Source organism: Sphingopyxis panaciterrae (assembly GCF_011762125.1).
GTDB lineage: Bacteria > Pseudomonadota > Alphaproteobacteria > Sphingomonadales > Sphingomonadaceae > Sphingopyxis > Sphingopyxis panaciterrae.
In genome coordinates, this window is sequence record NZ_JAASQN010000002.1 from 570,247 (window position 1) to 685,589 (window position 115,343).

A 115,343-nucleotide genomic window follows, 5' to 3' on the forward strand; every position below is an offset into this window, starting at 1 on the left:
CACGCCCGAATAGGCAGGATGGTTCATTCGGGGACGGCGATTTGCGTCTCTTTTCCCTGACGAGTGCGCCCGCTCGCGCGTCATGCAGGAAAGGTGGTTCGGTATCGCCAGTCAGGGCGATGCGGACGGCGTTGGGGAAATGAAGATGACAAAGGGAACCGCGGCATCCGCATCGACACGGCGGATACTGGTCGCCAGCCTAGTGGGCACGTCGGTCGAATATTTCGATTTCTACATTTATGCGACCGCTGCCGCGCTTGTTTTCGGGCCACTCTTCTTCCCGAGCGGGGACCCGGGGATGGAATTATTGCTTTCCTATGCCAGTCTCGGCACCGCCTTTCTTGCCCGGCCCCTGGGGGCGTGGGCGTTCGGCCACTATGGCGACCGCGTCGGCAGAAAGTCGACGCTGGTGGTTTCGTTGATGCTGATGGGCGGATCAACGCTGGCGATCGCCTTTCTGCCCACTTACGAAATGATCGGCATATGGGCGCCGATCCTGCTCAACCTTCTCCGGTTCGGGCAAGGCTTCGGGCTTGGCGGCGAATGGGGCGGCGCGGCATTGCTCGCCGTTGAAAACGCCCCGCCGGGATGGCGCGGCCGGTTTGGCATGATGCCGCAGTTCGGAGCGCCCGTCGGCTTCGTCGCAGCGAACGGCCTTTTCCTCCTTCTCGGCCTGATGCTCACACCCGAGCAGTTTATCGACTGGGGATGGCGGCTGCCGTTCCTGTTCAGTATCATTTTGGTCGGGCTCGGCCTGTGGGTGCGGCTCAAGATCGCCGAGACGCCAGATTTCGCCAAATCGCTCGAAGAAAGTCCGCCACCGGCGGTGCCGATCGGCGAACTCTTCCGCTTTCACTGGCGCGCGGCAATCGGCGGCACGCTCGCGACCGTCGCCTGCTTCGCTGTCTATTACATCGCGACCGCCTTCACGCTCGGCTATGCCACCACGACCTTGGGGATCGACCGCCAGACCTTCCTCGCCCTCCAACTCGCAGCGATTCTGTTCATGGCACTCGGCATTCTTGTTTCGGGCTATTATACCGACAGAAAAGGGCCTTACCCCGTTCTGATCGCGGGGTGCATCATCGCGATCGGCGCCGCGCTCCAACTCGCGCCGACACTCGGGTCGGGCTCACTCGGCGTAATCTTCGGCGGTCTGGCCTTCCTGCTTTTCGCCATGGGGATCATATTCGGCCCCGTCGGCGCCTGGCTGCCAAGCCTTTTCCCGGCGCGTGTCCGATATACGGGTGTGTCGATCGCATTCAACATGGCGGGGATCATCGGTGGGGGGCTGACCCCCGTGATGGCGCAAGCCTTGTCACAAAAGGGCGGACTTGCAATGGTCGGCCTCTATCTGACGATTGCCTGTTTGATCAGCCTGCTGGCGCTGCTTTCGCTTCGTCCGCGCGCCCGCTGATCGCATCGCGCAGCGCAGCGGCGTGTATCGGCTTCCCTTACCTCAGAACCGTTTGTGAAAGAATCATGTCGCCTGCTGACGATTGCTCATTCTCGCGCGTCGAATGGATGCGACGGGCCTCTTCGCAACTTCAAGGTCACGTCGGGACAAGTCCAAAAAGGGGGGCCAATTAATGCGAAAGATTCTCATGACCAACGTCAGAAAACCGCTGCTGACCGCATCAGTCGCAGCTATCGCGATGACTGCAATGCCTGTTTATGCGCAAACCGCGCCAGCCGAAGACATCAGCAATAGCGGCGACATCATCGTCACCGCGCAGAAGCGCAGCGAGCGGCTGCAAGACACGCCGGTACCGGTCACCGCGCTCGACACGACCAAGCTTGCCGATCGCGGCCTGACGCGCTTGCAGGATTATTTCACCGAAGTGCCCGGCCTCAGCCTTAACTCGCAAGGCAATGGCAAGACCAACATCATTCTGCGCGGCATCACGACGGCGGCCTTCGGCAACCCGACGGTTGCCGTCTCGATCGATGACGTACCATTTGGCGCAACCAACGCCACCGCCGACGGCCAGCTCGTCCAGCCGGATCTCGACCCGTCCGATCTGGAACGCGTCGAGGTGCTGCGCGGCCCGCAGGGTACGCTTTATGGTGCATCCAGCCTCGGCGGTCTGATCAAATATGTCACCAAGGACCCGTCGACCGAAAGCTTCTCGGGCCGCATCCAGGGCGATGTAAACACGGTGCGCAAGGGCGAAATCGGCTATGCCGGACGGGGCGCCATCAACGTGCCGCTCGGCGATACAGCGGCGGTTCGCGCCAGTGGATACACCCGCCGCTCACCTGGCTACGTCGATAACATCGTGTCGGGCGAAAAGGACGTCAACAGGATCGACGTCGTCGGCGGACGCGTTGCATTCCTTTACAAGCCCAGCGATGTCGTGAAAGTTCGACTTGCCGCCCAGCACCAATATACCAAGGGCGATGGGACCGCGCGCACGACGACCAACTTCTCGCTGGTTCCCACCGTCGGCGATCTCGAGCAGCGCTATCTGCCCGACAGCGGCATGTTCCGGACGCGCAGTACGCTGCTGACCGCCAACATCGATCTCGATTTCGACGCGGTCAATATCCACTCGGTGACCGGATATGGCCGCAATCGCAACAAGGAGCGTTCGGACTTCTCGCGCAGCGTCGGGGAGCCCGCGGCCGAGCTCGCCAACGACATGCGGACCGAGAAATTCTCCCAGGAACTCCGCTTCTCGGGACGGCCGGGTGAGACCATCGAATGGATGATCGGCGGCTTCTACACCAAGGAGAACAGCAAGAGTCTGCAGAAGATCGAGCGCGTCACGCCGATTACCGGCGCGCCGGTTTCGCCCGCCCTCACCAACATCTTCACCGCGGACTTCCCGACCTCCTACGAGGAACTCGCGGCATTCGGCGCCTTGACCGTCAATTTCTCGCCCAAGTTCAACATCCAGGGCGGCTTGCGCTACAGCGGCAACCGGCAGACGATTTTCGAACTCGATAGCGGCGAATTCGCCGGCACGCTTCCGGGTGATCCGGCTGTTGTCACCGCCGATACCGCAGCGAGCGACAATTCGCTCACCTTCCTGGTGGTGCCGCAATATAAGTTCAGCGATGATCTCATGGTCTATGCGCGCGTCGCGTCGGGCTATCGCCCGGGCGGACCCAATGGGGCGATCTTCAGCGATCCCACGTTGCCGAAGAGCTATGATGCCGATACCACGATGAACTATGAGGCGGGGATCAAGGGCAGCCTGTTCGACCGACATTTCACCTTCGATATCTCGACCTATTACATCGACTGGGACAAGGTCCATTTGCAGTTGGTCATCGACGGCCTGTCGATCTTCACCAATGGCGGCAAGGCCAGCAGCCAAGGCGTCGAAGGCGCCTTCCAGTTCCGGACCGACAGCGGACTGACTTTGTCCGCCAACGGAAGCTATGGCGTTGCGAAGCTGGAGGAAGATCCGCCGGCGGCCATTCCGGCCGACAAGGGGACTCGCCTGCCGTTCAGCCCGAAGTTCAGCGGCAGCATCTCCGCCGATCAGGAATTCGCGCTCAATGATCAATGGACGGCCAACATCGGCGGTACCGTCTCGCACGTCGGACAGCGGTTCGGCCCCTTCCGGCCGAGCACGCCGGTCAATTCGAGGCTCAACCTGCCGTCTTACACGCTCTTCGACCTCCGCTTGGGGATCAAGAATGACGACTGGTCGATTGATCTCTACGCTCGCAACGTCACCGACAAGCGCGGCGTCCTCTCCGCGGCGGCCGAGGGATCGCAAGCGGTGACCGGCGTATTCGGCGTCAACTATGTCCAGCCTCGCACCTTCGGGATTTCGGTGGCGCGCAACTTCTAAGAAGAATTGAGTGAACAGCCCGCCAGCGGAGATACCGGAATTCTGCGAACAACCATCGCAACCCGGCATCTCCCTGGCGATTTCCTGTTGAGACCGCACGCAAAAGGGAGTGCGACAGCCATGAAGACGAAGACCCTCCTGTATCTCTGCGGAGCGCTGTCCATCGGCACGCCGGCTGCAGTGCATGCTGAGGAAGTTTCCTCCCCCTCCGCCGCCGTCACCCAATGCGACGGCGACGCGGAGAACAAGGTCGCGATCACCCAGCAGAGCTTTTCGGCGGGCGGCAAGAGTTTCAGCTATACCGCCAAGGCGGGCACGATGATGATCCGCGACAAGGCCGGTCAACCGTCGGCCGAAATCGGCTACACCGCTTACTCGCGACCGGCCGTCAAGGGCGCCGATGCGCGCCCGGTCATCTTCGCCTTCAACGGGGGGCCGGGGTCCTCGTCGGTCTGGCTGCACGTCGGCATGCTGGGCCCAAAGCGTGTCCAGGCCAATGACGCGGGGCCGACGCCGCTGTCGCAGCTGAAGGTCGTCGATAACCCGTTCGGTATGCTCGACAAGGCCGACATCGTCCTGATCGATCCCGTCGGGACGGGGTTCGGCCGCGCCATTTGCGGCAAGAAGGACAGCGATTTCTGGTCGGTCGACAAGGATGCGGAATCGGTTGGCCGCTTCATTGTCCAATATCTCGGTCAGAACGACTTGTGGGCGGCCCCCAAATTCATTCTCGGTGAGAGCTATGGCACGATCCGCGCGGCCGTCGTCCTGAACTGGCTCCGGTCACAACGGATCAGTTTCAACGGCGCGATCCTTCTTGGCATCGCCACAGACATCGAGATTATCCATACCCAGCTTCCCGGAAATGACCGGCCCTATCCGGTCTTCGTGCCGGGCTTTGCGGCGACCGCCTGGTATCACAAGCTCGTTCCCGAATCGTCAGGTCCGCTCGAGCCGTTCCTCGAGGAAGCCCGCGTCTTTGCCTTGGGCCCTTATACCAATGCGCTGATGAGGGGGAATGCGCTGACCGACGCCGAGCGAGACGAAATTGCGCAGCAAATGCACCGCTTCACCGGCCTGTCGGTGGACTATATCAAGGCGTCGAACCTGCGTGTCTCCGAATTTGCCTATGGCCAGGAATTGATGCGCGCGCAGGGGAAGACCGTGAGCCGGCTCGATTCCCGTTTCGTCGGCGATACGCAGGATCCGACGCAGAAGCTTGTTGATTATGACCCGATCCTTTCTTTTCTCGGCACCGCCTATGCGACCGCGTTCAACGATTATTACCGGCGTGACCTGAAGGTGAAGATCGACCGGCCGTACAATATCCTGAACAGTGATGCCGGTTGGACATTCGACATGACGCATCAGCCAATTGGCGCTCCGCCGGATTATGCCCAAACGCTCGTCAATGCGAATGTCGATCTTGCGACAGTAATGACCCAGGACCCCAACTTGCATGTGCTGGTCCTCGCGGGCTATTTCGACCTGGGGTCTACTTTCTCCGCCGCAGAATATATGGTGAACCATCTGAACATACCGAAGGCGGCCCAAGCCCGCATTTCTATGAAATATTATATGTCCGGCCACATGATCTATGCCCATACGCCGTCCCTCCGCCAGATGAAGGCTGACGTCGACGCGTTCATAGCCGACAGCCGCTAGACACGGCGACGCGGCATCGGGTCGCGAAAAATGTCAGTGCGCGCGGCGTTTCCAGCCCACGTCAATCAGCTGATCGGCCTGGTTGAAGAAGTCCGCGCTCTGGACTGCCCGCAACGTTTCGAGACGGCGGAGCAGACCTGCGGTTGGCCGCATGAGGAGGCTGTCGAACCGGACCTGGATGGTCATTCGTCTACTTGCCCGTTCGAGCTCAACATCGATCGGAAAGACCTCCTCTGCGCCAAGGATCAACAGGATCTCAGGGAGCACCTCGTCGCTATGAAATGTCTCGACACGCAGCGACAACAGTCGATCACGCGGACATTTCATCATCGGCGAACCTGCCGGTGTCCGGGAGTCATTGCCGGGCTGTCGTCAAACTCGCCCGCGAAGCCGAGGCGCCAATCGCAGCAACCTGGCGCTAGCAACACCGGCAAGCACGGAGGCACGGCCGGAAAAATCGTCGCAAATGAATTACTGGAAAGGCTCGATGACAATTGCGTTTCCTATCAACGGGCAGCTGTTTTCCCTCAAACAAGACCGAAGGGATTTTTCCTTAGATTTCGCGCGAAGAGACCGGAAATCGGAACTGTGGGGCGATCATAATCTTTCGTTAAGTGCCATCGGCCGCGTCGACACCGACGACAAGCAAGCGGGCCTCCTGATCGGCGCGGCATCCGATCGCTATCCGCCGCTGATACCGCCTCCCCGCAAGGGGATTCTATACGACAGGCGCTTGCGCAACGCCGCACGGTCCGTCGCCTTCACAAATTCGACCCGAAATACCGACTGCGCGATCGGACCTGATCGTCGCAATCTTCCATCGCGCGTTTCTTTCCAGCACTGTCCCTGGAGCATAAGCGGGTGTCGGAGACGCGCTCACGACATCATTTGAGCTCCATGCCCGCTTCGATTTCCGCCAGAGCGGGACGGAACTGGTCGCGCAGCCATTCCGAGGCGGGATCCTGATCGGCATGCGCAGCCCAGACCATCGAGATCGGCATCACGTCGAGATCAAGCGGTATCGGGCTCGTAGCGAGGCCGAACAGCGGCGCGTAGCGGCGGATAATCCGCGCCGGAAGAGTAACCAGAACCGGGGCCTCCATCGCCGCGCCAAGCAGGGTCAGAAATTCCGGCGCCGCCATGACGACATCGAGTTCGACATTCGCGGCGCGCAGCGCGGTGTCGAGGCAGCCTCTTATGCTCGCGTTCTGGGACACCAGCGCGTGGCGCTGCGCAAGATAGCTCGATCGGTCGATCGGCGCGGGGAGATCGAGGAGGCGCGAATTGAAACAGCACATCAGCGATTGCTCGAACAACATGCTGTGCCGATAGCGCAGGCCGCCCTTCTGAAAACAGCCGATGGCGATGTCGATGTCCGCGTCGTCCAGCGCGCGATGAACCTGTTCGGGCTGGACGGGGCGCGCGAGCAATTTGACGTGGGGCGCGCGGTCCTGAATCCGCGCGGTGAGGCTTGGCATCAGCAACACTTCGAGCTCGCTGGAAAATCCGATCGAGAATGTCCGCTGCTCGATCTCGGGGCAAAAGACCTCGCGGGTCATCAGCGCGCGCTGCGCCTGCTCCAATATCTGGCGGACCGGCGCGGCCAGCGCCAAGGCGCGCGGCGTCGGGCTCATCACCGCTCCCACCCGAACGAAAAGCTCGTCGTTCGTCAACAGGCGCAACGTGCCGAGATTATGGCTCATCGCCGGTTGCTGGATTTTCAGCCGGGCCGCCGCCTTGGTCACGCTGCGCTCGCGCATCAGCGCATCGAAGGCGACGAGCAGGTTGAGATCGAAGGACCATAAATTGAAATGATCAATTGAGGCTATCTCATTCATCGATTTGTTCACTCCTTCGGCGTCCCCTACATGGATTGTCCAGCTCAAATCCAGAGGCGTTATCATGCATCCCAACAAAATTTACCGCGTCGGCGAGGTGACGGTCACGAAAATCGAAGAAATGCGGCTGAATGTCGCGCCGCCGTCCTTTCTCTATCCCAATTATGACCCCGCGGCGCTCGAGCCCAATCTGCACTGGCTTACCCCCAGCAACATGGACGCTGCGACGGGCCATCTGATCCAGAGCATTCATGCGTGGCTCGTGCGAACGCCGGATCATGTGATCCTGATCGATACCGGGTCGGGGAACGGCAAGGAGCGGCCGCGCAATCCGATCTTTCATCATCTCGACACGCCTTTTCTCGAGCGGCTTGCCGCGGCGGGCATTCGTCCCGCGGACGTCGATTATGTGCTCCACACCCACCTGCACGTCGATCATGTCGGCTGGAACACCATCCTCGTCGACGGCGAATGGGTCCCGACCTTCCCCAATGCACGCCATGTCTTCGCGCGCGCAGAGGAGAATTATTACGCCAGTCCCGAAAGCCATAACGACGTCAACATACCAAGCTTCGGCGTCTACGAGGACAGCGTTGCGCCCATCGTCGCCGCAGGCATGGCGGACCGCATCGCGAATGGCGGCGGCGCCTACCTCGACAATTTCATCTTTCATCCGACCCGCGGGCACAGCATCGGCCACATGTCGATCGAGCTCCATTCGCGCGGCGAACGGGCCTTGTTCAGCGGCGACGTCATGCACCACCCGTTTCAGGTGATCCGGCCTGACTGGAACTCGGTGTTCTGCGAATGGCTCGACGATGCGAAAATATCGCGCCGCTGGGTTCTCGATTTTTCGGCCGAGAACGACTCGCTGCTCTTTACGCCGCATTTCGCCGAGACGTCGGCCGGTTACGTCACCCGCCAAGGCGACAATTTCAGCTGGCGCTACGAATGAGCGATGGCTTCGGCACCCGCCCTTCAACCAAATGAGAGATCAAGATGAGTAACCCCTATAATGTCAACGGGACCGATATCCTGTTTGACGAACTGCGTGTTCCGAGCGGGACCGCTGGTATCGACCTTTATGTCCGGAACAAGCGGCCCGCGGCGCTGACCGCCTTCACCGCCGAGCGAACGATCATCCTCGTCCATGGCGCGACCTTCTCGTCGGGCAGCCTCTATGACGTACCATTCAACGGCATGTCGTTTCTCGACTTTCTGGCCAGCGAAGGTTTCGACGTTTTCGCGCTCGACGTGCGGGGATATGGCCTGTCCAGCCGTCCACCCGAAATGGACCAGCCGGGCGATCAGAATCCGCCCCTCGTCAATACCGATACCGGCGTGTCCGATCTCGGCACCGTCGTCGACCATGTGCTCGCGCTGCGCGGCCTTGATCGCGTCAATATCTTCGGAATGTCGTGGGGGGGCACCGTCGCGGGCGCCTATGTCAGCCGCAATGCCGGCAAGGTCAACAAGCTTGCACTCCTCGCGCCTCAGTGGCTCAGCGACCAGCCGATACCGATCGACACCGGCGGCGCGCTCGATTCCTATCGCCTTGTTCCGGTACGGGAAAGCAAGACCCGCTGGCTCAATACCGCACCCGAGCACGGCCGCGCTACGCTCATTCCCGAAGGCTGGTTCGAACAATGGGCGGATTTCACGCTGGCCGAGGATCCGTGGAGCGACGGCCGAGCACCCGATCGGTTGAGGGCCACGAACGGGCCGATTGAGGATATCCGCAATTATTGGAGCGCCGGACGGAAATATTATGATCCTGGTGAAATCCGCGTCCCGGCGTTGCTCGTGCACGGCGAATGGGATTTTGATGTCCCGCTCGACCTCGCCCGCGCCATCTTTCTCGAACTGCGCAATGCGACCTATCGCAAATGGGTCGAGATTGGCGAAGCAACGCATCTGGTACTTCTCGAGAAGAACCGCCTTCTTGCTTATAAAGCCGTGCGCGACTTTTACCGCGAAGATTTCGCGCCCGAGGTGGCGCGATAAGCGGCGCAGCCATTACTCGGCATGAGCGATGGCCGCGGCGCTTCAGATATCCGGCCGGCGTCCCTTCTCCTCCCGAGGGTGCTGGCCGGGTAGATGCTGGCCAGCTGCCAGACCATTTAGAGGCCGGACCACGCTTCGATCGAAGACGCTGATCATTCCACCCGTTACGCACTTACGCTTGGCCGTTATTTCATGGAGCGGCGATGACAGTAATGGGGCAGCAAGGCACGCGAGGATGTCCCGGACCCAAGCTTTCAATATGCTCATCAAGCAGACCGGTCCGATCACACAATCCTTGCGGGTTACCGCAACGGTATCGAACGCTGCCCGCGCTCCGCGGCACCCTCAAACAGGTCGACGCGGACCGCTGCGCCGGCTTCTAGAAGCACAGGATTGGACTCGCAGATCTTCCGGATGATCTGCCGTCGGCCATTTTCAGTGACGATCGCTCCCTGCTGATCGACGAGCGCTGTCATTGCGAAGCGGTTCTTCGCCGAAACGATCATTGAAGCCGGGAAAATCGCCCTAGCGAACCGTCGGCCCAGCAGAGAAGATCGCTGCTCGGGCGGGTAAGGAGTTCCACCACCTTGCCGATGACGAGATCATGCGTCCCGTAGGACACGACCTTTTCTATCTTGCAGAATATATTCGCCGGTGCGTTCGGGATGTACCAGAGTTTCCCGTGCTTTTGCCAATCGCATCCAAATCGCTGCTCGCGCAGCCGCGATCCGACAAAAGGCTCGAGGAACTGATATGTATCGGTATCGAGAAGGTTGAGGCAAAATTCGCCCGCCGAGATCATCGACGGATAGCTGGATCCCGACCGATTTATCGAGATCGCCATAGAGCACGGCTCGAGCGACATCGGCATGACCGCCGACATGGCGAGTCCCACGGGTTCATCGCCGTCGAGCGAGTAGCTGGTCACGATGCCTACCGATGCCGGAAGATATCGCAGCACCTGCTTTAATCGGGAGGATACATCGGCTTCCAATCCACATACTCCCTATCCACACGGTCGACGATCATCTGCCCAGGTCGCATTTTCGCCGCGGCCAAAACGCCATAAGTTTGCGCGCGCGCTCACCGCGAGCCACGGCATCAATCGCCCGCCAAGGCGCAACTGGCGACGCCGAACTGGGGTCCACTCCCTCCAAGCCGGTTCGACTTCGTAAAACTGGCACCCGGGCGAGAGCGGAACAATAGATGCTTTCTCCCATCGTCTGCGAGTATCCCCTAGCTTACAGGGGCGGCTATGCCGGTGCATGATATTCGGCAGCCGGCGGCGGCTGCGAGGGCGAACTCGTTGCCGTCGGGCGAATGTCTTTCATAAGGAAGGACCTCTCATGTCCTAGTCCGCAGGATTCAGCATCCTTCGGCCAGTTTCATTTCTCATATTCCATCGAGTGCCGGGACGTAGGACGACTTACGGTCGGCCCATTGCAAAGCAGGGATAACGAACATGACGCACCGGGGACCTCGAAGCTTTCATGAATATGATGAAGAACTTGGGCCCGTCCTGACAAAGGTCGAAGCGGAAGCCGAGAGCAGCGAGGCGCTGTGTCACCTTACCGATCACATAGTCGACATCCTGCGGGAAGCAGGTCTGTACCGAATGCTGCTGCCGCGCGAACTTGGCGGCGCGGAACTCTCGCATGTCGATGCGTTGCGGATTATCGAGCGTCTCGCTTGGGCGCACGGTTCGACCGGCTGGTGCGCCATGGTCAACAATTCGCTCGCGACAGCGATGGCGCTTTACACCCCGGGCGATAAGGTCAGCGAGATCTTCAGCGACAACCCCGACGTCATGGTGGCCGGGAACGGCATCCCACGCGGCGTCGCCCGCCCCGTGGAGGACGGATACATGATCCGGGGCAATTGGGCTTATGGCAGCGGCATCCAGCACGCCGAGTGGGTGCATTCCGGCTGCATCGTGATGCGCGACAACAAGGTGTCGAAACTCGCCAATGGCCAGACCGAAATCATCATTGCCCATCACCCGCGCGCGAGCGTCGAGATCAAGGGCAATTGGGACGTGCTGGGTCTGCGCGCCACGGGCAGTTTCGACTATGGCCTGAAAGAGACAGAGGAATTATTCGTGCCGCATGGCATGACCTATCGTTCGGATAGCGTCGTCCCGTGCCGCGGCGGTATTCAGGGAACGTTGGGGCTCGTTGGTATCGCGACTTGGGCCCACAGCGCCTGGGCGCTTGGCGTCGGCCGGCGAATGCTTGACGAGCTTGTCGTCTACGCGCGCGAGAAGGCCGATGTTTTCGGAAAAGTTTGCGACGCGCCGACGTTCCGGTTCGAGCTTGCGCAAGCCGAGGCGAAATTTCGGTCGGCGCGGGCATTCCTGCTGGAAAGCTGGCAGGGCATCGCTGACAGCCTGGCAGCCAATCAGCCTGCTTCGCGTCGGCAGATCACGCTTGCGAAAATGGGCATGCGCCATATTCACGACGTGATTTCGGAAACCGGCACATTCGCCTATCGCACCGCACGCGGCACCTCGCTCCACGACGGGCTGATGCAACGCGTCTATCGCGACATTCATTCGGGCACCCAGCATATCCACCTTGCCGATCAGGTCGTCCAGGAATGCGGGCGCGACCTGCTGGGGCTCACGGAGCCCGATGCAAAATGGGTCGCCTTCAGCATTGTCGACCAATGACGGCTGTTGCCTGGCCGGGATGGTGATATTGGATATGGAATATCGTGCAATTGGCGGGTCGACCGTCGTGACAGCAAGCCTTTGTTTCGGCGGCAATGTCTTCGGATGGACCACCGATGAGAGGCAGTCCTTTTTGCTCCTCGACGCGCTGAGGGATACAGGGCTGAATTTCCTCGATACCGCGGACCTTTATTCGCGATGGGCAAGCGGCAACTCGGGCGGCGAGTCGGAGATCATCATCGGGCGCTGGTTGCGATCGCGCGGCGGCCGGGACCGCATCGTCATCGCCACGAAAGTCGGCGCGGATATGGGGGAAGGCCGGGCCGGGCTGTCCGCCCGCTACATCAAGCAGGCCGTCGAGGCATCATTGATGCGCCTTGGAACCGACTATATCGATCTCTACCAGTCGCACTTCGACGATCTCGGCGTCCCTCTCGAAGAGACCCTCGGCGCCTTTGACGATCTCGTCCAGGCCGGAAAGGTGCGCGCCATCGGCGCATCCAACTACACCGCCCAGCGTTTTGCCGAAGCGCTCGACTGCAGCGAAAGACACGGGCTTGTTCGTTATTCCGCCTTCCAGCCGCACTATAACCTGGTCGAACGGTCGCACTACGAAGGCGACGCCGCGGACCTTTGTGCAAGACGCGGCATTGGCGCCCTTCCCTTTGCATCGCTGGCAAACGGCTTTCTGACCGGCAAATATCGACAGCTGTCAGACTTGGCTGACCGGCCGCGCGGCAGCAGCATCGCGCCCTATCTCAATGAACGCGGGATGGCTATCCTGGCCGCCCTCGACGAGATCGGCGCGCAGTATCGCGCGGGGCCCGCCGCGATCGCAATCGCGTGGTTGATGACCAAGCCGGCGATCCATTCGCCGATCGTAAGCGCAACCAGCGTAAGCCAGATCGCCGATCTCGTGAAAGCCACCGAACTCGCGCTTGACGCCGAAGCGGTGCACCTCCTCGATCGCGCCAGCGGCTGAGCGCGTTCAGGCGTATCCGCCCCCTCCCTCTCGCTGGCTCGGGGCCGGCGCTCGCAGGCCCGCCTGTTCGAGGATTGGCAGCACCGTGTCCCGGAAATAGGGGAAGTCTTCGGCATAATCGAAGAAGCTCAGCGTTGCCCCACCGAAGCCGGCGCCGTGAACCGCGATCAATCCCTCGGCGACCTGTTGGGGTGTGCCCATGACGGGCAGCGCGCCGTGCCCCATGGCCATCCGGTCGCGAATAGCTGCCAGGGCATCATGCGGAATCGATTTGGCATGTGCGACCTGAAGGCGGATCAGCTGATCCACAGCGTCATGATCGATCATGTCTCCCATGAAGCTGGCCGCATATTCGCGGGCTTCCTTCTCGCTCGGGCGACAAATGATGTGGCATCCGGTCAGGACATCGATGTCGCGGCCGGCTCGGGCTGCCTCCTCCCTGAAAGCGCGCACCTCCTCTTTCGACCGGGCCAGATCGATCGCAGGGGTGAATAGCATGTCGGCGTTCCGGATGGCGAAATCGCGCCCCGGACCCGATCCTGCGGCATTGATGATGAAGGGGCGGCCAGCGACCGGTTTCGGATCGCAGAAAACGTCCTGGAGATCGAAGAATTTGCCGCGATAGTCAAATGGCGCCGCGCTCGTCCATAGTTGTGCGACAATGTCGAACCACTCCTGGGCATAGGCATAGCGGGTCTCATGATCCGGCGGCAGATCCAGCCCAAGGGCACGATATTCGGGCTCGTTCCAGCCGGCCACGATGTTGAGCCCGGCCCGCCCGCCGCCGATCGCGTCGATCGTCGCAATCTGCCGCGCCGCCACCAGCGGGTGATGCGCTACCGTGTGAAGCGTCGTCACGATCCTGATGCGCTTTGTGACGGCCAGCAGGCCCGCCGCCCATGTCATGGTCTCGAGGACCCGGCCATGGAAATTCGTCTCGCCGCCATAGCCGAGCCATCGTGCGATCGGGAGCATGAAATCGATGCCGGCGTCGTCCAGCATTTGCGCCAGGCGCAGATTGTCGTCCCAGCTCCCTGACCAGCGGTTTGGCGATTGCGTGATCGACATGCCGCTCGCGCAATTCGACCCGAAGGTGCCAAGCTTGAAGATATTGCTGTTCATCGCCGCCGCTTCCTCGACCGGCCGCCTGACTATTGTGTCATGACCGGCACTCGCGCCGGAGCGCATCCCGAATTTCGGCTGCCGTCGCCGGCGCTTTTCCAATCAGGGCGACGGCCTCCTCGACGATCTCTAGGTTGCCGCGGCCGCAGCCAAGAGGAGCGTCTTCAAGACCGACCCGCAGATGGCAGCCGGCAGCTACCGCAATAGGGGTCAGTCCGGACAGATCGACATCGAGACCTGCTATCATCATCGGCGCATCGGGCGCCTCGGCCGCCAGGAGCGATCGATATGCATCGAGCGCATAGCGCTCCGGCGGAAAACCAAAGGCCATCCCGTTCGAGAACATCAGGCGGTAGATCGGCTGGGGGACCTCCGGAAATGCGGCGTGCAGCGCGGCCCCGAGCCGGACGAAGCCCGGTTCGTAAATTGCGTAGGACGGGTGAAACCCATGGTCCCGGGCAAGCTCGAGCCCGCGGCGCATTCCAGCCTCTTCATTGTTGTAGACCGTCCCCGGCTTTCCGATCGCGATATCGGCAAAGCGGCTCAGGTTCACTGAGCCGGTATCGAGCGCGGCCCATTCGAGCAAACCCTTGTGCGCGAGCGTCTCCACGAAAGAGAAGCGGTCCGCGCCCTCGAAAGCGATCGTCGGATAGACGATCGCGTCGACATCGGCGCGAATGCCTTTGATCACCGCAGCGTAGATTCCCGCGTCATCGCTCGGTCGCCCCTCGGTATCATAGGCATGAAAATGCACGATCGCCGCGCCGGCGCGCGCGCAAGCGATCCCTTCGCCGATGAGCTCGTCGATGCTGACGGGGATGCGCGGCTGAATGTCTCGCCCCCACCCCCCGTTCAGCGCCACTTCGAGCCAGATTTTGTGCGCGCGTCCGCTCAATGCCCTGTTCCTCCCGCCTTGTTCATTGGCCCTGCCAGAAAGCGTCTTGTGCCATCGAACGCCGCTTCGATGGCGCGGTGGCGCACCTCGAGCCACTCGCGCACATCGAGATGCGTGAAGATATAGGCCTCATTGTCGATAATTCCCTGGATCACCCGTTCGCCGACGACGTCCGCGGCAACCCCCGTTTGACGGAGCATATGATCGACCAGCGGATTGAGGCTCCCTTCGGCGGGGCCACCAAAGCGACCGGGCCGATTTCTGTCGGAGGTACCGATATTGGTCGATACCGCGGACGGCGCGAGCACAGAAACGCCGATCCCGAATTCTTCGAGATCCATGCGAAGCCCTTCGGAAAGCGCCGTCACGGCATATTTGGTGGCCGCATAGAGGGCCTGATACCAATGCTCGCTCTTGCGCACCTGAAATCCGCCGATCGAGCCGGTGTTGACGACGTGCCCGCCCCTCCCCGTTTCGATAATCAGCGGCACGAAGGCCTTGATGCCGTTGAGCACGCCATGGACGTTGACGTCGATGCTCCAGTCGATGGCCTCGTCGGGGGTTTCGTGCAGCGGCGTCGAGTTGTGCACCACCCCGGCATTGTTCACCAGGATATCGAGCCCGCCGAACCTGTCGCGGACCGTTGCCGCCGCCTCGTACATGCTCGCGCGGCTCGATACGTCGACCACCACCGGCAGAACAGGCGCACCAGTGCCCGCGAGCATGGCGGCGGCCTCGTGCAGAGCGTCATGCTCGATATCCATGACCGCCACCGACGCGCCGCGCCGGGCAAGCGACGCCGCGATCGCGAGCCCGATCCCCGAAGCCGCGCCGGTGATAACCGCAATTCTTTGCTGGAGATCCTGCATGCCGTCTCCCCTCAACCTGGGCAGCGCGTTTCGGGCCGCGAGCCGTCAATCCGCCCGATCAGCAACGCGCTTCGCTGCGGGTGTGAAGGAAAAAGGCGGGCAGCGCCGCTGCCCGCCTTCCCCCCTCCCGAAGCAGAAGCGCGATCAAAACCGGTAGGAGACGGCCAGACCATAGGTCGCCCCCATCCCTGGCGCACGGTGGATGGCGTCGGTTTCGACGCCGACATTCACCCAGTACCATTTGTTGGTGATATTGCGCCCATAGGCCTGGATCCGCCAGTCGCCGTCGGCGCTTTCGAAGCCGGCCCGAACGTCGAACAGGCTGTAGCCGGGAATCCTGAAATCCGGGAGCCCGCCGAAAAAGGAACTTGTTCCGCTCCTGAAAGTCGCCGAGCCGCCGACGAAGGCGTTCATCGCGCCCGATATCGGAAAGCTATATTCCGCGTCGACCAGACCATTCCAGTCGGGTGTGTTCGGGAAGGATTCGCCGACGTACGAAGCGGCCTGGCCGAACGAGTCCAGCGGTAGATCTGGATCGCGCCTCACTTTCGAATCGATGTAGGTGAGGCCGGCGTTGAGGCGCAGTCCCTCGACGGGACGCGCCGTCAGCTCAAGCTCGGCGCCGATGACGCGCGACTTTGGAATGTTGACGAGCTGGGGCAGCGGCCCAAAGGCGGTGTTGGCCCAGCCGATGAGCTGCTTGTCGCTATAGTCGTAGTAGAATGTGGCGCCGCTGATCTGCAGACCACGTCCGGCAAGGGAAACCCGGAAGCCCGCTTCATAAGACTGGAGACTCTCCTGCGTCACGGGCGCGATCTGGGACGCGAAGATCGCCGGCACGATGCTGTATCCCCCCGACTTGTAGCCCTTCGCGGCGGCAAGATAGATGAGACTGTCGCTGCTGGGCTTGTAGTCGAGGCTGGCGCGCCACGAGAAATTATCCTCGTTCAGCCGGCTGCTCACCAGGCCAGGAAGAAAGCTGCTGTCATTGAGGGTGAGGCAGGAACCGGAGGCGATCGGCACGCCGCCGGCCAGCAGGGACCACGCATCGCGAATGGCGTCGAACTCGGCCGTCGTCGTTTGACCCCCGTCCGCAAGGCATCCGCTGAACTTGCGCTTCTCATCGGTATAGCGCGCGGAGGCGCGAACCGTGAGGCTGTCGGTGACCTCATAGTCGAAGCTTCCGAAGACCGCCTTCGAAATCGGCCGCTGCTTGTTCAGATAAGTCGACTGATTCCAGTAATAGATACGGCCTATCTCGGGTCCGAGGATCGGCGCGAGGTTCGTGAAGTCGAACGAGCCCTGCGATCCCGGGTTCGATAGGAGCTGAAACTCGTTCGCCGTCTGCTTCTGATAGTTCGCGCCGAGGACCCATTTTATGGCTCCCATGTCGCCCGCAAGGCGCAGCTCCTGGGAAAATGACTTCAGCAGGCCATCCTGGCGATCGTAACGAAAGTTGAAGCCATTGCCTTCGACGGCCACGCCGTCGAGATCGATCGGCCGATGCGTTGTCATGTGCGAATAGGCGGTGATCGACGTCAGCGTCAGTTGCTCGGCCATCTGCCAGTCGCCCCGCAGCGCGACCAGATAGAAATCGTCGTCGCGGGAAAAATCGAATCCGGCATCCCAGTCAGCTTCGCGCGGCCCCCGCGCGGGTATGGCGCTCGCTTGATAGGCCGCGATAAGCGGAGCGGTCCTGGCATTGGGGAACCCGCGCGAGAAGGCGCGAACCAGCTGCGCGGCCGGACTCTCCGACCCGTCATGAGAAGCGCTCGCGTGAAGTTCGAATTTGAGAGTCTCGGACGGATCCCAGTCGAGAAGAAAACGCCCGGTGAAGAAACGCTTGCGGCCAAGCGTATCGCCCGGGCGCGTCAGGCTTTGCTGCCACCCCTTCATCGATTCCGAGCGCAGGGCAAGCCGCGCGCGCATATTCTCGCCGATGGGCCCGCTGACAAAACCACCAGCGATTATCTCGTTGAACCGCCCGAAACTGAGGTCAATGCCGGCCTTCGGTTCGCTTGTCGGCTTGGCGGCGATATAGTTTATCGCACCACCCGTCGAGTTTTGCCCAAACAAGGTTCCCTGCGGCCCCTTCAACGCTTCGACGCGCTCGAGGTCCAGTGTCGCGCCGCGCGTCATGGCGACGAACGGGAGCGGAATCTGGTCAACATAGACCGACACGGTCGAACCGGCGGTCACCGAATTGTCGACGAAACCCACCCCGCGGATCGCGAACACCGGGTTGCCGTAGTTGCTTTGCTGGTAAGTGAAGCCTGGAACGATCTTCGCGAGCTGCGAGGTGTCAACGATCCCCTGCCTCGAAAGCTGCTCGCCGGTCGCGGCGGTGACCGACATGGGAACGTCGACGAGACGCTCGGAGCGCTTCTGGGCCGTGACGATGATCTCATCGCCGGGATCGGTCGGACCGATGTCCTGCGTCCGATCCTGTGCGTGCGCAGTCGCGGCAGTCGTGGAAAGCAACAGAGCGACCAAGCATCCGGCCCAAGCCTGACGAACATTCATCACGATTCCCCCTCTTCGATAACATCACGAAGCAATGAACCGCTGCATTCACCAATCAGAGCATATCCAGAAATATACTGTAATCAATTTCGCAGTTTACTTTATCATTTGCTCCATATTCTTATTCAGAACAAATCATCGATTGCCCTTCACGAACGGCTTATCGCGCCTTCGTCAAACCGATCTGATTGCGGCCGCGATCGAATAGGTCGTTCCAAGTGACAATCCGGCGCGCCCGCCATCCGCCCAGGCAAGAAACTTAGGAAGGAGCGAAAACAGGCTCAATTGGTGGAAACACCAAGCCCGACCGCGATCGCAACGGGGTCACGTGTGGCTTCGTGCCGCGGGCAATTCGGAGCATCGGCGCAAATGTAGATATTTACCCCAATGGAGGCGCCGCGCCTTGGACGATACGCCTGCGGCTGGCGAGGCTCGTCGGAGCATCTGCCCTGTGCGGGTGATCGAGTTACCTCGCAAATATTTGCGCGCGGTACCGCGCCTTACAGAGTCTATCGATTGGCGGAACCAGCACACCGGGCCGAGGAGACGAGAATTGGTCGAAATATTGTCGTTTCTTGCCGGCATCATGACATCGAGCGCGCCTCTGGCTCAGGCTTTCAGAACCTTTCGCACGAGAGATATCGCAGGGCTTTCCGTCAGCTCCTACCTCCTGTTGCTTTGCATGGGAAGCTTCACCGTCCTCATCGGGATCCAGTACATGATTTTCGCGATGATCATTCTCAACGCGATCGGTCTGGTTGCCAATCTCGCGATCATGTTTCTTCTGTCGCGACTGGCCTTTTCCGCTTTCCTTCTCACAGTGACAGGCCTCGCTGCCGCGAGCTTGCTGGTGGCGCCATGGTTCATCCCTCAACTGCTCACCCCGCTTTGGGCCGAGCAGGTGGCCTTTATTTATGGCCTTCTGGCGGCAGCAACCTTCCTGCCGCAAATCCTGCTGACGCGCAGGACGCGCATCGTTTCTTCCCTTTCGCTTCCATATCTCTTGCTGCTGTCCGGGGGGATGATCCTCTGGACCATAAACTCGATCATTCTTGGCAATTATTCCCTCACATTCTGGAACGGCATATTGCTGCTCATGTCACTTGAACTTCTGAGGCTCAAGATCACCTGCGAGACCGAGCAGCGCAGGACAGCCCCATCGGCATGACGGTCAGGCCGGACGCAACCGACGGATCGCCGATTTTACGGTTGCTGTCGCTCGTTGCGCTGCCGCGCGAGGTCGAGGCGCTGTTTGAATGCGCGTTCGACTTCCAATCCGAGCCGGGCGGCGCCCCGAAAAAACGGCCTGGCTGGGCGGCGGACGCAATCATCTGCTCCCCCGGCCCGTTCCGGTTCGACAATGCCGCGCTTTCGCGCCTCGATCCGAGCGTTCGAGCGCTGGCGACCTATTCGGTCGGTCACGAGCATATCGATCTGCCGGCTTGCAAGGCGGCGGGCGTCGCCGTTTTCAACACGCCGGACGTGCTGGCGGACAGCGTGGCCGATGCCGCGCTGCTGCTGATCCTCGGCGCGGCGCGCCGTGTCACCGAAAGCGTTACGCTGATCCGCGGCGGTGCGTGGCCAGGGTGGACACCGACGCAGCTGAACGGGACCGAGCTTCGCGGTAAAACGCTCGGCATATTGGGAATGGGCGCGATCGGGCAGCGCGTTGCCGATCGCGCAAGATCGTTCGGAATGTCGGTCATCTATATGAACCGCGGCCGTCTGCCCGCAAGCTTGGAGCGCGGCGCACGCTTTGTGGCGGACGTGCACGGGCTCGCCATGCATAGCGACTTTCTCCTGCTCGCCTGCCCTTCGACCGCCGAAACGCGTCACATCATCAACGAAGCTTTCCTCGACCTGGCCCGCCCCACAATGATCCTCGTCAACGTCGGCCGCGGAGACCTCGTCGACGACGATGCGCTCCTCTCTGCCTTGACCGGGTGCAAGATTGCCGGGGCGGCGCTCGACGTCTTCGACGGCGAACCGCATTTCGACAGGCGCTATCTCGAAATGCCCGGCGTCTTCATGCTTCCCCACATCGGAAGCTCGACAATCGAGGCGCGTATCGCGATGGGGCGATCGCTTGTCGAAGCGTTGCGCTGCTGGGCGGCGGGCGGAAGCCCTCCCAACAGGCTCGTCTGATCGCCCCGATGCCCATCTTTCGCTCTACCAAGGCCAGAGCTCATGCGAGCGAGTGACCGCGCCCTCTCCCGCTCGCTGAACATCGCCGATCTGCGCGCCCGTGCGCGGGCGCGGCTGCCGGCGCCGGTATTCGACTTTCTCGAAGGCGGTGCCGAGGATGAGATCACACTTGTCCGCAACCGCGCGGCTTTCTCCGAATGGGCCCTTGTTCCGCGCGCGTTCCGCGATGTCTCGCAGGTCTCGGGGGCAGTCGAAATCCTCGGCCAGAGCCTGGAGTGGCCGTTGATCGTCAGTCCCACCGGTATGCCCGGGCTTTTTCATCCGGACGCCGAAATCGGTCTGGCGGAGGCGGCGGCGGCCTCCGGTACGCTCTATTGCCTTTCCGCGATGGCCAGCCGTTCGATCGAGGAGGTGGCGGCAAGTACAACCGCGCCGAAAGCGTTCCAGCTCTACATTTTTCAAGACCGCGGCCTGACCCGGGAGCTCATCCTGCGAGCAAAGGCCGCCGGATATGCAGCGTTGATCCTCGCGATCGACGTGCCGGTGCCGGCCAATCGCGAACGAGACAGGCGCACGGGAATGACGATCCCGCCCCGCCTCGGGCTAGCAAGTCTGCTCGCGTTCGCGCGCCACCCCGCGTGGTGCTGGCACAATCTCGTTCGTCGCCCGGTAAGCTTGGCGAATTTCAGCGATATGCGCGCCGAGCCCGGATCCACGCTGCTGAGCTTCATCCAGAGCCAGTTCGAACCGCAATTGAGCTGGACCGATCTTGAATGGGTGGCCGGATTGTGGGGCGGCTCGATCGCCGTCAAGGGCCTGCTCCATGGCGACGACGTCGAGCGCGCGGTTGCCGCGGGCGCGTCGACGGTCTTTTTGTCCAACCATGGTGGACGCCAGCTGGATGCCGCGGTGAGCGGTCTGGATATGGTCGAGGAGACGGCCGAGCGTCTGGCGGGTCGAGCCACGCTGATCGTCGACGGAGGAATCCGGCGGGGCACCGACATCATCAAGGCAGTCGCGCTCGGCGCAAGCGCTTGCTCCACGGGGCGGGCGGCGCTTTATGGGCTGACGGTAGGCGGACGGGCCGGCGCGGCGCGGGCGCTGCAGTTGCTACGGAGCGAATATGAACGCGACATGGCGCTGCTCGGCGCGCGGCGCCAGGACGAGATCGAGCGCAGCTGCATTCGCAGGCTTCGTTGAAATCGTGCCGTTTCCGCTCAGCGATAGCGGGGGCTGCGATAAACGAGCCGCCCGTCGACATAAGTCGCAAGAGCCTCCATGTCCTTGATATGCTCCACGTCGACCGCCAGAAAATCATCGGACAGCACAGCGAAATCGGCCAGTTTGCCTGGCTCGATCGATCCTCTGCTCCGCTCCTCGCCGATCATCCGTGCGAAATTGATCGTGACCAGGCGGAGCAACTGGGCGCGCGATAAAATTCGCTGCGACAAGCCGTAGGACTTGCCCGAGAGCGTGGCGCGGGAAGCAAAGAAATAGAGCTCCCAGAATGGATTGGCGGGGATGACCGGCGCATCGGTTCCTCCGGCGACGAGGAGGCCCGCGTCGAGATATGCGGCAACGGGCGTGTTCCGGTCGGCCCGCGCCGCGCCCCAATAGCGCTCGACGATCGGCCCGGCGAGATACATATGATCCTGCACGGAGACCTGCACCCCGAGGCGCCGCATCTCTTGCGTCAGTGCGGCATTGGTCAGCGAAGCATGCTCTATCGTCCAGCGCTTTTTCCGGATTGGCGACCCCGCATCGGCTGCGGCAAAGCCCTTCAGCACTTCGGCAAGGGCGGCGTCGCCCGCCGCGTGAACGGTCGGACGCCAGCCGATCTCGTTCAATGTCGTAACGATATCGGCGAACCGGTCGGGCGCGATCGTCTCGATGCCGCGATAGCTTCCGCCCTGCCCATAAGGCTCGACATAAGGTTGGAAAAGATGTCCCCCTTCAAAACCGCCGTCGACCATGATCTTGATGCCGTCGATCCGCGCCCAGGCATTTCCCTCCTCCGGCTTGACACCCCAGCTTTCGATCAGCTGCCGCGCCTCGGTTCCCGACTGGAGGCTCATGCCGGGAAGATAGACGGTGTAGCGCAGAGTCAGTCTGCCCTCGTCGGCCATTCGCCGCATTAGTCGCCAGGCGGCCTTGAGGTCGCCTTTATAGATACCGGGAATGCGCACCGCGGTCACGCCGTAGCTGTTCATTTTTTCCTGGGTGCGGAGCAGGTCGGCTTCGCCGAGCGGCGGGGCCGGCGGCAGCTTCACCAGATCGCGCGCGGTGTCGATGATTTCGCCCGTCAGCCGATGGGCTGCATCGCGGCTGATCTGCCCCCCGGGCGGAATGGGCGTATCCGGTGTGATATTAAACGCTCGGAGCGCCGCGCTGTTCGCATAGATCGAATGGCCGCCCCGAACGAGCACGACCGGAGTATCAGGAGCAATGGCGTCGAGTTCGGCCAGCGTGGGCACGCGCTGCTCGCGAAGCTGCGCTTCGTGCCAATCGGAATTGGAAACGACGATGGCGCCCGCCGGCGCTTTCGAAACGGCGTTGGCGACCGCCGTCAGCAGCTCTTCCAGCGTCCTTGCAGCGGACAGATCGACACCTGGCCCGCCTCCCTCATTATGCAGATGGGCATCGGCGAGACCTGGCGAGACGAAGCGCCCGCCGAGATCGACGGTCTTCGTGCGCGGACCGATATGTCGCTTCACCTCGCTATCGGATCCTACCGCGAGGAAGCGGTTTCCTGCCACAGCCATCGACGAGACGATGCGGTCCTTCGAATCTGCGGTGTAAATCCTGCCGTTGACGAAGACGATGTCGGCCTCCTGGGCATCCTTCGCAAGCGCGAAAGGCGGGGCGACCAAAGTGGCCAGCAGGGCCAGACTGCAAAGATATTTCAGCATCCGCTTCTCCTGGCCATGATGCACGATCCGGGGCGCCGGCCATGGGTTTCCACCGTCCTCGTCTGCCTCAGGCCCCGATCATGTCCCGGCAATTTTGGCTGACAATCTGACGGGATGCGTAGCGCCCGCATGCCTTCGATATGTGAGGGGCGGTCGACGCGCAGTCTGTCAGACGAGGCGGGACGTCCAAATAGATGTTCACCCTTATCCCGGTCGATATATTCTCCCAGATGACAACATGGTCCAACGGTGACATCTCCGGTGATCGACCATTTTCCTAAGGTCGCCCGGAGCAAGAGCTGCGTCGATCTTTGTGCTCGACATCGAGGAGCCGGCAATGAGGACTTACAAGGCCGCGGTAGTCCAGGCGTCATCGGTACCCTTTGACCCGGGCGCCTCGGCGGACAAGGCGACGAAACTCGTGCTTGAGGCCGCCGCTGCGGGGGCGAGACTGGCGGTATTCCCTGAAGTGTTCCTGGGCGGCTATCCCAAGGGAAGCTCGTTCGGCGCGCCGGTGGGCCTCCGCAAACCCGAGGGACGTGACGCGTTCCGACGCTATTATGGCGGCGCCATCGATCTCGACGGACCCGAACTGGCCATTTTGGTCGATGCGGTGCGCGCTACCGGGCTGTTCGTGGTAATCGGCTGTCTCGAACGCGATGGCGGCACGCTCTACTGCACCGCACTCTTCCTTGACGGCGAGAAGGGACTGGTGGGCAAACACCGCAAGCTCATGCCCACCGGGTCGGAGCGTCTGATCTGGGGCTTCGGAGACGGCTCAACGATGCCGGTATTCGAGACATCACTCGGCCGGATCGGCGCGGTCATCTGCTGGGAAAACTACATGCCTGCCCTGAGACTGGCCATGTACGACAAACAGATCAGCATCTATTGTGCCCCGACGGCGGACGACCGCGACACCTGGGCTTCCTCGATGCAGCATATCGCGCTCGAGGGACGTTGCTATGTCCTGTCGGCGTGCCAGCACATAACGCGCGGGGCTTTCGCGGCCGATTACGACTGTGCGCTCGGCGATGCGCCCGACACGGTCCTGATGCGCGGCGGCAGCCTGATCGTCAGTCCGCACGGGCAGTTGATCGCAGGCCCGGATTTCTCCGGCGAAACGATCCTTTATGCCGACATCGATCTCGACGAGGTCGTTCGCGGCAAATATGATTTCGATGTCGTCGGCCACTATGCGCGGCCCGACATCTTTCGCCTCACCGTTGACGAAAGCAGGCGCAGCGCGGTCGTCCGGGAAAGCTGACGCAATGGAGTTCGACATCGGCAACCTGCCGAAATCGGCTCGTTACAAGATATTGAGCTCGTGCGTGGCGCCGCGCCCGATCGCGTGGGTCACGTCCCAGTCAAGCGACGGCCTGCTCAACGCGGCGCCGTACAGCTTTTTCAACATGATGGGCGATGATCCGCTGACCATCGTTCTTGGTCTGATGGCGCATGGCGAGGGCCGCTTCAAGGACACCGCGAGCAATCTGATCGCGACGCGCGAATTTGTCGTGAACCTGGTCGACGAAGCGCATGCCGATGCAATGAACATCACCTGCATGGCGGCCCCGCCGGACATCGACGAGACGGGCTGCGCACAGCTGACAATGGCGGCGAGCAGGTTGGTGAGGCCGCCACGGATATCGACGGTGCCGGCGAGCTTCGAATGCCGGATCCTCCGAACCGTCGAGACCGGTCCTTATCAAATGGTGATCATAGCCGAGGTCGTCTACGCCCATATCGAGGATCGTTTCATATTGGATGCCGAGGCGTTTTACTTCGATACGCCGGCGATGCGTCTGATCGCGCGCATGCACGGCTCGGGTTGGTACAGCCGGCAAACCGACCTTTTCCAGATGAGCCGGCCAAGCTGGCACGACTGGATCGCGGGTCAGAGATGCTGATGCGGTCCCGGGATATGAAAGCGAGGCTCGCCTGAAGGCCGTATTAGCCAGCACCGCTTCCGTACGGCGAAAATTCCCTTTGCGGGGAGCGGTGAAGAACGGGCCCCGTGCGCAGTCAAGACAAGTCATATGAGCGACGGAGGAATAGTCGGATCGCTTAGCCGAATGCTTGGAGAAACGGTTCATGGTGTCATCGGGAAAAGTGCCTAGCGCCTATATTCGCCAACTGCTGCCCGAGTTGCACCGATTACTGATCGACATCATGATCATGGCGAATCGGCCGGAGCGAGACATCGAATTGCTCGCAAGGGCAGGCCTTGCGCCCGAGCGCGCACTCTTCCCGCTGCTCGCAATTATCGAACGGGCCGGACCGATTGGCGTGGTCGACCTCGCCGGACGAGCCGGCCGCGATTACACCACGATCAGTCGGCAGTTGGCGCGACTGGAAGAGTTGGGCCTCGCAAGCCGGCGTCCGGGCGTGGCTGACAAGCGGGTGCATGAGACCATCATCACGCCACAAGGGAGAGCGGCGATAGAGGCGCTGCTCGCGGCGCGTGAGGAGATGACGTTGGAGATGCTTGCCGACTGGACGCGCGAGGACATTGATGACTTGATCCGGCTCATCAACACAATGACCGGATAGCGCGGAAGGCAAAGCATGCCGCACACCGCCATGCTACGCCGGTTTGCCTTGCCGACGGCGACAGAGCCTGTCCGATCAGCTGCGCCGCGGTCCATATTCCCTGCGTCGGCAGCGCGCTTTCTCCGGCAATGACATGCTCGTTGTCGGCCCCGTTCTGCGCTCCCGTTCTGCGCTGGTCCAGATGCATATCTTCGATCAGCTTCCCTGGCTCGGCGAAGGCAACGGACCACGACGCTGCTGCAAAAGTGGGAACGCTTGCTGCAGGACGCGATCGCGGCACGAAGGACACTTGCTGAGCGCCGATCAGCCCGGCGCGATCCGATTGAAGCGAAAAGCAAATCAATTGCGCCTCGGAAATAAATTAGCCCGAAAGCGGCGTTCGGGCCAAAGATCGGCAGAAGCGGATCACCCCCCAAAGTCTCCGACAGACCCTAAGAGAGGATCGAACATCATGCGCGACAACCACAAATGGATCGCTGTCATAGCTACTTCGGATCGGAAGCCAAGGCGATGAGCGGTCCGAGCATCGCGGTCGCCAGTGCGCCGCAGCCGCGCAGATCATTTTTGCGCACGATCGTCCCGTCCTTTTTCATTCTTATGGTCGATGGCTATGACTCGCTTGTCGTAGCCTTTATCGCCCCCTTGCTCGTGGAATCGTTCGGCATGACGCCCACCGAGATGGGGCGCCTTTTCGTGTCCGCCGTGATCGGTTCGATCATCGGGGCCGTCCTCTTGGGCCGCCTTTGCGATCGCTACGGCCGCAAGCCTGTATTGATGGCCAGCTTGCTGCTGATGATGGTAACAACTTATGCCTGCGCCTTCGCCCAAAGCTATGAGCAACTGCTCGTCTTGCGCTTCATCGCCGGCATCGGTCTCGGCGGAGCGGGCATTCCGGCGATTGCCCTCACTGCGGACAACAGCAAGCCGGAACATCGAGCCAGCATGGTCACCATATTATTCATCGGTTTTCCGTTGGGGGCGGGTCTGGGAGCCGCCTCGACCGCCGCCGTCATCAGTTCGGGGTGGGAGATGATCTTCATCTATACGGCCGTTGCATGTTTGCTTGCGGTCTTTGCTGCCTGCTTGCTTCCCGAAAACCGGGTTGACCTTCCGGGTCCGGACACGGAGCCTGCGGCAGGAGGCGGCTTGCGCGGGGCGTCGCGCGCATTCCACCCCGATTTCTTGAAATATCTGCTGGCCGACGGACGCTTTTGGCCGGCCATCTGGGCCTGGTTGGCCTTCTTCTCGCTCATGACGCTCACATCTGCCATGACGAACTGGATGCCCTCTCTCGTCGTCTCGAGAGGCGGGACGCCCGAGAATGCTGCCTTCGCCGGGGCACTACTGATGTTGGGAGGGATCGCTGGCACCTTGTGCAGCATCCCGCTGATCCAGCGCTGGGGCCCCTACTTCGTCATCGCTCTCATGACGCTGGTGGGTACCGGCCTGGTGGTATTGATCGGAATTTCCTTTGGTTCGTATCTCGTCCTCGCCACGATCATCGGTCTCATGGGTTTTTGCCTGATGGGCGCGCAGCTCAATTTTCCCGGGACGATGGTCGAACTCTTCCCGCCTCTTGTACGCGGCTCAGGTTCGGGGATCAGCATGGCGATCGGCCGTTGCGGGTCCATTCTCGGCCCTCTGATGGGCGGCGCATTGATCGCCGCCAATATTCCTCAAAGCAGCCTGTTTCAAATGGGATCGCTTTTATCGCTCGTAAGCGCGGTTGCCATGTTCGCGACGGGATGGATCCGCCGGCGCGCAAAACTCGAGGAATCTCCGAGCGCTCACGTGCAGTAGTAAGAAAATCCGGAACGGGTGATTTTGATGCGAGATCACCCGATCCACCGGCACTTCCGCCGATTCTTCGTTTTTTGGGCTCTCGCGGCGCACGGACCTCTACTCGGCCTCATCTATTCCCCGAGCAGGCCGCCGGATCGGCGTCGCCGGGTCCAGGTAACGGCGGTAACCCTTTGCGGTGCATGAACGAGGCTTTTACGATGCGCAGCAATCAACCTCACGACCTTGAAGACGGCGAAGGAAGTGAGGCGGAACGACCCAGGCACGCGCCGCTCAGCTTCATCGAATTCGTTATCCTCATCGCCATAGCGATGGCGCTCATAACATTGTCGATCGATCTGATGTTGCCCGCCCTGCCCGCCATAGCAGAATCGCTCCGGGTTGAGAGCGCCAACCAGCGCCAGTGGGTCCTCAGTACATTTCTGCTCGGCATGGGCTTGGGATCTCTGGTTTTGGGTCCTTTGTCCGACCGCTACGGACGCAAGCCGACATTGACGATTGCGATCGCCCTTTATCTTGCCGCCAGTATCGCATGTGCCGTTGCGGCAAATCTAGTCCAGCTACTCCTGGCCCGCTTCGTCGCGGGATTATTCGCTGCTTCCTGCCGCATCGTCACCGTCAGCATCATCCGCGACTGCTTCAAGGGTGACAATATGGCGCGCGTGCTGTCGCTTTGCTTCATCATCCTGATGACGGTGCCGATGATCGCTCCCGCCATAGGTCAGGCTTTGCTGTCGGTGATGCCGTGGCGCTGGATATTCGGCGTTCTGGCCTTGCTGGGCGGCGCTGTCCTGATCTGGATCGTGGCGCGATTGCCCGAAACGTTGCCGCCCGCTGACCGCATTTCCATCAGCCCTGCCGGCATGCGTTCGGCGCTCAAGGACATCGTCTCGCATCGCGCCGCAATGGGCTATATCGCTGCGGCAACGATCGTAACCGGAGCGCAGTTCGGCTTTCTTCTCTCGATCCAGCAGATCGTATTTGACGTGTTTCATGCGCCATCGAAGCTGGCCATCGTATTTCTCTCCATTACATCTTGCATGGTGCTTGGCAGCTTGCTCAACAGCGCACTGGTTCGCCGCTTTGGCGCACGCAGATTGGGTCAGGGTGCGCTCATTGTCCTCGCCATTATCTCGCTGATCCATGTCCTGTTTGTCCTGAACGGGCGAGAAACGCTAGGGAGCTTCTCGGCGTTTCAGGGCTTGCTGCTCCTCTGCGCCGCCTTCTCGAACGGAAATTTCAACTCGATTGCAATGGAGCGGTTCTCCCGCGGGGCAGGATTGGCTGCCTCGATACAGGGGTCGATCACGGTTGTCGGCTCCGCCGGGATCTCCGGCTTGATCGGCTATGCCTTTGACGGCACCACGCTGCCTTTGGCTCTGGCCTATTTCGTGGCAGCGGTCCTCGCCTTCGGCGTCGTGACATGGGCCGAACGCGGACAGCTGTTCACTCAGCCTGATCGGATCCTCTTGTCACGGTGAAACAAGCCGCCGCGCGGATTTCGCCTAGGGCGAGGCCGGGGGCATTCGGTCGGAAATCGACCTCCCCCTCTATGATCGGATCGGGGGTGTCGAACATGGAGAATATATATGACCAAGGTGGACGCAGCTTACGGCCGATCACCGGCCAGTGGCATCGCGCAGCGGATCAAGGGGCTGTTCTCGCGCTCCGGGCGGATGACCGTACAGCCTAGCCGGGTCGCCTCGGTTGATCATATCTCACCCGATTTTACCCTGATCCGGCTGGAGGGAGAATTATTCAGGGCGGGTCAATGGACTGCCGGCGACAAGATCCAGCTCGCCGTTGCCCCGGGCCCGATCGGCCGCACCTATACGCCGCTGTCATGGAATAGGCAGCGCGGTGTGGCGGAGGTGCTCGTCTACCTCCACGGTGACGCGCCGGGATGCGACTGGGCGCGCCGTTTGACCGCAGGACAAGATCTTCAAGTCGTCGGTCCGCGGCCCTCGATCGCTCTGAACGCCCTTGAGCAGCCGACCATCCTGTTCGGCGACGAGACCTGTTTTGGCCTGGCCCTTGCTTTGCATAATCTGCCGGGGGCAGCCAATATCCGTTACATATTCGAAGTCGGCGATGCCGCCCAGACGGAGTCGGTGCTCACATCGTTGGGCTTGCACAACGCCCTGCTATACGAGCGGCGCCCCGACGACAGTCATCTCGAGGCCATTGGAAACGAATGGGACCGCCTCGCGAGTGGCGCCGGATCGCTCGTGCTGGCTGGAAAAGCGTCGTCGATACAATTTGTTCAACGCGCGAACAGGGCATCGAGCGCGCGGATACATCAGGTGAAGACAAAGGCCTATTGGGCTCCGGGAAAACGTGGGCTGGGGTGAATTGGGAAATGACAGGGGCATTCGAGGAAGCATTCGATCCGCCAAATTATCCCGGCTGTGCGATCGATGCTGACCTGTCTTCGGTCATCCGGCCCCGATCGGGCCCTTTTCCCGTGCCAGGCCATGCGATTGACGCAAGTGTACCATGAGGACCCGGTCCGGGCTGCAACGCCATCGAGCGCGCCCCATCTGCGCCAGCAGAGGCATGCCGTCGCAACGTCGCATCCCGGCCGCATGAAGAAGATGCACCGCAGGTAATCAGCGATTGCCGGGCGCCGAGCCGAGAAAGACCCGACGCCCGGCCGGCTCAAACTGATTTTTTCGGATAATCGACGTCCGTGAAGCCAGGGATTTCGACCAGATCGGGACGATTGCCATTGGCGCAAAGCTGATCGATAACAAATTGCATGCCGGCCGATGCTATCTGAGCGCCCGGGTCTTCCATGACATAGCGCATCCGCGACACGATCGCGCGCTTGTCGTTTACAGAGCGGACGACGGGCATCTCGTACATGAATTTCGTATCGGAATCGATGGCGGGCGGTGCTTCGACCGCTTTCCTGAATGCCGGATAGTCCGGCCACAGCACGCGGCCCATTTCAACCGACGAAATCGAGATGTACCAGAAAAACCGATATTGTTTTTCGAAATTGCGATACCGCTCGGCATCCTGAAGGTCGTCAAGTTCGATGACCGGCGCCGTGGGTGCGATGATCACCAAATCCGGGTTCAGCCGCCGACCCGACGCCTGATAGAGCAAGTGACACATGACGTTCGTCTGCCAGGTCAAGCCGGCGCTGGGCCGCCCCGCCCTGCCGCAGGTGAGCACCATCAGCCGTTCCCATTGGATTTCCTGCTCATGCAGCCAGCGGATCAGGCGAAAGACGGTCTCGAGCGCGGTGAGGCCGAATGTGCCTGCCATCATGTCGTTGAACGAGATCGGAACCGCGTGGGGCCCATCGCCTTCGATCAGATTGGTCCGGATATAGTCGAATGTCATCATTTCCGGATTTGCGAGTGCATTTGAAAGATATTCTGCCGTCGTGGCGCATGTATAATCCGTCAGATCCACGATTTTTTCTTCAAGGCCAGCCCAGGGCTCGACCGCAACCGTATCGCGCCAGTAGGACAGGGTATTGCAACTCTGGACGGTGTGACATTGTGCAACGAAGCCCTGCGCAGCCTCTTCCCATTTGCCGTGGCCCAGTTCCCGAAGCCGGGCCAGATAGGGAACGACGAGACCCAGATGCGACACTGCGGTCATCTCGTAAAATCCGCGCTGGGTGAGCCGGAAATCGATCGACACCGGCGGCCGGCCCGATCCGGGAAACAGGACCAGATTACTGCCTGTCACGATCAGCATCGGATCCTCGCTGCGCTCCGCTCCCAATTGCCGCGACAACTCGCGACCGATACTGTTCGGATCGGATGTAAAAAGCTCGAACAGCTTCATGAATTCCGGATTGACTTCATACGACATATAATTGGCTCCGCTTTCTTTGTCGCCGAATGTAAAATTGTAAAAATTGGCACTTAACCAAAATAATTATGATGTTGCTGGCCCAATGATATGGGAATTTCTATCCGACCCTATCGAGTGCAAGCTTGTAGATGACCGTGTCCTGCCGAAAGCGAATTCCGGGAGTAAGACTGTTGGACACCACCAGATAGTCGGATCCATCGGCACGGAAATAGCTTGCATCGGTTGCGCCGAAGGTTGGGAACTCTTCGGCAAGAATGAACTTCCCGTCGCTCCAGCGAAAGATCTGGGAGACGAGTTCCGATTTGGGGTCGGCCGGGGTTCCTTCGATGAAACGGATGCGAACCAGAAATAAGCCGTTTTCGTGCCAAATGAGTTCGAATTCGCGCGCGCCCCCCTCACCAAGAGGCTGATGCGCAACAAAAAGCTCCCCATTCCACCGATAGAGCGTGGAAGCGCTGCCGATGTCCGTGAAGGCAAGCCATTCGGTATCTTCATGGCTGAAATGCAGGAATGCGCGGCCGCCGCTTTCGCTGAAGCTTTGATAGGGCACGAATTGCGTCCCGTCCCAGCGATAGATCAGGCTCGGCGACGCCTGATCGGCATAGGCCAGGAAATGCTGGTCGCCGATCCGGAAGGACTCCCAATTATAACCGGCCTTTCCGCCGAGAACCTGGAACTCCTGCCATTCGCCGCCTTTGCGCTCCAGCAGAACGGAGCGACCATGACCGGATGGCTTGGTCCCGGGGATCAACATCCCCTGGGCGAGAGCGAGGAACTCGCGGTCGCCAATGGAGAAGAAATGCAGTTGCTTGGCCCCGAACGCCGGAATTTCTTCGTCCAGAACCCACTCACCACCCGCTTCGCGGTAAATTCGCGAATTCGCGTTGAATTCGATTGGCTCGCTTCCCGTGCAGAGATTGGCAAACCCCAGATAATTGACACCGCCGCTCTGGAAATAGAGCGCATCCTCTCCGCTCGGGCTCACAAGTCTGGACCGTTCGACGAAATTCCCATCCTTCCAGTCATAGAGGACGGCATCCACGTCGGGATTGCCCATATTCATGTGCGCCGGCCGGCCCGGCACATCCTTCGCCAGTTGCGCCACCGCCAGGTGAAGCCTGTCGTCGAGTTCGAAAATATGCGCGCAGCGGGCACCCGTTGTTTCGAGACGCTGGTGGACCGAGAGTATTTTCGCGCCTTCCGAAAGAAATTCTGAATCCTGCTGCATGGCTTTATCCTTTCTGAATCATTTTCCGAAGTTGAGCTTGACCGTCACGCCGCCTGTTCGCGGATCCGCGACGAGCCCCACGCGCGTGGAATCCTTGTAATAATCCGGAACGGAGCCGCCGCCGGGATAATAGATTTTGTTGGTGAGGTTCCGGATCCATCCCGTGACTTCCCAGCGGCGATCGGAGTTTGTCCAACCGAGCCGAACGTCCATCACGACGAAACTCTTGCTCCTGACCGACAGCTCCGCCTTGGCGTCGCCCCTGAAGCGGATGTCGGAACCGATCAGAATCTGTGAACCGTTGCCGAGGTCATGTTCATATTGCGCCCCGACGTTGCCGGCATATTTCGCGACATTGTACATTCGCTCGCCGCGCATATCGACCAGTTGAAACGGCGGCCCGCCCTGAATGGATGGATCGAATATGGCAATCCTATAGTCTTTATAGGTCGGATCCAGCAAAGACAGGCTGCCATTGAGCGTAAAGCCACTGAAGGGCTGTGCCCATATATTCAGTTCGATTCCCTTGATTACCGCATTTGCGGCATTGTCGGTCAGCGGCGACCCATTTTCGTCCACTCCCGACACCTGAAGATTGTCGAACTTGATGTAGAAGGCTGACGCGTTGACAGTCAGTCGGCGATCGAGGAGATCGGACTTTATGCCCAGTTCGAAGCTGTCGGCCGTCTCCGGATCGAACGGCGTGGCAGCCTCGACAGCGGTCCCGGCCTGGCCGTTAAAGCCTCCGCTTTTGAACCCCCGGGCATAGCTTGCGTACATGTGAACACTGCGGCTTGGCTCGAATTGAAGGACAAATTTGGGGGTGAACTTTCGCCAGGTCTTGCTTGAGCTTTGCCGGAAGTCGCCATCCGGCAAGAAGACCGAATAAGGATCGCCCCCGGGGACATTGGCGACGCTGCTGGCATCGAGGCCGAACTTCTTGTTTTCGACCGTGTAGCGCAGTCCCAACGTCGCACTCAAATGGCTGGTGACATCGTATTTGGCCTCGCCATATGCCGCGACGCTGTCGGTATTGATGCGCTGCAAGAAGCGCGCCGTGCTGTTCTGGTAATCGGGCGTTCCTGCCCCCAACAAACCGTCGTCCGGGTTGTCGGCGGCGAATGGATCGCAAGGCGAAACGATCGATGGGTCGAAGTTACCATTTTCGTCGAAGGATCCGCGATTGGCAATTGTGCAGCCGACGAAACGTACGTCCTGATTGCGCCACCCTTGTTCGTGGAACCAGTAGAGACCTGCGGACCAATGCAGCTTGCCTCCCGCCGAGAGAGTTCCCGCGTCATCCGAGACGAAGCGGAGTTCCTGGCTGATCGCCCAGGTCTTCTGGGTTGCAGCAAACACGACCTGATCCGCGGCGGTGCGATCCGCATCCTCGACATTGTAGCCGCTCTCGCGTCGGTAGGCAGAGATCAGGGACAGCGTGCCCGCCGCCGTGCTGCGGTTGATTTCACTCACTCCGCCCCATTGCCTGATGCCTTGGGCACCCTCGACATTGCTCCTGCCGCTTCGAATATCCTCCTCCTGAGTTGCATATGGCCCCGCCAGCGAGTCATTCCCGATAAGCGGCGTTCCGGGCACGTCGGCGATGACGCTTTTTAGAACCCCATCCTGTTCAACCTTCGAATAGTCGGCAGCCAGGTTGATTTCCCACACATCATTCGGGGTAAAGCGCAGTGAACCGCGTATCGCTTGCGCATCCACATCATTCGCTCGATGGCCGGTTGTAAGATTGTGATACGCGCCGTTGGTATGGAGTGAAAAACCGGCGAGTCGGGCCGACAATTTGTCATCGACCAATGGGCCGCTGACTGCGCCCTCGAATTGCCGGCGGCCCAGGCCGCCGAGTTCGTTCAGCAAATAGCCGTCCAACCGGTCTGTGGGTTTGCGAGTGATGATGTTCACGACGCCGCCCACGGCGTTCTTGCCGTAGAGCGTGCCCTGCGGACCGCGAAGCACCTCGACGCGTTCGATGTCGAAAATGGCTGCGTTGGCTTCGCCGGACTGCGCGATATAAGCGCCGTTGATATTCACCGCGACGCCTGAATCCGTTGCAAGGTCCTCGTTCGCTTTACCGATGCCGCGGATGATATATTCCTCGTTATTCACCTGCTCTGAATAGATTTGGAGACTGGGCTCGATGCGGGTCAGCCCCTCGACGGTGGTGATCCCCGAGGATTCAAGTTTTTCGGAACCGAAAGCGCTGATGGCAATGGGCGTTTCGTGAATGGAAGTGTCACGATGCTGGGCGGTAACAATGATCTCCTGCGGGCTTTCGGCCTGCCCCATGGTGTCGGCCGGGGCCGGGCTGTCTGATTTGGCCTCGGCAGCCGACGAAATAAGCGCTCCGACGATGAGAACCGAGCAGGGGCCCGCCTTCATTACAGATTTCCTGCAACCCACCCCAAGTTTTTTTATGATCATCAGCCTCTCCCAAAAAATAACTGTTATATTTTGTTGGAATATTTTTGGCATATCTTCTGCTATATCTTGGACAAATAAATTGCCAAAATATGCAGTTATTTTATATTTTCTTATGTATTTCTTGATTTTTAAAATATTTATTTCAAATAAAATCCCGTTGACGCTGCAACTTCGGAACAAATTTATGGCCTGCCGCCCCGGGTGGCAAATTTAATTGAGAGCGGCGAATGATTGCAGCGCGAAATCAAACGCGCCAAGGCGCCAGCGACAAACGGCTCGTTCGCGGTGAAATTGCGTGACCATGCGACCGCATCAATCGGCTGATATCGATTCTGATCAGCCGGCGCGGCGTGACGCTCGGCAGAATTTCCGCCATTCCGCCTCAGGCGATGAAAAGAGCGGTGGTCCCCGAACTCGGCGTCCGATTGCAAAGCATTTTTCGTCGCGACAGGAATGTCATTAGCCTCGCTTTGCTGAAGCGATGGTAGACTGGGTGATGTGGCGAAAATTCGCTACCAGCGCGTTTTCTTCGCCCATTCGATTACCGAGAAGCAGATGAGTAATGGCGTCGGCGCCTTCCAATGGTCTGAAAATGATGTTGGGCACCTTGATATATTGAAGGTCCGGCGGAACGATCGTGACACCCAATCCGGCAGCTGACAGGCTGATCGCCGTCGGCGCGTCGTACGCTTCTTGCACAATATTCGGGATCAGTCCGTGCCGCGAGAACATGTGCATCACCTGGTCGCGAATTCCCACGCCTGCTTCGGGCGGAGAAAAGATCAGGGGCTCGTCCTTCAATGCATGAATGTCGACAGTTTTCGCCGCACCGAGGGGGTGGCCCGCGTGCATGGCGACCACCAGCGCATCCTTGACCAGATAGGTAAATCTTATATCCGAATGCCTCAGCGGATGCGCAGTCCGAAAGAAGCCAACATCGATTTTCCTGTTTGCCAGCGCGGCCATCTGTTCCTTTGATGAGAGTTGATGCAGGTCGATCTTGACGCCGGAATAGCGCGTGCGGAAGGTACGAATGGCCTTCGAAAAGAAGAAGGAGAGCGAAGAGGCCGGTGTATATCCGATCAAAAGCCGGCCCGCCTCACCCGCGGCCATCTGGTGAATGTCCTCCACAGCTCTATCAAGTTGCTCGATAATCGAGGCGGCATGGCCCTGAAACGCCGCGCCGACTTTCGTCAGGGAAACGCGCCGATTGGTGCGGTGGAAAAGCTGAGCCCCCAACTCCCGTTCAATAGCCTGTATGGATAAGGATAAAGGTGCCTGGGTGATATTCAATTTTTCGGCAGCCCGGCGGAAATGAAGCTCTTCGCTAAGAATAAGAAAATATCTTAACTTACGAATATCCATTGCCGTGGTGGTCCCGTCTTCTGCACTGCAGCGCAATAATTCAGATTGATAGCGGCCTGTTCCCCATCACTCTCTCTCGGATCCAATCAGCCTATCAAGCTCGGGCGGTTTAATCGGCCTCCCGGTTGAAACACAAAGGTAGAGTGATCACTCTATCATGATGCCCTCTCGGGTCAAGGTGGTTGACGCGATCGGATCGCCAAAGCCCTCATCCGTTTGCCGAAGGCACCGATCCGGCGGCCGGCGCCGCGCATCGACGTGGTCCGCAGGCGAGGAGGCCGACCTCGCGGCCCACGATGCCGTCACGGCCTTTTCGCTCTCGATGATCAACTGCGGGCCAAAATTATCGCTCGACGTCTTGCCTCTAGAGGTCCCACACCATCCAACGAGGAAGCGACATTCGACCGCCGGCCACATTATCCGGCCGACGCCGCCGGGGATTGGGCCGAGCCCTGGTTCAGCGCCATGACAAGCCTGCAGACATTGGCGCCGCGCGATGGAGAAGATTCCGGCCCGCTCGGCGAAGATGCGAGGCGCCCGGTGAACAGCGAATTATGGCAAGCTGCGGGGGCGATCCGACATTGCCCACGACCTGCCCGTCCGCCCAGCGGGCATGCCCGCTCGGGCAAAGCTTCCTATCATGCCGCGCAGCGGCCGCCCCGCGGCATCGATCCGTCCCCAGGAAAGTCCGCCAAGAAGCGGCATCCCGCGCCAGGCTTCCTCCTCTCCAAGGATGAGCGGAAGATCGATGCAATGGCCAGCGCCAAACTCGCATGTCGGCGCGAAATCGAGCCGATAGAGCCAAGCCCGTGCACCAGCTGCCTTCGCGTTCGCGGCTGCGGACCGGGAACCGCGTTCAAAAATCAGCTTGGTCATGCTGCGCCCTTCCGCGTGCGCGGCCGCTTGGCTTTCCATCGTCATCAGGGCGAACGGACCGGCATCGTCTCTTGTCCACCCGGAGATGATATCGACAGCGTCCGGCACGATTTCGCCAGACGGCGGCGCAACGGGCGCCCACCGCAAGTCCGTTATAGGTCGAGGCGGGAGGGCGGAATGTGCCGACACCAACTCGCCGGCCGTCGCCGAAAGAGCATCGACGCCCAGCGATCGCAGATACTCGTCCGCAACCGCCCGTGTTGCCTCCTCGGAGGGCAGCGGCACGGCCGGAGGGCTCATGAGGACGGCCCGGTCAAAGAGCGGCCTGGCCTCCCCCCATGCCATCATCGCCGCGATCGAATGCGCTCCGGCGGATTGACCCACGACCGTGACATTTGCGGGATCGCCGCCAAAGGCCCCGATATACCTTCGCACCCAGCGCAGCGCGGTCATTTGATCCAAAAGCCCGTTGCTCGGTCCGGACGCGCCGGGCAGCCGCAGATAACCGAAAGGACCCAGCCGATAGCTGATGGATACGACTACCAGCGCCTGCTCGGCCGCGAGACGCGCCCCGTCGTACCACGGGAGGTCGCCGCCACCCGCCACATAGGCTCCGCCGTGAATCCAGACGATCACCGGATGGGGACCCGGCCCGGCCGGAATTGCGATCGACAGCCGGAGGCAATCTTCGCTCATGTCGAGCGATGCCTGGGGTCCGGTCAGGAAAGCGAGCTTCGAGGGCGCCTGGAAACAAACGGGCCCCCGTGAGGCCGTCGTCGACCCTGGCGCGAACGGCGCGATCACCGGCGGACCGAAGCGTTCTGCGCTCGCATAGCATATGCCGCGGACCGTCGTCGTTTCCAGTTTTGCCATCGGCAGAATATCCATAATGTCCGGGGCGCTGCGATGCCTTCTTCAGCCGGCGACGACCGGATGCCGGAGTTTCCCGATGCCGACGACTTCGGCTTCGATCACGTCGCCCGGCCAAACCCATTCCTGCGGACTGCGCCCGGCGCCTACGCCTTCCGGCGTGCCCGTGGCGATGATATCGCCGGGCTCGAGCGTAATGCCCTGGCTGATGTCCGAGATCAGATAATCGACCTTGAAGAGCATGTTTCTCGTGTTCGAGCGCTGCTTCTCGACGCCGTTTACCGTCAGCCAGAGGTCCAGAACTTGCGGATCCGGAATTTCGTCGGCGGTCACGATGCAAGGCCCCATCGGAGCATAGCTGTCCTGACCCTTGGAGTAGATCCATTGGCCGGCCCGGCGACAATCGCGCGCGCTCATGTCGATGCAGACGCTGTAGCCGAACACATGCTTCAGCGCGTCTTCGGGCGCCACACGGCGCGCCACCGACCCGATGACAACGGCCAGTTCGACCTCCCAGTCGAGCTGCCGGGTGATATCGCCGCGATGGACGACGGGCTGCCCAGGTCCGATGACGGTGGTCGGCGGCTTCGAGAACAGGACGGGCTGTTTCGGGAGTTCCTTCGCCGTATCGAGCGATGTCGCGCTTTCGGCGACATGCTCGACATAGTTGAGACCGATACCGAAGATATTTTTGCGCGGACGGGGTATGGGCGCCAGAAGCGTGACATCGCTCAACGGCCGTGCCGCGCCGACCCGCCAGTGGGGCTTGAGGTTCCCCAATATGTCGCGGACCGCGTCCGTGGCAGGACGGCCGAGATCGATGAGGTCGAGCATTCGGCTGGGCAACGAGACCCCAGCGCGTTCGCCAAGGATGGCGACGTCAATCACGCCGTCGTCGACGACTACGCCGAGGCGCGCTTCCGACTCCAGATCGGCGCGGTAGGTTACAAAACGCATGAAGATCTTTCTCCCCGGGTGCTTTCCATCAGCTGAGCACCGGCTGCCGACCGCCGTTTTCGGCGAGCCCTTCCGCGCGATAAAGTCCCAGAGCCTTCATCACGGGCAGGTCGTGAAAACAGAAGAGGCAGGCATCCTCGGTCACGGAAGCGTTGGCGTGTTCGTGCCACATCCAGGCGGGAACGCAGAAGATGTCGCGTTCCTTCCAATCGAGGCGTTTGCCGTTGACGATCGAGAAGCCCGAGCCTTTGGCACATTGATAGACAAAGCTTCCGACCTCGCGATGCGCATGCGTGTGCTCTCCCGGCCGCAACATCTGCATCGAGGCTCCGAGCGTCAGCATCACCGCCCCGCCCGTCTCGGGATTGATATAGTCCATATGGATGCCGTCGAAGGGTGAGCCATCGCTGACCCGCGCAAAGGCCTGCAGAGCATCATAGGTTCGCTCCCACTCATATTTGAGAAGCGGCGAGTAGCGCTTTGGCCCGTGCTCGCCGGCCGGCTTCAGGGCGGCCGAACCCCAGCTTGCCGTCGAATCGTCTATGGGAAATATGATCGGCTGCTTGAGATCGGGATGCACTTCATAGAAATTGGCTTCGAGGGCATTCATCAGCGGGATGTCGAGACCGTCCTGCCAGATACATATCGCCCCGTCCGCCTCGACGCCGTGCTCGTGCCATGTGCCGTTCGGGGTCAGGACGAAATCATTGGCCGACAGCGTCATCTTGTGACCATCGACATTCGTGAACGCCCCCGTCCCTTCCATGATAAAGCGCAACGCCGACGCGGAATGACGATGGCTCGATGCACATTCGCCCGGCGCCATGACCTGGAGGCCGGAATAGAGCCAGCCAACGGCCGCAGTGACGTCCCTCCTCCCGGAATTGGCGAGATAGACGACCCGCCGCCCCGCCTCCTCGGGTGTCACGAGCTCGAGCGAACGCAGGACATGGGGACGCAGCGCATCATATTGCCACAGCATCGGGGCCGACGACGAGGCAGGCTCCCATGGTTCGATCTTGTTCGCGACCGTCCATAACGCGCCAGCATGATGCCGCTCGATCTCGTCATAATATGCGAGCAGTTCGGAGGTGTCGGCAACATTGGCGCGGCCGGCCACCGCCTCCCGGTAGTTTTCCCTGAAACTCACCGACGCTTCCTTCCGTCCCGACGATAGATCCGCTTCACCAAGCCGTCATTCCCCCGTCGATCGCGATCGTGGTGCCCGTTATGAAGCTCGAGGCGCGGGAGCCGAGCAGAAGTGCGAGCCCCTTGATTTCGTCGGGATCTCCGAGCCTCGCGAGCGGAACATTCGCGATATAGGGCTTGGCTATATCCGGGTCCTTGAGCTTCCCGCCCGCGATGTTCGTCAGGATCGGACCGGGCGCGATCCCGTTCACGCACACGCCAAATTCTGCCAGCTCGATGGCTGCATGGCGCACGAGATTGACGACTGCGGCCTTCGTCGCGACATAGGCATAGCCGACGTGGCGCTCGGCCCGCAGGCCCGCAACAGACGACGTGACGACGATCCGCCCGCCGCGCTGGCGCTTCATATGGATCGATGCGGCCTGGATCGTCGCGAAAACCGCCGTGAGGTTGATCTGGAGCACGCGATTCCAGTCCTCCTCCCTGACATTGGCAATCTGACCAAATTCGGTGAACGGGCCGCTCCCGGCCGATATGCCCGCGTTGGCGAACACGGCGTCGATCCGCCCATACCGCTCTGCGGCGGCATGGATCGCGCCTTGCAATGCCGGGATATCCGCAACGTCCAGAATCGCGACGTCGAGCGCGAGCCGGGCGGCCCGGAACCTTGCCTGGCATTCGTCGAGCCGAGCCTGATCAATATCGAGAAGCAGCACCCGCGCATCGTTCGCAGCCATGACTTCTGCGATGCTCAATCCCAGCCCGCTGGCGCCGCCGGTCACAATCACGACCGACCCGCTCACATCGAAGATGTCGCCCGAACTGAAATTTGCCGACTTCATCGTCTCCCCCGTTCGCGCCACGGCGGGCGCCATGAGCGGCTCGTCGAGACGCCGGTCCGGCGGAGCCACGAAGCGTCGGTCGATCCCGGACGGCTGCCCGAACGCAAACCGCCTCGCCAGCCCACGGGTGAACGAACGACGCGTCCATCAAAGAACCGGCGAGGGGTCGGCGTCGATGCAGGCGACCATAGCCGTTCCACTCGGCCTAGGCCTATGCCCGCCAGGCAAGACTCTCAATTGGTGTCGACCCCAAGCCCCCTTTTAACCCGCCTGACGGGCGAAGGCTCGCCGCGGGCTGGGCAAAAATGCCGGCCATCGCCCACCCTCATGCGGCTCATCGACGCCGCCGAACGCGGGCCTGTCATTGGCCTTTGCATATGTGCCGGCGTGCCGCGATATATATTGAACCAATATATTCGGGTCGTCACCGATTGATATGTTTCCCGAATAATTCAGACTATGAAAATATATCAAACGTGAGAGGAATTTAGCTTATCCTCTCATCATGGAACCGACGATCTCGGAGCAGCCCAACTACAGGCACTTTGTGGGGACGATCTTGGGAGGACTTAATTGGGTCGTGGCATATGAGCATGGCGTTCTGCACCATGAGCATGTCGTTTCTTACGGGTTGTATGGCGGCGGCTCGGCTTCTCCAGATCGGTTTGGGCTCCTGCCCCATGCCGATCTCGCCGGCTCGCGATGACCGGCGCGACTGATGCCCCTCCGGGGGCAGCCGGCTGATCCGGGGCATTAGGTGTGCGGAGGCAATCGGAAACCTGCGTAGACAGCGCAATTTAACAGGGCGGCGCGGCACGTCAGCTGTGGTTAGCAGGCGTCCAGCTGCCCATCGCGGACAATTTGAAGCGATCGAGGACGAGCATCTGGCATGACCCTGCGCAAACGAGTCCCTTTCTGGCTGCTGTTCTCGCTGCCGGCGATTCTGCTGGCATTCGGGTTTCTGCGAGGCGCTACGCCGCCCCAGGAAATGCTCCACCCGAGTGGCGCGATGGCGATCCGCATGATGGTGGCGGCGATGTTGCCCGGGCCTCTCATCGAATATTTGGGGCCCAACAGGTTCCTGAGCGGGTGGATCACGTTGCGCCGGAACTTCGGGGTAATCGCTTTCATCTACGCGCTGTTGCACCTTATCTTTTATGTCGCGGACACGGGAACGCTAGACGCGCAGCTGGGCGAACTGCCGAGGCCCGCGATTTGGACTGGCTGGCTCAGTCTTGTCCTGATGGTCATTCCGGCGGCGATCAGTTTCGACGCCGCCGTCCGTGCGCTTGGCCGGCGTTGGAAGCGGCTGCAGCAGGTCTCCTACGGCGCACTCTTGTTCTCGATCGTGCATTGGGTGCTGCTGGAGTGGCACTGGATGTCGGCCATGGTCCATTTGATGCCGCTGCTCGTCGCCTGGACAATGCGGGCGGTGGCGCGCAGCCGGTGGCGACGGCTTCGATCCGCGTCCGCGTGAGGGTCGAGGGGCGCCCAGACCGCTCCGCTGACGGACAATCTCACCGGCATGAGATCGAAGACGACATGTCATCCGGTTTGTGGATGCTGCATGTCACGCGCAAAGTGAAACGGCTGCTGCGCAGACCGTGCTGCTCCTGCGTGTTTACTCCTATATACGCCGAAACGGTCCAGGTAAAAAGATCGCTCGGAAGCTCGAAATGACAAGCCGGCTCGCGACGCTTGGGCGCAAGTCGCGCCGAACGAACGGGTTTCGCCTATTGCGGAGCTGCCGGTCCTATCGGCCTGCTGCTTTCCCCCTGGATCCGGTGCAACTCTTGAGGCGAGGTTGCGCCTGCTATGTCGAACAGGTTCCGCGTCGGCTTGCCCGATCAGCAGGACTCGCCTGAACGAGGAACGCGGAGTGGTTACATGAGCGACAATCTGGTGCCGGGGGCGGAGTTTACCCACATTCACAACGGCGACATATCGCTGCGCCTGGCACATGTAGGCCAAGGACCTCTTGTCCTCATGCATGGCTTCCCCGAGGCATGGTTTTCCTGGCGGCACCAGATGAAAGCGCTCGCCGATGCCGGCTATACCGCTGCGGCGTTTGACACGCGCGGATATGGAGGATCTTCGAAACCGGCGCCGGTGGAAGCTTATACAATGGCCGAAATGACCCGCGATATCTGCGCCGTCATCGACGCAATGTCTGCCGGCCCCGCCGTACTTGTCGGGCACGACGGGGGGGCACCGCAGGTCTATAACGCGGCACTGCTTCATCCGGACAAGGTTCGCGCCGTCGTCGGGCTTTCGGTTCCTGCGGCGGCTTATTCGGACAAGGTGCCGGACGAATTCTGGCCCGACGAACCGGGCAAGCCGGTCTTTTACCGGCATCTTCTGACCAAGCCCGGGGCCGAGCATGAACTGGAGGCAAATCCCAAGGAGTTCCTGCGCCGGTTTTACTACGCGCTGTCCGGTCTCCGTCCCGATGCGGTCGATGGCCTTGTGAGACCGGCCGGCACGCGCAATCTGGTTGCCGGTATTCCTGACGTCACACCGGTAGGGCCGTGGCTCTCCGAGGCGGAGCTGGCCGCCTATGCGCAGAGCTTCGCCGACGGTTTCCGAGGGGCGCTCAACCGATACCGCGCCGCGCCACTCGACCGCGCCACGCTGAGCCAGTACCGTGAAAAGATGATCACGCAGCCGGCGCTGTTCATCGGCGGGGGTCGCGATCCCATCCGCACGATCCTGGGAACAGGCGATCGCTACGCCGATCCCCTCGCGCGCTGCACTGATCCGCGCGGCGCGCACATAATCGAAGGCGCTGGCCACTGGCTGCAGCAAGAAGCTCCGGAAGAGGTCAACGACCTTTTGCTGGCGTTCCTGTCCGAGCTCGACAATCCGCTTTAACACGGACCGGCAGCGAACATCGGCGCCGGGCGCCGTGGGCTATGAGCGCAAGGCATTTCGGCCTACCCGGGTCGGGAGCCGACAGGATTGTGCCATGACAATGGACATCGTCGCCAAGAAAGCTTGTTTTTCCTCGGATCGGCTCAGCGCCGATCGGCCAGCCATTCCGCATCGCCAGCGACAGGGCTCATTGACCAGAGCCAGAAGATGGCTGTTGCAGCGAGTGCTACGACAGAGCTTCAATAACAGCTGCTATGCCGAGCGCGGCAGATCGGGCGCCGGCAATCGATCTCAGCCCAGATGTCGCCGACCGAGTGCGAACCCGCGATTTCGACAGCCATCTTTATGCTATGCTACCTTGTTCTTGATGAGTTCATTCGAGGGTAGCGTTTCATCGATCAGTTTGCGGCCGCCTCTTGCGTCGACGACCGGCAGGTTTGTCTGATCGATCAGACCCAGCTGGGCGAGAACGCTGGCCTGGTCCCAGTAGATATGCTCATGCCAGAGCTTGTCACCGCGAAACTTGACCACGGAGACCAAGGCGACCTCGATGCGCCGGCCCGTCGGAGCGATGCCCGGCAACATCCAGGCAATTTCGACGCTGTGGGTGAAGGACAAAAGCGCCTCATCGACGACCTGCGTCGCCCCGACCGTTCGCGAGATCGGTATGCTGGTTATGTCGGGTGGATTGCTGTGCACGAAGTAGTTGGTATAGAAATGATGCAAATGCTGGCGGCCGATGCCCCCGGTCATGGTCGGGATGTGATTGACATATGGCTCGTCCACCATGGTCGCGATCGTGGCGTCGACGTCGCGGGTCTGGAATTCATGATAGATATGCATGTCCCACAAGGCCGCGAGATCATAATGCGGCCCGATTGCCGACTTCAGGACGGCCATCGTTCGTTCATGCGCTATGTTCGCCGCGGGCCGATTGAAATGATCGCCCCCCTCGCGCGCGAATGCATGGTCGCACCCGGGATAAAGAAACAGGCTCGCGTCCGGTTTCGCGGCGAGCGCCTTGAAAATCTCTTCGCGCGCTTCGGCGGGGCAAAAGGAATCGAGCTCGGCGAAGTGGAGCGCCAGCGGGCAACGCAACGCGTCGGCATCTGCCAGCTTCTGTTCGATTCCTACGCCATAATAGCCGACCGCGACGTCGCAATCGGTTCTGCTTGCGGCAAGAAACGCCAGATTGCCCCCGAGACAATAGCCGATGACGCCGACCCCGCCGGTTACCTCGCCCCGCCCGCGGAGCGCATCGATCGCGGCCTGGACATCGTCTACGCCGCGATCCTCATCAAAACCCTGAGCCAGCTCGAAGGCCCGCGCCCAGTCTTGCGGAGAATATCCGAGTTCGACCCCGGGTTCTTGCCGCCAGAACAGGTCGGGCACCAGCACGACATATCCTTCCTCGGCGAAGCTCTCCGCGACCTTGCGCATCGTCTCGTTCGCGCCAAAGATTTCCTGGCAGACGACGAGCCCCGGTCCGCTCCCGGACGGCGGCGTCGCGAGATAGGCGCCGAACTCACCGCTGTTGTCGGATGCGGTGATGCGGATCCGGGTCAAAGCCATTTTCATTCTCCCGAAGCCAGCCCAGCGATGGGCCGGAAGTTGATCGACTATTAGCCAGTTCTTGTGGCGACGCAGACAACCATATGATCCCGGCGTCAGAAACGGACGCGATCCGCACCCTTGAGACCGAGCATCGCACGCGCTTCTTCGGGCGTCGCGACGTCGAGCGAAAGCGCCTCCAATATGCCCCGAATGATCGTGACCTGCTCGGCGTTCGACCGGGCTAGCCTGCCCTTTCCGGCGTAGAGCGAATCTTCGAGGCCAACGCGCACATTGCCGCCGCTGATCGCCGCCATCGTCACGAACGGAAGCTGGTGCCGGCCCGACGCCATGACCGACCACTGATATTGATCTCCGAAGAGCCTGTCGGCGATGCGCTTGGCGTGAATCAGATTCTCGGCATCCGGGCCCTGACCGCCCAGAATGCCGAAGATCGACTGGACGAAAAGCGGCGGGGTGACGAGTTTGCGATCGAGGAAATGAGCCAGCGTATAAAGATGCCCGACATCATAGCATTCGAATTCGAAGCGCGTACCATGTCCCTGCCCAAGGTCCTGCAGGATATATTCGATATCCTTGAAGGTGTTTCGGAAGATCCAGTCGCGCGAGGCCTCGAGATAGGCCGGCTCCCAGGCGTTTTGGAACGTCTCGTATTTCTCGAGGATCGGATAGAGTCCGAAGTTCATCGATCCCATGTTCAGCGAGCAGAGCTCGGGCGAAGCACGTACCGCAGCCGATAGCCGGTCTTCCAGCGCCATCCCCTGCCCGCCACCCGTGGTGATGTTCACGACGGCGTCGGTCGATTGCTTGATCCGCGGAAGAAATTGCATGAACACGTCCGGATCCGGGGTTGGCTGTCCAGTCCCGGGATCGCGCGCGTGCAGGTGGAGTATGGCGGCGCCCGCCTCCGCGGCTTCGATCGCCGAAGCGGCAATCTCGTCGGGCGTGACCGGCAGGTAGGCGCTCATGGTTGGTGTGTGGACCGACCCCGTAACCGCGCAGCTGATGATGACCTTGCTCATGGGAATTCCTAACAGTCCTGGAAAGACGGCGGTCGCGAAGGCGCTGCCGCAAGGCCGACCTCAGAGGAGGTTGGGATCAGGCTCGGCGCCGATCAGATGGCGGCCCGCGATCTGAAGCGCGATATCATAGTCGCAGACCGCATGCGCCGCGGCCCCGTGCACGTCGCGAAAACAGCGTTGAAGCGGGCTTGAGTCGAGAATGGCACCGCCACCGCTGGCCGCCATCAGCTCGTCGACCGCGCTGACGCAAAGCTTTGTGACGTAGGGGAGCATGGTTCGCCACCGTATGACCGTATCCATCTCTGCCTGCTCGCGGCTTTTGGCCTGCTCCTCGAACGCCCGCCACTCGTCTTCGAGTATCGCGCGTGCCGCCGTGATTTCGTGATGGGCATGCGCCAGGTGCATGAAGGCGGGCGGCGACAGGGCGACCTGCGCACCGGTATAGGCCCGCACCCGGCCCGCGAGGCGGTTTTTGTAATGGTCGAGCGCAGCCCGGGCGATGCCGAACGCAACGGCCGAAAATCCCGAGGCGAATATCGACTGGAACGGGAGGGTGAATATATCGCCGCGATGCGTTCCGTAACCGCGCGCTGTCCCCGTGCCGAGCGCCAGCATCGTCTCCACACGATAATGGGGAACAAAGATGTCATCGACGACGATATCCTTGCTCCCTGTGCCCTTGAGCGCCGCTGCGAACCAAGTATCGATGATCTCGAAATCGCTTCGCGGCACAGCGAACAATGCGTGCAGGCGCTGGCCGGGCTCGGGCCCGGCGAGATACCCTCCCAACAAAAGCCAGCTGGCATGGTCGCAGCCGCTCGACCAGTTGTAACGCCCGGAGAGGCGATATCCGCCCTCGACAGGCTCGACCTTGCCGATCGGCGCCACCGATGAGCCGACGAGGGCGTCCTGGTCGGAGCCCCAGATCTCTTCCTGCAGACGGGGATCATAATAGGCGATGGCATGCGCATGGACGGCCATGAGCTGCGCCACCCACGCCGTCGAGGCGCAAACGGTCGCGATGTCGGACGCCGCTTGGAACATGACGCCGGGCGCGGCCTCGATACCGCCATATTGGACGGGTTTGAAGCCGCCCAGAAAACCTGCGTCCCGAAGCGCGCGCATATTCTCCACCGGCACGACGCGCGCCTCTTCACAGGCCACGGCTCTCGAGGCGATGTCGGGAAGAATGGCATGCACATTCCCGAGCATCGCAAGCGCCACATCTCTATCCGCAATCAGTTCCACGTCAGCCATAGCAATCCAAATCCCTAATGATGAAAGCCGTTACGCAGCCGGCATTCTGGTCGCTCCCGATCAGAGAAAGCCGGGCAAGTTTGCTTTTTTCCTCTTCAGGCGAAGGAGCGATCACAGCGCCTCGGCAACCTGCTCGACCGATCCGCTCCGGGCGGCTCGATCCACGGAGCGCGCGTCGGCGGGCGTCTCCCGCTCCATCAGCCGCGGCATATGTCCGAACACGGGCAGCACATGGCGCTCCCGATAACGCCATCGGCCGTCAGCCTGCCTGAGAAGCGTATCCGAATAGTCGAGAATACAGACGGGGCAGGCGCTGGCCAGGGGATCGTCATCGGTCGCGAACAGCGTGAGGATGGACCGGCCGAGGGCGAGGCCATCGCTCTCGAAGACAACCCATGAATTGGTGAACACATGGCGCGACGTGCGCGTGCCGCGCTGCCGCCGCCGCGCGTAGAAATCCTCGATCTGCGTGCGGCCTTCACACCAATGCCCCTCATAGCCGTACCGGCCGTCAGCAGTAAAAAGCTCGGGTACGCCGTGCCCGTTTTCATGATCGATCAACCAGGCGAAACGGGCGTTGAGCTCGGCGATTGCGGCCCTGTCGGCAGTCTGCGGGTCGGACTGGATCATGAACGATGCTCCTGTTACCGCATCGGTAGATAGCCACCCGGACGCGCTCAATTGGTGTCCACACCAAGCGCAATGGTGGGTGGAGCGAGGCATGATGGCGTGAACGCCCGGCAGGAGAGGAAAAGCGACGAAGGCAGGAGGTTACGCGCTCACACACCGCCGGAAATCGGGCTATCGGCGTGTCCCCGTCCATGGTCGCTGACACGGGTATCCGGCCGCGCTTCGGATAGCGCGCGCGTCGTCATCGCCTCACCGTCGGTGCCCGGTGGCGCCGCCTGTCATTGCATTCGCCGAAGTCTTGAGGAGGTTTGGAATTTATGGAAAACCGGCAATGGCTCTTGCGCAGGCGACCTGTCCGAATGTTGCGGGACGGCGATCTCGAGCTCGCCCCTGGAGACCAGCACGAGCGGGCGCTGCAGGCGGGGGAGATCCGCGTGCGCAATTTGCTGTTTCTGTACGCGCCCACGATGCGCAACTGGATGTCGGCGCGCGATGCCAGCCTGCATATGATCATTCCCTTGGGCGCCCCCATCCAGGCAATGTCGGCAAGCCGGATCGTCGAATCGCGCCATCCTGCCTTCCCGGTCGGCTCGCGCATCGTCTCGACGAGCAAATGGAGCGAGTTCGACATCATCGACGCCGCGTCGGCTCCGCGGCTCATCGACGAGGGAGTCACGGCGATCGAGGCTTTGGGCGCGTTCGGATTGAATGCCATGACGGGCTATTTCGGATTGATGCGCGTTGGCCGCCCGAGCCCGGGTGAAACGCTCGTCGTTTCGGGCGCGGCGGGCTCGACCGGATCGGTTGCAGCCCAGATCGGGAGGATCGCGGGATGCCGGGTCATCGGCATCGCCGGCGGCGCGGAAAAATGTTCGTGGCTTCGAAACGAGTGCCGGATTGAGGAGGTCATTGACTATCGGTCTGACGACGTATCGTCCGCACTGAAATCACTATGCCCGACGGGAATCGACATTTTTTTCGACAATGTCGGTGGTACCATGCTTCAGGCGGCAGTCGATAACATGGCAAAATTCGGAAGGATCATTCTCTGCGGGCAGATAGCCGGATACAATAGCGAAGACGATGATTTGCCGGCCTTCAGAAATATCATGCGGGTGATCTACGGCAGCATCAGAATTCAGGGCTTTCTGTTCGGCGACTACCGCGACGAAGTCCCCGAGGCCATTGCCGATCTGATCGCATGGAGGCAGTCGGGTGAGATCGTCACCCGCGAGGATATCCGGACCGGTTTCGAAACGTTGCCGCTGCATTTCAACGCCCTTTTCGAGGGCACCAATCGCGGAACCTTGCTCGGTCTCGTCGATGAAGACGCCTATAGTTCGAGCTGACGGTCACGCCCCACGACGTGCTTGCCATCGCGCGCGTATGCTGCGGCCGCTGACGGGAAGCTGCGGCTGAGGTTTCCTCAGGCTCATTCGCCCTTAAGTCAAAAGATGGGCATTTTGCTCGACCCATGCCCGTAGCGTCTTGGGTTTGCGTCCCAAAAGCCGTTCCAGAATGTCGGATCGGTGAAAGGCGAACTGATAGGTCTGTTCAAATTCATAATAGGCCTTGAAATATTCACCAGCCCCCACCCCAAACAGCTTCACATATCTTTGCCCCATGTGCTGCTCCCAGAACGCGACCGCGTCATTGTGGACGATCCGCTCCTGCAGGACATCGCTGATCATTTCGGCAATTTCCGAGAAGAACAGGTGATCACTGCCGTTGTTCAGGTGATAGAGCTGATGAAGATGGCGATCGCCTTCCTCCATGATGATGCCGGCGGCGGCCTCGCCGAGATCGCCCGGATCGATCCAGGTCGTTCGCCTCTCGAAGGGCATCGCCAGCGCCCGGTCCGATTTGATCGTACTGTTCCAGCGGATGAAATCATCCATCAGATAGGAGGCGATGTTGAGATAGGTGATCGGCAGATCGCTCTGCTCCAGAACTTCCCTCGCCTGAAGATGCTGAATGGCGGTGCCGCGGCCGAAATCGCGAACGATCTTCGGGACCTTCTTCAGCGACATATGGGGCGGGTCGCCGATGATCCGCAGGATCTGGCGAAGCTCGGGGGTGCGTCTTGCGGCCTGGACGAGATTATCCATCGCGGCCAGTTCGTCGATAAAATCGGGCGTGATGACAAATATATATTCGGCGTCGCGACAGGCGGCGGCGAGGCTGGCCGGTGCGAGATAGTCCGCTACTATCGCTTCGCTGCCAGGGAACGCCGCCTTCAGCTGGTCAAGCCGGGCGGGGCTGCTGGTGGCCAGCCGGAGGCGATCGCCCCAACCCTTGTACCGCAGGTAGCGCGCGAGCGGCCCTCCGATATGGCCGGCGGCGCCAAAAACGAGAACCTTGCCGGCAGAAGCGGTCATATCCCGCTCGCCCTGCTTGCACCGTCCTCCCCCGGGGCCGCGTCCCATTTCGCGCGCCAGCGCTCGATCACATCGCGGTTCCGCGTCCGCTCGGGCGGCGCGCCGCCGAGGGCGGCGGCAACATTGGCGGCGGCGATGCGCGGAATGGCGTCGTACATCTCGCGCGTATGGCCGACGATATGGTCGGTCAGGATCGTGTTGGGCAGCTGTCTTAGGGGGCTGTCAGCGCCCAGCGGTTCTTCATCGAAGACGTCGAGCGCCGCCTTGGCGATCCTGCCCGCCGCAACCTGACGATACAGTTCTTCCTCGTCGACCAGCCCGCCGCGCGCCGTGTTGATGAAGACGCAGCCGGGCTTCAGCCTGCGCAGGCGTTCGGCACCGAGGAAGCCCCGGGTCTCGGGGGCGAGGCTCGTCATCACGATGACCACGTCGCTAGTCTCCAGCAGTTGATCGAGTTCGACGAAGCGAAGCCCATCGACAGTCTCTGGCGGAGTTCGCGTGGTCACGACAATCTGTGCATCCCAGCCCGCGAGGCGGCGAATGATCGCGCGGGAAATATTGCCATAGCCTATGATGCCGATCGTCTTGCCGCGCACCATCCGGGCGGACATCGGCCCCTTGGGCCGTGGCTGCAGGTCACGCAGCTGCCTTTCGGCGCCGTGCAGATCGTAAAGCGATGTCAGCATCAGCATGATTGTGGCCTCGGCCATGCTCTCAAAATTTTCCGATGCCTCTCCGTTCGCCACAAGAACATCCTTCGCTCGCGCAACCTCGAGATCGATCCAGTCATAACCGGTGATCGGCGAAATCACCGCGCGCACGTTGGGCAGCGCATCAAGCTCGGCGCGGCCGACGGGCGACACGACGCAGATGAGCGCCTGCACGCCGGCGAGGAGTTGCGGCGACAGGGAGACGATCGGCTGATGCGTAACGGTGGTACCGAAGCCCGCTTCGGTCACCGACTGGGCGATATCGTTGAGCAGCCGGACGATGGACTCCGGACCGGCGATGAGGACCGACGCTGACATAGATTTCTCCTGAGACAAATTCGGCGGGGCCCGCGATGGCCCCGAGATCTAGAGATTATGGGAGGCGCGGCGGGCGACGAGAAATGCTGCGATCGAAATCAGCCCCGCCAGAACCGCCGTCCAGACGAGCGCATCGCTGTAGGTCCCGACAAATTGCTCCTTGAGAACGGCCACCAGCGGCGGCCCCACGCTCAAGCCTATTCCCGAGCCGATGAAGGTTGTGCTCGCCACCAGCGTCGCACGGAAACTCTGCGGAGCGATATATTGCATGCTGACGATGACGGTGCTGTAGGCGCCGAACATCAGGATCGCGCCGAAAAGATATCCGACCAGCAAAACGGCCGGTTCAGGCTGGAGCGGAGCTGCTATGAAGATCGTCATGCCGAGGACGACGGCAACCGTGCACACGCGCAGCAACGCCTCGACGAAGGGTCGATTTTTCTGCCGGCGAACCAGCTCGGGAAGAAGCAGCGACCCGACGATCGGACCAGCTGCGGCAACGATGCCGAACCAGGCCCCCGCCGCTCGCAGCGAGAGGCCATATTCGGTTCTCAGGGTCTCGGGCGCCCAAGCTGCGTAGCCCGCCGCGATGATCATCGGCGCCCCGGCGCCGACAACGAGCGGCAGAAAGAAGGGCACCATGGTCAAAATACCTGTTGTCGGTCGATCACTGATCAACGGAGCCTCGCGCCGACGCGCTGGCTCGGTGAAGGTGGCAGCAAAAAGGAGCGTCAGCGCGAAGGTCGGCAGGCTCGCGAGGATCAAGGCGAGGCGCCACGCCTCCAGACCGCCACCACCGCCCGCCGCGACATGGCTTTCGATCGCCTCGACGAGGACACCGCCGCCCATGTAGGTGATAGCGACGCCCAGAAAGGGAGCCGCGGCCACGATACTGGCGGCGAGCGATCGGCGTTCACGGGGCAGCAGATCGGCGACGAGCGAATGGGACGCGGGAAAAATCGCCGCTTCGCCGAGCGCCAGCCCCGCACGCAGAAGCAGGAGCTGGTTGAAGCTCTGCGCGAAGCCCGATGCGAGGGTACACCCCGCCCAGAGGAGCGCGCCGTACAGGATCAGCCGCTTGCGATTGCCGGTGTCGGCGATGCGTGCCGCCGGAAACCCGATTACACCATAAAGAATAGCGAAAGAGGTGCCGAACAGCAGCCCGAACTGGACGTCGCTGATCTCGAAACTGTCCCGAAGCGGCCGCACCAGGAGCGAAAGAATGACCCGGTCGACGAGGGACATGACGAGCAGGCCAACCAGCATCGTCACCGCCCACCACGGCCTGTTGGGCGCGATATCAGCGCTCACCTGCATGTCGAAATCTCCGGATACGACGCCGGCGCCCTAGCCGGCCGGCGGATGAAACAGCTTCCGCCGCGGAACCTAGGCAGGCTCATGCCGCATATTCGGGCGACATTCTGTCCATGACCCGGGTCAAGGCTTGCCAGTCGAGCATTCCGTCTGAACTGTCGAATGCCGTCTGCATTTCCTTGATGGATTCGGGCGGAAGATAGGTGAGCGGACGCGCGCCGGCGAGAGCCTGGATCTGCACTTCGCACGCCTGCTGAAGGACATGCATCCACTGAAAGGCGCGAGCGATATTCGGCCCGGCAGTGAGCAATCCGTGGTTGCGCAGAATAAGAAAATTGAACTGGCCGAGATTGGCGAGCAATCGCTCGCGCTCATCCATCCGCAGCACGATCCCCTCATAGTCGTGATAGCCGATCCGATCGATGAAAAGAGCGGCCGGCTGGCTGATCGGAAGCAGGCCTTCGGCCTGCGCCGCAACCGCAAGCCCCGCTCGCGTATGGGTATGAACGACACAGGCCACGTCCGGACGCGCTTCATGGATGGCGCCGTGGATGATGAAGCCGGCCTTGTTGATCCCGAGGCCAGTGGGATCGTCGACGATATTTCCTTCAAGGTCGACCTTGACGAGGTTGGACGCCGTGATTTCCTCGTAAAGCAGGCCAAAGGGATTGAGCAGCACATGCTCCTCTTTTCCGGGGACGCGGCAGGAGATATGATTGTAAATCCCGTCGGTCAGACCAAAATGGGCAATCAGGCGATAGCATTTGGCGAGCTCGACGCGCGTTTGCCATTCCTCGGGCGAGACGCGCGCCCTGACCTGCGGGCTGGCTTTCCCGGAGGTGCCCATCGAGAATACAGAGACGGCTTCCATCATCATGCTCCTTAACTGTTGTCGACGTCTGCTCAGTGCTTCACGGTCAATTGGAGCGCGAAGGTCGTCGGTGTCTGGATGTTGCCGTAGAAGGGCCCATTGGCGAGCAGGGGCGTGGTCGCGGTCAGCAGGACCTTCTGGTTGGTCAGATTCTTGCCGATCAGTGCCACCTCCCACCGGTCGTCGGGTGCGCCAAGCGCCACGACAAGATCGACGAGGCCATAGGGTTGCCGTTTCGGCGCTCCGACCGAGGGCAGCTGACTGAACTGGCTGGAGCTGAATTCGATCTTCGGATTGATCGTCAGATCGACGTTCTCCGACAGCGCCGTCTCATAATTGATCGAGGCATTGCCTGTCCATTTGGGCGCCCGCTGGACGGGCGTTCCCTTCGGGGCCCCGGGAAACGCCTCGAGGATTTTCGCGTCGGCATAAACCACGCCGCCTTCGATGCGGAAGCCGTCGAAGGGCCGCCAATTCAGGCTCGTATCAAAGCCTCGCGTCCGAACCTTGGCGTTGGCGATCACATTGCCGTTTGCGGTGTTGATGTTGTATTGAAAGTCTTTCACCGTGGTGTTGTAGAGGGCTAGGTCGAACGAGAGCGTGCCGGTCGGCCGCGTCTTGATCCCGATTTCGGTCGTGAGCGCCTCCTCCCCTTCAAACTCCGCCAGATCGGGATTGGACGGAAGGGTCTGGAACCCCCCGCTCTTGCTGCCCCGGGCCACGCCGGCGTAGATCACATTGCGCTTGTCGAGATAATATTGGGCGCTCAGGGACCAGTCGAAATTATTCTCCTTGCGCGAAGGCGTGCGTTCCGCAAACGGCGCGAAGATGGCGGTCGCGGAGCCCGGACGCAGGGTCGTTCGCGAAAAGCGCGCATCCTTGTCCTCCTCGGTATAGCGCCCGCCTGCGGAAAGCTTGATCTGCTCGGTCAGGCTGGCATTGAGTTGGAGGAAGCCGGAGTAGGAATTGACCGTCTGTTCGTAGAGATGGTTGAGCGCGCCGGTGCGAGGCCAGGGCGCCTCGGCGTCGATGACCTGATCGACCCCCCATCTGTTCCACAGATAATAGGCGCCGACGATATAGCTGACCGGCTTTTCGCTCGGCGAGGCCAGCCGGATCTCCTGGGAGAAGAGTTCATTCTCCTCGTCGACCTCGAAGGTAATCAGGCTGGCGGCGGTAAAATCGAGGTCGTTGCGGCGGCGGTCTTTCCATTTCACATAGGCGGTCTGCGATGTCAGCGTATAATCGCCGAGACCATATTCTGCGATCAGCGTGGCGCGGTCTCCGCTTTGACGATCATAAACCGAGCGGTCGGGATAGGCATTATAGGAAAAGCCCTTTCCGATCTCGAAGTCGGTCTGGCCGACCGCGGCGGCGAGCGCCCGGATGCTGACGCTCGGGCCGACACCCGTGCCATCGGTGATGAGATGAACGGTCTGGCCGCGTTCGTCATAGCTGTCATGCTGATAAACAAGGGTCGCCTTCAGCCTGTCCGTCGGCTCCCAGAGCGCGACAACGCGCCCGCCATAGACCTCGCGCGTGGGCTCGTCGGTATTGCGGACGCGATTGCGGATGTACCGGCCATCGTTGCTGTAGATGCCTGCGAGGCGGACATGCAGCGTTTCGCTGAGCGGAATGTCGACGCCGCCCTCGACGCGATTTCCGTCGAATTTGAACTCGTGGCCAACCGTGAGGTTGAAGCCGAAATCACTGCCGGGGCGACGGCTGACGAAGCTGACAGCGCCAAGCGTGGTGTTTTTACCAAGCGTTGTCGACTGCGTGCCCTTGATGACCTCGACGCGCTCGAGGTCGAACACGGGTGACACGAGATCGCGCGGATGGGCGGCATAGACGCCATCGAAGAAGCTTGCCACGGACGCTTCGATCGAGAACACCGCCGTGTTCGAGCCAAGCCCGCGAATGGTCGGAGACGCCGCGCCGCCGACCGCGTTATACAATTGGAAGCCCGGGACCAGCCCGTTCAGATCCAGCCCGGATCCCAGTCGGCGGGCGGCGAAATCTTCCCCCGAAAGGACATTGATCGTCGCGGGAACGTCGGTGACGGTCTCAAGCTGCTTGCGCGCCGTCACAACGATATCATGCGTATCGGGCGCTTCACGCTGCTCACCTCGATTTTCATCGGGGGTCGGCGCCGCGACCTGAGCCCTCGCCTGCGAGCCAGAGGCCAGTGCGGCAGCCGCGCAGCCCAACAAGGCCATATTGTACAGAATTGGTCTTCCCATGGTTTCCCCCCTCTGTCAGCCGCCGCAATGCGTCGTGCCCGAGATGCTTTAGTTATCGCCGGAGGCGCGAATGCGCTCCCCAGCGCGAGCGCCATTCAGCAATTGTCGGGAAAGGATCGCAATAGGGGGGCACTCCAATCGCGTAGATGCGTTTCCTGAGGCCGCGGTCTCATAAATGGCAGAATGGTCTCGCCGCCCCCGCGCGGCGGCACGCCGGTCCACCGGGCTGCCTGCTGCCCGGACTGAAAAGCGCGATTATGAAGATTGAACTGCACCGACCCGGATGATTGGCGTCGCGCCAGCATTGTGGCTCGCGGCGGCCGGTGTCTGGCGGGTCGACCGCCTGCAGCCGATCCGGCAGGCGGCCCCTTGGTCCGTCCACCGGCATCGGCCAGCCACGTTCGGACAGCCGATGATATGGGGCGGACCGCTGCCGACGGATATCATCGGGCGCTCGCTTCGGATGCGACGTTTACCTGATGCGGGTAGACACCTATTGCTGTTTGCGAGCTTCGCGGGAAACCTCGATCCATGAACGGCGGCAATGACATGATGGCACCGATCGTATATGCGGTAGATGACGACCAAGGGATATTGACCTCCCTCGAGTGGCTGCTGCGGAGCGTCCAACTCGAGTGCCTGTGTTTCTCCAAGGGCGCGGAATTTCTCGAGGCCTACGACGCGGGCCGGCCATCGTGTATCGTTCTCGATGTACGAATGCCTTCGATGAGCGGCTTCGACGTGCTCGACGAGATCAACAAGCGCAAGCTCACGTCGCCGGTGATCTTCGTGACGGCCAATGGGAATATTCCCATGGCGGTCAAGGCGATCCAGCAGGGATCGTTCAATTTCATCGAGAAACCCTATGATCCGCAGGAAATGCTCGACCTGATATTCAAGGCACTGCGGACCTCGACGGCAGAGCTTGAACAGGAAAAAGATTTCCGCACCTTCGAAATGCGCTTCAATCTTCTTTCGGCGAGGGAGAAGCAGATTCTCCACGAAGTCGTGAAAGGTAAACGCAGCAAGGTCATCGCGCATGAGCTCGGTATCAGCTGCAAGACGGTCGACGCTCACCGATCGAGTATCAGGGACAAGTTCCAGTCGACTTCGCTGACGTCGCTCGTCAAGGAGGTGCTCAGCTATAAATCGGAGTGGCGTCTCTGATTAGCGCGAGAAGGTGAACACCTGATTTTTCTGGCTCCGTCGCGGCAAGGTAAGGAAGAAGGATGTTCCTTCTCCGAGCGTTGATTCCGCCCATAGCTTTCCGCCATGGTTGCTCACGATCGACCGGGACAGAACCAGGCCCAGCCCGAAACCGTGCGCCTTGGTCGTCATTCTCGTCTGAAACAGCGCTTCGAGCTGCTCGTTGCCCATCCCTTCGCCGCAGTCGGCCACGGTGATCCGGACGAAATCATCATCAAAGTCGTTGGCGGAGATTCGCAGTTCACGGCGGCCGCCCTTCTCGCTCATCGCCTCGATTCCGTTGAGCGCAAGATTGAGCATCACCTGTCCGATCAAGGTCTTGTCACACCAAGCCTTGCGGCTTGCCTTCACATCGACAACCAGCGAAGCCTTGCCTTCCTGCACCTTGAGCTGAAGGAAGGCCGATATGTCGTCGAGAATGTCGCGTATTGACCAAAGTCTCCGCTCGATGCGCTTATGCGTGGTAAAATCGTGCACCGACCGCATGATGCGCGTCGCGCGTTCGGCCTCGGACGCAATCTGTTCGAGTGCCCAGCGCGTCTGTTCGAGCTCAGTCGAAGCCGGAAGCGAACGCAGACACCCGTCCGCATAGTTGCGAATGGCGGCGACAGGCTGATTGAGCTCGTGTGCGATCGCCGAGCCGAGTTCGGCCATCGTCCAGTATCTCGCCAGCATATGGACTTCTTCGGTACGCTTTCGCGCGTCCATTTCGGCTTCGACCCGCTCGGTGACATCGCGAAAGCTTGCCAATATGCCGCCCACATCCGGGTGCCTGGTAAAATTGCGAACCGTCGACTCGATATGCCGGTAGGATCCGTCGGCGTGACGAATGCGGGTCTCCATCCGCACCGGCGTGCCGTCACTCGGGATTTTGCGCACCAGCGCGCTTACCTGCCTGCGCTCGTCGGGATGATGAAGCCGCCTGATATTCATCCCGAGAAAGTCCTTCTCGGAATAGCCGAGAATATGCTGGATCGACGGAGCGACGTACCGGATCTTCCCGTCGGCTGCGATGATCGTCGTCGCGGTGAATGAATCGGCAAGGAGCCGCCTCAGCCGCTCCTCCTGCTTCACCGCCCCGAATTGCCCGCTGGCATCGCGAAGATGCAGTAGCGAGACCTCACGCTGGTCGGAAAAACTCAGTTCCTGCTCGAAAACCTCGACGGGGAGCATCGATCCGTTGCTCATCCGGAACTGGACGATGACGCCCGGCCGGCCAATTCCCTTCGCCTGCTCAGCGGAAAGCTTCTCGCCCAGCCCGACCAGCAGCTCGCTGGCCTGGAGCGACAGCAGCTCGTCGCCATGGCCGCCGTGCGCTTTTTTTGCGGCTTCGTTGGCCCAAAGGATCCCGCCACTGACCCGGTCGACGATAAGCGCGCCGTGCGGGGAACCGTCGAGGACGATCAAGAACCTGTCCCGGGCAAAAGGAGCGAACCGTTCGTCAAGCGATGCCCAGAGCCGTGTGTCGCCCATATCCTGCATTGCGCCAAAATATAGGGATGGGGCTCAGCGCCAAAGGACTTTCTAGAGCTCCACAAAGACGTCGGTTCCTTCGGTTCGCAGCTTGAACGATCTCACGGGCTCCAGTGCGGGACCGGTCTCCGGCTCGCCGGTGCGCAGGTTGAACCGCGCCTGATGGAGTGGGCACTCAACGCAATTGCCCTCGACCCAGCCCTCGGACAGACTGGCGTTGCCATGCGAACAATGATCGTCAAGAGCGTAAAGCTCGCCGTCGACGCGAAAGACCGCGATGTCGAATCCGCCGAGGGACCGGCGGATCGGCTCGTCCTCGGCAAACTCGTCGGCACTTCCGATGCGCACCCAACGGGAGTTTGCATCGGGCGCGATCATACGGGGATGACCAGGAGCGTATCCACCCGCGCGTTTTCATATATCGCGCGCTTCGATCTGTATCGCCAGCCTGCGTCCGTCCGCACGACGATATCGTCATACCGTCCCACCTGGAACACGTCCGCGTTCAGCTCGTTGACCGTCCGCATAACGAGATAGTTCGAGCGCGTGACGACCTCGTCGGCCGACTGGGACAGAATTTCGAGGCCCGACACGAAATGGCGGTAGGTATGGGCGTGGAACACATTGGCCTCGCGCATCGAGACCACCCGGTCGCGCATCATGGTCTGCCCGAAGCAATGCATCAGGCCGGCCGGAAGTCCCTGCGCGAAATTCTCGCGCGGAATGATTTCATAGTTTCCGTCGGGCGTGAAGAAATTGGGCCAATCCTCGAACCGTTCGTCATCGATCGCGGCGACATATCCGGTCTGAAGCTCGGTAAGCTCGAAATGCAGTTTCATCTTGTCCATCGGCTCAAAACCCCATCAGCCGCTGATAACCGCGCCAGAAGCGCCGAATGTGATTTTCCGCCATCGGCACCCGTTCCTGATCCTCTTCGGCGGCATCCAGCCCCATCAGTGCGATCGAGTGCCCCGCAGGACCCGACTTTATGCCGTCCTGAACGAGTTCGATCGCGGTGCCGTCTTCCATCGAAATCAGTCCGGCGGCGCCGACAAGGTTCATCTGCGTCACGCGATGGCGCCGCATTTCGGGGGAATCGTCGGCGTAGCCGAAAAAGTGGAAGATCAGCTCGAACTCGTCGGGCGCCTTGGGCAACACCTGCCGAACCGCCAGCACATTTTGAATCTGCATGATCACCAGCTGGGGAAAGATGCACTGGAGATGGTTTGCCACAAGTTCCTCGAACTCCTGACGATTTTCAACGATTTCCGGATATTCCAGGCTCAGCTTGTCCTTGAACGTCGCAATGTCCTTGTAGTCCGACGCTCCGCTCGGATCGGGCGTGATGAACAGGTCGCCGCAGGTGTGTAGATCGCTGGTGTCGCCGATGACCCGCGCCTTCTGGTTCGACCGGACCAGATTAAAGGTGGCGTGGAATGTATGGAGAAGCGAGGCGTGATAGCCATCACGGACATTCTCCATGTAAAGCTTCCAGTTGCCATGGATATATTGTCTGGTTGCCCCGAGAAATTCGATCGGCTTGTGGAATATCCGGTCAATGCCGGGCAACATGCGCTCGCCAAGATAATCGGCGAGCGGCGCAGTGTCATCGGAAAAGCTCGCGAATAGCAGGCCCTTGTAGGAGGCCACCCGCAGCTTGCGGAGACCGTTCTGCTTCAGATCGAATGATCCCGGCATGCCCGCGACGCCCTGGACGCCCCGGCGGAAGGGAACCCCCTCAAGGTCACCACGGGCGTTGTAGCTCCACTGATGATAGATGCAGGCATGACTTTTCGCATTACCGCGCTTTTCGCGACAGACGATCGCACCGCGGTGCGCGCAGCGGTTGACCCAAGCGGCGAAATCGCCTTCGGGCGTCCGCGTTACGACCACGGGGGTGTCGCCGACATAGGTGCTCTTGAAATCGCCGGGCTCGGGCAGTTCCGCCTCGAGTGCCAGATAATTCCAGGTCGGTCCGCGGAAAATCCGCTCCTGCTCAAGATCGTAGATCTCCTTGGAGCTATAGACCTCAAAGGGCACCGAAGAACCGTCGCTCCCCGGAAAGCGGACCTTGCCGCCCGGGGGATCACCGGACCCCTTATCCACATCTGCTCCATCGCCAACTTGCATCTTGCTTGTCCTATAATCGGTTCGTGCGGCACACGGCGGGACAGGCAGCTGCCCCTCCCTGTGGTCGCGGGTTCACAATTCATTCTCTGCGGATCTGCAGATATTTTTCGGAATGGGTCCGCGCGTTCGGCATTCCCGCACTTCGCCCCTCAATCTCCTGTCCAGCCTCACGCCGGCTTCATCGCATGCGACGCGGCCGGACGAGAGCGGTAGCAACGGACCAGCCCCCGAGCTATTGGAGCAAACCCGCACTACGTCATTGTCCACCCCGCGTTTTTGCGGTTGTGCAGCGCACCGGATGCCAGCGCTTCTCGATCCGGATTCGTCATTTCAGGACGCGCAGCCCATACCGTGGACAGCGGCTCTCTGTGCCGTGCGCGCCATCCCTGAGCGCTGCCCGTTCTAGATGATCGAGCGGTGGCTTATTGGTGCAAACACCCATCGAATTCGACGATCCTCCCGATGATCCACCGTGTGGAACTGGCTATGCCGGCCCGGCGCACCGAAGTTCGATACACGTGATTTTACAGAAATATCAGGACGAGCCGTCAACGCGGATCGAAGTGCAGATCGATTATTTCCTATGGCAAGCGTCCGGGGAGACTGACGTGGATATATCCGAGATCATTTCCATCGATACCGACCGAAGTCAGTTCAAAGTCCATCGTAGCGGCTACGTAAATCAAGAGCTGTTCGCGGCGGAACGCGATGCGATCTTCAACAAGTCGTGGCTCTATGTGGGCCATGAATCGGAGATCTCCAGCCCCGGGGATTTTGTCACCCGCCGCGTTGCCGGCCGTGATCTTGTCCTCGCCCGCGATTCCCAAGGCGATGTCCGTTGCTTTCACAATGTCTGTCCGCATCGCGGCGCGAAGATTGTCCGCGAAAAATCCGGCAATGCCCGCAGCTTCACGTGCATTTATCATGCCTGGAAATTCAACAACGCAGGCAAGCTGATCGGTCTCAACGGGCCGGAGACCTATCCGCCAGGCTTCCGGCAGGATCCGGAGCATCAGCTTCAGCCGGTGCCGCTGCTCGATGCCTACCGCGGCCTGATCTTCGTCAATTACGATTCCGGCGCCATCAGCCTGACCGAATATCTGGCAGGTGCCACCGAATATCTCGATCTGATCATGGACCAGGCGCAGGAGCGGATGGTGCTGATCGGCGGGGTCCAGGAATATGCGATGCGCGCGAACTGGAAATTGCTGGCAGAAAATGCCGTCGACGTTTTTCACCTGCAGCCGCTCCATCCGACATATTTTGACATGATCGGGGCGCTCTCCGGCAGCCAACCGAGCTTCCGGGGGCTGACCGGCGAGGCGCATTATCTCGGCAACGGTCACACCGTGGTGGAGATGGATACCCCCGCCGGCCGGCCGATTGCAAAATGGATGCCGGGCTGGGGTGAGGAAAGCAAAGCGAGCATCGAGCGCGTCTATGCGGATCTCGTTCGCCGGTTCGGCGAGGAACGTGCATTCCGTATCGCCAACCGGAACCGCAATCTTGTCCTCTTCCCCAACCTGGTCATCAACGATCATATTTCGCTCACGATCCGTTGCACCGAGCCGGTCGCGCCGGACGCAATGGACGTTACCGTGTGGGGGCTCGCGCCGGAGGAAGAGGCGGGGAACGACGTCGCGGTCAAACGCCGCCTGACGAGTTTCATCGAATTTCTCGGCCCCGGCGGCTTCGCCACGCCGGACGATATCGAGGCGCTCGAACTGTGCCAGAAAGGCTTTGCCAGCCGGGATGGCGCGCCGTGGAACGATTTCTCGAAGGGAATGGGGTTGAGCACCTCAAGCTGGATGGACGAGGGACAGATGCGCTATTTCTGGGTCGAATGGCGCGACCGCCTGCTGCGCAATTACGAGGCGGCGGCGTGAGCGCGTGCGAGACGCCAACGCGGGCGGAAATCGAGGACTTTCTCTTTGGGGAGGCCGAGCTGCTCGACGCCTGGGATCTGACCGAGTGGCGCGCGCTGTTCACGGATGACTGCCGCTATCTCGTGCCTACTCCGAACGCCGATCCCTATGCGTCGCCCGATTCCACGCTGCACATCATTGCCGATGACGCCTTTCTGCTCACCGAACGTGTGAAGCGCCTGAGCAAGCGCACGGCCCATGCCGAGTTTCCGCATTCGAAGACGCAGCGCCTCGTCAGCAATGTCCGGATCGTCGCGAACAGCTCGGATGAAATTCACGTGCGCAGCGTCTTCGCGACGTTCCGTTCGCGCCACGGCAGGGTCGATACCTATTACGGCCGGCACGAGCATATTCTCGTCGTGGAAGCAGGAGCGCTGAAGATCAAACAGAAGCGCTCGATCCTCGGCATGGAGGCGCTTCGTCCCCAGGGCAGTCTTTCTATCATTGTGTGAGATAATGAAATGCGTGGATTGAATGGAAAAGTAGCGATCGTCACCGGCGGTGCCCGCAGCATTGGTGCCGCGGTGGTCAGAGAGTTCATGCTCGAGGGAGCCAGCGTCACGATCGCCGATATCTTGGTCGAGGAAGGCGCTGCGCTGGCAGCGAAACTGGGGGACAAGGTCCACTTCGCGCCGACCGATCTGCGCTCGGACGAGCAGCTGCAAATCTGCGTGGACCAGACGGTGGAAAAATTCGGGCGGATCGACTTCCTGATCAACGCGGCGGCAACCTATCACGACAAGGGCTTCGACAGCTCGCGTGCCGACTGGACGTTCACGTTCGACGTGAACCTCTTTGGCGGCGTCGTCCTGTTCCAAAAGGCTTACCCGTATCTCGCGCAATCGGGTGCGGCAGCGGTGGTGAACTTCAGCAGCGAAAGCGCGCATGCCGCGCAGGCGAAGCGGTGGGTCTATCCGTGTACCAAGTCCGCGATCGAGGAGTTGACGCGGTCGCAGGCGCTCGACGTCGCCAAGGACAATATCCGGGTCAACGCGGTCATTCCCGGCTGGACATGGTCGACGCCGATCCAGAAAGCGCATGACCAGGATCCGGATTTCGTGAATGGCCTCGCCGCACAATTCCACATGAACGGCCGGATCGGGACCGCAGAAGAGGTTGCCCGCGCCGTTCTGTTTCTCTGTTCGACCGATGCCAGCCTCATCACCGGCTCGATGCTTCCGGTCGACGGCGGCCATGCCGCGCTCGGTCCCCAGGGAACGCTCGAGCTTTCCCCGCCGCAATAACGACGCGCTCGCGGATGTCATTCCAGGCTACCCCGGGCACGGCAGCCGCCGCGTAGATGCGGCTGGCCGAGGGTGTTGAGCCACGGCGTGCCGCCCGGAGAAGGTGACACCCAGACGACTGCCGGACCATCACGCCGCATTGGGGCGAACACTAATGGGAAGCGAATAGAAGACGATTTACACGCGGGAGAGGCTCCAGCTCGGGAGAATCAAATGGCTTTCTTCATGGTCGCGGCATCGCACTCGCCGCTTCTCGATTTTCCGGCGCGGGAGAGTTCCTCGGTGCGGAATATCCTTGCAGCGCTGGACGCGAGCCGAGCGCGGATCGAGGCCTTCAATCCCGACCTCGCGATCGTTTTCGGCGTCGATCATTATGGCGGTCAGCACATGGACTGCATGCCATCCTTCTGCGTGGGCGTCGAAGCCACGGCCATGTCGGACGTCGGCGGGACGCCCGGGCGCCTCGACGTCCCGCGCGACACGGCCGTGGCGGCGGTCAAGGCGATCCGCGCCGCGGGCGTCGACACCGCCGTCTCCTATGCGATGGACGTCGACCACGGTTTCTCGCAGGCTCTGAAGCGTCTCTTGGGCGGCGTGGACAGATATCCGGTGCTGCCGATCTTCGTCAGCTGCCTTCAGCCACCCTTCAGCCCGTTCGCGCGTGCCCGCGCCCTGGGCGAGGCGGTCGGATCTTTTGCCCGCACGCTGGACTATGAGCGCATACTTTTCATCGGCACCGGCGGTCTCGCGCACAATCCCTATCATCTCTTTCCGCCGATCGACGAGGTGCAACCCGAATGGCGCCCCTATATCCTGCACGGCAAGGCGCAGTCGGAGGTGCCGCAGCAGGACTGGATCGACTATGAGATCCGGGAGCATCATGTCGGCGCACAGTTTCTGGCGAGCGACGAGGCGACCCCGCAGATGGTGGGTCTGAACGACCCCTGGGACAAGGCCTTCCTTGCAGCCTATTGCTCCGACGATCTCTCAGGGTTCGACCGCTGGGATCCCGAGCAGGTCATGGCCGACGCCGGGATCGGGGCGGTCGAGACACAATCCTGGATTGCCGCCGGCCAGGCGATGCTGACCGCGACGAACACCCGCCCGCGTGCCATGTTCCACGAAGTATCGATGGAAGTGGGCATCGGCTTCGGGGTCGCGGAAGCGGGTCCGGTCTGAGCGGGGTCGCCTCCGATCATTCATCCATGTTCTGAAAGATGTCCAGCGCCATGGCCTATGATACGACCGATCCACGATCGCTCCTCGCAGGAGCCCCGAAAGCCGCCGTGCCGGTGGTCGCCTATGCCGATGCCGAGACCATCGAATTTCACAAGCTTCCGCCGTCCGAGACGGGTGCCGGTTACAAGAGCTGGTACGGACGCTGCCAGAACCTGGTGATATCCTACACCGAAGTAGAGCCTGGCGCCGTCCTTATCCGCGAGAAGCATGCGGATGAGTATATGGTGTTTTTTCCGGACCCGGACATCAAGGCCGATATCGATACCGCCAGCGGCAGTGCAACCGACGTGAGCCACCAACTGGCAATCATCCCGCCGGGCGACAGCAGGATCACAATAACTGCCGGAAAAGGCACGGTGATGCGCGTTTTCAGCACGCTTTTGACGGATCTTTCGGAGAAGAGCTACAACGCCGCCTCCTATCGCGAGCCTCACCCGAACATCCCGGCCTTCCAGCCGTGGCCCGATCCGCCGGCGGGTTTCAAGCTGCGGCTATACCCGATCGATGTTGCGGCGACGGAAGGCCGCTTCGGCGTGCTTTACCGTTCGACCAACATGATGATCAATCTGTTCCCGGTCGCGACGGAACCGCGTGATCCCAACAAGATGTCGCCGCACCATCACGACGATTTCGAGCAATGTTCCCTCACGCTGCAAGGCGATTATATGCATTATATCCGCTGGCCCTGGACCGTGAACAAGGCGATCTGGCGCGACGATGCCAAGATCAGATGCTCGGCGCCTTCGATAACCGTCATTCCTCCGCCGGCAATTCACACCTCGCAAGCGCTCCCGCCGGCGCCCTGCCATCTCATCGATATTTTCGGGCCTCCGCGCCTCGATTTTTCGCTGAAGCCCGGCTGGGTGCTGAATGCGGCCGACTATCCGATGCCTGCGGGGGCCGGCAGCTGACATTCAGGCCTGGTGAGAGGTACGCCGTGGTGACGAACGCGCGGGCCGGCATTCGTGCATGGACCTCGCTGCCGGACGACGGGCAGGATGACAGGAGCTTTAGACATGGCCGCTTCCCGACCGGATCCCCGTGCCTTTCGCGCGCGCCTCAAGGCTGGCGAGCCGTTGCTTGGCACCTTCATGAAGGTGCCCGCAAGCCAGAACACCGAGATCATCGGCTCGATCGGCTTCGACTTTGTCGTGCTCGACGAGGAGCATGCGCCCTGGACGCGGGCGACGCTCGACCAGGCTCTGCTCGCAGCGCGCGCCGTTGGAACTGCTGGCCTCGTCCGTATCGCGCGCGCCGATGCCGCCAGCGTTCTGTCGGCGCTCGATGATGGCGCGATCGGGATAATGTGTCCGCACGTCGACACTGCGGCAAAGGCCCACGACCTTGTCTCCTGGGCCAAATATCATGGCGGCAGCCGCGGCGCCGGGGTCAGCCGGGGGTGCGACTATGGGCTGCTGCCCGATATGACGCGCGCCGCCGATGAGTTCACGACGGTCATCTGCATGGTCGAGGATCGCGAGGCGGTCGATGCCATCGACGCGATATCGTCGGTCGACGGCGTCGATGCGATTTTCCTCGGGCGCGGGGACCTCGGGCTCTCGCTCAGCAACGCCGCGGATCCTGTTCCGACCCTGGCCGAGGCCGTCGAACGCATCGTCAAAATTGCAAAGGGCAACGGCAAAGCGGTTTCGGCGGTCGTTCAGTCCTTGAAGAGCGACGAAGCCAAATGGCTCGTTGATCTTGGGGTAACGGCCATGATGGTCGCCCAGGATCTCGCCTTCATGCGCCGCGCGGCCGAGGCGGCCCTCCAGGAATTCAACGAGGTCATGAAGGGCTGATCTCATCTGCCGCGCCGCTTCACCGGCGCGTTTTTTCATGCCGTCCAGTCGATTGGTGGTTGAGGATTATGATCGGAAAAAATGGTCGCCTGATCGATGTGGTCATCGTGGGAGCGGGACATGGCGGCGCGCAATGCGCGATCGCAATACGGCAAAACGGGTTCGCCGGCAGCGTTGCGATGGTCGGGCGCGAACCAGAGCCGCCTTATGAGCGGCCACCCTTGTCGAAGGAATATCTCGCACGCGAGAAGAGCTTCGAACGGCTCTACATCCGTCCGCCCGGTTTCTGGGCGGAAAAGGCCATCGAGCTGCTTCTGGGCACCGACGTCACGGCCGTCGACCCCGCAGCCATGCAGATCACGCTCTCCGACGGCTCGAGGCTGACCTATGGCGTTCTGATCTGGGCGACCGGCGGCGACCCGCGGCGGCTGACTTGCCCCGGCGCCGAGCTCGGCGGCGTCCACTATGTTCGCACACGCGCTGACTGCGACCAGCTGATGGGCGAGATCGACAACGGCGCACGCAATATCGTCGTGATTGGCGGCGGCTATATCGGGCTCGAGGCGGCGGCGGTCCTGACGAAGCTTGGCTGCAAGGTGACGCTGCTCGAAGCCCTGCCCCGCGTGCTGGCGCGCGTCGCCGGCGAAGAGCTTTCGACTTTCTACGAGGCGGAGCATCGAGGCCGGGGCGTCGACCTGCGCACCGGCGTCGCGGTCGCGGGCCTGGAAGGCCGGCACCGGGTGACCGGGGTGAAGCTCGCCGACGGGACAGTCGTTCCGGCCGATGCGGTTATCGCCGGCATTGGCATCGTTCCCGCGGTCGGCCCGCTGATCGCGGCCGGCGCGGCGGGCGGCGACGGCGTCCTCGTCGACGATTATTGCCGGACCTCGCTAGCCGATATCTACGCGATCGGGGATTGTGCCGCCTTCGCCTGCTCCTACGCGGGCGGCAGCGCGATGCGCGTCGAGTCGGTGCAGAACGCCAGCGACATGGCGACGTGCGTCGCCAAGGCAATCTGCGGCGACGGGCAGCCCTATCGCGCCCTCCCCTGGTTCTGGTCGGACCAGTACGACCTGCGACTGCAGACCGCGGGCATCACGCGCGGACATACCGAGGCGATCATGCGCGGCGACCCGGCGACGCGCTCATTCTCGATAGTCTATCTCAAGGACGGCACGGTCATCGCGCTCGACTGCGTCAACATGGTCAAGGACTATGTTCAGGGCCGCAAGCTGGTCGAAGCAGGGCTGAGCCCGGCAAGGGCGCAGCTTGCCGACGCGACTCTTCCGCTCAAATCGCTGCAGTGAATCTCCCCCCTGCTCGGCCGATGTCCGCCGCTGCCATCGTCGCTTGAAAGGTCCCGGGTCAAAAGCTTGCCTGCAGGCTTGCCACCCTGCTCCAAATTGTTAGATTGAACCTTCTATTTTAAAAGAAGGCCGATATGCGCAAACTCGATCCGGTCAAGCATGAGGAAAAGCGACGGGAAATACTCGGCGCCGCGGAACGCTGCTTCGTGCGCGACGGATTGCAGGGCGCCAGCATATCGAGCATCTGCGCAGAGGCCCGCATCAGTCCCGGTCATCTTTATCATTATTTCAGCAGCAAAGAGGCGATCATCAGCGCGATGATCGAGATCCGCCTCGCGGAGGCGGCCGCGCGTTTTGCCGAACTCGCCGAAGGCACCGAGGTGCTCGACACGCTGTTCGGCGAGATGACGGTCAGCCGGTCGGGACACCCGCCATTGTTGCTCGAAGCGTTGGCCGAAGCGAACCGCAGTCCCACGATGGCAAAGGCCCTGCAGGATCACACCAAGGGCGTCCACTCGCTCCTCGCCGGCCTGCTCGAGAAAGGGCAAGCAGCGGGCGCCATCGATCCCGCCCTCGACCGGAACATGACCGCGTCCCTCCTCATCAGCATCATCGACGGCTCCAAGACCTTGTTTCTGCGCGATCCGAAGCTGGACGAGGACCAAGCCACCAAGGCGCTGCAGACGATGATCATTCGCTATCTAGCTCCGCCTCCGGATCCGTCCGCGCGGTAACCCACCCGCAGGCGCTTGCCGCCGCAAACGTCGCTAACGGTCGCGCCTTTGCTAAAACACGACCTCGCCGCTCAGGTGCGCGCGAAAATGGCCTGCGGCGCGCGCCTGGCTCGCGGCACGCATAATTTAGAGCATATACTCTAATTAAGCTTGCCGCGTCCGCTGCTTCGTTATAATTAGATCGAATGATCGATCTAGTTATTGGTGAGCGAGCGGGTTTTCCGGTCAGCCGCGGCAACCGACCCCCTGGAAGCGAGGCTCGGCGGCGGCGCTTGGTCGCCGCGTCCGCGCTGGCGCCGATGCTGTTGGCGGGTTGCGCGACCCAGCCCGCGTATGAGCGACCCGCGCTGGCCACGGCCTCGGCGTGGGATAATGACGTACGATCAGTGCCAGCCGCAGACACAGCCGACCTCGCGGAAGAGGCCTGGTGGAAAAGCCTCGGCGACCCGGCGATCGACACGCTGGTCGAAGCGGCCCTTGTCGACAATCCGACGCTCGGGCAGGCCATCGCCCGCATGGATCAGGCGCGCGCGGCGGCGGGCGTGTCCGATGCGCAGCGCCTGCCGCAGATCTCGCTCAATGGCAGCGTCACGCGAGCACGAACGGGCGGCACCCAAGCCGGCAGCGGCACCCTCACGACGACCCAGAGCAGTGCAACGCTCGGCCCCGGCCTGAGCTGGGAACTCGATCTGTGGGGGCGTCTCAAGGAAACGGCGCGCGCCGCCGAGGGTCGCCTCGACGCGCGCACCGCCGACGCCGCGCAAGCAAGGCTTTCGCTGACGGGCCAGATAGCGGATGCCGTTCTGCGCCTGCGTGCCTGTCATTTTTCGCTCACGGTCCGGGAGCGCGACATTGCCGCCCGCGAGCTCGAACTCGCGGTCATGCGCGAGCGTCTGTCCCATGGGAATGTCGCGCCGGTCGAGCCGGCCAACGCGGCCAGCAATCTTGCGGCCGCGCGCACCGATCGGATCAGCCGGCAGGAGGCGTGCGCGCGTATCGTCAATGAGCTGGTCGCACTCGGCGGCCGCGACGCGTCGGTCGTTCGGACGCTCGTAACGCCCTCGCCGGGCGGAACCGCGCTTCCACCGGCTTCCCTCGATCGAAGAAGCCCGTTGGCGCCCATCGCGCATGTCGATGCCGACATGATAATCCCCGACCCCCCGCCCATCGCACTAGCCTTGCCTGCCGCGACCCTCCTCGATCACCCGGCTGTGGTAGCGGCAGAGCGCGAAGCGGCCGCTCGCTGGGCGGAAATCGGTGTGGCGCGTGCCGACCGGCTGCCGCGCGTCGATCTTGTCGGGCTCCTTACCGGCAACTGGATCCGGATGCTGGGATCGACCTCGAGCTTCGATACCTGGTCGGCGGGCGCAGAGCTCTCCGCTCCGCTCTTCGACGGGGGGGCGGGCGCGGCAAATATTCGCGGCGCGCAGGCCCGGTACCGAGAGGCGGTCGAAGCCCTTCGCGACGCCGTGCGCACGGCGGCGCGCGATGTCGAAGACGCGTTGGCCGGCCAGCAGTCGGCGCAGCAGCGGATCGCAACCTCCCGGGAGGCCGTCGAAGCGGCCCGCGTGGTCCTGCGCGCCAATGAAGCGCGCTGGCGCGCGGGAGCGATCAGCATGTTCGAACTCGAGGACTCGCGGCGTCAGTTCAACGCCGCCCAGGAGAGCGCAATAGCGGCCGCTCGCGACCGTGCCCAGGCCTGGGTCGCGCTGGTCCGCGCGGCGGGCGGCCGGGTCAGCATGCCAGCCGAGGCGCCAACAGGTTCCGACATCATGAATTCCCATCCCGATCAAGGCAATGCGCAGCAACAATGACCAACCTCCTACCCAAGACTGCCGGTTCACCGGTCCGACGGCATCTCGTCCATGGCGCCGTGGGCGCCGCGCTGCTGATCGCCGCCGGTTTCGCAATCGTCGCTGTTACGCGCGAGTCCTCCAGTCAGGCCGCGTCCGCGGGCCCCGCGGCCGCCCTTACCGTGACCGAGGCGACCGCGCGCCGTGCGTCGTGGCCGGTCGCCATCGAGGCATCCGGCGCGATCGCAGCCTGGCAGGAAGCAAGCATCGGCACCCAGATCGGCGGCTATCAGCTGATCGATGTGCGGGCGAATGTCGGAGACCGCGTGCGCAGGGGCCAGGTTCTCGCCCGTCTCGATCCCGCGCTCCTCAAGGCGGAAGAAGCGCAATTGCGTGCGAGCTATGATGAAGCCGAAGCCAATCGACAGCGCGCACTCGGCCTCGAGGCCAGCGGCGGCGTCAGCGATCAGGATATCCTGCAATATGTAACCCAGGCGAGGACCGCCGCGGCGGGATTGGCCGCAAAGCGTCTCCAGCTGCGCTATACGAGCGTGGTCGCTCCCGATGACGGCGTTATCAGTGCCCGCACCGCGACCCTTGGAGCGGTCGTGCCAGCCGGACAGGAATTCTTCCGGCTGATCCGTCAGGGGCGCCTGGAATGGCGCGGCGAACTGACCGCCCCGCAACTGGCGCGTGTGCGCGCGGGACAGCAGATCATGATCGATTTGCCCGACGGGTCCCGTACGACGGCACGGGTCAGGCAGACGGCTCCGGCGGTGGACGAACGCTCCCGCCTGGGCGTCGTCTATGCCGATATCGCCGCAGGCAGCGCCGCACGTGCGGGAATGTACGTCGGCGGGCGGATCGAAATGGCCGAAAAGGCGGCGATCATTGTTCCGGCGCAGAGCGTCGTGATCCGCGACGGCCGCAATTATGTCCTGAAGCTCGCCCGTCCGGAAGCGGCACCGCGCGTGTCGCTTCAGCGCGTCACTGTCGGCCGGCGTCGGGGCGATGAGGTCGAGATCGTGAGCGGTCTTGTGGAGGGCGCTCGCGTGGTTGTCCAGGGCGCCGGTTTTCTCAACGATGGCGACATCGTTCGCCTCATACCCGCCGCTCCCGTCAAGCCCACCGGCGCTGCGGCCGAAGGCGGACGTCGATGAACTTCGCGACCTGGTCGATCCGCAACCCGATCCCGTCGATCCTGCTGTTCATCCTCTTGTCGCTCGGCGGCATCTGGGGATTCAACCAGCTTCGCGTTCAGAATCTGCCGGACGTCGACTTGCCGACGGTCGACGTCAAGCTGACGCTCCCGGGCGCCGCCCCGGCGCAGCTTGAAACCGAGGTCGCGCGGCGCGTCGAGGATTCGCTGTCGAGCGTCACCGGGATCAAGCACCTGCGAACCTCGATCACCGATGGCAGCGTGGCGATCTCGGTAGAGTTTCTCTTCGAGAAAAATCTGTCCGACGCGCTCATCGAGACCAAGGATGCCGTCGATGCCGTTCGCTCCGACCTGCCGGCCGATCTGCGCGAGCCTGTGGTCACAGCGGTACGAAGCGGCGCCCGCGTCATGCTCGTCTATGCGGTGGCCGCGCCGCGGATGGATGAGGAGGCGCTCTCCTGGTTCGTCGACGACAGGATCAGCAAGGCAGTCCTCGGCGTGCCGGGTGTCGGCCGCTTCGCCCGTGTCGGCGGCGTCCAGCGCGAGGTCCGCATCGAGGTCGATCCCGTGCGCCTCGCCAGTCTCGGGGTGACCGCGGCCGAGGTCTCGCGCGCCCTGCGCGAGGTCGAGCAGCAATCATCGGGCGGTCGCACCCAGCTTGGCGGAGAAGAGCAGTCGGTCCGCACCATTGCCACCATCAGGCACGCCTCCGAACTCGATGCGCTCCCGATCGCGCTGGCTGGCGGGCGGCAGGTTCGCCTCGACCAGGTAGCGACGGTGCGTGACGGCATAGCTGAACGTACGCAGATCGCCAGGCTCGACGGTCGTCCAGTGGTGGGCTTTCAGGTTTACCGCGCCAAGGGTTTCGACGAGACCAGGATTGCCGATCAGATCGAGGAAACGCTCGACGGCCTCGCCGCCGCGCATCCTTCACTCTCGTTCGAACTCGTCACCGACAATGTCGAATATACGCGCGAACAATATAAGGGCTCGATGGACATGCTCTACGAAGGCGCGTTTCTCGCGATCCTCGTGGTCTGGTTCTTCCTGCGCGATTGGCGCTCGACGCTCGTCGCCGCCACGGCGCTTCCGCTATCGATCCTGCCGACCTTCGCCGCAATGGCCTGGCTCGGCTTTTCGCTCGACATCCTGACGCTGCTCGCACTTGCAATTGTCGTCGGCATTCTCGTCGATGACGCCATCGTCGAGATCGAAAACATCGAGCGGCATCGTCACATGGGCAAATCGCGGATCAAGGCGGCCGAGGATGCGGTCACCGAGATCGCCCTCGCCGTCATCGCCACGACGATGAGCATCGTTGCCGTCTTCGCGCCCACCGCCATGATGCAGGGTATCCCCGGTATGCTGTTCAAGCAGTTCGGCTGGACGGCGGTGATCGCGGTGCTCTCCTCGCTGCTCGTCGCGCGTTTGCTGACGCCCATGATGGCGGCCTATCTGCTCAAACCCCAGCCATCGCACGAAATTCCGGACAGCTGGATCATGACCCGCTATCTGGCGGCGATCCACTGGTGCCTGGGACATCGCCGCGCGACGATTGCGGCCGCCACCGCCTTCCTCGTCGCATCGGGCGCCCTCATACCGTTCATTCCCACCGGGTTCATCCCTGCGTCCGACGCCGGCTACACGACGGTCACCTTCGAGCTGCCGCCCGGCAGTTCGCTGCAGCGCACGCTCGCCGTCGGCGAGGCGGCGCGCAAAGCGGTCGCCGGCATCGACGGCATCAAAAAGGCCTTCACCACCGTCGGCGACGCCCAGGACGCGGGTCGCGGCGCCCAACTGGCCGGCGAGGTCCGGCGCGGCGCCCTGACGCTGAAGCTCGGGCCGCGCGGCGAACGCGTCAGCCAGGGCGAGATCGAGGCGGAGGTACGTGCGCGGCTGATGCGGGTGCCTGGCGCTCGCTTTTCGGTTGGGGGCTCCGGCCTTGGCGCGAAGCTTTCGCTCATCCTCGCCGGCGACAATACGCAAGCACTGATGGCAAGCGCGCAGAGCTTCGAGCGCCAGTTGCGATCTATTCCGCAACTATCAAACATCACTTCGACAGCAAGCCTCGAACGTCCCGAGCTGGTGATCCGGCCCGACGCGCGCCGGGCTGCCGAACAGGGCGTGACCGCGGCCGCGATCGGAGACACCGTCCGTATCGCCACAACGGGGGACTTCGATCCGCTCGTTGCACGGCTCAACACCGACACGCGCCAGATCTATATCCGCGCACGAATTTCCGACGTCGCGCGGCAAGATCTTTCGGCGATCGCCAACATGCGCGTGAACGGGCGCGAGGGCCCGGTGCCGCTCGACAGCGTCGCCTCCTTGTCGCTCGAGAGCGGCCCTGCCCAGATCGATCGCTACGATCGCCAGCGCTATGTGACCATCGGGGCAGATCTTGGCGGCATGGCGCTTGGCGCAGCCACGACCGCCGCACATGACTTGCCCGCCGCCAAAAACCTGCCGTCGAGCGTCAAGCTGATCCAGACCGGCGATGCAGAACTTCAGACGGAGCTCAGCAGCGGCTTCATCATGGCCATTCTGATCGGAATCCTGTGCGTCTATTGCGTGCTGGTCCTCCTGTTCAAGGATTTCGTGCAGCCGATCACCATCCTTTCGGCGATCCCGCTCTCGATCGGCGGCGCATTCTTCGGATTGCTCGTTTTCGACAGCGAGCTCGGCCTGCCCGCAATGATCGGCCTCGTCATGCTGATGGGGATTGTCACCAAGAACTCGATCCTCCTCGTCGAATATGCGATCGTGGGGATACGCGAGCGCGGCCTGACAATCCCTGACGCGCTGATCGACGCCTGCCACAAACGCGCGCGGCCGATTGTGATGACCACCGTCGCGATGATCGCCGGGATGATACCGATCGTTCTCGGTCTCGGGGCGGATTCGAGCTTCCGCCGCCCGATGGCGGTCGCCGTGATCGGCGGGCTTGTGACATCGACCGCGCTCAGCTTGCTCGTGGTCCCGGTCGTCTTCAGCTATGTTGACGGGTTCGAGCATCGCGTTCGGCGCTGGCTGGACCGCAAATCCGGCAATCCCTCCACTCCGTTGGGAAGCGCCCTGGACACCATGCCACCGGCCGCGCCGGCGAACCCCTGATCTCCGACCCACCTCCCTCGAAGCGTTACCCTAAGTCGTGCAGCTTTCGTCAGTCGTGTCGCATCAAGGCGTTCCTCTTGTGCGCCGCCTCGGACTGACTTTCCAGGTTCGGCCCCCAGGCCGGCCCATGTCGTACGTCGGACGCGGCCTCCCCTCCGCCCCGAAAAGCGCCCGGCGTCCAGCGCCCTCGCGGCCGGCCCAATAGGTCCGATCGCGGCGCGCGACAGCGCGCGATGGTGGCAGGGCATTTCGGCACTCATCGCCGCGGCGATCCTTCGGCGATCGCGAACGCGCGGCGAGCGCGCTCGGCCGATGCGACGCCGTGCCCGGCATCGGTCCCCGGGCGCGAGCGACCGCGCGGCTCGCTGGCGCCGTGACGCCGGGCGCGCTCGCCGACCCGCATTTGGAAGCCCTCCGGCTTCTTAGGAAAGCAGCCCAATGACGCGATTGCTATCACGGTGCAGGAACTGCCGCTGCATGAACCCAGGCATTTTCGCAGGATCAGATCTATCGGGTGCAAGGCGCGGGCTCAACCCGCCGGCCGCCAGCCTCTATATCTTGGCGCGTGCGGGCAGCGGCACCTTCCGGCTTGCGTTAAACTGCGCGCCTGAACTCGTCCGCTCTTTGGTAGCGCCGCTTCTCGCCGATGGCGGACGCATCGTGAACACGTCCCCGGGCCTGACCCGGTTTTTTCGCACCGGGTCTACGGGCTTTTCGGCGGTCGATGGCATGGCCGATGCGCGCCGCATCAATCTTGTGCAGGGACCCGGCGCATTCGGGATTGCGGTCAGCACAGTGGCGCCGGGCGCAATCGATCCCATTTCGCGTGACTGCGCGGTGTGCGACGCCCCCGATCGCAACCGGCGGCGGCGCCGGCATGTCCGCGCTCGCCGGGCGGACCAGCCCCCACGATATCGGCCCGGTGATGGCCAATCTGCCCCGGAGGGTAACCAATGATAGGGGCACAGCGCATCGAATACCGGGCGTCGAAGGCAATCATGGCAGCCCGAACGGGTAGGATATCCGTGACGCCACCCGCTGCCCGCCGCGGCCGATAAGACGGCAGGATCCGGCTCGACCCGGCTGGCCTCGGCCAGTCCTTGGTTTCAAGCATTCTCAGATGATCGTCGCCGGATCCGGGTGGCGCGCGCGCCAGAGGGGGAATCCACCTGTCCCTCCGCGATGCCCGGTGGCGAGAGAGCGGGATGCCGGACATTTGCTCTGTCCGGCATCCAGCCTAAATATGCCGTCGCATCAGAAGCTGTAGGTAATACCGAAGACCCCGTATGGACGCGTCTTGTGATAGACGATCGGGCTGTCCTTCGCGTCGCCGAGCAGCGACGACACGCCCCCCATTGCCATCACGCCGATGCGATCGGTCAGGCGGTAGACGATCGCAAGTTCGGCTTTGGCATCGATGAGCCCGCTTCCCGCCCGATATTGCGGAAGCCCCGAGGCGGCGGATTGCCCTGCGGTCACTCCGAAATAGCGGTTATTGTGCTTGCGGTCTCCCCAAGTGGTGCCGATCGACGGGACCAGCGTGAGCTTGTCGCTTGCCGCGATCGGGTAAGCGAGGCTGGCATCGGCGATGACGCCTTCGGTGTTGCCGGTGATGATCTTGGTCGCGCTGAGCGTCGCCTCGAAGCCGCTTTGGCGAAGCTTCACGAAACCGCGCCCGCCGAGGCCGAGCGACAGCTTGCCGATACCGTCGGGCGCATCCTTCGCGCGGTAGCCGCCGACCGGCGTCAGTCCGACGCCGACGGTGACATGTTCGGATTCAAGGAGATTGGCGCCCACACCATCCTGAAGATTGACGAAGAAACGCCCCCATTTCACATCGACCATGGGAAGCGGCTGAAATCTGTAGTCGTCGGCGCCTTGATAGGCCGGCGCGTAGAGCCCGCCGATGCCGACGATGATATGATCGTCGTCAGGATCGACCGACCCGTCCAACGGCCCCTGGATCGGCGGCTGCGTCTGCGCCTGGGCGGCAGCGGGCACCATCGCGAAGGGCAGCATCGCAAGCATGAGGGTGGAACAGGTTCGAAGAGGAGAGAGATTGTGCATATTTTCTTTCGCTAGGCTGTTGGGGATGAGGAACGGGATTGGTCCGGACGCCGGGACGGGGGATGGGGGGAGGCGGCCCGGCGTCCGGTTTTCCGCGCGGCGCCGGAAGAAGCTCCGATCGCGGACGCGAAAATCATGTTGCAGTCGATATGGCGCGATCAGCCGGTCGATCGCTTCCTTTTGCGGGGCATCATAGCCGGCCTGGACAAGGCGATCGCATTCGTCCTGCGGGAGATCTTGCTTCGACGTCCGGCTCAGGACCGCATAGCGCCGCAGCGCCTCGAGCCGCGCATTGGCGAGCGGAAGCGACCTCGACCGATGCCCGAAAAACCACAGGAAGATATTGCTGCGCGGCATCAGGCTGGAACGCTGATCGCTGAGCGATACGGCGATCACCTGCTCCTCCAGCGGTGTCAGTTCGTTGGCCATCGGTGGCGTCTCCTTCTCCCCTGAGACGCCGACGGGCGAACCGCTCCTCATCAAAAAATTTCCGGCGACTATGTCCGGACGAAAAAGAGATGGGAAAGCGCGCCGTTTCCGGCTGTTGCGTTACGGGCAGCGTCAGAAGCGAGCGTCGATTCCGAGACGGATCGTGCGCGGCCGGACGGGGGTGACTTGGTTCCGCTCTGCCAGCCCGAAAGGGTTACCGAATGCAAAGGTGTTCGCGCGCGTGTCGCCAAGATTCAGGATATCGAGCGACAGGCCGAAACGCGGAAATCCGAGCCGCGTACCGATATTGAGGACACCGTAATTGCCCTGCGAGACGTCGAGCAAGGGCCCCACGCCGAGATTGGACTTGCCGTAACCGCGAAACGATGCGTCGATGGCGAGGCTGGTGTTCGGCGCGAGCTGGGTACGCCACTCTACCCCGAGCCGCATTCCGTCGTCGGGAATATTGGGGAGCGTGTTCTTGTTCGGCTCGCCAAATTGCGGCGGAACATCATAAAGATAGCTTTGATTGACGAATGCCGCGGCGGTCAGCGTGAGCGACGGCCATACGCGCCATCGCATCTCGCCATCGAGCCCGTAGATCCGGCCGTTGCCGATATTCGCCGTATAAGGAAGACCGGACCCGTCGATGAGGTCAGCCTGAATATTATTCCAGTCGACCGCAAAGACGGCAGCGCGAAGCGAGAAGCGGTCACGGTTCCTGTCCCGCCACCGGACGCCGATTTCGACCTGCCTCAGTTCGTCGCTCAGAAATTCTTGCCCCTCCTCGCTCGATCCGGCGGGTGCGACCGCGAAGCCGGCGGTCCTGAACCCTTCCTGGAAATGGCCGTAAACTGAAAGCGACGGACTAAGCTGCCAGTCGAGCGCCGCGGTCGTCGCGAACCGCACGCGTACCCGCGACGCTTCCTCGGGTTCGTCCAGACCCTCGCCGACCAGTCGCCCGGCCCCGCCCCCGACCGACAGGCGCCCACCCATCGTCAGATGGAGCGAGCGCGTCACCGGGAGTGTCGCCTGCCCAAAGAGCGAAAGTTCCCGCTGCCGGTTACGGACCCCGGCGATCTGCTCGGGCGCATCGACCGGTCCCAGCCACCGCGACACGCGGCTGACATTATGGATCGCCGCGAAGCCCGCGACCCACGGCGTTTTCGCGCCGCCACCCGAAAGCCGCGTTTCGTGCGACCAGAAGGTGATATCGTTCTGCTCCTCAAAGCGCCGCGGCGCGGCGGCCGCGCCGGACCCGGTCGCGTCGAAAACCGTCGAGAGATGCTGCCGCGCAACCGAGTTCGTCGAGACGAGTTCGCCCTCGCCCATCGGCCGCCGTGCGGTAACATAGGCCAGTCGATATTCGTTCCGGAACGGCTGCGACATGGCGTTGCGACGCTCGAGCGGCGGCTCGCCCCGCAGCAGATACTGTCCGTCATCGGTCCTGATCCGCTGATAGACCCCGCCGACGTCGATGGTCCATCCCACAACATCGTCGATACGCCAGATCAGCCGCTGACCAAAATTCGAGCCGCCATTGATATCGCGCTTTTCTCGGCCCGGATCGTCGATGTAGCCCGCCTCGCGCGCACCGTAGATGACGGCGCGCAGTCCCATCCGTCCCTGCGCCAGCGGCAGGTTGACCATCGCGGCGAAATCGCTGCCAACGCCGCCGAAGCGCGTCGCGCTGACGCCAGCCGACGCACTCGCATAAGCTGCGCTGCTGTCGGGTCCGTTGGGCACGAGCCGTATGATCCCGCCGATCGAGCCGGCGCCGTATAATGTCCCTTGCGGCCCTGCGAGGACCTCGACGCGATCGAGATCGTAAAGGTTGAGGTCGGGATCGGGCGCGTTGTACGAAAGGCGGACATCACCGAGATATTGCCCCACTGTCGCCTGGGTCGGACCGTTGAAACTGCTGTCCGCGATACCGCGCACATAGATTTTGTTGCGTCCCCGGCCAAGGTTGGTGGCGTTGAGCGTCGGCAGCACGGCGGCGATGGCGGCGGTTCCGCCGGGCGCGCTGCGCGTCAGCCAGTCGGGATCGAGATCGACAATTTTCGCCGAACCCGGAAAATTGTCGAGCGGCATATTCTGTTTGCTGGCGGTGACGATGATATCGACCGGGTCGTCCTGTACCGCAGGAACCCTCGGCGGTGCCGGTTTCGGTGGGGGCCGCCGCTTCGGCACCGCGCGGCTGCGGACGAGGCGGACGGTCGCCCGATCGTAAAAGATCGCTTCCGCGCCGGTGCCGCGCAAAGCCCGGTCGAGCGCCACGCGAACCGAAAAATCGCCCTTCACCCCCGGCGACCGGCGCGCTGCAATGTCGGGATCGGTCACCGCGACGGTAATCCCGGCCTGCACGCCCAGCCGGGCCGCGACCTCGCCGAGCGAGCCTGGCGGGATGTCGAACGACCGCGCATGGGCCGGATCGGTCGCCGCAAGGCCGAACAGCGCAACCGCCGCCGCCATCCACCTATGGTGCGGCACTGCCGGCCGGCCTCATGATCCACCCGTCGGCCCGCTCTTCAACGGAAACATTCAGCGCGGAACCCAGCCGCCTGAGCTGCCCGGCACCGCTGCCGTCAAGGATGATCGTCCCGAAAAAAGGCTGGTCCGCAATCGATGGCGCGGCGGTGATGCGCACCCCGAGCGCGCGGCTGAGCTCCTCGGCGACGCGCGACAGCGGCGCTCCGGCATAGACGAGCGATCCCGACTTCCACGATCCGACTGCCGTGATCGGGACATCGCTCACCTTGACGCGCGTCGCACCGCCGCGATCGACGAGGCTCTGCCCGGCGTCGAGCGATACCGCGCGCGCGCCGGGATTATAGACGATCTTGCCTTCCGCGACAGCGACGCGCACCTCGCCCCGCTCGTGCACGACATTGAAGACCGTTCCCGCATCCTCGACGACATTGCCCCCCACTTGGAGCCGGAACGGATTCTGCACATCGTGCCCGACCCGGAAGAGAGCTTCGCCCGAGGCGAGCGAAGCGAAACGCGGATCCTTGCGGTCGAACGTCATTCGCGTTGCGCCGTTGAGCGTGACTTCGGTCGCCGCGTCGAGCGCGACCACCCGCCGTTCGCCGGGCGCCGTCACGACATGGTAGCGGCTGGGCGCGGGGCTAGAAAACAGCAGGACGGCCGCGGCGACCGACGCCGCGATCGCGCCGCCGAAAAGGCCGCCGCGCCATCGGCCCCGCGCAGGCGTGTCCTGATCGTTCGCAGCTTCGCGGATGACGACGAGCGGCAGCAAGGGATCGATCGCCAGATCGTCCGCTTCGATGGCCTCATAGGCTTCTGCGTGGCGCTCGTTGGCAGCGAGCCACTCCGCAAAGGCCTCCCATGTTGCGTCGTCGCCATCGCGCAGCCGGATATGCCACTCGATCGCGCGGGCGCAGATATTGTCGTCGACATCATATGGCATGACGGTTTCTTTCACCTGTCAGATGCCGCCGGTCGGGGCGATCCTCATCCCATCGACGCCGCGCCAAGGTAATGGCTTCATAGGCCCGCGCCAGATGCTTCTCAACGGCGCTCACGCTGATCCCCAATTCCTCCGCTATTCGCCGCTGAGGCTCGCCATCGATCCGGAAGCGGCGGAAGATGATCCGGCTCCGTTCGGGCAGTTCGTCGAGCACTCGTTGCAGGATGGCAAGTTGTTCGCGCGCGATGAGTTCGGTTTCGACCGATGGCCGTTCGTCGACCTCGCCATCGCGCCCGCCATTGATCTCGCTCCAATCCTCCTCGCGGCGCGTGCGGCGGTCGGCGGTTCGGCGATGCATGAGAAAATGATTGTTGGTCATGCTGTAAAGATAGGCGCGCGCCTGGGACACCGGGCCGATATGGTCGGCCAGCATCTTCATATGGATGTCCTGGAGTATATCCTCCGCCTCGTCGGCCGACGCGCCGCGCGCCATCAGATAGCGCAGCAGTGCCGGACGCAGTTCGCCGAACAGGGAGACAAGCCCGCCGTCGCTCATAGCAGATTTGCAGCAGCGATATTCGAGGTCGGGCAAGCGGCGGAACTGTCTCTTTCTGTCCGCTCGGCAGCGCGCTGCAGCGAGAACCGCCAGTACCGCGATGGGGGACGGACCGCCGCGACGCCAAGCGAGTGAAGAAACGGTCTCAATCGAGCGAGAAATGCCGTCAAAAGCGGCTCCAACCTGTTACAAATGGCAGATAATATTGGCGACCAAGCCGCGGCCGAAGGCCTATCCTACTCGTTCTGCGGACGCAACCCGTTAGGCCGAACGCCGCTCTCCAGGCGGGGGGCGTTCAAGACTCTGGGCGGGACGGCAGCGCGCGGCAAGGTGGAGCATACCCTCATTGCGACCTCGACGGCGATGATGGAATTGTACAGCAGATATCTTTCGCAGGCTTCCCATGAGGAGAATGAAATGCAGCTTCGTCATGCCCTGTTCGGAATTGTGCTTCTCGGCACTCATGCCTCTGCGACCAGCCCCTCCGCGCAACCACCCAAAGACGTCATGGAAATAATGTACGAGGGGGATATAGACTGGTCGGCGAGCCGGTTCGGCGCGCAGCTGCCGATCGCGTTTCTGGCCGGAGACCCGACGAAGCCGGGTCCTTATGTCGTGCGGGTAAAATTCGCGCCGGGCCATATGAGCAAACCCCATTTCCATCAGGAAACGCGGTACATATTGGTTCTCAAAGGCACATGGTGGGCGGGCTGGGGTCCATCGGGGAATCATGATGCGACCGTGGCAGTGCCGGCGGGCAGCTTTGTCGTCCATCACCCCAACAAAATCCATTATGATGGAGCGAAGGACGAAGAAGTCGAACTGTTGATCATGGGCACGGGCCCGAGCTCGATAACCGATGTGAATTCATCCGGGGAGCCGATCAAGGAGTAAGGATCAGCCCCGTCGACGCGGCCCGCCGATGGTGCTGACCGGCGGCGTCGGGGCCGATGCAACCGGCCAGTTCATCCCGTTGGAATCTCCAGGACCGCGCCTTCGAAATATGCTTTCTCGGGCTGCGCGGGGCTGCCGCTCTTCCGACAGCCCGACGCTTCGCCACTCCTGGTACCGACCCACCACGGCAAGCATTGTAGTGCCGCCCCGGTCATCCCGCTTGAAGCCCGCCACCGCCTTCATCAGCGCCGTACGGAAAGCTGGAGCGCATAGGTCCTTGGCGTCTGGATACTGGCGAAGAATGGTCCGTTCGCGAGCGTCGGGATCGTCGCCGAGAGGACCGATTTCCGGTTTGTGAGATTCTTTCCGACCAGCGCGATCTCCCAATTCTTGTCCGCCGGGCCTACCGCGACCCGAAGGTTCACCAAACCGTAAGCCTGGCGCTTGGGCGCATTGAATGAGGGCAGCTGGTGATACTGACTTGAGCTGAAGTCGACGAAGGGATTGATGCTGAGATCGAGGTTCGGCGTCAGGGCGGTTTCATAATAGGCGGCCACGCTGCCGGTCCATTTGGGTGCGCGCACGGCGCGCGTGCCCGCTGGCGCACCCGGGAACGCCTCGACGTTGATCGCGTCGGCATAGACCACTCCCCCCTGCAGCCGCATGCCTGGGAATGGCCGCCAGTGGAAACTTGTGTCCACGCCGCGTGTCCGGACCTTGGCATTGGTGATAACATTGCCAAGTGAGGTGTTGATATTATACTGAAAATCCTTGACCGTCGTGTTATACAGCGCGAGCTCAAGCGACGCTGTCGCGGCCGGCTGCAGCTTCACGCCGACCTCATAGGTAAGCGCCTGCTCCCCTTCGAACTCCGTAAGAGCGGGGTTGGACGGAAGCGTCTGGAAGCCGCCGCTCTTGCTGCCGCGCGATGCCGATGCGTAAATGACGTTCCGGCTGTCGAGATAATATTGCGCCGATAGCGACCAGTCGAGATTATTCTCCTTGCGCGACAGTCTGAACTCGGGGAACGGCGCGAAGATCGCGGTGGCCGAACCCGGACGCAGTTCGGTGCGGAAGAAGCGACCGCCCTTTGTCTCGCGGGTGTAGCGGGCGCCGGCGCTAAGCTTGATCGCTTCGAGCGGACTGGCATTGGCTTGCACGAAACCCGAGTAGGAGTTCACGTCCTGCTCGTAGAAGTGGTTGAGAGCACCGCTCCGCGGCCACGGCGCCTGAAAATCGAGGACCTGATCAACGCCCCATTTATTCCACAGATAATAGACACCGCCCATATAGCTGAATGACTTGTCGACCGGCGAAGAAAGCCGAAGTTCTTGCGAAAAGAGTTCGTTCGGCTCGGTGACCTGAAAGGTGTACATGCTGGCGGCGGTGAAATCGAGGTCGTTACGACGTCGATCCTTCCAGTTCACATAAGCCGTCTGCGAACTAAGGGTGAATTCGCCGAGCTCGTAGGCGACGATGAGCGTCGCGCGATGGCTTTTCTGATCGTCATAGGGCGGACGGTCTGGATAACCGTTGTACGAGATCAGCGGGCCGATCGCGAAATCCGTCTGGCCGATCGATGCGGCGAGTTGGCGAATGCTCACGCTTCCCGGAACGCCCAGTCCATCGCGAATAAGGTGGATATTCTGGCCGGCTTCCTTGTAGCGATCGAGTTGATAGATGAGCGTCGCCGACAGGCTGTCGGTCGGTTCCCACACGGCAACCATTCGCCCGCCGACGATCTTGCGCGAGGGCTCGTCGACGCCGCGCAGGCGGTTACGAACATAGCCGCCTTCATTGTTGTAGTAGCCCGCCAAGCGCACGTGCAAGCTGTCGCTGAGCGGAATGTCGATGCCCCCCTCGAGGCGGGTGCTGTTGAAGTTGAACTCGTGACTGGCGGTGATATCGAAACCGAGATCATCGCCTGGACGACGGCTGACGAAGCTGACGGCGCCCAGGGTGATATTCTTGCCGAGCGTGGTCGACTGGGTACCCTTGATGACCTCGATCCGGTCGACGTCAAAAATTGGCGAGACATAGTCGCGGGGATGAGCGGCATAGACGCCGTCAAAAAAACTGGCCACGGACGCCTCGATCGAGAATACGGCCGTGTTCGAGCCCAGGCCGCGGATCGTCGGTGCTGCCGACCCGCCCAACGCATTATATAGCTGGAAGCCCGGCGTTATGCCGCTCAGGTCCAGTCCTGACCCAACCAGCCGAGCGCTCAGCGCTTCGTCGCTCACGACGTTGACGGTAGCGGGCACATCGGTGATGGTTTCGGACTGTCTGCGCGCGGTGACGATCAGCTCGTTGGACCAGTCGGGCTCCGCGTCCGCCGCCGCTTCGACGCTGGCCCGGCCTTCTGCTGCCTTATCTTCTGCACGCCCTTGAGCGGCAGCCGGAGTGGACAGAACCAATCCTAACGCCGCGCAAGATAACGCCTTCAGATTGTCGAGACTCTTCGCTTCCATGCCCACCCCCCCATTTATTTATGATCCGCCAAATTTTCTCAATAAATTCTCCGATAAATACTTATTGTTATTAATATACTATAATAATACTACGATACTGACCGGAAAGATATTTCCCGCTCGCATCAATCATGGCAGATCAGTCAATTATATTTTAATAGATTTATTATTTATACCGTTACAATAGGTGTTAACTCGCATCTTTGCTTGACAACATTCTTCCTGGCACCACAATCGACCTGCTTTGCCTGGCGACTGCGCATCGTGGCTTGACCCTGTCGCGACCGATGTTGACCGACGGGGTCCTGACGACTGCGCGTCACGCGTCGATATCGCCGGGGCCGACTTGCTTCAGGTCGTGCTTGCGGCGTGCCGCCCGCATGCAATCCAGGTCGACCTTTGGCCTCGTCAGGCATCGCGCGATGACAGCTGAAATCGCGACGGCGGGACGGCATCGACGGCCGGGCGAGTGCTGGCCGATGCGCGTCAGCGGGAGGGCCGCACAACATGCCCTCCGATCGTAATCCATCCGCAGCGTTTTGAGCTGCATAGCTTGGATGATCGCCCCCTCTGTATTTCCAAAGCTGCGAGAACAGCGTCACTTGATCGACGCGACGACGGAAGATTTACCGGGTGCGCCCGGCGAAGCGATGGAGAAACGTCGACGCGAACCGCCCAATGAAACATGCGAATGGCGAGATGTGATGAATCTTTCCGCAGCAAAGGCTGGGATCGAAAGCGGCGGACGCTCTCGCAGCGGGGAGGCCGCATCCGAGCCTGGACCACGCGTCGCGGACACCATCGGATAGAGCCACGACGAACCGCAATTCGCGTCTCTCGCGGCGAAAGCATCTCCAGGATTCTTTCTCACGGCCCGCTCCATCGTCTGGCGAACCCATATGAACGGCTCGCGATGGTCACGCGATGAATGCGCCCGTTCGCCCATCCAATGGTCATTGCGGAAGCACGGCATTCGCGTTGCACTTTATCCAAGAGCGAAGGGAGGTTGGCTCGCGGGCGAGCAGGGTTTCGAGGACATTGCTGTTGCGGACAGAAAACTCATGCGTCTGCTCGAAATGGTAGAAGGCCAAAAAATATTCCTCGGCATGATCGCCGTAGAGCGCCTTGTAGCGAGGCCCGTTCAGCGATCGCCACGTCTCCGGACTCTCATCATAATCGATTCGCCGGCGAAAGACGTCGCTCAATATCTTCGCGACATCGCCGAACCGAAAAACGTCATGTCCACATTCAGCATCATAATATTGACCGATATGCCGATCGTCGCGGCTCATGATGATATTCGCAGCAGCCTCGCCGATGTCAGCGGGGTCAACCCAGCTATGTCGGCGATCATACGGCATCACGAACAGGTTCTGTTCGCGGATCGGCCCACTCCATCTGACCAGATCATCCATGAGGTACGCGGGCATGTTCAGATAGGTCACGGGCAACCCGCTGCCGTCCAGAACCGCTCTTGCGACATGGTGCTGCGTCAGCGTGCCGCCGATGCTCCGCCATCTTTCAGGGATATCGCTGAGCTTGGTGTAAGGAAGATTGCCGAGAATTCGCACGATCTGCCGTAAGCCCTTCTTGGATGTGGCCTCGGCACATAGAATCTCCATCGCCCTCTGCTCATCGAGAAAATCCGGCGTCACGATGAAGGCGGCGGAAATTCCCTCCAAGGCCGCAGCCATGCTGGCGGGGTCGAGATAGTCTGCCGCAACCACCTCGGCATCGGGAAAGTCTGCCTGGAGCCGCTGGCGCTGATCGGCGTTGCGTGACACGAGCCGCAACTTCGTTTCAGGGCTTTTGTAGCGCACCCATCGAGCAAGCGGCAGGCCCAGATGGCCGGCTGCTCCAAAAATCAAGGCCCGGTCATCCACCACTTTTCCCCCTTATCTCGCAGGCGGGCCCGTTTATTCGAGCGTGGGGTCGTGTTTTAGGGGGGATCGATGCCGCGTATATAGGAGTGAACATGTAGGAGCGGTGCCAGCGGCGCAGCAAATCAACAGCCGCATGCGCGCGCCATCGTGCACCAGCATAGCCCAAGCCGCATCGCTAAAATCATGCGGCATCGAAACCCCTGATGTTATTATTATTTTTTCTCTTCCGGAGCGAACTTCCGGTTGCCGTGCGATCGTTAGGGTCAGGGCTCACTGATCAGAGCCAGAAGATGAAGGTTGCGGCGAGAGCGATAGCGGAGAAGAAGGCTCCTGGGCAGCGATCGTAGCGTGTTGCGACGCGCCTCCAGTCCCTATGCGGGCTTCCTATACCTCGTCGCCACTCTCAAATGTTGCCTCTGAATGTAAACGATACCTAGTGGCTCTCTGACCCATCGCGCTCCGCGCGTGCGGCTCCCGTACTCGATCAGCTATCCGTCGTGGATTTCTGCGGAGTTCTTCATCACCACGTATCGCCTGATAGCCACGAAGCATCGCTCACGATGTTCTGCCATATCTTAGATCGTCCGACGGCGGGCTAGCGTCGCCGCATGAAACCAAGCGACTCCCTAGCTTCCGGCAAGAGCAAGCAACCTCGTGTCATTATCGTTGGCGGAGGGCCGACAGGGCTCGCCACCGCGCTTGAACTCGGCACACGTTCCATCGAGTGCCTTCTCGTCGAGCGGGAGATGCGTGGCGGCCATGCTCCGCGCGCCAAGACCACCAATGTTCGGACACGCGAGCTGCTCCGCCGTTGGGGAATTGCCGAAGCTTTGGCCGAAGCATCTCCGTTCGGCATCGATTATCCGACAGATGTGCACTTCGTAACGCGCCTGTCTGGACATTCTCTGACCCGCTTTGCCAACGCGCTTCAGGGTGCACCGACACGCGACGATCGCTACTCCGAACATGGGCAGTGGATTCCACAATATAAGCTTGAGAGCGTCCTCCGGGATCGGCTCACCGGTCTCGAGAACGTCGAGATCGAATATGGCTGCGAATTTGTCTCGTTCGATCAGGACGAGGCCGGCGTTCGCGTCACCCTGCTTTCCGTCAGCACCGGCGAGGAGCGTGTGATCGAGGCCGACTATCTGGTGGGCGCCGACGGCGGGCGCAGTGCCGTGCGCGAGGCGATGGGCGCCGAGATGGAAGGCCGATCCAATCTCTCCCGAAACTACAACATCATCTTCCACGCGCCCGGTCTCGGCGATGCGCACGCACATGGGCCGGGCGTCATGTACTGGCAGGTCAATCCCGAAAGCCCGAGTGTAATCGGCCCGATGGATGAAGGCGATCTTTGGTTCTTCATGCCGCTGACCCTGCCGCCCGAGAAGACAATCACCGACGAAGAAGCAGTCGAACTGATCAAGCGATCGACCGGCATCGAGCTGCCCTATCGGATCCTCAGCTCCGACATGTGGTTCGCGAGCCGGCTGCTGGCCAATAAATATCGCGAAGGGCGCGTGTTCCTGGCGGGCGACGCGTGCCATCTTCATCCGCCGTTCGGTGGCTTCGGTATGAACATGGGAGTTGCGGACGCGGTCGATCTCGGCTGGAAGCTTGGCGCGGTGCTGCAGGGCTGGGGTGGCCCTGCCTTACTCGACAGCTATGAAGCGGAGCGGAGACCGGTGCACAATCTGGTAATGGACGAGGCCGAGAGCAATCACGGAACCCAGCCGGCTACCCTCTTCCGGGACGGCATCGAGGACGAAGGACCCGCAGGCGACGCGATCCGGCGGGAAGTGGCCGACATCATCGCGACGACGAAAGGGCGGGAATTCTACACCCTGGGTGTCGTGCTGGGCTTGCGGTACCTGGGTTCGCCCGTGATCGCCGAAGACGGCACCGAAGCCGAATGGCGCATGTCGCTCGACTATGTTCCGAGCGCAGCGCCCGGCAGCCTGGCCCCCCATGGGTGGCTCGCCGACGGATCCTCGCTCTACGATCAATTCGGTCCCGGGTTCACGCTCCTCGTCTTCGGCAACGTAGAAACACTCGGGGCGGAGCGGGAAGCCGCCACCACGGGCATCCCGCTGACAATCGTGAGGCTCGATGACTCTCGCCTCGCTGAGCGCTATGAAAAGCCGCTGGCGCTGATCCGGCCCGACCAGCATGTCGCCTGGCGTGGCGATGTCTGGGCGCCGGGTATGCTCGCCTTTGCCGCGGGCAAAGTGGCGGCACCCCCGGTCGCGACCGCCGCCGAGGCGAACGTCGGATGACCGAGACTTTGCCGCGTTTCTGGCAAGCGTTTCTGGAAGCCCCGATGCACCGCGTGCAAAAGCTTTCCATTCTCGCTCTTCTTGCGATGTGTGCGCTCGATGGAATCGATCTCTTCGCGATCACCTTCGCGGCGCCGGTCATCGCGCAGGAGATGGAGATCGGCGCGGCTGCGATCGGCGCGGTCTTGTCGGCAGCGCTGGCCGGCATGGCGCTCGGATCGCTGTTCCTGTCTCCCCTGGCGGACATTTACGGCAGGCGTAACTTGCTTGTGCTCAGCCTCCTGCTGATGATTTGTGGCACGATGTGGACCGCGTTGAGCGGCAGCCTATATGGCCTCATCGGATCGCGTCTTCTCACGGGGCTGGGCGTCGGCACCATGGCTGCGGTCATCAATCCGCTCGCGGCCGAATTTTCGAATGCGAAGCGGCGCGACCTCTCGGTCGCCCTCGTCAATCTCGGACTGCCTGCGGGCGCGATCCTGAGCGGCCTCCTCGCGGCCTGGATGATCCCGGCGCTGGGGTGGCGCTCGCTATTCCTTGTCGCCAGTGGACTTGGCATCGTCATGCTGCTGATCGTGCTGTTCTGGCTTCCGGAATCGATCGTGGGAATTCTCACCCGTGGCGGTCCCGCGGCCCAGGCCCGCCTCAATGCGCTGCTCAGGCGGTGCGGCCAGCCGGAGACCGCTCCGGCCGAGCCCATAGCTCCGCTTGCCCAGCGCCGCTCGATCCGGCTGCTTCTGGCGCGCGCGGAACTTCCACACACACTCGTGGTCACGGCGATCTTCTTCCTGTTCAGCCTGTCACTCTATTATATCCAGAGCTGGATCCCGTCGCTTATCACCGGCGCGGGCTATAGCGTATCTCAAGCCGCGTTAACGGCCACCATGATGAGTGTAAGCGGCGTCGCCGGCGGCGCCGTCTTCGCGGCATTGGTTCCCCGGCTGGGGTTGAAGCAGGTCGTGATCGGCGCCATCACGCTGACCGGCCTCGCCATCGCATCATTCGGGGTCGTACCGACAGAATTGCCGCTGCTGGTTGCGCTGTCGATCGTCGTGGGTGCGAGCACGATCGGCGGCATGGTCAATCTCTACGCCATTCTTTCCAGGAGCTTCCCCGCGACCGCGAGGGCGTCGGGCATCGGCTTCGCCATCGGCGTCGGGCGGTTCGGGAGCGCTCTCGGTCCGCTTTTGGGAGGTTTTCTGTTCTCCGCCGGATATGAGCGCGGCGCGGTTTCCATCATCATGGCGATGCCTGCCCTCGCTGCCGCCGCCCTTCTGATGATCCGCAAACAGCGCGACTTCGCCTGAGAGACTATTTGAAGATCGGGGAGCGCAGGAATATTATGCTCCGCATCTATCGCAAATGAGCACTTCGATCAGCTCAGGCATTGGAGAAGACCTTCGTGAAGCTCAGTCATATCCGCGATGTGGTCGCCGTCGCCGAGGCCGGGAGCCTCCGCGCAGCCAGCCGGCAACTCGGCATCACCCAGCCGACGATCACGCGCAGCATTCGCGATACGGAGAATGAACTGGGCGTCTCGCTTTTCACGCGCCGGGCAAATGGCGTCACGCCTACGGAGCTCGGCAATATCTTCGTCCGACGCGCCATGGCGATTCAGTCGGAACTCCGCCGGGCCTATGAGGAACTCGAGCAGGCGAAAGGAAATTTCGTCGGTGAAGTCTCGGTCGCCCTGTCGTCCGCATCAGGCCTCGCGCTCATGCCGTCGATTCTCGGCGCATTTCGCCGCACCTATCCGAACGCTCTGCTCAAGCTTACCGAGAGCCTGTTCCAGCCGATCGAGCATAATATTCTCACAGGCGAGATCGATTTCTACGTGGGTCCGCTCGACGAACATTTGTCCGCTGCGACGCTGTCGGTGGAGAAGCTTTTCGACAACCGGCGCATGGTGGTCGCGCGAAAAGGACATCCGCTGGCGGGCACAAAAACGCTTGCCGGACTGCGCGATGCGCAATGGGTCCGACCCTCCTTCTCCACGCAATATGGCGAGGTGGAGTTCGAGACGATGTTCCATAACGCGGGGCTGGAGGAACCGGAGGTCGTAGTGCATTGCCAGTCCGCGCTGATGACGCTGCTGGCCGTCGCGAATTCGGACCTACTCACCGTCTTGCCGATGCAATGGATGGATTTCGCCCCGAGCAAGGAGGGCTTGCAGACGATCGATCTCGCCGACGCGCTCCATGCCGCGCCGATCTGCATCGTCCGGCGGGCGGACGTGCCCTTGACGCCGCTGGCCGAACGGCTTTGCGATCTCACGCGAAAGGCCGGACATAATTATCATCTGCGCGCCTCGGGGCTGGAATGAACTCGTCAAGCCAGACAGCGGTCAAAGCCCAGGAAATGCGCGATTCTTGATCCCGAATAATTCCTGCGCGTTGCGGTAGGCGATCCGTTCCGCGTCGGCTTGGGACAAATTGGCGGTCCGGATGAAACGCATCGCTTCATCGCTGCGCTCATAGGGATAGTCGATGGCGAACAGGATGCGCCCGGCGCCCAATATATCGACGCAATAGCGCAGAACGTCATGTGAAAAGGTGCCGCTGGTGGTAATGAATATATTGGTCCTGAAATATTCGCTGGGTCCCTGTCGTAGCGGTTTGAGGCCCAGCTTCTCGCCGCCGCGGGCCATCAGGTTGCGATAGCGATTGTCGACCCGGGTGAAATAATAGGGAATGCCCTCCCCCATATGGCCGAGCACGACTTTCAGGCGGGGAAACTCGTCGAACACGCCAGCAAAGATCATGCGCAGCAGATGCAGGCTCGTATCCGCGCCATATCCCCACAAGGCACCGCTCAGCCCGAAATTCACGTAAGGTCCGACCATCGCCTGCGAAGGCGAACGCGGATGAAGATAGAGCGGCATGTCCTGGGCTTCGAGGGCCGCGAGAATGGGACGGAATTTGGGCTCGTCGAGATACTCGCCGAAGCTGTGCGAATTGACGATCACGCCGTTCAGGCCAAGCTGTTTCGCGCGCTCCACTTCGCGCACCGCGGCTGCCGGGTTCTGCGGTGCAATGGCGGCAAGTCCGGCGAAGCGCGTCGGATGGGCCTGGATGATGGCCGTCAGCCCGTCATTCAATTGCCGGGCAATTCGCGCACCCTCCTCCGGAAGAAAGGCTTGTGGACCGGGAATCGTGACGCTTAGCAGATGCATATCGACGCCGTTCGCGTCCATATCCTCCAGACGCGCGTCGATGCTGCACAGCTTCCGTGTCAGTTCTGAAGCTGCGGCACCGGTGCCGCCGCGGAGCAAGCTCGTATAGGCCTTTTCGGCATCGGTCATGCCCGGCGGGCCCGCGTCGAGCGCCGCCATCAGTTCGGGCGTCGCAAAAGCCTCTTCGGTGGCGATCACCGGTATACGGACCTCCCCGCTCGCGCGAGCGACACTGCTCACGACGGGCGCCGCCAAGGCGCCCGCGATCACCGCGCGTCGATTCCACTGTGCCATCCTCTCTCTCCTTTGCCCCTTAACTCGCACAGGCGCGCTTCGAGGAAAGATGACGCTCCGCCGCGTACGATAGCTGGCAGCTATCGCAATTCGCAAATCGCGATCTGTGGCCAGCGACTGGAGACGTGCACTTTGCAGAGGCTCGGGCGAACCGACGCGAGCGAAAGAAAGAGCGGTGGAAGCGGACCACAGCCTGCTCCGGAGCACAGCGGGCGGGCGAAATATCCGAGTTCCGGCAGCCGATCAAAACCATGGTCAGGCATGAAATAGCCGGCAGCAAGGGAGGGGAAGATGAAGAGCTTCCTGTATTTAACGAGTATCGTCCTGACTTGCGCCACGTCCAACGCCGCGTTGGCGCAGGAGGCACAGCCGCAAACATCCGAGATCGAGGGCGCCCCGCCCGCTCCGGACGCAGGCGAGATCATCGTCACCGCGCAGCGCCGCTCCGAACGGCTCCAGGACGTGCCGATCGCAATCACCAGTCTCGGCAGCGCCCGCCTCGAGGCAGCCAATGTCCAGACGCTGCAGGATCTGCCGCGCATCGCGCCGACGCTAAGAGGCGGCAACGGGCCGGGAACCTCTGGCGTGCGCCTGTCGATCCACGGGATCGGATCGCTCGGCAACAGTGCGATCGAACCAAGCGTCGCGACCTTCCTCGACGGCGTCTATATCGCCCGTCCGGGCGCGATGTACGGTGCCCTCCTCGATCTCGACGCGATCGAGGTCTTGTCCGGCCCCCAAGGCACGTTGTTCGGCCGGAACGCCTCCGTGGGTGCGCTCAACATCCGCACCAAGGCGCCGACCGACCGTTTCGAAGGCAATCTGGCCGCGGAAATCGGGACGGGAGACCGCTACCGCCTCGATGGCGCGGTCAACCTGCCGCTCGGCGAGGATGTCGCGCTGCGGGTGGCGGGACTGGTCCAGCTGTTCGACGGCTACTGGAAAACGACGGGGACGGGCGGCAGGAGCGGCGTCGACAATTATGCCGTGCGCGGCACGTTACGCGCGCGCCTGTCGGACAGCCTGACCTGAACGGGCCGGGCGGACTATACGCTTACCCGCGGCGGTGGTTGGCAATATACCACGTTTCTCCCGAACACGCTTACGCCGGCGAGGCTCACGGCGAGGCTGGGCGCGCCTGTCGACCTCGATCGGAGCGACCGCAAAACCAATCAATATACCGCCGGCAATCATATCGACTCCAAGCACTGGGGCGTTTCCAGCCAGTTCGAACTGGAGCTCGGCGACTTTGCGCTTAAGCTGACCGACGCCTACCGCGACTGGGACAATCTCGAGCAGGACGGCGACGGTTCCTTCCTTCCGATCCTCGTCCTCGCCCGCGACAATTTCTGGCGCAGCAAGAATCAGGGTCACGAACTCCAGCTCGGTTCGCCGGAGGACTTGCTCGGCGGCCGCCTGGGCTTCGTCAGCGGCCTCTATTATTATCGCGAAGACCTGCGGATAAATTATAATTTCAACATCTCGGAAAATTTTTGCAACCTGATCGCGCCTGCCGCAACAAGACCAGCCTGCCTGGCCAACCGCGAGATCCGGCGGCGCTGTTCGTCTTCAACCAGCGGACATCGAGCATCGCCGGCTATCTGCAAGGCACAGTGAAGATCGTGCCGACGCTCGATCTGACGCTCGGCGCACGATATACGCACGACGATAAGGACGGGAGCTTCGTCGGCCGGAACTTCAATCCCGCCGCGGCCTCGATCCAGACCAATGAGACGACGCAGCTGTCCTCCAGCGAGGGTCGCTGGACCTATCGGGTAACCTCGCCTGGCGTCCGAGCCGCGACCTGATGCTGTTCGCAACCTATTCGACCGGCTTCAAATCCGGCGGGTTCAACTCCGGCAACGCGAATACCGCCCTTGGCCAGCTCCGCGTTTTCAACCCCGAGACAGTGGAGGATTATGAACTCGGCTTCAAATTCCAGACGAGCGATCGCGTCCTGACGCTGAATGCCACCGCCTATCGCATGGATGTGAGTGATTTCCAGGAGCGCGCGCTCTTCGGAATCACGCCGGTGGTTCAGAATGTCGGGTCGCTCCGCCAGCAGGGCATCGAGGCCGAAATGACCTTGAAGCCCATCGAGCGGCTGCAGCTGAATGCGGCGATCGCCTATCTCGACTCCAAGTTCAAATCCTATCCCAACGCGCCGAACATTCCGGGCTTGACGCCGGCGACGCATGATCTGAGCGGCTATCCGCTGACCTTCTCGCCCAAGGTTTCCGGCACCGCCGGTATCGAATATTCGGCGCCCGTGAATGACGGTCTCCGGGTCAGCCTGCGGAGCGACTTGTCCTACACAGGCCGGCATTATGCCGGGACGACGATCGACGGGAACCCCTTCACCATCCAACCGGGCTATGCGCTGCTGAGCGCGCGCGCCACGCTCTTCGGCCGGGACGATCGCTGGTCCATCGCACTGTTCGGCGACAATCTCACCGACAAGCGCTACTGCACCAATATCGCGGTGCAGGTCTTCGACGCGCCGCTTGGCCTCCGCAACCCGACGACCGGGACTGGTCTGCGCTGTTTCGTAGGAAACCCGCGCACCTTGGGCGTGCGGCTGACCACCAGCTTCTGATTGCGATTTCATGGATGCGAACCAGGGATCCGGCTCGCATCTGTTTCAGAGCTGTCCACGTCGCGCCGCGATGCGATGGTCAGGGCGTGCGACATGATTGCGGCCGCAAAGAGAAGGAAGCGGTCTTGCTTTCAGTGGCACAAGAGCATCGGCGTCTCGACAGCCTCGCGAAGCGCGGACATGAATTCGGCAGCGGTAGCGCCTTTGATCGCGCGGTGATCGAACGACCCGGTCGCGGCCATCACGGTGGCGAGGCCCAGCTGGCCGTCGACCTTCCACGGCTGTTCGATCCCGGCGCCGATACCAAGGATGAGAGCCTGCGGCGGGTTGATCACCGGGACCATCTCATCGATGCCGAACATGCCGAGGTTGGAGATCGACGCGGTGCCGCCATCATAGTCTTGTGGCGTCAGCTTGCCGTCGCGCGCCTTCTGCACGAGCGTCCTGCTCGCGCCCGCGATAGCGGAAAGCGACATATTGCCGGCATCGCGGATCACCGGCGTGACCAGCCCGCCATCGATCGCCACCGCCATTGCGATGTCGGCCCGGGCGAAGCGGTGCAGTACGTCTCCGCCGAACTGCACATTGGCATCGGGCACATGATGAAGCGCGAGTGCGAGCGCCTTGATCAGCATGTCATTGACGCTGAGCTTGACCCCGCGCGGGGCGAGCGCGGCGTTGAGCTCAGCGCGCAGCGCGAGCAGCGGGTCGAGATTGCAGCGCGCGGTGAGGTAGAAATGCGGGACGCTCGTCTTGCTCTCGGTCAGGCGGCGAGCGATCGTCCGGCCCATGCTCGAAAGCTTGATCGTCTCGACCGGCACGCCGGCGGGCGGCGGAGCGCAGGCAGGCGCTGCCGGCGCGGCACCAACCGCTGCGGGCGGTACCATGGCTGCCGGTGCGAGGCCCAGATCGGCGCGGACGATCCGGCCATTGACGCCCGAGCCGGTGATCAGGGCCAGGTCGATGCCCTTCTTGTCTGCGATGCGCTGCGCGAGCGGGCTGATCTTGATACGGTCGGCAGGCGGGGTGCGACGCGGCTGGAGGAGCGCGTCGGCGACCGGCGCCGGCGCGGTCGGAGCAAAAGCATGCTTCAGTTCGGCAGGCGCCAAGATAGGCGGAGCCTCTGCCGAAGCTGGCGCGACCGCCTCGGGCAGTCGCGCGGACGAGGCGTCGCCGGGCTCAGCGAGCAGCGCGATAACGGTACCGACTGCGACCTCGTCGGTCCCCTCGGCGATCAGCAGGCGGGCGACAATGCCCTCGTCCATTGCCTCATATTCCATCGTCGCCTTGTCGGTCTCGATTTCGGCGATGCAATCGCCGGCCTTGACCGCGTCGCCCTCGACTACCAGCCATTTCGCCAGGGTGCCCTTCTCCATCGTCGGCGAGAGCGCCGGCATCGTCAGTTCGATCGCCATGGGTCAATTGTCCAGAAACAGCTCGGCCGCCGCGTCGGCGATCGCCTCTGCATCGAGCCGGTAAGTGCAGTAGAGATCGGGCAGGTCGCCGGTCTGGCCGAAGCGGTCGGTGCCGAGCGGGCTGACCCGCATACCCTTGACCCCGCCAAGCCACGACAATGCGCCGGGGGAGCCGTCAAGCACCGTCACAAGACCCGCGCCCGGCGCCAGCGCGGACAGCAAAGTCTCGGCGTGGCAGGGCGTCGCCGCCGATCCGTTCCAGCGCGCCGCGCGACGGGCCGACCAGCCGCGGTGCAGCAAGTCGGGCGAGGTGACATTGAGCAGGCCGAGCCCGGGCAAGTCGTCGGCGAGTTCTTCCCACGCCGCCAGTGCCTCGGGCGCAACCGCACCGCAGAAGGCGATCGCCGCGTCGGCACCCGCGGCGGGCCGGCGGAGCCAGTACCCGCCCTTTAGCGCATCTTCCTCCCATTCATTCCCCGCGCGCGCGACCTGCGCGATCTGGCGCGTTGTGAGGCGCAGATACACCGAGCTGCCGCCGGGCTGCTGCATATGATCGAACGCCCAGCGCATCATCAGCGCCACCTCGTCGGCGAAGGCAGGCTCGAACGTCGTGAGATTGGGCTGGCCCATACCGATCAGCGGAGTGTTGATCGACTGGTGTGCGCCGCCCTCGGCCGCCAGCGTAACGCCCGAAGGCGTCCCGACCAGCAGGAAGCGACTGTCCTGGTAACAGCCATAGTTTAGCGCATCGAGCCCGCGCGCGATGAACGGATCGTAGACTGTCCCCACCGGCAGCAGACGCGTGCCGAAATGCGGCGCTGCCAGCCCGAGCGAGGTCAGCATCAGGAAAAAATTATGCTCGGCGATGCCGAGCTCGATATGCTGCCCGGCAGCATGCTGCGCCCATTTCTGCGCGGAAGGGATGCGGGCCTTCTGGAATACGTCGGCAAGTTCCTGTCGGCGGAACAACCCGCGCTGGTTGACGAACGCGCCCAGATTGGTGGTTTGGGTGACATCGGGGGCTGTGGTGACGATGCGATCGGCCAGCGGCTCGCCCGACTTGGCAAGATCGAGCAAGACGCGTCCGAACGCGGCCTGGGTCGATTGCTCCATGCCCTCGGGAACCGGAAAGCGTGCCGGGACGGGTACCGTCCCGGCCTGCCCTTCGCCCGGCTTGCGGGCGATCGGGCTGTTGTCGACGAGCGCCTGAAGCCGCGCGGCGAGATTATCGCCGAGCCCGCCCCATTTCTCCCATTCCTGACCCTCGGCGATGCCAAGGCCCTTGCGGAAGCCCTCCATCTGCGCCGGGTTCATCATGCCCGAGTGATTGTCCTTGTGCCCTGCCAGCGGCAAGCCATGCCCCTTGACCGTGTAGGCGATAAACAGCGTCGGCGTGTCGTCCTGCGCACCGTCGAACGCCTCGATGAGGCTCTCGATGCAATGCCCGCCGAGATTGGTCATCAGCTTCGCCAGTGCATCGTCGTCGTAACTCTCGAGCAGTTTCTGGACATGGGACTTGCCGCCGATGTCCGTCATCAATCGCGTCCGCCAGGCCGCGCCACCCTGATAGGTCAACGCCGCAAACTCGGCATTGGGGCAGCCGTCGATCCATTGTTCGAGCGCCTTGCCGCCCGGCTTCTTGAACGCCGCCTGCTGCCTCTTGCCATATTTGAGCGTGACGACCCGCCAGCCGCACGTCTCAAAAATATCGTCGAAGCGGCGGAACATGCGGTCCGCTGTCGTCGCGTCGAGGCTCTGGCGGTTATAATCGACGATCCACCAGCAGTTGCGCAGGTCGTGCTTATAGCCCTCGATCAGGCACTCGTAGATATTGCCCTCGTCGAGCTCCGCATCGCCCATCAGCGCGATCATCCGCCCGGCATCGTCGGCCTTCATCCGGCCATGCGCGATCAGATAGTCCTGAACAAGCGAACTGAATGCGGTCACCGCCACGCCCAGCCCGACCGAGCCGGTCGAGAAATCGACCGGGATCGCATCCTTGGTCCGGCTCGGATAGCTTTGCACGCCGCCGAGCCCGCGAAAGCGCTGCATCCGGTCGAGCGACTGGTTGCCGAGCAGATAGTGGATCGCATGGAGGACCGGACCGGCATGCGGCTTGACCGCGACCTTGTCATTGGGTCCGAGCGCATGGAAATATAAGGCCGCCATGATCGCGGTCATCGACGCACAGCTCGCCTGATGCCCGCCAACCTTCAGCCCGTCGCGCTTTTCGCGGACATGGTTGGCGTTGTGGATCATCCATGAGGAAAGCCACAACAACTGCGTATCGAGCTGCTCGAGCGTCTCGACGATCTCGCGCCGCGACGGATCGATCACGGTTTTCATAGCTACATCCTGTGCTTCAAGGCGGCGAACGCCGCGCCGGGACCGCCCGATACAATGCATCTCACCGTTCGGCGATGGCGGAATTCAAATCAGCGTCCGATCAGCACCTTTGAGGCCGAGCATTTCGCGCGCTTCCGCCGGGGTGGCGGGCTCGTGCCCGAGCTCGGCCAGGATGCGCTTGATCTTTTCGACCTGCTGCGCGTTCGACGTCGCGAGTTCGCCGCGGCCGATATAGAGGCTGTCCTCCAGTCCGACGCGGACGTGCCCCCCGAGCAGCGCGGCCTGTGTAATGAACGGCATCTGGTGACGTCCTGCCGCGAGGACCGACCATTTGTAATTTTCGGCCCCGAACAGGCGGTCGGCGGCCTCTTTCATGAAGACGAGATTTTCAAGATGGGCGCCGACACCGCCCAGGATACCGAACACCATCTGGACGAAGAAGGGCGGCTTGATCAGCCCGCGATCGACGAAGTGCGCCAATGTGTAGAGATGCGACAGATCGTAACATTCATGTTCGTATTTCGTCCCCATTCCGCCCAGGGTCTCGAACATATAGGCGATGTCGCGGAAGCTGTTCCGGAAGACATAATCGTCCGAGTTGGCGATATACTCCTTTTCCCAAGGATATTTCCACTCGGTGATCTTTCCGGCCACGGGGAACAGCGCGAAATTCATGCTGCCCATGTTGAGCGAGCACACCTCCGGTTGAAAGCGCCGCGCCGCAGCGATGCGCTCCTCGACCGGCATGGTCAGACTGCCGCCCGTGGTCAGGTTGATGACCGCGTCGGTCCGCTGCTTGATCACGGGCAGGAAGCGCGCGAACACCTCGGGATCGCCGGTAGGATGCCCGTCCTCGGGGCGGCGCGCATGCAAATGAATGATCGCGGCCCCGGCCTCGGCGGCCGCGATCGATTCTTCGGCGATCTGCTCGGGCGTGATCGGCAGCGCGTCCGACATCGTCGGCGTGTGGATGCCGCCGGTGATCGCGCAGGAAATGATGACCTTGGCCATGATAGTCTCCAGTCTGGATTTGGCCCCGACGCCGGGCGCCCGGCAGAAAGCCTGCCGACACCTGACCCGAAAGGGCGAGACGTCCAGCTAGGGCGAAGCGGTGCATCCGTGCAGATAGAGTATGCCGTTGCGCGATAGCTGGCAGGCATCGTGACGAGCAGGGTGGCGTGCCGCGGCGTCAGATCAGGCGGTGCGTGTCCGATAGCTGCGAGGCATCGGATGCAAGCTTCTGCCATATCGGCTTATGGCTTGCGACAGCGTAGCTTGCGCCATGTTCGCGGCTAGACCGATTTTCCAAGGACGCAACAACTACAGGATCTGACGCGCCGCATTGTCCGCGCGACGACGACATGGAGGAACATTATGGCTTCGCTCGCTGACCCCGAAACCGCAATTGCCGCCAAGATCATTCCGCCGGCCAAGCTGGCACATTTCGTGCTCCGCACCTTCCGCTTCGAGGAGATGGTTAGCTGGTACAAACTCGTGATGCACGCGAAGCCCGCTTACGAAAATCCCGGCCTGTCGTTCCTCTCCTATGACGAGGAACATCATCGCATTGCGATCGTGGCGATCCCTGGCTTGCAGGAGCAGGACGGCACCGACGTTGGATTGCATCATATCGCATTCAGCTACAACTCGCTGCACGACCTGCTCGACAATTATGCGCAACTGAAGGCGTTGGGGATCGTGCCCGCCTGGTCGATCAATCATGGACCCACAACCTCGCTCTACTATCGCGATCCCGACGGCAATCATCTCGAATTCCAGGTCGAGAATTTCGATACGGTCGAGGAATCGACCGAATTCTTCTTCACCGAAGCCTTCGAAATAAATCCGATCGGCGTCGAGTTCGATCCCGACGTCCTGCGTGAGCGGTTGCTCGCGGGCGACGACGAAGCTGAACTCAAGAAGCGTCCACCCAGCGGACCGGTCGGGCTTGAATCGGTCAAGATTTGACCAGGGTCGCACGAACGCGACGAAGCGACTTCGATTTGGCATTTTCGGCGATCGCAAGGTGACACGCTCTGCGGTCTCGAATCACCGAGAAAGAATTCCGCGAGCAGCCCTCAAGACGCCACCTGCGAGGCTGAGACAAGGGCCCGCTCCACGCCATCGATCGGCGATCGACGATCTGCGATCGAATGTCGAGGGGTCAGGCCGAGCGATGCCCATGATCTATCGGATGCAGCAAACCGCCATCGTTTCATCTATGTCTGAATGCCCGATAGCCGATGGCAGAGCCGAACCGTCGGCTGACAAAAACATAATTAGGGAAGGGATGAAATGCGCACTTGGCTCATGACGACTGCGGCTGCGGCTTGCTTGGTCCCGGGGATTGCATTTGCGCAGGACGACCAACCGGTGACCGGGGGCCAGCCCGCGCCGGAGGCATCCGCGGATGAAGGCGGGCTTCAGGATATCGTGGTCACCGCGCAGCGACGCGCCGAAAACTCTCAGCGCGCAGCGGTCGCGATCAATGTCGTCGACGAGGCCGCCCTTCTGAAGGCCGGTGTAACGCAGGCCGACCGGCTCAACGAGCTGGTTCCCGCCCTGACCATCCAGCCCACCAGCACAGGCAATCTCATCTTTATCCGCGGCGTCGGGAACTTCACGCTCACCCAGAACAGCGATCCCGCCTCCGCTTTCAACTATGACGGCGTCTATGTCGGCCGCCCCACCGGTACCGTCGGTGTCTTCTACGATCTCCAACGCGTCGAGGTCCTGAAGGGACCGCAAGGCACCCTCTATGGCCGCAACGCCACCGGCGGCGCGATCAACGTCATTCCCGCTCAACCGCAGCCCGGCGAATTTTCGGGTCACGGCTCGCTGAGCTATGGAAATTATGATGCCCTTGTTGCCGAAGCGGCGGTCAACCTTCCGATGGGCGACGACGGAGCGTTTCGTATCTCCGGCATGCGTTCGAAGCGCGACGGTTATAATCGTGACGGGACATCGGACGAGGATATCGCGGCACTCCGCCTGCAGCTGAAAGCAAACCTCACGCCCGATCTCACGGTGCGTCTGTCGGGAGATTACGCCCATCTTGGAGGGATCGGAACAAGCGTGGGCTATGATGGCAGCTACGCCTACAACCCCTTTGCACGCCGTTATGTTTTCACGCCGGCGAGCGTGCCCAATTCGGATGGTGTGCTTACACCGGCGGCCCAGGCGTACCGCGTCACCATCAACGCCGGTCCCACCGGACGCCGCCTCGATCAACTCGCGATAGCGCCCTATCAGGACAACAGCTTCTTCGGCGCGCACGGGCAGATCGACTGGACGACAGCGCTTGGCACACTCTCTATCATCCCAGCCTGGCGCTACAACAAGCTCGACTATCTCGCCACCAGCGGCGCCTTCGGCGCGTTCCAGCGCGAGACCGATGAGCAATACAGCCTCGAAGCACGCTTCGCGGGAAACCGTGTCGGCAGCGTCGATTATACGATCGGGGCGCTATATTATCATGAGGCGATCGGGGCGAAGATCTCGCTCAGCACCTCGGCCGCGGCGGCTTTCTCGAACGCGCGCTATACCACGGAATCCACCGCCCCCTTCGGCCGGTTGACGCTGCATTTGAACGATCGGCTGAGGCTCATCGGCGGCATCCGCTACACCGAGGATCGCAAGCGGTTCACCGGCACGACGGCCTCCGGGACGATCGTCTGCCAGGTTCGCGTCGCGGGGGTGCCGACCTGCCCGAATGCCCCGCTGTTTCCGGTCGCGGAGACACCTGCGCAATTCCCCTTCCCCTTCCCTGCGGCCGGTTCGCCGCCGGTCCCGCTGTTTGCCGGCGGTGTGCCGACCGGCGCGCTGCTCATCCGTGCCGACCGCAGCGACAATCAGCGCCTCACCAACGACCGGATTACGTATCGCGGCGCGATCGAGTTCGACCTCGCCGCGCAGTCGCTGCTCTATGCCAGCGTCGAGACCGGCTACCGCTCCGGCGGCTTCTCGGCCGCGACCGGCTTCGAGACATATGAACCCGAATATATCACCGCTTACACGATTGGCTCGAAGAACCGCTTTTTCGGCAATCGGCTGCAGTTCAATCTCGAAGGGTTCTGGTGGGAATATCGCAACCAGCAGGTGTCCTCGGTCCGTCCAGATCTGTCTGGACGCATCACCAACATCACGCAGAATGTCGGACAATCACGCATTCGCGGCGTCGAGGTCGAGGCGCGGGTGCTGGTCACGCCCACGACCCTCATCAGTGCGGACGTCCAATATCTCGACAGTCGCAACACGTCCTTCACCTATATTACCCAGAATACCGGCGTTCCGCCGTTGACGGGATGCGCGACGACGCTCGACACGGCTGCCAACCGGTACAACGTCGATTGCGCGGGCAAGCCCGGTTTCAACTCGCCCGAATGGACGCTCAACCTCGCGGCACAGCAGACCTTCCACTTCGGTGAGTTCGAACTGGTGGCTGGGGCCGATACCCAATATCGCGGCGGCCGCTTCATCGGGTTCCAATATTTGCCGGAGCAATACGAGCCGGGCGTTTGGCGCAGCAACGCGCAGTTGAGCTTCGGTCCGGCGAACGGACGCTGGTCGATCGCGGCGTTCGTCCGCAATATCGAGAATAATCGTACCCCAATATTCTCCTCGACGCAGCCAATCGCCAATATCCTGGTCTCGACGCGGACTGCACCGCGCACTTATGGCGCCCGGATCGGCTTCAAATTCTAGCTCTGAGGAAATTCCATGCATAACCGCGTCAAGATCGTCACGGCGGCGATGCTATCGATTACCGCCTTTACCCAGCAGAGCGCCGCGGCGAGGGCAGAGACCGTGCGCGAAGGGCTTGTAATCGACGATGTGACCGTGGTCGATACGCGCACCGGCACCCTGCATCCGCGCAGCGCAATATGGATCCGGGGCGAACGGATCGTGAAGATTGCACCGGCGCGGAGCCTCAAGGTCATCCGCACGGCCAAGCGCGTGTCGCTGCCCGGCAAGTTCGTGGTGCCCGGCTATAACGACATGCACGCCCATAATCTCAACACCGCAAGCCCGCAGACCAGCCTGCCGATCATGCTGACTGGAGGCATCACCGGGTTCCGGCAGATGGCCGGCGGTCCCGAACTGCTCGCGGCGCGAGCGGCCGGCAAGCCGGTGCTTCCGGCAGAAGCGCCGGCGCTCCTCGCCATGCCCGGCGCGATCATAGCGCCCGGTGCGAGCGAAACGCCGGATTGGGTGCGCGTGGAAATCCGCCGGCAAAAAGGCCAGGGCGCCGATTTCATCAAGCTGGCGGATGCCAGCAAGGATGTATTTCTCGCCGCGATCGACGAGGCACGGGCAGAAGGGCTACCGATCGCCGGTCATCTGGTGCCGCGCGTCGATGTGCGTGAGGCGGCACGTCACGGCATGACCTCGATCGAACATCTCGGTCCGGGAATCAGCGTCTTGCTCAGCTGCTCGCGTGACGAAGCAGTCATCCGAAAGATGCTCGACGCGATACCCGAAAACGGCGGGTCGCCGCTGGCGCTGCCGCCTGAACAGCTGAAGCGGACCTTGGCCAATCCGATGCTCGCCGTGCCGCCCCCGGCCATGAAGATCATCGCCCGTGTCCTTGCCACCTATGATGACGCGAAATGCCGCACGCTCGCGCGTGATCTCGCCGCAACCGGCATGTGGCTGGTTCCGACGCTGTCGCGGCTAGAGGCCATGGAAATCGGCGACGGGCCCATGTTCCGCGACAATCCGGACAACAAGGACGTTCCTGCGCAGTCCCGAAAATTGTGGGCGGAGGTCGGCGACGATTTCACGGCCCGCGTGGCCCCAGCCGATCGCGAGACGTTGCGCGAGCTGTTCGAAGCCCAGTTGAAACTCACGAAGATCTTCGACGAAGCGGGCGTGAAGATGCTCGCCGGCACCGATTTCGGCGGCCAATGGCTGACGCCCACCTCGCTGCATCATGAGTTCGATCTGCTCGCGCGGGCCGGCATTTCGCCGCTACGCATCCTCCAAATGACCACGCTCGATGCGGCTCGCTTTCTCGGGCGGGAGCAGACGATGGGTACGGTCGAACCGGAAAAGGCCGCGGATATGGTCCTTCTCCAGGCAAATCCCTTGACGGATTCGCGTAACCTTCATGCCATCGTCGGCGTCATCCGAAGCGGCCACTTCTATTCGCGCGCCGACCTCGATGCGCTGAAACGGCGTGCCACCCCCGAATAGGCACTCGTCGATCATCGTCATTCGAAGCCAAGTCAAAGGAACATGCAAATGCCCCTGGTCAATTTTTCGGACGGGCGCGCGAGACTGGGAAAAGTCTTCGGTCAGCACCTTGTCGATCTCAGCGTTGCAGCGCCCCAGCTGCCGACGACCGTGATCGAGTTTCTGGAAGCGGGCGCCGCGGCGATCGAGACGTTCCATGCCGTCGAGGATCGTGCCGATGCCCGTATCCCACTAAGCTCCGTCAGGCTTCTGCCACCGGTTCCGAAGCCGCAAAAATTCCTCGCAATCGGCATGAACTATCGCGCCCACGCCGACGAGGCTACGAGGCTCGGTATCGAAACGCCGGAATATCAGATCTGGTTCAACAAACAGGTCTCGTGCATCAACGGCCCGTTCGACGACGTGGTGAAGCCCAATGCCACCGAAAAGATGGACTATGAAGCCGAACTGGGCGTCGTGATCGGAACGCGTTGCCGCCACGTCTCCGCGGACGACGCCCGCTCGGTGATCGGCGGCTATCTGGTCGTCAACGACGTTTCGGCACGTGACTGGCAATTTCGGACCGGCACGATGACGCTGGGCAAATCATTCGATACGCATGGCCCCATCGGACCGTGGCTGATGCTCGACGACGAGATCGAGGATCCGCATGCGCTCGAGATGCGCATGTTCGTGAACGGCGATCAGCGTCAGTCGACCAGCACGAACGATATGATCCACAATATTTACGAGCAAATCGCCTATCTCTCGACGGTGATGACGCTGGAGCCGGGCGACATTCTCGCAACCGGCACGCCGAGCGGGGTCGGCGTCGCACTCGACCCACCGCAGTTTCTGGAAGACGGCGACGTCCTGCGCGTGGAAATCGATGGCATTGGGCACATCGAAAACAGGGTCGTCGCAGAAGACGTTTGAAATCCGGCGCGCGGCGCGATCACTGCTTCGGTCTTTGCACGAGACACGCTGCCCCGATTGCGCCGCTCATCCCGACCACCACGGAGAGTCACAGATGAACCAGTCGATTCAAAAAGCCATCGAGGAACTCGAGAAGCGCCGTGTCGCGGCGCTCATAGCCGCAGACACGGATACCCTCGGCGAGCTGCTTACCGAGGATTTGGTGCATGTGCACGGCACCGGCCAGATCGACGGCAAGGCTGCTTATCTCGATGGCGTAAAAAGCAAGTACCGCTTCCTCGAGATCGAGCGCGGCGACCTGCATATTCGGGACTATGGTCATGTCGTGGTCGTGGTCGGTTCGCTTGCCCAGACCGTGAACCCCGTGGGCACCGACAGCCAGATTAGCGTCAGCGCGATCGTCACCCAGACCTGGGTTCGCGTCGACGATGGCTGGAAACAGAGCACCTGTCACACCGGGTTTCTAGCAAAGATATGAAACCTCTTTGATTGGCGAAGGCCCGGCATTCTTGTCATTCGGCTACTGGCCGAAGCACGAACCGCTCCGCGGATTGGTGCTAGCGGCGATGTAGAGCTGCCCAGCGAGCGCCGCACCTGATTGAACGCGGGCTGTCGCAGGCAGACCCTTTCGACTCCTTCAGCTGAGGAGTCGAACGATGAACGAGCTTATCCAGATTGGCCCGATCAGCCCGCTGCGCCAGCGCCTGATCGACGACATGACCATGCGCAGCTTCTCCAAGGAGACGCAGCGTATTATCTTCGCGACATCGGACGGTTCGCGACCTGGCTCGGGCGCTCGCCGCACACCGCGAGCGCCGAGGATGTCCGGCAGTTCCAGATCGAGCAACAGCGGGCGGGCGTTCCGGCGCCGACCATGAACAGCATCGTGGGTGCGCTGAGATTCTTCTTCACCCACACACTCGACCGCCCCGATCTCGCGCGTAAGCTGGTCCGCTCCAGGCAGGTTCGCAAAGGTCCCCGTCGTCCTGACCATGGCCGAGGTGAAGCGGCTGCTTGATGCGACCCGCTGCCTCAAGCACCAGGCGGCGCTGTCGGTCGCCTATGGCGCCGGCTTGCGGGTTGCAGAGGTGTCAGCGCTCAAGGTCACCGATATCGACAGCAAGCGCATGCTGCTGCGGATCGAGCGCGGTAAAGGTGACCGCTACCGCAACGCCATGCTACCCGAAGGCCTGCTACTGCGCGACTGGTGGCGCGCGGGACGGCCAGACGATCGCCGCCTTCGCCGACGCAGCTTATCGAGGAGATTTTCGGCCTCGATCCGCGCGACGCATCGCTCTGGCTCGCCGATATTTCACGGGCCGGCGGGATCTTGTCTCCACCGACAGCCTTTCCACCGCCCGGCGGCCCGCGACCTAGCCCGCGCCGCCGGTCTCGACGCTAGCCCCTGGCCGAACTCCGACCCCGCAAGCTCGGGAAACACCTGCTGACCTTGCCGAGCAGATAGTCGCCATAGGTCCCGATGGTGGCGTGGAGATCGACATAGTCCCAGCGCGCTGCCTCCCGCGGCTTCGCGACCCTCGATCGGTAGCGGGTCAACCGGCGCGCAAAATCGGGATCGAAGAAAAGGGGAAAGGAATAGCGCGAGACGCCGGAGCGATTGACGACGCGGTGCGGCGCCGAGCGAAACCGCCCGCGCGTCAGCCGCTCGAACATGTCGCCGACATTGATGACGAGCGCGTTCCCGAGCGGCGGCACGTCGATCCAGCCCTCGCGCGTTCGCACTTCGAGCCCGCCCTTGTCGTCCTGCGCCAGCAGCGTGAGCAGGCCATAGTCGCTATGCTCACCGACGCCGAACCCTTCGACATCGGGATTGCTTCCCGGGTAATGGAATATACGAAACAGCAAGGTCGGATGGCGCGTCAGGCCATCGGCAAAATGGTCGGCCGCAAGCCCAAGCGAGAGTGCCATGCCGCGCATCAGCGCCTCGCCTGCGCGCGTCGCGCCCGCGACATAGGCCTCGACCGCGGGGCGCAGCGCTGGCACGGCGGCGGGCCAGAGATTGGCACCGTGGAGCGGCAGCCCTGCCCTCACGCGCGGATCGTTTGGCCCAAGCTCTTCGCCGAGATAGAGACCTTCCTTGAGGTCGGGGAAGCCCGAGGTGAGTTCGCCCGCGACGGGGAACCAGCCGCGCCAGGCGATACCGCCCTTGGCCATCGCAATCCGGGCTTTCTCGGCCTCGGGCTGCGCGAAGAAGGTACGGCTCGCCCCGAGCAAATCGGCGAAGACGCCGGAGCCAATCCCATGGTCGACGGCATAGAAGAAGCCGAATTCCTCAGCCGCATCGCCTATCCGCCGAGCCGTATCAGCCGCCGCCCCGGCGTCCGTCATGTGCAGCAAAGGCTCGATGTCGATGACCGGCAGGCTCGGGTTGCTCATGCGGACCAGCCTATCGCAAACTGGCACCAGTCGCCATCACAGCGATTACCCAAAGACCGGCTTAGCTTAGCTTCGCCTTCGGCTTGCTCGCTCGAACTGAGGCCCGCACGCTTCGCGACGATCGCCGGCACCAGCGCCTGCCCCGCCACATTGACCGCGGTTCGCCCCATGTCGAGGATCGGGTCGATAGCGAGCAGCAATCCGACGCCCTCCAGTGGAAGTCCCAGCGTCGAGAGCGTCAGCGTCAGCATCACCGTGGCGCCCGTGAGCCCGGCGGTCGCGGCCGAGCCGAGCACCGAGACGAGGACAATCAGGAAATAATCGTCGATACCGAGATGAATGCCATAAAATTGCGCCACGAAAATCGCCGCGATCGCGGGATAAATGGCGGCGCAGCCATCCATTTTGGTGGTCGCGCCGAGGGGCACCGCAAAGGCGGCATAGGCGGGCGGCACGCCGAGACGGCGCTCGACCACATCCTGCGTCATCGGAAGTGTCCCGATCGACGAACGCGACACGAAGCCGAGCTCGATCGCCGGCCATGCGGCGCGGAAGAAGCGCAGCGGCGACAGGCCATTGAGGCGCAGCAGCAGCGGATAGACGAGCGCGATCACCAGCAGCAGCCCGGCGTAGATCGCGATGGCAAACTGCCCGAGCGATCCCAGAGCCTCCCAACCGTAACGCGCGATGGCATCGCCGATCAGCGCCGTCGTGCCGATCGGGGTCAGGCGGATGACCCACAGCAGCAGGCGCTTGAAGATGGCGAGAAGCGACGCGTTGAAGGCAAGAAAGCTCTCCCCCGCCGGCCCGATCCGTACCGCAGCCGCGCCAACCGCAATCGCCAGCACGATGATCTGCAGAACATTGAACGACAGCGCGGTCGCCGGCGCGCCATCGGCGATCTTCGTCGACGCCGAGAGGCCGAGGAAATTGGCGGGCACAAGACCTTTCAGGAAATCGAGCCAGCTTCCTGTTGCCGAAGGAGGCGCGGCGGCGGCCGCGCTAACGCCGGTCCGCGGGCCCGGTTCGAGCAGGACACCGAGCGCGATGCCGATCAGCACGGCGATCAGCGCGGTAACCGCGAACCAGAGCAAGGTCTGCGCGACCAGCCGCGCGCGTTCTGCAAATCCTTGAGCGCCGCGATCGACGCGACGATCGCCGTGAAAACCAAGGGCGGGACGAGCGCGCGGAGCAATTGCACGAAGATCGAACCGACCGTCTGCAACGCTTCTGCCAGCGCGCTCGCCTCGCCCAGGCTTCGAGCCCAGAAGCCAAGGCCGACGCCCAGCCCCAGGCCAATCAGGACCTGGACGCCGAACGAAGGCAGGCGGACCTTAGGGGCGCTTGCGGAGCCGTCAACAGCTACGGGTCTCCTCACCGTTTTCGGCCCTCCTCGGCGGCACGAAGCACGCGAAGGAAATTGCCGCCCCAGATCGCGGCGACCTGTTCTTCGGTATAGCCGCGGCGGAGCAGTTCGCGGGTGACGTTCGGCGCTTCGGCGGCGCTGTCGAAGCCGGTGACCCCCGCGCCATGGTCGAAGTCGGTGCCGATCCCGACATGCTGCCAGCCGATCCGCTTGGCGATATGGTCGATATGATCGACGAAGTCCGAAAGGCTCGCCTTCGACCGCGCCGCCGATATCTCGTCGAGATAGGCGCTCCGCCGCGCCTCGGGCAGCGCCTCGCTGCCGTCATAGGTCGACGCATAATCCGCCGCGAGGCCGTAACGCGCGCGGATCGCGGCATACCGCTCGCGGCTCGGGGCATCGGGAAGCGTCAGATAGGAGGTGAAGGGCGTCACCTGCACCACCCCGCCATTGGCCTTGATCGCATCGAGTTCGGCGTCGCTCAAATTGCGGCCATTGTCGACGAGCGCGCGCGCCGCCGAATGCGTCGCGGCGACGGGCACGCGGCTGAGCGCAAGCGTCTGCAGCAAGGCATCGGCCGAAAGCTGCGACACGTCGATCAGCACGCCGAGGTCGTTGAGCTTCGCGACCGCCTGCTTGCCGAGCGGCGACAGCCCGCCATGCTCGGCGGCGGGTTCACCGGGCTGCGGCCGCGACGAGTCCGCAAAATCATTGTGCCCGGCATGGTCGAAGGCGAACACGCGCACGCCTTCGCTATACAATCGGTCGATCTGGCCGATGTCCTTGCCGATCGAGCGGGCATTCTGGAAGCCGATGACGACCGCCACCTTCCCTTCGCCGGCGAGCCGCTCGACATCGGCCGCGCTCAGCGCGATCCCGATCCGCGCCGGCTCGGACGCCGCGAACGCCTTGATCCGGACAAGCTTTTCGTCGGCCTCGCGCCGTGCCGCCGCGACGCCCGCGGCATCGCGCGGTCCCGGCCCCACCGCGACGGCAAGCACGATCGCATCGACCCCGCCTTTCTCGAGCCGCGGCAGATCGACGCGCGAGTCCGTTCCGTTCAGATAATAGCGCTTCGGCGTCGAGGGCAGCAGCATATCGGCATGGCTGTCGAGCACAAGGATGCGATCATGGATCGCGGCCGCCTTGTCGCCGCCCTCTTGGCCAATGGCAGCGACGGGCAGCGCGAGCAGCACACCAGCGAGCAGCGAAGATTTCCAATGTCGGAGCATAGTCGTTTCCTTGGGAGAGCCCGTCCGGCCGCGGTCGGCAGGGAGGAGCAAGGGTTATCGTTCCGGTCTCTTCGCGCCTCCCGGATGAGCCGGGGCGGACGCCGCGTGGACCGGCTACGCGCCGTTGATGCTGTTCTGCTCGCGCGCCTGGATGACGCGGCTTCCCGGCGGCACGTCGTGCGTCAGCCAGACATTGCCACCGATCTCGGACCCCGCGCCGATCGTCACGCGCCCGAGGATGGTCGCGCCGGCGTAGATAACCACATCATCCTCGACGATCGGATGGCGCGGGATGTTGCGCACCATCACCCCCGCCTCGTCGGCCGCGAAGCGTCGCGCGCCGAGCGTCACGCCCTGATAGAGGCGGACATTGCGCCCGAGGATCGCCGTCTCGCCGATCACGACGCCGGTGCCATGGTCGATAAAGAAGCCGTCGCCGATCTCGGCTCCCGGATGAATGTCGATGCCGGTCTTGTCGTGCGCCACCTCGGCGATGATGCGCGCGACCAGCTTGGCGCCATCCCGATGCAGTTGGTGCGCAAGCCGGTGGTGGATGATCGCGAGCATCGAGGGGTAGCAAATCAGCACCTCGTCGACGCTGCGCGCCGCGGGATCGCCACGCCACGCCGCCTCGACGTCGGTATCGAGCAGGCGGCGGAGCGCCGGAAGCCGCGACGTGAATTTGCGGACGATCGCCTCGGCGCGCGCATCGACCGCGTGGATCGTCTCGTCCGACATCGCATAGATGAGTTCGAGCCGCACCTGCCCGTAGAGCCGCGCAAGCGTGGTCTGCAGCGTCTGCTCGACGAATATATGCTCATTGTGCGGCCGCACGAAATCGGGACCGAGCCGCAGCGGATAGAGCGCACCGCAGAGCGCGCCGACGATCTTGCCCAAGTCGCCGCGCGAGGGGAAACCCTCGCTTCCATATTCGGCATCATGGCCCCGCGCGTCGCGCCACTCGCGGCGAATATCGGCAAGCTCGGCGGCGACCGCCGAGACGCCGCCCGATAGGTCGGACTGTTCGGCGTCGACCGTATCGATCACAGGCCCAGCCGCTGCCAGAATTCCTGCGCGCTGACACGCCGCCGCTCGGCGGGCGGCGAAGACCAGGAGGGGTGCGGGAGCGGCTGCGCTCCGGCAAGGTGGCGTTTCCGGGGAACATCGGGTCGGCGAGCTCGCATCTTCGTATCTCCTTTGCAGAAACACGAATCCGGCGGCTCTCCGGTCTCCGTGCGCTTTAGCCGTTGGTCACGCGGAGCAAGCTGACATCCATCAAAAGCCGCGAGATCCGAAGATCTGTCAGCGGGCTAGCGTGGTGGGCCATTTCACGCCACGTAGAAAAACTATCTTTGTCAATTAATTTGGTTGAGTAACTTGAGGTCAGGCAACAGGAGAAAATAGCCATGTCCCTCACCCTCTCCCCCAAGACAGCGCTTTTGCTCACAATCGCGCTCCTTCCCTTTCCCGCGCACGCGCAGTCGAACGATACCGGCGAGCAGGCCGCCGACATCGTCGTGACGGGCACGCGCGTCTCCGAACGCACCGCCACGACCTCACCCGTTCCGATCGACGTCTTCCGCGGCGAGGACCTCCGCGCATCGGGGCAGCAGGAAACGACCGAAATCCTGCGCCAGTTCGCGCCGAGCTTCGCCTTCGCCACCCCGACGACGCCCGACGGCAATACGCATATTCACAATGCGACGCTGCGCGGGCTCTCGCCCGACGCCACGCTGGTGCTCGTCAACGGCCGCCGTCTCCACACCGCCGCCTGGGTCAACACCGGCGGCACGGTCGGCAAGGGATCGACGCCCACCGATCTCAACCAGATCCCGGCCGCCGCGATCGGGCGCATCGAGATCCTGCGCGATGGCGCCTCGGCGCAATATGGCTCGGATGCCATCGCGGGCGTGATCAACATCCTGCTCCGCGAAGATACCGCGCTCCACGGCTCGGCGAGCGCAGGCACCACCTACGACGGCGGCGGCGATACCTATGAATTTTCGCTCGGCGGCGGCGTCAAGCTCGGCGACGACGGCTTCATCAATGCAACCGGCTATTATCGCGACCACAAGGCTGCCAACCGCGCGCTTCCCGACACGCGGCAATTTTATTTCGGCATCTCGCCGACCGGAACGCCGCAGCCGCTTTCGGCGCGCTACGGCGCGGGGCTGGGCCAGAACCCGCCGGGCGGCGTCGCGGGCACCCGCCTCGACCCGCGCGAGGCGACGGTCGACCGCAATGTCTGGCGCTTCGCCGACCAGGGCGACATCAAGGATGCGAGCCTCATCGTCAATCTCGAGAAGCCGCTCGGTGACAGTCTCGAACTCTATGGCTTCGGCGGCTACCGCGTCAGCAAGGCGCATTCGAACGCCTCCTTCCGCCGCGCCGGACAGGACGAAAATGTCCGCGCCATCTATCCCGACGGCTTCCTGCCCTTCATCGATACCAAGAGCATCGACTATTCCTTTGCCCTCGGCCTGCGTGGTGCCATCGGCGGCTGGGACTGGGATCTCTCGAGCGTCTATGGCGGCAACAGCATTGCCTATCGGCCCAACAATACGCTCAATGCGACGCTCGGCACCAGTTCGCCAACAAGCTTCTACGCCGGCAAATTTTCGAACGCCCAGTGGACGAGCAACATCACCTTCTCGCGGCAGTTCGATGCGGGGCTCGCCAACCCGATCGGTTTTGCGATCGGTGCCGAGTATCGGAAGGATTATTACAAGATCACCCCGGGCGAGCCCGACAGCTACGCCTATGGCCCGTCGCACATCCTCGATGGACCAAGCGCGGGCGGCGTCCCGACGATCGGCTCGCAAGGCTTTGCCGGCATCCAGCCGAGCGATGCGATCGACACGAACCGCGACGCGATCGGCGCTTTTGCCGAGCTCGATGCAGAGCCCATTGACGGCTGGACGGTTAATTTCGCGGGCCGCTACGAGGACTACAGCGATTTCGGCGATACCTGGAACGGCCAGGCCTCGACGCGCATCGCGCTGCCCGCGGGCTTCGCGCTGCGCGGCTCGGTCAGCACCGGCTTTCACGCCCCGTCGCTCGCCCAGCAATATTTCAGTTCGACGAGCTCGCGCACGATCGTGAACAACAATACCGGCTTTCCCGAGTTTGTCCTCGTGCGGACCGCGCCCGTCGGCTCCTCGCTCGCCCAGGCCCTCGGCGCGCAGGATCTGAAGCCTGAAAAGGCGGTGTCGTGGGGCGGCGGCCTTACCTTCGCCAGCGGCAAACTTTCTGCATCGATCGACTATTATCACATCGATATCGACGACCAGATCGTTCTCTCGTCGAACTTCGTCGATGCCGCGGGCCGCCGCACGCTGCGCGATTATCTCGCCGCGCTCGGGATTCCGGGCGTTACCTCTGTGCGCTATTTCACCAACGCCGTCGATACGCGCACACAGGGTGTCGATGTCACCGCAGCCTATGCTCTCGATCTCGGCAGCGCGGGCGAACTCAAACTCACCGCCGCCTATAACTACAATGACGTGAAGATCCGGCGCCTCTCGGCGACCCCGGCGCAGATCACCGCGCTCGGTATCACGACGCCGATCTTCGACATCAACGAGCAGACGCGGCTCGAACATGGCCAGCCGCGCGACAAGATCGCGCTCGGCGGCAGCTGGAAAATCGGCGCGATCACCTTCGGGCTTAACTCGACCCGCTACGGCCGTGTCGAGCAAGTTGCGCTCACCAATCAGACGCCCGCCAACCTCGCGCTGATTGCCGCGCAATCCACGCCC

90 protein-coding genes and 3 pseudogenes (1 of these 93 running past the window's edge) are annotated in these 115,343 nt (G+C 62.2%); 46 read left to right on the forward strand and 47 right to left on the reverse strand.

The window, feature by feature from the left end; all coding sequences use genetic code 11:
* Positions 1-139 precede the first annotated feature (139 nt).
* From FHR22_RS10345 to FHR22_RS10355, 3 genes are all read left to right on the forward strand, one after another.
* Entirely contained in the window at positions 140-1,417 is a 1,278-nt protein-coding gene (locus tag FHR22_RS10345) for an MFS transporter (protein WP_425057436.1), read from the forward strand.
* 172 nt (positions 1,418-1,589) lie between these two features.
* Complete coding sequence (locus FHR22_RS10350; protein ID WP_166941784.1) at positions 1,590-3,806, forward strand: TonB-dependent receptor; 2,217 nt, start codon at positions 1,590-1,592, stop codon at positions 3,804-3,806.
* A 120-nt stretch (positions 3,807-3,926) separates the two neighbouring features.
* Positions 3,927-5,471 (forward strand): S10 family peptidase, encoded by a 1,545-nt coding sequence (locus tag FHR22_RS10355; protein ID WP_166941785.1) that lies wholly within the window; start codon positions 3,927-3,929, stop codon positions 5,469-5,471.
* A gap of 33 nt (positions 5,472-5,504) precedes the next feature.
* Here the strand turns inward: FHR22_RS10355 and FHR22_RS10360 are convergent, their stop codons facing one another.
* Positions 5,505-5,774, reverse strand: a complete 270-nt coding sequence (locus tag FHR22_RS10360) for a hypothetical protein (protein ID WP_208417607.1) — start codon at positions 5,772-5,774, stop codon at positions 5,505-5,507.
* A gap of 163 nt (positions 5,775-5,937) precedes the next feature.
* On the opposite strand from FHR22_RS10360, the gene FHR22_RS10365 reads away from it, so the two are divergent.
* Positions 5,938-6,363, forward strand: coding sequence for a hypothetical protein (locus FHR22_RS10365; protein WP_166941787.1), 426 nt, complete (start codon positions 5,938-5,940; stop codon positions 6,361-6,363).
* On the opposite strand, the gene FHR22_RS10370 is transcribed toward FHR22_RS10365, so the two are convergent.
* Entirely contained in the window at positions 6,356-7,309 is a 954-nt protein-coding gene (locus FHR22_RS10370; protein WP_166941788.1) for a LysR family transcriptional regulator, read from the reverse strand. The two genes, FHR22_RS10365 and FHR22_RS10370, sit on opposite strands and share 8 nt — an antisense overlap.
* 64 nt (positions 7,310-7,373) lie before the next feature.
* Between FHR22_RS10370 and FHR22_RS10375 the strand changes: the two genes are divergently transcribed.
* Both FHR22_RS10375 and FHR22_RS10380 read left to right on the forward strand, forming a co-directional pair.
* The gene (locus FHR22_RS10375; RefSeq protein WP_166941789.1) at positions 7,374-8,264 is read left to right on the forward strand and encodes an MBL fold metallo-hydrolase; all 891 of its coding nucleotides are present in this window, start codon (positions 7,374-7,376) and stop codon (positions 8,262-8,264) included.
* A gap of 44 nt (positions 8,265-8,308) precedes the next feature.
* The gene (locus FHR22_RS10380; RefSeq protein WP_166941790.1) at positions 8,309-9,313 is read left to right on the forward strand and encodes an alpha/beta hydrolase; all 1,005 of its coding nucleotides are present in this window, start codon (positions 8,309-8,311) and stop codon (positions 9,311-9,313) included.
* Positions 9,314-9,615: 302 nt separating this feature from the next.
* Here the strand turns inward: FHR22_RS10380 and FHR22_RS10385 are convergent, their stop codons facing one another.
* Together FHR22_RS10385 and FHR22_RS10390 are read right to left on the reverse strand one after the other, a co-directional pair.
* Positions 9,616-9,789, reverse strand: coding sequence for a hypothetical protein (locus FHR22_RS10385; protein ID WP_166941791.1), 174 nt, complete (start codon positions 9,787-9,789; stop codon positions 9,616-9,618).
* Between the two features lie 26 nt (positions 9,790-9,815).
* On the reverse strand, positions 9,816-10,307 hold the full coding sequence (locus FHR22_RS10390; protein ID WP_166941792.1) for a flavin reductase family protein: 492 nt from the start codon (positions 10,305-10,307) through the stop codon (positions 9,816-9,818).
* A 468-nt stretch (positions 10,308-10,775) separates the two neighbouring features.
* Here FHR22_RS10390 and FHR22_RS10395 point away from each other — a divergent pair, with 468 nt between their 5' ends.
* Complete coding sequence (locus FHR22_RS10395) at positions 10,776-11,981, forward strand: acyl-CoA dehydrogenase family protein (protein WP_166941793.1); 1,206 nt, start codon at positions 10,776-10,778, stop codon at positions 11,979-11,981.
* Positions 11,968-12,963, forward strand: coding sequence for an aldo/keto reductase (locus FHR22_RS10400; protein ID WP_243853641.1), 996 nt, complete (start codon positions 11,968-11,970; stop codon positions 12,961-12,963). The genes FHR22_RS10395 and FHR22_RS10400 overlap by 14 nt, the downstream gene beginning before the upstream one ends.
* Positions 12,964-12,969: 6 nt before the next feature.
* Here the strand turns inward: FHR22_RS10400 and FHR22_RS10405 are convergent, their stop codons facing one another.
* The 4 genes from FHR22_RS10405 to FHR22_RS10420 all read right to left on the reverse strand — a co-directional run bounded on the left by FHR22_RS10405 (position 12,970) and on the right by FHR22_RS10420 (position 18,372).
* On the reverse strand, positions 12,970-14,085 hold the full coding sequence (locus FHR22_RS10405) for an LLM class flavin-dependent oxidoreductase (RefSeq protein ID WP_166941794.1): 1,116 nt from the start codon (positions 14,083-14,085) through the stop codon (positions 12,970-12,972).
* A 37-nt stretch (positions 14,086-14,122) separates the two neighbouring features.
* The gene (locus tag FHR22_RS10410; RefSeq protein ID WP_166941795.1) at positions 14,123-14,980 is read right to left on the reverse strand and encodes a beta-keto acid cleavage family enzyme; all 858 of its coding nucleotides are present in this window, start codon (positions 14,978-14,980) and stop codon (positions 14,123-14,125) included.
* A complete protein-coding gene (locus FHR22_RS10415; protein WP_166941796.1) occupies positions 14,977-15,849 on the reverse strand; it encodes an SDR family oxidoreductase in 873 nt (290 codons plus the stop codon). The genes FHR22_RS10410 and FHR22_RS10415 overlap by 4 nt, the downstream gene beginning before the upstream one ends.
* 144 nt (positions 15,850-15,993) lie before the next feature.
* Entirely contained in the window at positions 15,994-18,372 is a 2,379-nt protein-coding gene (locus tag FHR22_RS10420; RefSeq protein WP_166941797.1) for a TonB-dependent receptor, read from the reverse strand.
* 553 nt (positions 18,373-18,925) lie between these two features.
* Between FHR22_RS10420 and FHR22_RS10425 the strand changes: the two genes are divergently transcribed.
* From FHR22_RS10425 to FHR22_RS10435, 3 genes are read left to right on the forward strand one after another with little or no spacing between them, the layout of a single operon-like run.
* On the forward strand, positions 18,926-19,540 hold the full coding sequence (locus FHR22_RS10425) for a PQ-loop domain-containing transporter (protein WP_166941798.1): 615 nt from the start codon (positions 18,926-18,928) through the stop codon (positions 19,538-19,540).
* Positions 19,537-20,517, forward strand: coding sequence for an NAD(P)-dependent oxidoreductase (locus tag FHR22_RS10430; protein ID WP_166941800.1), 981 nt, complete (start codon positions 19,537-19,539; stop codon positions 20,515-20,517). Before FHR22_RS10425 ends, FHR22_RS10430 begins: the two co-directional genes overlap by 4 nt.
* A 42-nt stretch (positions 20,518-20,559) precedes the next feature.
* Positions 20,560-21,717 (forward strand): alpha-hydroxy acid oxidase, encoded by a 1,158-nt coding sequence (locus tag FHR22_RS10435; RefSeq protein WP_166941802.1) that lies wholly within the window; start codon positions 20,560-20,562, stop codon positions 21,715-21,717.
* A 17-nt stretch (positions 21,718-21,734) separates the two neighbouring features.
* Here FHR22_RS10435 and FHR22_RS10440 read toward each other — a convergent pair whose 3' ends face one another.
* Positions 21,735-23,426 (reverse strand): amidohydrolase, encoded by a 1,692-nt coding sequence (locus FHR22_RS10440; RefSeq protein WP_166941804.1) that lies wholly within the window; start codon positions 23,424-23,426, stop codon positions 21,735-21,737.
* Positions 23,427-23,739: 313 nt separating this feature from the next.
* On the opposite strand from FHR22_RS10440, the gene FHR22_RS10445 reads away from it, so the two are divergent.
* The 6 genes from FHR22_RS10445 (at position 23,740) to FHR22_RS10470 (ending at position 30,130) form a co-directional block, all read left to right on the forward strand.
* Positions 23,740-24,693: a carbon-nitrogen hydrolase family protein gene (locus FHR22_RS10445; protein ID WP_341786598.1), complete on the forward strand. Its 954-nt coding sequence runs from the start codon at positions 23,740-23,742 to the stop codon at positions 24,691-24,693.
* Positions 24,694-24,697: 4 nt separating this feature from the next.
* Positions 24,698-25,336, forward strand: a complete 639-nt coding sequence (locus tag FHR22_RS10450) for a flavin reductase family protein (RefSeq protein WP_166941806.1) — start codon at positions 24,698-24,700, stop codon at positions 25,334-25,336.
* A 184-nt stretch (positions 25,337-25,520) separates the two neighbouring features.
* A complete protein-coding gene (locus tag FHR22_RS10455) occupies positions 25,521-25,979 on the forward strand; it encodes a MarR family winged helix-turn-helix transcriptional regulator (protein ID WP_166941808.1) in 459 nt (152 codons plus the stop codon).
* A 510-nt stretch (positions 25,980-26,489) separates the two neighbouring features.
* On the forward strand, positions 26,490-27,779 hold the full coding sequence (locus tag FHR22_RS10460; protein ID WP_166941810.1) for an MFS transporter: 1,290 nt from the start codon (positions 26,490-26,492) through the stop codon (positions 27,777-27,779).
* Positions 27,780-27,979: 200 nt separating this feature from the next.
* A complete protein-coding gene (locus FHR22_RS10465) occupies positions 27,980-29,260 on the forward strand; it encodes a multidrug effflux MFS transporter (RefSeq protein WP_166941812.1) in 1,281 nt (426 codons plus the stop codon).
* Positions 29,261-29,368: 108 nt separating this feature from the next.
* Positions 29,369-30,130 carry a siderophore-interacting protein gene (locus tag FHR22_RS10470; protein WP_166941814.1) on the forward strand — a complete coding sequence of 254 codons (762 nt, stop codon included), beginning with the start codon at positions 29,369-29,371 and terminating at the stop codon, positions 30,128-30,130.
* 307 nt (positions 30,131-30,437) lie between these two features.
* On the opposite strand, the gene FHR22_RS10475 is transcribed toward FHR22_RS10470, so the two are convergent.
* The 8 genes from FHR22_RS10475 to FHR22_RS10510 all read right to left on the reverse strand — a co-directional run bounded on the left by FHR22_RS10475 (position 30,438) and on the right by FHR22_RS10510 (position 41,372).
* Entirely contained in the window at positions 30,438-31,610 is a 1,173-nt protein-coding gene (locus FHR22_RS10475; protein WP_166941816.1) for a DUF5624 domain-containing protein, read from the reverse strand.
* A gap of 100 nt (positions 31,611-31,710) precedes the next feature.
* On the reverse strand, positions 31,711-32,841 hold the full coding sequence (locus FHR22_RS10480) for a hypothetical protein (protein WP_166941818.1): 1,131 nt from the start codon (positions 32,839-32,841) through the stop codon (positions 31,711-31,713).
* 18 nt (positions 32,842-32,859) lie between these two features.
* Positions 32,860-35,238: a TonB-dependent receptor gene (locus tag FHR22_RS10485; RefSeq protein ID WP_166941820.1), complete on the reverse strand. Its 2,379-nt coding sequence runs from the start codon at positions 35,236-35,238 to the stop codon at positions 32,860-32,862.
* A 501-nt stretch (positions 35,239-35,739) separates the two neighbouring features.
* Positions 35,740-36,645 carry a LysR substrate-binding domain-containing protein gene (locus tag FHR22_RS10490; RefSeq protein ID WP_166941822.1) on the reverse strand — a complete coding sequence of 302 codons (906 nt, stop codon included), beginning with the start codon at positions 36,643-36,645 and terminating at the stop codon, positions 35,740-35,742.
* 552 nt (positions 36,646-37,197) lie between these two features.
* On the reverse strand, positions 37,198-38,394 hold the full coding sequence (locus tag FHR22_RS10495) for a carboxylesterase family protein (protein WP_166941824.1): 1,197 nt from the start codon (positions 38,392-38,394) through the stop codon (positions 37,198-37,200).
* Between the two features lie 42 nt (positions 38,395-38,436).
* The gene (locus tag FHR22_RS10500) at positions 38,437-39,348 is read right to left on the reverse strand and encodes a fumarylacetoacetate hydrolase family protein (protein ID WP_166941826.1); all 912 of its coding nucleotides are present in this window, start codon (positions 39,346-39,348) and stop codon (positions 38,437-38,439) included.
* A 28-nt stretch (positions 39,349-39,376) separates the two neighbouring features.
* Positions 39,377-40,498, reverse strand: coding sequence for a cupin domain-containing protein (locus tag FHR22_RS10505; RefSeq protein ID WP_166941828.1), 1,122 nt, complete (start codon positions 40,496-40,498; stop codon positions 39,377-39,379).
* A gap of 34 nt (positions 40,499-40,532) precedes the next feature.
* On the reverse strand, positions 40,533-41,372 hold the full coding sequence (locus FHR22_RS10510) for an SDR family NAD(P)-dependent oxidoreductase (protein ID WP_208417608.1): 840 nt from the start codon (positions 41,370-41,372) through the stop codon (positions 40,533-40,535).
* Positions 41,373-42,228: 856 nt separating this feature from the next.
* Here FHR22_RS10510 and FHR22_RS10515 point away from each other — a divergent pair.
* Both FHR22_RS10515 and FHR22_RS10520 read left to right on the forward strand, forming a co-directional pair.
* Entirely contained in the window at positions 42,229-42,816 is a 588-nt protein-coding gene (locus FHR22_RS10515) for a ferric reductase-like transmembrane domain-containing protein (RefSeq protein WP_166941831.1), read from the forward strand.
* A 410-nt stretch (positions 42,817-43,226) separates the two neighbouring features.
* Positions 43,227-44,210: an alpha/beta fold hydrolase gene (locus FHR22_RS10520; RefSeq protein WP_166941833.1), complete on the forward strand. Its 984-nt coding sequence runs from the start codon at positions 43,227-43,229 to the stop codon at positions 44,208-44,210.
* Between the two features lie 348 nt (positions 44,211-44,558).
* Here FHR22_RS10520 and FHR22_RS10525 read toward each other — a convergent pair whose 3' ends face one another.
* The 4 genes from FHR22_RS10525 to FHR22_RS10540 all read right to left on the reverse strand — a co-directional run bounded on the left by FHR22_RS10525 (position 44,559) and on the right by FHR22_RS10540 (position 48,691).
* The gene (locus tag FHR22_RS10525) at positions 44,559-45,788 is read right to left on the reverse strand and encodes a dienelactone hydrolase family protein (RefSeq protein ID WP_341786600.1); all 1,230 of its coding nucleotides are present in this window, start codon (positions 45,786-45,788) and stop codon (positions 44,559-44,561) included.
* 89 nt (positions 45,789-45,877) lie between these two features.
* Positions 45,878-46,804: a 3,5-dioxohexanoate:acetyl-CoA acetone transferase gene (gene kce, locus FHR22_RS10530; protein WP_208417609.1), complete on the reverse strand. Its 927-nt coding sequence runs from the start codon at positions 46,802-46,804 to the stop codon at positions 45,878-45,880.
* Positions 46,805-46,864: 60 nt separating this feature from the next.
* A complete protein-coding gene (locus tag FHR22_RS10535; protein ID WP_208417610.1) occupies positions 46,865-48,061 on the reverse strand; it encodes an acyl-CoA dehydrogenase family protein in 1,197 nt (398 codons plus the stop codon).
* 111 nt (positions 48,062-48,172) lie between these two features.
* On the reverse strand, positions 48,173-48,691 hold the full coding sequence (locus FHR22_RS10540) for a nuclear transport factor 2 family protein (RefSeq protein ID WP_166941837.1): 519 nt from the start codon (positions 48,689-48,691) through the stop codon (positions 48,173-48,175).
* A gap of 317 nt (positions 48,692-49,008) precedes the next feature.
* Between FHR22_RS10540 and FHR22_RS10545 the strand changes: the two genes are divergently transcribed.
* Complete coding sequence (locus tag FHR22_RS10545) at positions 49,009-50,040, forward strand: NADP-dependent oxidoreductase (RefSeq protein WP_166941839.1); 1,032 nt, start codon at positions 49,009-49,011, stop codon at positions 50,038-50,040.
* Between the two features lie 93 nt (positions 50,041-50,133).
* Here the strand turns inward: FHR22_RS10545 and FHR22_RS10550 are convergent, their stop codons facing one another.
* From FHR22_RS10550 to FHR22_RS10570, 5 genes are all read right to left on the reverse strand, one after another.
* The gene (locus FHR22_RS10550; RefSeq protein ID WP_166941841.1) at positions 50,134-51,069 is read right to left on the reverse strand and encodes an SDR family oxidoreductase; all 936 of its coding nucleotides are present in this window, start codon (positions 51,067-51,069) and stop codon (positions 50,134-50,136) included.
* Positions 51,066-52,097, reverse strand: coding sequence for an NAD(P)-dependent oxidoreductase (locus tag FHR22_RS10555; protein ID WP_166941843.1), 1,032 nt, complete (start codon positions 52,095-52,097; stop codon positions 51,066-51,068). The genes FHR22_RS10550 and FHR22_RS10555 overlap by 4 nt, the downstream gene beginning before the upstream one ends.
* A gap of 48 nt (positions 52,098-52,145) precedes the next feature.
* Entirely contained in the window at positions 52,146-53,414 is a 1,269-nt protein-coding gene (locus FHR22_RS10560) for an MFS transporter (protein WP_166941845.1), read from the reverse strand.
* 79 nt (positions 53,415-53,493) lie between these two features.
* Positions 53,494-54,282: a class II aldolase/adducin family protein gene (locus FHR22_RS10565; RefSeq protein ID WP_243853642.1), complete on the reverse strand. Its 789-nt coding sequence runs from the start codon at positions 54,280-54,282 to the stop codon at positions 53,494-53,496.
* A 32-nt stretch (positions 54,283-54,314) separates the two neighbouring features.
* The gene (locus tag FHR22_RS10570) at positions 54,315-56,372 is read right to left on the reverse strand and encodes a TonB-dependent receptor domain-containing protein (RefSeq protein WP_166941847.1); all 2,058 of its coding nucleotides are present in this window, start codon (positions 56,370-56,372) and stop codon (positions 54,315-54,317) included.
* A 684-nt stretch (positions 56,373-57,056) separates the two neighbouring features.
* On the opposite strand from FHR22_RS10570, the gene FHR22_RS10575 reads away from it, so the two are divergent.
* Positions 57,057-57,692, forward strand: a complete 636-nt coding sequence (locus tag FHR22_RS10575) for a response regulator transcription factor (protein ID WP_208417611.1) — start codon at positions 57,057-57,059, stop codon at positions 57,690-57,692.
* Here the strand turns inward: FHR22_RS10575 and FHR22_RS10580 are convergent, their stop codons facing one another.
* The 4 genes from FHR22_RS10580 to FHR22_RS10595 form a co-directional block, all read right to left on the reverse strand.
* On the reverse strand, positions 57,693-59,138 hold the full coding sequence (locus tag FHR22_RS10580; RefSeq protein ID WP_166941849.1) for a PAS domain-containing sensor histidine kinase: 1,446 nt from the start codon (positions 59,136-59,138) through the stop codon (positions 57,693-57,695). It lies immediately after the preceding gene.
* A gap of 117 nt (positions 59,139-59,255) precedes the next feature.
* Entirely contained in the window at positions 59,256-59,582 is a 327-nt protein-coding gene (locus FHR22_RS10585) for a non-heme iron oxygenase ferredoxin subunit (RefSeq protein ID WP_166941851.1), read from the reverse strand.
* Entirely contained in the window at positions 59,579-60,052 is a 474-nt protein-coding gene (locus tag FHR22_RS10590; RefSeq protein WP_166941853.1) for an aromatic-ring-hydroxylating dioxygenase subunit beta, read from the reverse strand. Before FHR22_RS10590 ends, FHR22_RS10585 begins: the two co-directional genes overlap by 4 nt.
* 4 nt (positions 60,053-60,056) lie before the next feature.
* Positions 60,057-61,310, reverse strand: coding sequence for an SRPBCC family protein (locus FHR22_RS10595; protein ID WP_341786601.1), 1,254 nt, complete (start codon positions 61,308-61,310; stop codon positions 60,057-60,059).
* 452 nt (positions 61,311-61,762) lie between these two features.
* On the opposite strand from FHR22_RS10595, the gene FHR22_RS10600 reads away from it, so the two are divergent.
* The 11 genes from FHR22_RS10600 (at position 61,763) to FHR22_RS10650 (ending at position 75,648) form a co-directional block, all read left to right on the forward strand.
* Complete coding sequence (locus FHR22_RS10600; RefSeq protein ID WP_208417612.1) at positions 61,763-63,220, forward strand: Rieske 2Fe-2S domain-containing protein; 1,458 nt, start codon at positions 61,763-61,765, stop codon at positions 63,218-63,220.
* Positions 63,217-63,711 carry an aromatic-ring-hydroxylating dioxygenase subunit beta gene (locus FHR22_RS10605; protein WP_341786602.1) on the forward strand — a complete coding sequence of 165 codons (495 nt, stop codon included), beginning with the start codon at positions 63,217-63,219 and terminating at the stop codon, positions 63,709-63,711. Before FHR22_RS10600 ends, FHR22_RS10605 begins: the two co-directional genes overlap by 4 nt.
* A 9-nt stretch (positions 63,712-63,720) precedes the next feature.
* A complete protein-coding gene (locus FHR22_RS10610) occupies positions 63,721-64,503 on the forward strand; it encodes an SDR family oxidoreductase (protein ID WP_166941859.1) in 783 nt (260 codons plus the stop codon).
* 213 nt (positions 64,504-64,716) lie between these two features.
* Positions 64,717-65,682, forward strand: a complete 966-nt coding sequence (locus tag FHR22_RS10615) for a DODA-type extradiol aromatic ring-opening family dioxygenase (RefSeq protein WP_166941861.1) — start codon at positions 64,717-64,719, stop codon at positions 65,680-65,682.
* A 50-nt stretch (positions 65,683-65,732) separates the two neighbouring features.
* A complete protein-coding gene (locus FHR22_RS10620; protein ID WP_166941863.1) occupies positions 65,733-66,653 on the forward strand; it encodes a cupin domain-containing protein in 921 nt (306 codons plus the stop codon).
* Positions 66,654-66,758: 105 nt separating this feature from the next.
* Positions 66,759-67,541 (forward strand): HpcH/HpaI aldolase family protein, encoded by a 783-nt coding sequence (locus tag FHR22_RS10625; RefSeq protein WP_166941865.1) that lies wholly within the window; start codon positions 66,759-66,761, stop codon positions 67,539-67,541.
* Positions 67,542-67,609: 68 nt separating this feature from the next.
* A complete protein-coding gene (locus tag FHR22_RS10630) occupies positions 67,610-68,848 on the forward strand; it encodes an NAD(P)/FAD-dependent oxidoreductase (protein WP_166941867.1) in 1,239 nt (412 codons plus the stop codon).
* 134 nt (positions 68,849-68,982) lie between these two features.
* Positions 68,983-69,582: a TetR/AcrR family transcriptional regulator gene (locus FHR22_RS10635; RefSeq protein ID WP_166941869.1), complete on the forward strand. Its 600-nt coding sequence runs from the start codon at positions 68,983-68,985 to the stop codon at positions 69,580-69,582.
* Positions 69,583-69,854: 272 nt separating this feature from the next.
* A complete protein-coding gene (locus FHR22_RS10640) occupies positions 69,855-71,396 on the forward strand; it encodes a TolC family protein (protein WP_208417613.1) in 1,542 nt (513 codons plus the stop codon).
* A 59-nt stretch (positions 71,397-71,455) separates the two neighbouring features.
* Positions 71,456-72,535, forward strand: a complete 1,080-nt coding sequence (locus FHR22_RS10645) for an efflux RND transporter periplasmic adaptor subunit (RefSeq protein ID WP_208417614.1) — start codon at positions 71,456-71,458, stop codon at positions 72,533-72,535.
* Positions 72,532-75,648, forward strand: coding sequence for an efflux RND transporter permease subunit (locus FHR22_RS10650; RefSeq protein ID WP_166941873.1), 3,117 nt, complete (start codon positions 72,532-72,534; stop codon positions 75,646-75,648). Before FHR22_RS10645 ends, FHR22_RS10650 begins: the two co-directional genes overlap by 4 nt.
* Positions 75,649-76,902: 1,254 nt before the next feature.
* Here FHR22_RS10650 and FHR22_RS10655 read toward each other — a convergent pair.
* From FHR22_RS10655 to FHR22_RS10670, 4 genes are all read right to left on the reverse strand, one after another.
* Positions 76,903-78,144 carry a MipA/OmpV family protein gene (locus FHR22_RS10655; RefSeq protein WP_166941875.1) on the reverse strand — a complete coding sequence of 414 codons (1,242 nt, stop codon included), beginning with the start codon at positions 78,142-78,144 and terminating at the stop codon, positions 76,903-76,905.
* A 132-nt stretch (positions 78,145-78,276) separates the two neighbouring features.
* The gene (locus tag FHR22_RS10660) at positions 78,277-80,637 is read right to left on the reverse strand and encodes a TonB-dependent receptor domain-containing protein (protein WP_166941877.1); all 2,361 of its coding nucleotides are present in this window, start codon (positions 80,635-80,637) and stop codon (positions 78,277-78,279) included.
* A complete protein-coding gene (locus FHR22_RS10665; protein ID WP_166941879.1) occupies positions 80,624-81,577 on the reverse strand; it encodes a FecR family protein in 954 nt (317 codons plus the stop codon). Before FHR22_RS10665 ends, FHR22_RS10660 begins: the two co-directional genes overlap by 14 nt.
* Positions 81,567-82,133 carry an RNA polymerase sigma factor gene (locus FHR22_RS10670; protein WP_166941881.1) on the reverse strand — a complete coding sequence of 189 codons (567 nt, stop codon included), beginning with the start codon at positions 82,131-82,133 and terminating at the stop codon, positions 81,567-81,569. Before FHR22_RS10670 ends, FHR22_RS10665 begins: the two co-directional genes overlap by 11 nt.
* Positions 82,134-82,325: 192 nt before the next feature.
* Between FHR22_RS10670 and FHR22_RS10675 the strand changes: the two genes are divergently transcribed.
* Entirely contained in the window at positions 82,326-83,027 is a 702-nt protein-coding gene (locus FHR22_RS10675) for a cupin domain-containing protein (RefSeq protein WP_166941884.1), read from the forward strand.
* Between the two features lie 242 nt (positions 83,028-83,269).
* Here FHR22_RS10675 and FHR22_RS10680 read toward each other — a convergent pair whose 3' ends face one another.
* The 4 genes and pseudogenes from FHR22_RS10680 to FHR22_RS10695 form a co-directional block, all read right to left on the reverse strand.
* Positions 83,270-85,498 (reverse strand): TonB-dependent receptor, encoded by a 2,229-nt coding sequence (locus FHR22_RS10680; protein WP_166941886.1) that lies wholly within the window; start codon positions 85,496-85,498, stop codon positions 83,270-83,272.
* A gap of 319 nt (positions 85,499-85,817) precedes the next feature.
* On the reverse strand, positions 85,818-86,048 hold the full coding sequence (locus FHR22_RS10685; RefSeq protein WP_166941888.1) for a hypothetical protein: 231 nt from the start codon (positions 86,046-86,048) through the stop codon (positions 85,818-85,820).
* 403 nt (positions 86,049-86,451) lie between these two features.
* A complete protein-coding gene (locus tag FHR22_RS10690) occupies positions 86,452-87,381 on the reverse strand; it encodes an NAD(P)H-binding protein (RefSeq protein ID WP_166941890.1) in 930 nt (309 codons plus the stop codon).
* Positions 87,382-87,658: 277 nt separating this feature from the next.
* A pseudogene (locus FHR22_RS10695) lies at positions 87,659-87,754 on the reverse strand (IS5/IS1182 family transposase); the annotation flags it as partial.
* Between the two features lie 235 nt (positions 87,755-87,989).
* Here FHR22_RS10695 and FHR22_RS10700 point away from each other — a divergent pair.
* From FHR22_RS10700 to FHR22_RS10710, 3 genes are all read left to right on the forward strand, one after another.
* Positions 87,990-89,657, forward strand: coding sequence for an FAD-dependent monooxygenase (locus tag FHR22_RS10700; RefSeq protein WP_166941892.1), 1,668 nt, complete (start codon positions 87,990-87,992; stop codon positions 89,655-89,657).
* Complete coding sequence (locus FHR22_RS10705; protein WP_166941894.1) at positions 89,654-90,964, forward strand: MFS transporter; 1,311 nt, start codon at positions 89,654-89,656, stop codon at positions 90,962-90,964. The genes FHR22_RS10700 and FHR22_RS10705 overlap by 4 nt, the downstream gene beginning before the upstream one ends.
* An 80-nt stretch (positions 90,965-91,044) precedes the next feature.
* Positions 91,045-91,980 carry a LysR substrate-binding domain-containing protein gene (locus FHR22_RS10710; RefSeq protein ID WP_208417615.1) on the forward strand — a complete coding sequence of 312 codons (936 nt, stop codon included), beginning with the start codon at positions 91,045-91,047 and terminating at the stop codon, positions 91,978-91,980.
* A gap of 21 nt (positions 91,981-92,001) precedes the next feature.
* Here FHR22_RS10710 and FHR22_RS10715 read toward each other — a convergent pair whose 3' ends face one another.
* Positions 92,002-93,123 (reverse strand): amidohydrolase family protein, encoded by a 1,122-nt coding sequence (locus FHR22_RS10715; RefSeq protein WP_208417616.1) that lies wholly within the window; start codon positions 93,121-93,123, stop codon positions 92,002-92,004.
* Positions 93,124-93,414: 291 nt separating this feature from the next.
* Here FHR22_RS10715 and FHR22_RS10720 point away from each other — a divergent pair, with 291 nt between their 5' ends.
* The 3 genes from FHR22_RS10720 (at position 93,415) to FHR22_RS10730 (ending at position 95,719) form a co-directional block, all read left to right on the forward strand.
* Entirely contained in the window at positions 93,415-94,155 is a 741-nt protein-coding gene (locus FHR22_RS10720; protein WP_166941896.1) for a TonB-dependent receptor plug domain-containing protein, read from the forward strand.
* Between the two features lie 461 nt (positions 94,156-94,616).
* Positions 94,617-94,931, forward strand: a complete 315-nt coding sequence (locus tag FHR22_RS22650; protein ID WP_166941898.1) for a TonB-dependent receptor domain-containing protein — start codon at positions 94,617-94,619, stop codon at positions 94,929-94,931.
* On the forward strand, positions 94,931-95,719 hold the full coding sequence (locus FHR22_RS10730; RefSeq protein WP_166941900.1) for a TonB-dependent receptor domain-containing protein: 789 nt from the start codon (positions 94,931-94,933) through the stop codon (positions 95,717-95,719). Before FHR22_RS22650 ends, FHR22_RS10730 begins: the two co-directional genes overlap by 1 nt.
* A gap of 131 nt (positions 95,720-95,850) precedes the next feature.
* Here the strand turns inward: FHR22_RS10730 and FHR22_RS10735 are convergent, their stop codons facing one another.
* From FHR22_RS10735 to kce (FHR22_RS10745), 3 genes are all read right to left on the reverse strand, one after another.
* Entirely contained in the window at positions 95,851-97,134 is a 1,284-nt protein-coding gene (locus FHR22_RS10735) for a dihydrolipoamide acetyltransferase family protein (RefSeq protein WP_166941902.1), read from the reverse strand.
* Positions 97,135-97,137: 3 nt separating this feature from the next.
* A complete protein-coding gene (locus FHR22_RS10740; RefSeq protein WP_166941903.1) occupies positions 97,138-99,480 on the reverse strand; it encodes a transketolase in 2,343 nt (780 codons plus the stop codon).
* A gap of 84 nt (positions 99,481-99,564) precedes the next feature.
* A complete protein-coding gene (gene kce, locus FHR22_RS10745) occupies positions 99,565-100,491 on the reverse strand; it encodes a 3,5-dioxohexanoate:acetyl-CoA acetone transferase (RefSeq protein WP_166941904.1) in 927 nt (308 codons plus the stop codon).
* A gap of 363 nt (positions 100,492-100,854) precedes the next feature.
* Here kce (FHR22_RS10745) and FHR22_RS10750 point away from each other — a divergent pair, with 363 nt between their 5' ends.
* From FHR22_RS10750 to FHR22_RS10775, 6 genes and pseudogenes are all read left to right on the forward strand, one after another.
* On the forward strand, positions 100,855-101,448 hold the full coding sequence (locus tag FHR22_RS10750; RefSeq protein WP_166941905.1) for a VOC family protein: 594 nt from the start codon (positions 100,855-100,857) through the stop codon (positions 101,446-101,448).
* A gap of 405 nt (positions 101,449-101,853) precedes the next feature.
* Positions 101,854-104,184: a TonB-dependent receptor gene (locus tag FHR22_RS10755; RefSeq protein ID WP_341786603.1), complete on the forward strand. Its 2,331-nt coding sequence runs from the start codon at positions 101,854-101,856 to the stop codon at positions 104,182-104,184.
* 102 nt (positions 104,185-104,286) lie between these two features.
* Complete coding sequence (locus FHR22_RS22655; protein WP_166941907.1) at positions 104,287-105,675, forward strand: amidohydrolase family protein; 1,389 nt, start codon at positions 104,287-104,289, stop codon at positions 105,673-105,675.
* Positions 105,676-105,825: 150 nt separating this feature from the next.
* Positions 105,826-106,590, forward strand: a complete 765-nt coding sequence (locus FHR22_RS10765; RefSeq protein WP_341786604.1) for a fumarylacetoacetate hydrolase family protein — start codon at positions 105,826-105,828, stop codon at positions 106,588-106,590.
* Positions 106,591-106,684: 94 nt separating this feature from the next.
* Positions 106,685-107,068: a nuclear transport factor 2 family protein gene (locus FHR22_RS10770; protein ID WP_166941910.1), complete on the forward strand. Its 384-nt coding sequence runs from the start codon at positions 106,685-106,687 to the stop codon at positions 107,066-107,068.
* A 178-nt stretch (positions 107,069-107,246) separates the two neighbouring features.
* A pseudogene (locus tag FHR22_RS10775) lies at positions 107,247-107,813 on the forward strand (tyrosine-type recombinase/integrase); the annotation flags it as partial.
* A gap of 175 nt (positions 107,814-107,988) precedes the next feature.
* Here FHR22_RS10775 and FHR22_RS10780 read toward each other — a convergent pair.
* The 5 genes and pseudogenes from FHR22_RS10780 to FHR22_RS10800 all read right to left on the reverse strand — a co-directional run bounded on the left by FHR22_RS10780 (position 107,989) and on the right by FHR22_RS10800 (position 112,769).
* On the reverse strand, positions 107,989-108,987 hold the full coding sequence (locus tag FHR22_RS10780; RefSeq protein WP_166941912.1) for an isopenicillin N synthase family dioxygenase: 999 nt from the start codon (positions 108,985-108,987) through the stop codon (positions 107,989-107,991).
* Positions 108,984-110,365 (reverse strand): annotated as a pseudogene (locus FHR22_RS10785) (dicarboxylate/amino acid:cation symporter). The gene FHR22_RS10780 and the pseudogene FHR22_RS10785 overlap by 4 nt, the downstream one beginning before the upstream one ends.
* The gene (locus FHR22_RS10790; RefSeq protein WP_166941914.1) at positions 110,362-111,585 is read right to left on the reverse strand and encodes a dipeptidase; all 1,224 of its coding nucleotides are present in this window, start codon (positions 111,583-111,585) and stop codon (positions 110,362-110,364) included. Before FHR22_RS10790 ends, FHR22_RS10785 begins: the two are co-directional and overlap by 4 nt.
* A gap of 114 nt (positions 111,586-111,699) precedes the next feature.
* Complete coding sequence (gene epsC / locus FHR22_RS10795; RefSeq protein ID WP_166941916.1) at positions 111,700-112,632, reverse strand: serine O-acetyltransferase EpsC; 933 nt, start codon at positions 112,630-112,632, stop codon at positions 111,700-111,702.
* Positions 112,629-112,769, reverse strand: coding sequence for a hypothetical protein (locus FHR22_RS10800; protein WP_166941918.1), 141 nt, complete (start codon positions 112,767-112,769; stop codon positions 112,629-112,631). The genes epsC and FHR22_RS10800 overlap by 4 nt, the downstream gene beginning before the upstream one ends.
* Before the next feature lie 222 nt (positions 112,770-112,991).
* Here FHR22_RS10800 and FHR22_RS10805 point away from each other — a divergent pair, with 222 nt between their 5' ends.
* Positions 112,992-115,343: the 5' portion of a TonB-dependent receptor plug domain-containing protein gene (locus tag FHR22_RS10805; protein WP_166941920.1), read on the forward strand. 285 nt of this gene lie beyond the right edge of the window; only the first 2,352 of its 2,637 coding nucleotides appear in the window; it begins with the start codon at positions 112,992-112,994; its stop codon lies beyond the right edge, outside the window.

Excerpts from the sequence above, each read along its gene's own strand:
- FHR22_RS10555 (WP_166941843.1), bottom strand. The coding sequence starts at position 52,097 with ATGTCAGCGTCGGTCCTCATCGCCGGTCCGGAGTCCATCGTCCGGCTG.
- FHR22_RS10730 (WP_166941900.1), top strand. The coding sequence starts at position 94,931 with ATGCTGTTCGCAACCTATTCGACCGGCTTCAAATCCGGCGGGTTCAAC.
- FHR22_RS10510 (WP_208417608.1), bottom strand. The coding sequence starts at position 41,372 with ATGGCGCCCGCCGTGGCGCGAACGGGGGAGACGATGAAGTCGGCAAAT.
- FHR22_RS10620 (WP_166941863.1), top strand. The coding sequence starts at position 65,733 with ATGGCCTATGATACGACCGATCCACGATCGCTCCTCGCAGGAGCCCCG.
- FHR22_RS10615 (WP_166941861.1), top strand. The coding sequence starts at position 64,717 with ATGGCTTTCTTCATGGTCGCGGCATCGCACTCGCCGCTTCTCGATTTT.
- FHR22_RS10685 (WP_166941888.1), bottom strand. The coding sequence starts at position 86,048 with ATGCAGCTCAAAACGCTGCGGATGGATTACGATCGGAGGGCATGTTGT.
- FHR22_RS10355 (WP_166941785.1), top strand. The coding sequence starts at position 3,927 with ATGAAGACGAAGACCCTCCTGTATCTCTGCGGAGCGCTGTCCATCGGC.
- FHR22_RS10520 (WP_166941833.1), top strand. The coding sequence starts at position 43,227 with ATGAGCGACAATCTGGTGCCGGGGGCGGAGTTTACCCACATTCACAAC.
- FHR22_RS10670 (WP_166941881.1), bottom strand. The coding sequence starts at position 82,133 with ATGAGCGACGGCGGGCTTGTCTCCCTGTTCGGCGAACTGCGTCCGGCA.
- kce (WP_166941904.1), bottom strand. The coding sequence starts at position 100,491 with ATGGCCAAGGTCATCATTTCCTGCGCGATCACCGGCGGCATCCACACG.
- FHR22_RS10770 (WP_166941910.1), top strand. The coding sequence starts at position 106,685 with ATGAACCAGTCGATTCAAAAAGCCATCGAGGAACTCGAGAAGCGCCGT.
- FHR22_RS10380 (WP_166941790.1), top strand. The coding sequence starts at position 8,309 with ATGAGTAACCCCTATAATGTCAACGGGACCGATATCCTGTTTGACGAA.
- FHR22_RS10495 (WP_166941824.1), bottom strand. The coding sequence starts at position 38,394 with ATGGCAAAACTGGAAACGACGACGGTCCGCGGCATATGCTATGCGAGC.
- FHR22_RS10465 (WP_166941812.1), top strand. The coding sequence starts at position 27,980 with ATGCGCAGCAATCAACCTCACGACCTTGAAGACGGCGAAGGAAGTGAG.
- FHR22_RS10540 (WP_166941837.1), bottom strand. The coding sequence starts at position 48,691 with ATGATCCAGTCCGACCCGCAGACTGCCGACAGGGCCGCAATCGCCGAG.
- FHR22_RS10630 (WP_166941867.1), top strand. The coding sequence starts at position 67,610 with ATGATCGGAAAAAATGGTCGCCTGATCGATGTGGTCATCGTGGGAGCG.
- FHR22_RS10365 (WP_166941787.1), top strand. The coding sequence starts at position 5,938 with ATGAATTACTGGAAAGGCTCGATGACAATTGCGTTTCCTATCAACGGG.
- FHR22_RS10440 (WP_166941804.1), bottom strand. The coding sequence starts at position 23,426 with ATGCTGAAATATCTTTGCAGTCTGGCCCTGCTGGCCACTTTGGTCGCC.
- FHR22_RS10655 (WP_166941875.1), bottom strand. The coding sequence starts at position 78,144 with ATGGCCAACGAACTGACACCGCTGGAGGAGCAGGTGATCGCCGTATCG.
- FHR22_RS10420 (WP_166941797.1), bottom strand. The coding sequence starts at position 18,372 with ATGAATGTTCGTCAGGCTTGGGCCGGATGCTTGGTCGCTCTGTTGCTT.
- FHR22_RS10345 (WP_425057436.1), top strand. The coding sequence starts at position 140 with ATGAAGATGACAAAGGGAACCGCGGCATCCGCATCGACACGGCGGATA.
- FHR22_RS10550 (WP_166941841.1), bottom strand. The coding sequence starts at position 51,069 with ATGACCGCTTCTGCCGGCAAGGTTCTCGTTTTTGGCGCCGCCGGCCAT.
- FHR22_RS10735 (WP_166941902.1), bottom strand. The coding sequence starts at position 97,134 with ATGGCGATCGAACTGACGATGCCGGCGCTCTCGCCGACGATGGAGAAG.
- FHR22_RS10650 (WP_166941873.1), top strand. The coding sequence starts at position 72,532 with ATGAACTTCGCGACCTGGTCGATCCGCAACCCGATCCCGTCGATCCTG.
- FHR22_RS10705 (WP_166941894.1), top strand. The coding sequence starts at position 89,654 with ATGACCGAGACTTTGCCGCGTTTCTGGCAAGCGTTTCTGGAAGCCCCG.
- FHR22_RS10625 (WP_166941865.1), top strand. The coding sequence starts at position 66,759 with ATGGCCGCTTCCCGACCGGATCCCCGTGCCTTTCGCGCGCGCCTCAAG.
- FHR22_RS10665 (WP_166941879.1), bottom strand. The coding sequence starts at position 81,577 with ATGCCATATGATGTCGACGACAATATCTGCGCCCGCGCGATCGAGTGG.
- FHR22_RS10525 (WP_341786600.1), bottom strand. The coding sequence starts at position 45,788 with ATGAAAATGGCTTTGACCCGGATCCGCATCACCGCATCCGACAACAGC.
- FHR22_RS10545 (WP_166941839.1), top strand. The coding sequence starts at position 49,009 with ATGGAAAACCGGCAATGGCTCTTGCGCAGGCGACCTGTCCGAATGTTG.
- FHR22_RS10455 (WP_166941808.1), top strand. The coding sequence starts at position 25,521 with ATGGTGTCATCGGGAAAAGTGCCTAGCGCCTATATTCGCCAACTGCTG.
- FHR22_RS10475 (WP_166941816.1), bottom strand. The coding sequence starts at position 31,610 with ATGTCGTATGAAGTCAATCCGGAATTCATGAAGCTGTTCGAGCTTTTT.
- FHR22_RS10470 (WP_166941814.1), top strand. The coding sequence starts at position 29,369 with ATGACCAAGGTGGACGCAGCTTACGGCCGATCACCGGCCAGTGGCATC.
- FHR22_RS10750 (WP_166941905.1), top strand. The coding sequence starts at position 100,855 with ATGGCTTCGCTCGCTGACCCCGAAACCGCAATTGCCGCCAAGATCATT.
- FHR22_RS10515 (WP_166941831.1), top strand. The coding sequence starts at position 42,229 with ATGACCCTGCGCAAACGAGTCCCTTTCTGGCTGCTGTTCTCGCTGCCG.
- FHR22_RS10435 (WP_166941802.1), top strand. The coding sequence starts at position 20,560 with ATGCGAGCGAGTGACCGCGCCCTCTCCCGCTCGCTGAACATCGCCGAT.
- kce (WP_208417609.1), bottom strand. The coding sequence starts at position 46,804 with ATGAGCAAGGTCATCATCAGCTGCGCGGTTACGGGGTCGGTCCACACA.
- FHR22_RS10370 (WP_166941788.1), bottom strand. The coding sequence starts at position 7,309 with ATGAATGAGATAGCCTCAATTGATCATTTCAATTTATGGTCCTTCGAT.
- FHR22_RS10450 (WP_166941806.1), top strand. The coding sequence starts at position 24,698 with ATGGAGTTCGACATCGGCAACCTGCCGAAATCGGCTCGTTACAAGATA.
- FHR22_RS10485 (WP_166941820.1), bottom strand. The coding sequence starts at position 35,238 with ATGAAGGCGGGCCCCTGCTCGGTTCTCATCGTCGGAGCGCTTATTTCG.
- FHR22_RS10460 (WP_166941810.1), top strand. The coding sequence starts at position 26,490 with ATGAGCGGTCCGAGCATCGCGGTCGCCAGTGCGCCGCAGCCGCGCAGA.
- FHR22_RS10490 (WP_166941822.1), bottom strand. The coding sequence starts at position 36,645 with ATGGATATTCGTAAGTTAAGATATTTTCTTATTCTTAGCGAAGAGCTT.
- FHR22_RS10395 (WP_166941793.1), top strand. The coding sequence starts at position 10,776 with ATGACGCACCGGGGACCTCGAAGCTTTCATGAATATGATGAAGAACTT.
- FHR22_RS10375 (WP_166941789.1), top strand. The coding sequence starts at position 7,374 with ATGCATCCCAACAAAATTTACCGCGTCGGCGAGGTGACGGTCACGAAA.
- FHR22_RS10700 (WP_166941892.1), top strand. The coding sequence starts at position 87,990 with ATGAAACCAAGCGACTCCCTAGCTTCCGGCAAGAGCAAGCAACCTCGT.
- FHR22_RS10715 (WP_208417616.1), bottom strand. The coding sequence starts at position 93,123 with ATGGCACAGTGGAATCGACGCGCGGTGATCGCGGGCGCCTTGGCGGCG.
- FHR22_RS10405 (WP_166941794.1), bottom strand. The coding sequence starts at position 14,085 with ATGAACAGCAATATCTTCAAGCTTGGCACCTTCGGGTCGAATTGCGCG.
- FHR22_RS10415 (WP_166941796.1), bottom strand. The coding sequence starts at position 15,849 with ATGCAGGATCTCCAGCAAAGAATTGCGGTTATCACCGGCGCGGCTTCG.
- FHR22_RS10535 (WP_208417610.1), bottom strand. The coding sequence starts at position 48,061 with ATGGCTGACGTGGAACTGATTGCGGATAGAGATGTGGCGCTTGCGATG.
- FHR22_RS10430 (WP_166941800.1), top strand. The coding sequence starts at position 19,537 with ATGACGGTCAGGCCGGACGCAACCGACGGATCGCCGATTTTACGGTTG.
- FHR22_RS10500 (WP_166941826.1), bottom strand. The coding sequence starts at position 39,348 with ATGCGTTTTGTAACCTACCGCGCCGATCTGGAGTCGGAAGCGCGCCTC.
- FHR22_RS10590 (WP_166941853.1), bottom strand. The coding sequence starts at position 60,052 with ATGGACAAGATGAAACTGCATTTCGAGCTTACCGAGCTTCAGACCGGA.
- FHR22_RS10560 (WP_166941845.1), bottom strand. The coding sequence starts at position 53,414 with ATGCAGGTGAGCGCTGATATCGCGCCCAACAGGCCGTGGTGGGCGGTG.
- FHR22_RS10790 (WP_166941914.1), bottom strand. The coding sequence starts at position 111,585 with ATGCTCCGACATTGGAAATCTTCGCTGCTCGCTGGTGTGCTGCTCGCG.
- FHR22_RS10720 (WP_166941896.1), top strand. The coding sequence starts at position 93,415 with ATGAAGAGCTTCCTGTATTTAACGAGTATCGTCCTGACTTGCGCCACG.
- FHR22_RS10680 (WP_166941886.1), bottom strand. The coding sequence starts at position 85,498 with ATGGAAGCGAAGAGTCTCGACAATCTGAAGGCGTTATCTTGCGCGGCG.
- FHR22_RS10575 (WP_208417611.1), top strand. The coding sequence starts at position 57,057 with ATGAACGGCGGCAATGACATGATGGCACCGATCGTATATGCGGTAGAT.
- FHR22_RS10565 (WP_243853642.1), bottom strand. The coding sequence starts at position 54,282 with ATGGAAGCCGTCTCTGTATTCTCGATGGGCACCTCCGGGAAAGCCAGC.
- FHR22_RS10350 (WP_166941784.1), top strand. The coding sequence starts at position 1,590 with ATGCGAAAGATTCTCATGACCAACGTCAGAAAACCGCTGCTGACCGCA.
- FHR22_RS10585 (WP_166941851.1), bottom strand. The coding sequence starts at position 59,582 with ATGATCGCGCCCGATGCAAACTCCCGTTGGGTGCGCATCGGAAGTGCC.
- FHR22_RS10675 (WP_166941884.1), top strand. The coding sequence starts at position 82,326 with ATGGCAGATAATATTGGCGACCAAGCCGCGGCCGAAGGCCTATCCTAC.
- FHR22_RS10635 (WP_166941869.1), top strand. The coding sequence starts at position 68,983 with ATGCGCAAACTCGATCCGGTCAAGCATGAGGAAAAGCGACGGGAAATA.
- FHR22_RS10385 (WP_166941791.1), bottom strand. The coding sequence starts at position 9,789 with ATGACAGCGCTCGTCGATCAGCAGGGAGCGATCGTCACTGAAAATGGC.
- FHR22_RS10740 (WP_166941903.1), bottom strand. The coding sequence starts at position 99,480 with ATGAAAACCGTGATCGATCCGTCGCGGCGCGAGATCGTCGAGACGCTC.
- FHR22_RS10780 (WP_166941912.1), bottom strand. The coding sequence starts at position 108,987 with ATGAGCAACCCGAGCCTGCCGGTCATCGACATCGAGCCTTTGCTGCAC.
- FHR22_RS10480 (WP_166941818.1), bottom strand. The coding sequence starts at position 32,841 with ATGCAGCAGGATTCAGAATTTCTTTCGGAAGGCGCGAAAATACTCTCG.
- FHR22_RS10800 (WP_166941918.1), bottom strand. The coding sequence starts at position 112,769 with ATGCGAGCTCGCCGACCCGATGTTCCCCGGAAACGCCACCTTGCCGGA.
- FHR22_RS10610 (WP_166941859.1), top strand. The coding sequence starts at position 63,721 with ATGCGTGGATTGAATGGAAAAGTAGCGATCGTCACCGGCGGTGCCCGC.